The sequence below is a fragment of the Enterococcus sp. DIV1307a genome (genome assembly GCF_050537425.1).
Lineage (GTDB): Bacteria > Bacillota > Bacilli > Lactobacillales > Enterococcaceae > Enterococcus > Enterococcus faecalis.
The window spans coordinates 745,688-835,000 of sequence record NZ_CP172914.1 but is presented as its reverse complement, the minus strand read 5'-3'; the positions used below and the strand labels follow the sequence as shown (position 1 = coordinate 835,000).

80 protein-coding genes, 3 tRNA genes, 2 rRNA genes and 1 other annotated feature (1 of these 86 running past the window's edge) are annotated in these 89,313 nt (G+C 37.9%); of the genes, 13 read left to right on the top strand and 72 right to left on the bottom strand.

All coding sequences use genetic code 11. The features are described from left to right. From IGL90_RS04030 to dnaE, 11 genes are all read right to left on the bottom strand, one after another. Window positions 1-682: ribosomal RNA gene (locus IGL90_RS04030) — 23S ribosomal RNA — on the bottom strand (it extends 2,231 nt beyond the left edge of the window). A 176-nt stretch (window positions 683-858) separates the two neighbouring features. Then, window positions 859-931, bottom strand: a tRNA-Ala gene (locus IGL90_RS04025). A 79-nt stretch (window positions 932-1,010) separates the two neighbouring features. Beyond that, window positions 1,011-2,571 (bottom strand): 16S ribosomal RNA (locus IGL90_RS04020). The 16S and 23S rRNA genes sit together here with 1 tRNA gene alongside, the layout of an rRNA operon. A gap of 644 nt (window positions 2,572-3,215) precedes the next feature. After that, window positions 3,216-4,724, bottom strand: a complete 1,509-nt coding sequence (locus IGL90_RS04015; RefSeq protein WP_002363430.1) for a HAMP domain-containing sensor histidine kinase — start codon at window positions 4,722-4,724, stop codon at window positions 3,216-3,218. Window positions 4,725-4,734: 10 nt separating this feature from the next. After that, window positions 4,735-5,421, bottom strand: a complete 687-nt coding sequence (locus tag IGL90_RS04010; RefSeq protein WP_002355954.1) for a response regulator transcription factor — start codon at window positions 5,419-5,421, stop codon at window positions 4,735-4,737. A 157-nt stretch (window positions 5,422-5,578) separates the two neighbouring features. Further along, window positions 5,579-7,000, bottom strand: a complete 1,422-nt coding sequence (gene gndA / locus IGL90_RS04005; RefSeq protein WP_002355953.1) for an NADP-dependent phosphogluconate dehydrogenase — start codon at window positions 6,998-7,000, stop codon at window positions 5,579-5,581. A 204-nt stretch (window positions 7,001-7,204) separates the two neighbouring features. Further along, entirely contained in the window at window positions 7,205-7,384 is a 180-nt protein-coding gene (gene rpmF / locus IGL90_RS04000; protein WP_002355952.1) for a 50S ribosomal protein L32, read from the bottom strand. A 56-nt stretch (window positions 7,385-7,440) separates the two neighbouring features. After that, a complete protein-coding gene (locus IGL90_RS03995; protein WP_002363429.1) occupies window positions 7,441-8,010 on the bottom strand; it encodes a YceD family protein in 570 nt (189 codons plus the stop codon). Between the two features lie 373 nt (window positions 8,011-8,383). Beyond that, on the bottom strand, window positions 8,384-10,141 hold the full coding sequence (gene pyk / locus IGL90_RS03990) for a pyruvate kinase (RefSeq protein WP_002355949.1): 1,758 nt from the start codon (window positions 10,139-10,141) through the stop codon (window positions 8,384-8,386). A gap of 64 nt (window positions 10,142-10,205) precedes the next feature. Next, a complete protein-coding gene (gene pfkA, locus IGL90_RS03985) occupies window positions 10,206-11,168 on the bottom strand; it encodes a 6-phosphofructokinase (protein WP_002355947.1) in 963 nt (320 codons plus the stop codon). Between the two features lie 172 nt (window positions 11,169-11,340). Continuing rightward, window positions 11,341-14,670 carry a DNA polymerase III subunit alpha gene (gene dnaE, locus IGL90_RS03980; RefSeq protein WP_002379216.1) on the bottom strand — a complete coding sequence of 1,110 codons (3,330 nt, stop codon included), beginning with the start codon at window positions 14,668-14,670 and terminating at the stop codon, window positions 11,341-11,343. Between the two features lie 117 nt (window positions 14,671-14,787). On the opposite strand from dnaE, the gene IGL90_RS03975 reads away from it, so the two are divergent. Beyond that, a complete protein-coding gene (locus IGL90_RS03975) occupies window positions 14,788-14,973 on the top strand; it encodes a YjzD family protein (RefSeq protein ID WP_002355945.1) in 186 nt (61 codons plus the stop codon). 54 nt (window positions 14,974-15,027) lie between these two features. Here the strand turns inward: IGL90_RS03975 and IGL90_RS03970 are convergent, their stop codons facing one another. The 3 genes from IGL90_RS03970 to IGL90_RS03960 all read right to left on the bottom strand — a co-directional run bounded on the left by IGL90_RS03970 (window position 15,028) and on the right by IGL90_RS03960 (window position 18,567). After that, window positions 15,028-16,224, bottom strand: coding sequence for a multidrug efflux MFS transporter (locus IGL90_RS03970; protein WP_002381323.1), 1,197 nt, complete (start codon window positions 16,222-16,224; stop codon window positions 15,028-15,030). A 209-nt stretch (window positions 16,225-16,433) separates the two neighbouring features. Next, window positions 16,434-17,840 (bottom strand): NCS2 family permease, encoded by a 1,407-nt coding sequence (locus tag IGL90_RS03965; RefSeq protein ID WP_048737172.1) that lies wholly within the window; start codon window positions 17,838-17,840, stop codon window positions 16,434-16,436. A 151-nt stretch (window positions 17,841-17,991) separates the two neighbouring features. Then, the gene (locus IGL90_RS03960; RefSeq protein WP_048737182.1) at window positions 17,992-18,567 is read right to left on the bottom strand and encodes a DUF1361 domain-containing protein; all 576 of its coding nucleotides are present in this window, start codon (window positions 18,565-18,567) and stop codon (window positions 17,992-17,994) included. Between the two features lie 205 nt (window positions 18,568-18,772). Between IGL90_RS03960 and IGL90_RS03955 the strand changes: the two genes are divergently transcribed. After that, the gene (locus IGL90_RS03955; protein ID WP_002355941.1) at window positions 18,773-19,576 is read left to right on the top strand and encodes a Cof-type HAD-IIB family hydrolase; all 804 of its coding nucleotides are present in this window, start codon (window positions 18,773-18,775) and stop codon (window positions 19,574-19,576) included. A 115-nt stretch (window positions 19,577-19,691) separates the two neighbouring features. Here IGL90_RS03955 and IGL90_RS03950 read toward each other — a convergent pair whose 3' ends face one another. The 6 genes from IGL90_RS03950 to IGL90_RS03925 form a co-directional block, all read right to left on the bottom strand. Further along, window positions 19,692-20,777 carry a lipoprotein gene (locus IGL90_RS03950; protein WP_048737174.1) on the bottom strand — a complete coding sequence of 362 codons (1,086 nt, stop codon included), beginning with the start codon at window positions 20,775-20,777 and terminating at the stop codon, window positions 19,692-19,694. A 142-nt stretch (window positions 20,778-20,919) separates the two neighbouring features. Then, complete coding sequence (gene aspD, locus IGL90_RS03945) at window positions 20,920-22,530, bottom strand: aspartate 4-decarboxylase (protein WP_002355939.1); 1,611 nt, start codon at window positions 22,528-22,530, stop codon at window positions 20,920-20,922. A gap of 159 nt (window positions 22,531-22,689) precedes the next feature. After that, window positions 22,690-23,100, bottom strand: coding sequence for a nucleoside-diphosphate kinase (ndk, locus tag IGL90_RS03940; protein WP_002381321.1), 411 nt, complete (start codon window positions 23,098-23,100; stop codon window positions 22,690-22,692). A 109-nt stretch (window positions 23,101-23,209) separates the two neighbouring features. Next, complete coding sequence (locus IGL90_RS03935) at window positions 23,210-23,863, bottom strand: DUF4767 domain-containing protein (protein ID WP_002376227.1); 654 nt, start codon at window positions 23,861-23,863, stop codon at window positions 23,210-23,212. Between the two features lie 42 nt (window positions 23,864-23,905). Next, complete coding sequence (locus IGL90_RS03930) at window positions 23,906-24,850, bottom strand: aminoglycoside phosphotransferase family protein (RefSeq protein WP_002387052.1); 945 nt, start codon at window positions 24,848-24,850, stop codon at window positions 23,906-23,908. A 79-nt stretch (window positions 24,851-24,929) separates the two neighbouring features. Beyond that, entirely contained in the window at window positions 24,930-27,197 is a 2,268-nt protein-coding gene (locus tag IGL90_RS03925) for an amidase family protein (RefSeq protein WP_002410422.1), read from the bottom strand. A gap of 161 nt (window positions 27,198-27,358) precedes the next feature. On the opposite strand from IGL90_RS03925, the gene IGL90_RS03920 reads away from it, so the two are divergent. Beyond that, window positions 27,359-29,596 carry an ATP-binding cassette domain-containing protein gene (locus IGL90_RS03920; protein WP_048737178.1) on the top strand — a complete coding sequence of 746 codons (2,238 nt, stop codon included), beginning with the start codon at window positions 27,359-27,361 and terminating at the stop codon, window positions 29,594-29,596. 48 nt (window positions 29,597-29,644) lie between these two features. On the opposite strand, the gene IGL90_RS03915 is transcribed toward IGL90_RS03920, so the two are convergent. Then, on the bottom strand, window positions 29,645-30,700 hold the full coding sequence (locus IGL90_RS03915) for an endonuclease subunit UvrC (RefSeq protein WP_002386202.1): 1,056 nt from the start codon (window positions 30,698-30,700) through the stop codon (window positions 29,645-29,647). 22 nt (window positions 30,701-30,722) lie between these two features. Beyond that, window positions 30,723-31,307 (bottom strand): hypothetical protein, encoded by a 585-nt coding sequence (locus IGL90_RS03910; RefSeq protein WP_002381317.1) that lies wholly within the window; start codon window positions 31,305-31,307, stop codon window positions 30,723-30,725. Between the two features lie 176 nt (window positions 31,308-31,483). On the opposite strand from IGL90_RS03910, the gene IGL90_RS03905 reads away from it, so the two are divergent. Both IGL90_RS03905 and mprF read left to right on the top strand, forming a co-directional pair. Further along, on the top strand, window positions 31,484-32,218 hold the full coding sequence (locus tag IGL90_RS03905) for an alpha/beta fold hydrolase (RefSeq protein WP_002355929.1): 735 nt from the start codon (window positions 31,484-31,486) through the stop codon (window positions 32,216-32,218). Then, window positions 32,215-34,746, top strand: coding sequence for a bifunctional lysylphosphatidylglycerol flippase/synthetase MprF (gene mprF / locus IGL90_RS03900; protein ID WP_002355928.1), 2,532 nt, complete (start codon window positions 32,215-32,217; stop codon window positions 34,744-34,746). The genes IGL90_RS03905 and mprF overlap by 4 nt, the downstream gene beginning before the upstream one ends. Window positions 34,747-34,816: 70 nt before the next feature. Here the strand turns inward: mprF and IGL90_RS03895 are convergent, their stop codons facing one another. Next, a complete protein-coding gene (locus IGL90_RS03895) occupies window positions 34,817-35,629 on the bottom strand; it encodes a pyruvate, water dikinase regulatory protein (RefSeq protein ID WP_002355927.1) in 813 nt (270 codons plus the stop codon). A 12-nt stretch (window positions 35,630-35,641) separates the two neighbouring features. Next, entirely contained in the window at window positions 35,642-36,271 is a 630-nt protein-coding gene (locus IGL90_RS03890) for a helix-turn-helix transcriptional regulator (protein ID WP_002355926.1), read from the bottom strand. A gap of 169 nt (window positions 36,272-36,440) precedes the next feature. On the opposite strand from IGL90_RS03890, the gene ppdK reads away from it, so the two are divergent. Further along, window positions 36,441-39,086 carry a pyruvate, phosphate dikinase gene (ppdK, locus tag IGL90_RS03885; protein ID WP_048737180.1) on the top strand — a complete coding sequence of 882 codons (2,646 nt, stop codon included), beginning with the start codon at window positions 36,441-36,443 and terminating at the stop codon, window positions 39,084-39,086. Between the two features lie 113 nt (window positions 39,087-39,199). Here ppdK and IGL90_RS03880 read toward each other — a convergent pair whose 3' ends face one another. The 16 genes from IGL90_RS03880 to sfsA form a co-directional block, all read right to left on the bottom strand. Beyond that, window positions 39,200-39,532, bottom strand: coding sequence for a putative quinol monooxygenase (locus IGL90_RS03880; RefSeq protein ID WP_010777500.1), 333 nt, complete (start codon window positions 39,530-39,532; stop codon window positions 39,200-39,202). 33 nt (window positions 39,533-39,565) lie between these two features. Further along, window positions 39,566-39,639: transfer RNA gene (locus tag IGL90_RS03875), tRNA-Arg, on the bottom strand. 320 nt (window positions 39,640-39,959) lie between these two features. Further along, window positions 39,960-41,153, bottom strand: coding sequence for a GNAT family N-acetyltransferase (locus tag IGL90_RS03870; protein WP_002355922.1), 1,194 nt, complete (start codon window positions 41,151-41,153; stop codon window positions 39,960-39,962). 57 nt (window positions 41,154-41,210) lie between these two features. Beyond that, window positions 41,211-42,605 carry a glycoside hydrolase family 1 protein gene (locus tag IGL90_RS03865; protein WP_002355921.1) on the bottom strand — a complete coding sequence of 465 codons (1,395 nt, stop codon included), beginning with the start codon at window positions 42,603-42,605 and terminating at the stop codon, window positions 41,211-41,213. 83 nt (window positions 42,606-42,688) lie between these two features. Continuing rightward, on the bottom strand, window positions 42,689-43,966 hold the full coding sequence (locus IGL90_RS03860; protein WP_002355920.1) for a PTS sugar transporter subunit IIC: 1,278 nt from the start codon (window positions 43,964-43,966) through the stop codon (window positions 42,689-42,691). Between the two features lie 65 nt (window positions 43,967-44,031). Beyond that, on the bottom strand, window positions 44,032-44,352 hold the full coding sequence (locus IGL90_RS03855) for a PTS lactose/cellobiose transporter subunit IIA (RefSeq protein WP_002355919.1): 321 nt from the start codon (window positions 44,350-44,352) through the stop codon (window positions 44,032-44,034). Between the two features lie 22 nt (window positions 44,353-44,374). Further along, window positions 44,375-44,701: a PTS sugar transporter subunit IIB gene (locus tag IGL90_RS03850; RefSeq protein ID WP_002355918.1), complete on the bottom strand. Its 327-nt coding sequence runs from the start codon at window positions 44,699-44,701 to the stop codon at window positions 44,375-44,377. A gap of 275 nt (window positions 44,702-44,976) precedes the next feature. Beyond that, window positions 44,977-45,387 (bottom strand): DUF3284 domain-containing protein, encoded by a 411-nt coding sequence (locus IGL90_RS03845; protein ID WP_002355917.1) that lies wholly within the window; start codon window positions 45,385-45,387, stop codon window positions 44,977-44,979. Next, window positions 45,387-45,587 (bottom strand): DUF3188 domain-containing protein, encoded by a 201-nt coding sequence (locus tag IGL90_RS03840; RefSeq protein ID WP_002355916.1) that lies wholly within the window; start codon window positions 45,585-45,587, stop codon window positions 45,387-45,389. Before IGL90_RS03840 ends, IGL90_RS03845 begins: the two co-directional genes overlap by 1 nt. Before the next feature lie 13 nt (window positions 45,588-45,600). Next, window positions 45,601-45,819: a hypothetical protein gene (locus IGL90_RS03835; protein ID WP_002355915.1), complete on the bottom strand. Its 219-nt coding sequence runs from the start codon at window positions 45,817-45,819 to the stop codon at window positions 45,601-45,603. A gap of 43 nt (window positions 45,820-45,862) precedes the next feature. Then, complete coding sequence (locus IGL90_RS03830; RefSeq protein WP_002364646.1) at window positions 45,863-47,326, bottom strand: PTS sugar transporter subunit IIC; 1,464 nt, start codon at window positions 47,324-47,326, stop codon at window positions 45,863-45,865. Between the two features lie 141 nt (window positions 47,327-47,467). Next, a complete protein-coding gene (locus IGL90_RS03825; RefSeq protein WP_002355913.1) occupies window positions 47,468-47,785 on the bottom strand; it encodes a PTS sugar transporter subunit IIB in 318 nt (105 codons plus the stop codon). A gap of 228 nt (window positions 47,786-48,013) precedes the next feature. Next, entirely contained in the window at window positions 48,014-50,719 is a 2,706-nt protein-coding gene (locus tag IGL90_RS03820) for a sigma 54-interacting transcriptional regulator (protein WP_002355912.1), read from the bottom strand. Between the two features lie 44 nt (window positions 50,720-50,763). Then, entirely contained in the window at window positions 50,764-52,065 is a 1,302-nt protein-coding gene (locus IGL90_RS03815; RefSeq protein ID WP_002414731.1) for a DEAD/DEAH box helicase, read from the bottom strand. 26 nt (window positions 52,066-52,091) lie between these two features. Beyond that, window positions 52,092-53,090, bottom strand: a complete 999-nt coding sequence (locus tag IGL90_RS03810; protein WP_002383416.1) for a Gfo/Idh/MocA family protein — start codon at window positions 53,088-53,090, stop codon at window positions 52,092-52,094. A 105-nt stretch (window positions 53,091-53,195) separates the two neighbouring features. Then, window positions 53,196-53,927: a DNA/RNA nuclease SfsA gene (gene sfsA, locus IGL90_RS03805; protein ID WP_010823484.1), complete on the bottom strand. Its 732-nt coding sequence runs from the start codon at window positions 53,925-53,927 to the stop codon at window positions 53,196-53,198. A 198-nt stretch (window positions 53,928-54,125) separates the two neighbouring features. Here sfsA and IGL90_RS03800 point away from each other — a divergent pair, with 198 nt between their 5' ends. The 3 genes from IGL90_RS03800 (at window position 54,126) to zwf (ending at window position 56,857) form a co-directional block, all read left to right on the top strand. Continuing rightward, on the top strand, window positions 54,126-54,494 hold the full coding sequence (locus tag IGL90_RS03800) for a DUF4828 domain-containing protein (protein ID WP_002397919.1): 369 nt from the start codon (window positions 54,126-54,128) through the stop codon (window positions 54,492-54,494). A 171-nt stretch (window positions 54,495-54,665) separates the two neighbouring features. After that, window positions 54,666-55,334 carry a metal-dependent transcriptional regulator gene (locus IGL90_RS03795; RefSeq protein ID WP_002358896.1) on the top strand — a complete coding sequence of 223 codons (669 nt, stop codon included), beginning with the start codon at window positions 54,666-54,668 and terminating at the stop codon, window positions 55,332-55,334. Then, window positions 55,334-56,857 carry a glucose-6-phosphate dehydrogenase gene (zwf, locus tag IGL90_RS03790; RefSeq protein ID WP_002355906.1) on the top strand — a complete coding sequence of 508 codons (1,524 nt, stop codon included), beginning with the start codon at window positions 55,334-55,336 and terminating at the stop codon, window positions 56,855-56,857. The genes IGL90_RS03795 and zwf overlap by 1 nt, the downstream gene beginning before the upstream one ends. Window positions 56,858-56,908: 51 nt before the next feature. Here the strand turns inward: zwf and ileS are convergent, their stop codons facing one another. The 17 genes from ileS to IGL90_RS03705 all read right to left on the bottom strand — a co-directional run bounded on the left by ileS (window position 56,909) and on the right by IGL90_RS03705 (window position 75,404). Further along, a complete protein-coding gene (gene ileS / locus IGL90_RS03785) occupies window positions 56,909-59,689 on the bottom strand; it encodes an isoleucine--tRNA ligase (protein WP_002381313.1) in 2,781 nt (926 codons plus the stop codon). Window positions 59,690-59,999: 310 nt separating this feature from the next. Beyond that, window positions 60,000-60,701 (bottom strand): cell division protein DivIVA, encoded by a 702-nt coding sequence (gene divIVA, locus IGL90_RS03780; RefSeq protein ID WP_002376179.1) that lies wholly within the window; start codon window positions 60,699-60,701, stop codon window positions 60,000-60,002. Between the two features lie 151 nt (window positions 60,702-60,852). Next, complete coding sequence (locus IGL90_RS03775) at window positions 60,853-61,635, bottom strand: RNA-binding protein (RefSeq protein ID WP_002355903.1); 783 nt, start codon at window positions 61,633-61,635, stop codon at window positions 60,853-60,855. Window positions 61,636-61,661: 26 nt separating this feature from the next. After that, window positions 61,662-61,919 carry a YggT family protein gene (locus tag IGL90_RS03770; protein WP_002355902.1) on the bottom strand — a complete coding sequence of 86 codons (258 nt, stop codon included), beginning with the start codon at window positions 61,917-61,919 and terminating at the stop codon, window positions 61,662-61,664. Between the two features lie 28 nt (window positions 61,920-61,947). Beyond that, window positions 61,948-62,592 carry a cell division protein SepF gene (locus tag IGL90_RS03765; protein ID WP_002355901.1) on the bottom strand — a complete coding sequence of 215 codons (645 nt, stop codon included), beginning with the start codon at window positions 62,590-62,592 and terminating at the stop codon, window positions 61,948-61,950. 13 nt (window positions 62,593-62,605) lie between these two features. After that, the gene (locus tag IGL90_RS03760; protein ID WP_002358890.1) at window positions 62,606-63,283 is read right to left on the bottom strand and encodes a YggS family pyridoxal phosphate-dependent enzyme; all 678 of its coding nucleotides are present in this window, start codon (window positions 63,281-63,283) and stop codon (window positions 62,606-62,608) included. Between the two features lie 16 nt (window positions 63,284-63,299). Beyond that, a complete protein-coding gene (ftsZ, locus tag IGL90_RS03755) occupies window positions 63,300-64,532 on the bottom strand; it encodes a cell division protein FtsZ (RefSeq protein WP_002355899.1) in 1,233 nt (410 codons plus the stop codon). 26 nt (window positions 64,533-64,558) lie between these two features. Further along, complete coding sequence (gene ftsA / locus IGL90_RS03750) at window positions 64,559-65,881, bottom strand: cell division protein FtsA (RefSeq protein WP_002355898.1); 1,323 nt, start codon at window positions 65,879-65,881, stop codon at window positions 64,559-64,561. A gap of 173 nt (window positions 65,882-66,054) precedes the next feature. Continuing rightward, window positions 66,055-67,179, bottom strand: a complete 1,125-nt coding sequence (locus IGL90_RS03745) for a cell division protein FtsQ/DivIB (RefSeq protein WP_002355897.1) — start codon at window positions 67,177-67,179, stop codon at window positions 66,055-66,057. Window positions 67,180-67,187: 8 nt separating this feature from the next. Then, window positions 67,188-68,279, bottom strand: a complete 1,092-nt coding sequence (gene murG / locus IGL90_RS03740) for an undecaprenyldiphospho-muramoylpentapeptide beta-N-acetylglucosaminyltransferase (protein WP_048738066.1) — start codon at window positions 68,277-68,279, stop codon at window positions 67,188-67,190. 4 nt (window positions 68,280-68,283) lie between these two features. Next, window positions 68,284-69,654 carry a UDP-N-acetylmuramoyl-L-alanine--D-glutamate ligase gene (murD, locus tag IGL90_RS03735; protein WP_048738064.1) on the bottom strand — a complete coding sequence of 457 codons (1,371 nt, stop codon included), beginning with the start codon at window positions 69,652-69,654 and terminating at the stop codon, window positions 68,284-68,286. 22 nt (window positions 69,655-69,676) lie between these two features. After that, complete coding sequence (mraY, locus tag IGL90_RS03730) at window positions 69,677-70,642, bottom strand: phospho-N-acetylmuramoyl-pentapeptide-transferase (RefSeq protein WP_002355894.1); 966 nt, start codon at window positions 70,640-70,642, stop codon at window positions 69,677-69,679. Window positions 70,643-70,669: 27 nt separating this feature from the next. Then, window positions 70,670-72,898 carry a penicillin-binding protein gene (locus IGL90_RS03725; RefSeq protein ID WP_010777493.1) on the bottom strand — a complete coding sequence of 743 codons (2,229 nt, stop codon included), beginning with the start codon at window positions 72,896-72,898 and terminating at the stop codon, window positions 70,670-70,672. Next, window positions 72,898-73,305 carry a cell division protein FtsL gene (gene ftsL / locus IGL90_RS03720; protein ID WP_002358883.1) on the bottom strand — a complete coding sequence of 136 codons (408 nt, stop codon included), beginning with the start codon at window positions 73,303-73,305 and terminating at the stop codon, window positions 72,898-72,900. Before ftsL ends, IGL90_RS03725 begins: the two co-directional genes overlap by 1 nt. 16 nt (window positions 73,306-73,321) lie before the next feature. Beyond that, the gene (rsmH, locus tag IGL90_RS03715) at window positions 73,322-74,278 is read right to left on the bottom strand and encodes a 16S rRNA (cytosine(1402)-N(4))-methyltransferase RsmH (protein WP_002355891.1); all 957 of its coding nucleotides are present in this window, start codon (window positions 74,276-74,278) and stop codon (window positions 73,322-73,324) included. Between the two features lie 14 nt (window positions 74,279-74,292). Then, the gene (gene mraZ, locus IGL90_RS03710; protein WP_002383402.1) at window positions 74,293-74,778 is read right to left on the bottom strand and encodes a division/cell wall cluster transcriptional repressor MraZ; all 486 of its coding nucleotides are present in this window, start codon (window positions 74,776-74,778) and stop codon (window positions 74,293-74,295) included. A gap of 233 nt (window positions 74,779-75,011) precedes the next feature. Continuing rightward, window positions 75,012-75,404 carry a DUF3397 domain-containing protein gene (locus tag IGL90_RS03705; protein WP_002383401.1) on the bottom strand — a complete coding sequence of 131 codons (393 nt, stop codon included), beginning with the start codon at window positions 75,402-75,404 and terminating at the stop codon, window positions 75,012-75,014. Window positions 75,405-75,648: 244 nt separating this feature from the next. On the opposite strand from IGL90_RS03705, the gene IGL90_RS03700 reads away from it, so the two are divergent. After that, window positions 75,649-76,614 carry a magnesium transporter CorA family protein gene (locus IGL90_RS03700; RefSeq protein ID WP_002390178.1) on the top strand — a complete coding sequence of 322 codons (966 nt, stop codon included), beginning with the start codon at window positions 75,649-75,651 and terminating at the stop codon, window positions 76,612-76,614. A 67-nt stretch (window positions 76,615-76,681) separates the two neighbouring features. Next, window positions 76,682-76,792 carry a DUF4044 domain-containing protein gene (locus IGL90_RS03695; RefSeq protein WP_002383399.1) on the top strand — a complete coding sequence of 37 codons (111 nt, stop codon included), beginning with the start codon at window positions 76,682-76,684 and terminating at the stop codon, window positions 76,790-76,792. A 90-nt stretch (window positions 76,793-76,882) separates the two neighbouring features. Here IGL90_RS03695 and recN read toward each other — a convergent pair whose 3' ends face one another. The 11 genes from recN to IGL90_RS03640 all read right to left on the bottom strand — a co-directional run bounded on the left by recN (window position 76,883) and on the right by IGL90_RS03640 (window position 86,016). Further along, a complete protein-coding gene (gene recN / locus IGL90_RS03690; RefSeq protein ID WP_104859544.1) occupies window positions 76,883-78,556 on the bottom strand; it encodes a DNA repair protein RecN in 1,674 nt (557 codons plus the stop codon). Window positions 78,557-78,573: 17 nt separating this feature from the next. After that, window positions 78,574-79,023 carry an arginine repressor gene (locus IGL90_RS03685; protein ID WP_002358881.1) on the bottom strand — a complete coding sequence of 150 codons (450 nt, stop codon included), beginning with the start codon at window positions 79,021-79,023 and terminating at the stop codon, window positions 78,574-78,576. Window positions 79,024-79,161: 138 nt separating this feature from the next. Further along, window positions 79,162-79,977, bottom strand: coding sequence for a TlyA family RNA methyltransferase (locus tag IGL90_RS03680; RefSeq protein ID WP_002355880.1), 816 nt, complete (start codon window positions 79,975-79,977; stop codon window positions 79,162-79,164). A 13-nt stretch (window positions 79,978-79,990) separates the two neighbouring features. Next, window positions 79,991-80,872 (bottom strand): polyprenyl synthetase family protein, encoded by an 882-nt coding sequence (locus IGL90_RS03675; protein ID WP_002355879.1) that lies wholly within the window; start codon window positions 80,870-80,872, stop codon window positions 79,991-79,993. Further along, window positions 80,872-81,102, bottom strand: a complete 231-nt coding sequence (locus tag IGL90_RS03670) for an exodeoxyribonuclease VII small subunit (protein WP_002355878.1) — start codon at window positions 81,100-81,102, stop codon at window positions 80,872-80,874. The genes IGL90_RS03675 and IGL90_RS03670 overlap by 1 nt, the downstream gene beginning before the upstream one ends. Before the next feature lies 1 nt (window position 81,103). Further along, window positions 81,104-82,450: an exodeoxyribonuclease VII large subunit gene (gene xseA / locus IGL90_RS03665; RefSeq protein ID WP_002355877.1), complete on the bottom strand. Its 1,347-nt coding sequence runs from the start codon at window positions 82,448-82,450 to the stop codon at window positions 81,104-81,106. Window positions 82,451-82,459: 9 nt separating this feature from the next. Next, complete coding sequence (locus IGL90_RS03660) at window positions 82,460-83,305, bottom strand: bifunctional methylenetetrahydrofolate dehydrogenase/methenyltetrahydrofolate cyclohydrolase (RefSeq protein ID WP_002355876.1); 846 nt, start codon at window positions 83,303-83,305, stop codon at window positions 82,460-82,462. Between the two features lie 103 nt (window positions 83,306-83,408). Beyond that, a complete protein-coding gene (gene nusB / locus IGL90_RS03655; RefSeq protein ID WP_048738200.1) occupies window positions 83,409-83,861 on the bottom strand; it encodes a transcription antitermination factor NusB in 453 nt (150 codons plus the stop codon). Next, the gene (locus IGL90_RS03650; RefSeq protein WP_002355874.1) at window positions 83,854-84,285 is read right to left on the bottom strand and encodes an Asp23/Gls24 family envelope stress response protein; all 432 of its coding nucleotides are present in this window, start codon (window positions 84,283-84,285) and stop codon (window positions 83,854-83,856) included. Before IGL90_RS03650 ends, nusB begins: the two co-directional genes overlap by 8 nt. Before the next feature lie 332 nt (window positions 84,286-84,617). Beyond that, window positions 84,618-84,938 carry a MazG nucleotide pyrophosphohydrolase domain-containing protein gene (locus IGL90_RS03645; RefSeq protein WP_002383393.1) on the bottom strand — a complete coding sequence of 107 codons (321 nt, stop codon included), beginning with the start codon at window positions 84,936-84,938 and terminating at the stop codon, window positions 84,618-84,620. Window positions 84,939-84,951: 13 nt separating this feature from the next. After that, window positions 84,952-86,016 carry a M24 family metallopeptidase gene (locus IGL90_RS03640; RefSeq protein WP_002391500.1) on the bottom strand — a complete coding sequence of 355 codons (1,065 nt, stop codon included), beginning with the start codon at window positions 86,014-86,016 and terminating at the stop codon, window positions 84,952-84,954. Between the two features lie 171 nt (window positions 86,017-86,187). Between IGL90_RS03640 and IGL90_RS03635 the strand changes: the two genes are divergently transcribed. Further along, window positions 86,188-87,003, top strand: coding sequence for a metallophosphoesterase (locus tag IGL90_RS03635; protein ID WP_010826901.1), 816 nt, complete (start codon window positions 86,188-86,190; stop codon window positions 87,001-87,003). Between the two features lie 70 nt (window positions 87,004-87,073). Here the strand turns inward: IGL90_RS03635 and psiE are convergent, their stop codons facing one another. The 4 genes from psiE to rplU form a co-directional block, all read right to left on the bottom strand. Then, complete coding sequence (gene psiE, locus IGL90_RS03630) at window positions 87,074-87,526, bottom strand: phosphate-starvation-inducible protein PsiE (RefSeq protein WP_002355869.1); 453 nt, start codon at window positions 87,524-87,526, stop codon at window positions 87,074-87,076. A 199-nt stretch (window positions 87,527-87,725) separates the two neighbouring features. Beyond that, on the bottom strand, window positions 87,726-88,013 hold the full coding sequence (gene rpmA / locus IGL90_RS03625; RefSeq protein ID WP_002355868.1) for a 50S ribosomal protein L27: 288 nt from the start codon (window positions 88,011-88,013) through the stop codon (window positions 87,726-87,728). Between the two features lie 12 nt (window positions 88,014-88,025). Beyond that, window positions 88,026-88,370 carry a ribosomal-processing cysteine protease Prp gene (locus IGL90_RS03620; RefSeq protein WP_002355867.1) on the bottom strand — a complete coding sequence of 115 codons (345 nt, stop codon included), beginning with the start codon at window positions 88,368-88,370 and terminating at the stop codon, window positions 88,026-88,028. 32 nt (window positions 88,371-88,402) lie between these two features. Beyond that, window positions 88,403-88,711 (bottom strand): 50S ribosomal protein L21, encoded by a 309-nt coding sequence (rplU, locus tag IGL90_RS03615; protein WP_002355866.1) that lies wholly within the window; start codon window positions 88,709-88,711, stop codon window positions 88,403-88,405. Window positions 88,712-88,730: 19 nt separating this feature from the next. Continuing rightward, window positions 88,731-88,806 (bottom strand) — a sequence feature (ribosomal protein L21 leader region). A 172-nt stretch (window positions 88,807-88,978) separates the two neighbouring features. Between rplU and IGL90_RS03610 the strand changes: the two genes are divergently transcribed. Then, window positions 88,979-89,052: transfer RNA gene (locus IGL90_RS03610), tRNA-Arg, on the top strand. Window positions 89,053-89,313: the final 261 nt, after the last annotated feature.

Genomic DNA, 89,313 nt, shown 5'->3' with positions numbered 1-89,313 from the left:
TTCAGACTCGCTTTCGCTGCGGCTCCGTCTCTTCGACTTAACCTCGCATGCAATCGTAACTCGCCGGTTCATTCTACAAAAGGCACGCCATCACTCATTAACGAGCTTTGACTTGTTGTAGGCACACGGTTTCAGGATCTATTTCACTCCCCTTCCGGGGTGCTTTTCACCTTTCCCTCACGGTACTGGTTCACTATCGGTCACTAGGGAGTATTTAGCCTTGCGGGATGGTCCCCGCGGATTCCGACGGAATTTCTCGTGTTCCGCCGTACTCAGGATCCTCCTAGGTGTTGTCAGCATTTCGTCTACGGGGCTTTCACCCTCTTTAGCGGAATTTTCCAAATCCTTCAACTATACTAACAGACTACCATATTGGAGTCCTACAACCCCAACAAGCAAGCTTGTTGGTTTGGGCTCTTCCCGTTTCGCTCGCCGCTACTCAGGGAATCGAATTTTCTTTCTCTTCCTGCAGGTACTAAGATGTTTCAGTTCTCTGCGTCTACCTCTAATCAGCTATGTATTCACTGAAAAGTAATATCCTATAAAAGATATTGGGTTCCCCCATTCGGAAATCTCTGGATCATAGCTTACTTACAGCTCCCCAAAGCATATCGGTGTTAGTCCCGTCCTTCATCGGCTCCTAGTGCCAAGGCATCCACCGTGCGCCCTTATTCACTTAACCTTATCAACCTTACGGTTGGGTCTTGATCACTTCTTCTAGCGATAGAAGGTTAATCAATAAATAAGCAATTGAACTTATTAAAAAACTCATTCAACGCGGTGTTCTCGGTTTGTTTTGATTCTTTTTACTTCAATATCCAGTTTTCAATGAACGAATCTGATAGCAAAAGCTATCAATGGAGCCTAGCGGGATCGAACCGCTGACCTCCTGCGTGCAAAGCAGGCGCTCTCCCAGCTGAGCTAAGGCCCCGAACTTATTTGATTGAGAGTAGACCTCTCAAAACTGAACAAAGTAAAGACGAAATGTGTATTTCCGTAATATTCCTTAGAAAGGAGGTGATCCAGCCGCACCTTCCGATACGGCTACCTTGTTACGACTTCACCCCAATCATCTATCCCACCTTAGGCGGCTGGCTCCAAAAAGGTTACCTCACCGACTTCGGGTGTTACAAACTCTCGTGGTGTGACGGGCGGTGTGTACAAGGCCCGGGAACGTATTCACCGCGGCGTGCTGATCCGCGATTACTAGCGATTCCGGCTTCATGCAGGCGAGTTGCAGCCTGCAATCCGAACTGAGAGAAGCTTTAAGAGATTTGCATGACCTCGCGGTCTAGCGACTCGTTGTACTTCCCATTGTAGCACGTGTGTAGCCCAGGTCATAAGGGGCATGATGATTTGACGTCATCCCCACCTTCCTCCGGTTTGTCACCGGCAGTCTCGCTAGAGTGCCCAACTAAATGATGGCAACTAACAATAAGGGTTGCGCTCGTTGCGGGACTTAACCCAACATCTCACGACACGAGCTGACGACAACCATGCACCACCTGTCACTTTGTCCCCGAAGGGAAAGCTCTATCTCTAGAGTGGTCAAAGGATGTCAAGACCTGGTAAGGTTCTTCGCGTTGCTTCGAATTAAACCACATGCTCCACCGCTTGTGCGGGCCCCCGTCAATTCCTTTGAGTTTCAACCTTGCGGTCGTACTCCCCAGGCGGAGTGCTTAATGCGTTTGCTGCAGCACTGAAGGGCGGAAACCCTCCAACACTTAGCACTCATCGTTTACGGCGTGGACTACCAGGGTATCTAATCCTGTTTGCTCCCCACGCTTTCGAGCCTCAGCGTCAGTTACAGACCAGAGAGCCGCCTTCGCCACTGGTGTTCCTCCATATATCTACGCATTTCACCGCTACACATGGAATTCCACTCTCCTCTTCTGCACTCAAGTCTCCCAGTTTCCAATGACCCTCCCCGGTTGAGCCGGGGGCTTTCACATCAGACTTAAGAAACCGCCTGCGCTCGCTTTACGCCCAATAAATCCGGACAACGCTTGCCACCTACGTATTACCGCGGCTGCTGGCACGTAGTTAGCCGTGGCTTTCTGGTTAGATACCGTCAGGGGACGTTCAGTTACTAACGTCCTTGTTCTTCTCTAACAACAGAGTTTTACGATCCGAAAACCTTCTTCACTCACGCGGCGTTGCTCGGTCAGACTTTCGTCCATTGCCGAAGATTCCCTACTGCTGCCTCCCGTAGGAGTCTGGGCCGTGTCTCAGTCCCAGTGTGGCCGATCACCCTCTCAGGTCGGCTATGCATCGTGGCCTTGGTGAGCCGTTACCTCACCAACTAGCTAATGCACCGCGGGTCCATCCATCAGCGACACCCGAAAGCGCCTTTCACTCTTATGCCATGCGGCATAAACTGTTATGCGGTATTAGCACCTGTTTCCAAGTGTTATCCCCCTCTGATGGGTAGGTTACCCACGTGTTACTCACCCGTCCGCCACTCCTCTTTCCAATTGAGTGCAAGCACTCGGGAGGAAAGAAGCGTTCGACTTGCATGTATTAGGCACGCCGCCAGCGTTCGTCCTGAGCCAGGATCAAACTCTCATAATAAAAGTTAGAACAATCTTGCGATTGTTAAGCTCAATTTGTTTGCTAGCATATTGCTTGCTTGTTAAAAATGTTTGTTGTCTTGAATTGAATCAAGACGCCCTACACATTTGGTTCGTCTATTCTTTGTTCAGTTTTCAAAGGTCTACGTTACCTCGCAGCAACTTTTATATCATAACAAACTTTCGTTTGAATGTCAAGAACTTTTTTAAAAAATTTCTTTTAAGTTGTTTTGCTCGGTCGTTGCCGTCTGTTGTGACAACTTCTATATCTTATCATTATCTCAGTTGTTTGTCAACAACTTTTTAAAACTTTTTTGTTATTTTATAACAAGTTTTTTTGATCAAATGATTGATTTAAAAGCAATTTCTTTAACGACTTTGTTATTCTAACATGTTATTTATCTTTTCGTCAAGAAAAATTTTTAACTTTTTAAAACTTTTTTCTTAACGAACTGTTTGTCAGAACAGATATTAATATACCAAGGATTTTTCTAAAACGCAACTATTATTTTGCAGAAAAATAACATTTTTTTCAATTTCGAACGATGAATATTTTCTGCAAAGAAAACATTCGTTTCTTTATCTTATAATCCCTTTTCTCTTACTGAAATGTTCGTTAATCATTCGTAAAAAAAGCAACGTACTTTATTGTACGTTGCTCTCTTCTTTTATTCCAGCGATTGGAATAAAAATTCTAAAGATCGTTCCTTGATGCAATACGCTTTCTGCATCAATACGTCCTTTATAGTTTTCGACTAATTGTTTTGCAATCGATAGACCTAAGCCATTACCACCTTTATTTCTTGCACGGGCTTTATCTACTCGATAGAATCGATCAAATATTTTCTCCAAGTCTTCTTCAGTGATTCCTTCACCAAAATCTTGCACAGCTATTTCAAATTCATTCATCGTTCGAGAAATGGAAATATGCACTTCTTTTCGATCGGTTGAATATTTAATCGCATTATCTAATAGAATAATTAGCAATTGTTCAAAGTGATTACGATAGATTTTCAGCTCAACTTCGGTTGGTAAATCGTCATCTAATGTGATATGAAACTCAGGATAAACCAATTGGAAGTTATTAAATACTTGGTAGACTACTTGTTTAGCATCTGTTCGTTCATTTGCATATTGGGTGTCCACTTGTTCAGCGCGTGAAAGGTCAAGCATTTCTTGGACCAAACTCTTCATACGACTAATTTCTTGTAAACTGGCCTTTAATGATTCATCTAAAATTTCAGGATCGTCTTTCCCCCAACGATTTAAAAGGTTTAAATGGCCTTCCATAATCGCAACGGGCGTTCTTAATTCATGGGAAACATCTTCAACAAACTGCTCTTGTTGTTCGATATAGCGTCTCATACGATCTAACATTTCATTAAATATTTCCGAAATATCTGCTAACTCATCTCTCGTATTAATCTCCGGCATGTGGACATCTGATTGCGGGTCTTTGCGGATTGTATCCATCGTGTCTCTCAATACTTTTAATGGTTTTAAGAAATAAGAAGAGAGGATAAAGCCTAAGACACTACTTACAATCAGAGAAATCACTTCTAAAACTACAAGTGTTAATAATAAATGATTACGAATTTCATAAAAAGAAGAAAGTTCATAAAACGCTTGAATATAGCCAATCTTTTCTCGTGTTTCTTTTGAAAAAATAGGTTCCACGGAATAAAAACCGGTTTTATCAAAAACGGTTCGAACAACAGGTAATTGTCGATCCAATTGTAATAACTTATCATATTCATTTTGTGTTTTAAAAACTAGTTTTTGGTTTGTGTCATACACAGATAAATAAAGTTCTGGTTGTCCTAGTTCAGATATGAAACTGTCCATTTCCATAAACGAACCTTCTACTGCTGTATGCTTATTATAGTAGTTTTCATCTCTTTCACTCGGCGTTTTTAAATAGTCAAAAACGTCTGTTACCGTTAAATTTTCATTGGCATTAGCTAATCGATTTGTTACTTCTGCAATCGTTGCTTCGACATTTTCCTTTTCTTTGGCAACAATAAGACTGACAGAAGACTTATAGGTAATCACCGCAAAAATGGTAAAAACTACAAATATAAAGAAAGAACTTGCGAAAGCCCACTTTATAGTTAAAGATGGGCCTTCCAGTTCTTTTTTAATCGTTCTTTTCATTAATTAGTTCTCACGAACGCATAACGTAGCCAGTTCCACGGACAGTTTGGATGTAGCTTTCTTCTCCAGGTACGTCAATTTTATTTCGCAAGTAGCGGATATACACATCCACAACGTTTGTTTCTACTTCTGTTTCATAGCCCCAAACTTTATTTAGTAACACATCACGTGCCAAGACAACGTTCACGTTTTCCATTAGCGTTAATAGTAATTCGTATTCGCGTTTTGTTAATTCAATCATTTCAGAATTACGACGAACGACACGATTTTCTTTTTCAATTGTTAAGTCACGATATGTAATCGTTGTTTGTTTTGCAACGTTTTTATCGCCCTCAATATCAATACGACGAAGTAACGCACGTAAACGAGCTAACAATTCTTCAATTGCAAATGGTTTAACAATATAATCATCCGCTCCATGGTCTAAGCCAGAAACACGGTCAATTACTGAATCACGCGCAGTCATCATAATAATTGGTGTATTTTTCACTTGGCGAACACGGCGACATACTTCTAATCCATTTAATTCTGGTAACATCAAATCAAGAAGGATAGCATCCCATTCGTTGTTAAGAGCGGCTTCCAATCCTGTACGACCATTGTAGTGTACTTCTGTCGTATACCCCTCATGTTTTAATTCAAGCTCAACGAATCTCGCTAAGTTCTTTTCATCTTCAATAATTAAAATGTTGCTCATTTGATTAATTGTCCTTTCTCTTTAAAAGCTATACTCAAGCTCAACCTTTTTATTCCTTACTACTTATTAGAGAATTACTACTCAATCTATCTGGTTCTTTTTTAAGCCACAGTAAAACCATGAGCATGGTGAGCCACACTCATGGTCTCCAGCGTGTTTATTCTTCGTTGTACCAGCTGTAATGGTAGATTCCTTCTTTGTCTGTGCGTTCGTACGTATGAGCACCGAAGTAATCACGTTGTGCTTGAATTAAATTCGCTGGTAAGCGATCTGAACGATAAGAATCGTAATAAGCAATTGCAGATGAGAATGTTGGTACAGGAACACCTGCTTGAACAGCAATCGCAACAACTTCACGAACGGCTTGTTGATATTTTTTCGTAATTTCTACGAAGTATTCATCTAACAACAAGTTTTCAAGTGCTGGATTTTTTTCATATGCATCGGTAATTTTTTGTAAGAATTGTGCACGGATAATACAACCTGCTCGCCAGATTTTTGCAATTTCACCAAATGGTAAATCCCATCCGTATTCTTCAGAAGCTGCACGGAGTTGTGCAAACCCTTGCGCATAACTCATTAATTTACTAAAGTATAATGCTTCGCGAATTTTTTCAATCAATTCTTTTTTATCGCCTGCAAAGTTAAAGGCTGCAGGTTTTGATAAAATGCCACTTGCTTTTACGCGTTCTTCTTTGTAAGCCGAAATAAAACGTGCAAATACTGATTCTGTAATTAATGGTAATGGTACGCCAAGATCTAACGCACTTTGGCTTGTCCATTTACCTGTTCCTTTGTTGCCTGCTGCATCAAGAATAACATCAACGATTGGTTGGTCGGTTCCTTCATCATCTTTACGTGTCAAAATGTCAGCCGTGATCTCGATAAGGTAACTGTCTAATTCGCCTTCGTTCCATTCTTTGAAAATCTCTGCCATTTCATCAACAGATAAACCTAAGATTTGTTTCATTAAATCGTAGGATTCAGCAATTAATTGCATGTCCCCATATTCAATCCCATTATGAACCATTTTTACATAATGTCCAGCACCATTTGGGCCAATGTAAGTCACACATGGTTCACCGTCTTCTGCTTTAGCTGAAATTTTTTCAAGAATTGGCGCAACTAACTCATACGCTTCTTTTTGTCCGCCAGGCATGATAGATGGTCCTTTCAAGGCTCCTTCTTCTCCGCCAGAAACGCCAGTACCAATAAAGTTAATTCCTGAGTTTGCTAGTTCTTCATTACGTCGCATTGTGTCTTTGAAGAACGTATTACCGCCATCAATTAAGATGTCGCCTTTATCAAGATGTGGTAACAATTCTTGGATTGTCGCATCTGTTGCAGGTCCAGCTTTAACCATCAACATAATTCGACGAGGTTTTTCAATTGCATTCACAAATTCCTCAATTGAGTATGTTGCTTGAAAGTTTTTGTCAGGATGTTCTTCAACCACTTCTGTTGTTTTTGATCCTGTACGGTTATACAGCGCAACTGTATAGCCTCTGCTTTCAATGTTTAAAGCAAGATTTTTTCCCATGACAGCCATGCCGACTACGCCAAATTGTTGTTTTGTCATTTTATGACCTCCTATATTATAATCAACGAAAATTCTATGAGCATTCTCTTATAATCCTCACTATTATAACGCACTATCTTTCATATGAAAACAATATAGTGCCAATAAATTTCCAATTTCTTCATATTTTCTTAAAAAAATACAAATCCCCTAGGCTCCATGGTTAGCCTAGGGGATTCAACATTTCAAAAAATGTTTTTATGCTTATGCTTCTTTAGACATTACGTCTTTTCCATCGTAGTGACCACATGCTGGACATACGTGATGGCTTTTTTTCATTTCACCACAGTTTGAGCATGCATTTAAGCCTTTGATTGTTAATTTGTAGTGTGTGCGACGTTTTGCTTTTTTCGCTTTAGAAGTTCTTCTAGCTGGTACTGCCATTGTTGTTCCACCTCCTTGTAAAGATGCGTGTATTTACATACACAATATATTCCAACCTAGCTGTTATCTTCCTCTTCAGCATTATCGCTGAGTAATTCTGATAGTTTAGCCAGACGAGGATCCACTGTTTGTTCTGCTGCTTTCTGCTTACTTTCCAAATATGCTTCTTCTGAAATCACTTCCCAGTCATTGCCACTTGGCATTTCTTGACTGTTTTGTTCTTCTTCTGTAAGCACTTGAATTGGAATGGACAATAGAATGTTGTCTTCGACAGATTCATCTAAATCAATTGTTGGCTTGTCCAATAAAATAATCTCTTCAGCTGCAAATCGTTCATCTCTTGTATCCATTTGTTCTTTTGTCATAAAGACTTCATCGACCGTGATTTGCATTGGCAAAGCTACAGGTTCTAAAGAACGGGATGAAGGAACGGTTACAGTTACCTGAATAGTGTAATGAAGTAAATATTCTGATTTATTGACTGCTAATAAGCCTTCTACTTTGATTGGACTTACATCCAACAAGGTATCATCTCGTTGAAGAAGCTCTTCTTTAAGATGCAATGTTTCTGAAAACACTAGCGGCTCTTCTTTGTATTTATTTAATTCTAACAAAGACCACTTCATAATTATCACTCCTAAGCAACAAAAGCTATTATACAGGGGTATGAAAGCTTTGTCAATGAAATTTTCTTGACAGCCCTTTCTTATTTCCTGTTTTTCTTTCGTTTTTTTTATAATTGTTTTTCTGTTGAAGATAGCTTAGCGCTTATTTAATTAAATAACAAAATTTTTGTGTGAAATAACATAGATAATTTAAAACTAAGACATAATTTTACTATTTGCGCCCAACTCTTTATTTACTGAATACGTGTTTTCTGAACATTTCGTACTACTGTCTTCCTTGTAAAAAAAGCTGAGACAAACTGACGAATCGGTTTGTCCCAGCTTTGCGTCCGAGTACATATTGCTTAAAATCAAATGATTGAATTAATTAGACTTAGATAGCTGTTGTTGCTCCGCGGTAAACAATACCACGACGAGGATCAACAGTAATCACTTCGTCATTATTAATTAATGATGTTGCATCTGCAGCACCTACGATAACTGGAATATTTTGCGCAATCGCTACAACAGCTGCATGAGAAGTTAAACCACCTTCTTCAACAACTAATGCTGATGCTTTTTCAATTGCTGGCATGTATTCTTTATCTGTTGTTTTTGTAACTAAAATAGCTCCTTCAGTCGCTTTAGCAACTGCTTCTTCAGCAGTTCCTGCCACAACGGCTTTTGCAATAATTGCTTCTTCGCCGACACCTTGACCTTGAACTAATTTAGAACCGATCATTTGAATTTTCATTAAGTTTGTTGTCCCTTTTTCGCCAACTGGAACACCAGCAGTGATAATGATTAAATCACCTTCTGAAGCATAACCTTCTTCTTGTGATACTTTTGAAGCTAAATTAAACATTTCATCTGTGCTTGATGGTTTGTCAGCAACTGTTGCGTAAACACCCCATGATAATGACAAGCTACGTGCTTTTTGTTCTGAGAACGTAATTGCAACGATATGTGCTTTTGGACGGTATTTAGAGATCATACGTGCTGTATGGCCTGATTCTGTTGCCGCAACGATTGTTTGGATACCCAAGTTACGTGCTGTATGGCCAACAGATTGTCCGATTGCTTCAGTCATATCTGTTTTGCTATATAATTTCAATGCGAATGAATCTTGGTTAACTAATGTTTCTTCTGTACGAACTGCAATACGAGCCATTGTTTGAACAGCTTCTAATGGGTAATCCCCTGCTGCAGTTTCGCCTGATAACATTACTGCATCTGTTCCATCGTAGATTGCGTTTGCTACGTCATTTGCTTCCGCACGTGTTGGACGTGGGTTACGTTGCATTGAATCTAACATTTGTGTTGCAGTGATAACTGGTTTACCTAAAGCATTACATTTTTTAATTAAAGCTTTTTGGACAACTGGAACATCTTCTGTTGGAATTTCAACACCCATGTCACCACGAGCAACCATTAAACCATCAGAAACTTTTAAGATTTCATCGATATTATCGATACCTTCTTGGTTTTCGATTTTAGGAATGATTTGGATGTGTGTTGCGTTTTCTTCTTCTAAAATTTTAGTGATTTCTAAAACGTCAGAAGCACGACGAACGAAGCTAGCTGCGATAAAGTCAATTCCTTGACCAATTCCGAAACGGATATCGTTAGCATCTTTTTCAGTGATCCCTGGTAAGTTTACAGAAACGCCTGGTACGTTAACGCCTTTTTTGTTTTTCAAGACGCCTTCGTTTTTAACAACTGTTACGATTTCGTTTGCATCACGGTCGATATCAGTTACTTCTAAATCGATTAAACCATCATCTAAAAGAATGTGTGAACCTACGTTTACATCATTGATTAATTCTGGATAAGTGATTGAGAATTTTTCATTTGTTCCTAAAACTTCTGTCATAGAAATACGTACTGAGTCACCAATTTTCATTGTGATTGCGCCATTTTCCATGTCATTTGTGCGGATTTCAGGACCTTTTGTATCTAGTAAGATCGCTACGCGTTTCCCTGTAATTTTTACAGCTTCACGAATGTTTTTAATACGAGCACCATGCTCTTCGTAGTCACCATGTGAAAAGTTCAAACGGCAAACATTCATACCTGCATTAATTAAGTTTACTAGCATATCAACGGATTCACTAGCTGGTCCAATCGTACATACGATTTTCGTTTTTTTCATTACTAAAACGCTCCTATTCCAAATTTGTTTATACAAAGCTAATAAGATTAGCTAATATACAAGATTAAAAAGAAATTTCATGATTTAACTCATAAAGAGATAAATCTGGTTTATGTTTATTGTTTTCTAACGTGTCAATAATATCAGCTGCAACTACTTGGTTATCTAACATACCGATACATAAACCGCCTTTGCCTTCTTTTAGAAGTTCAACAGCATATGACCCAAATTTACTTGCTAATACACGGTCACGAGCACTTGGCGAGCCCCCACGAACCACGTGTCCTAAAATTGATACACGCGTATGGAAATCACCGTATTCAGAAAGTTTATCAGCAAATTCATTTCCGCCCATTACGCCTTCTGCTAAAATGATTAAGCAATGTTTTTTCCCGCGGTCGCGGCCTTCTTGAATACGTTTGGCAACGTTTTTCATATCAAAATCATGTTCAGGAATAATGATTTCATCTGCTCCGCCTGCCACGCCTGACCACAATGCGATATCACCAGCGTTACGTCCCATTACTTCGATAACGAATGTACGAACATGAGAAGTCGCTGTATCACGAATTCGGTCAATTGATTCCAAAACAGTGTTAATCGCTGTATCAAAACCGATTGTGAAATCTGTTCCAGGAATATCATTATCAATCGTTCCAGGAATTCCAACAGCGGGGAAACCACGTTTTGTCAAAGCCATTGCGCCATGATAAGAACCGTCTCCACCAATAACAACTAAGCCTTCAATACCGAATTTTTTCAATTGTTCGATTCCTTTTAATTGCCCTTCTTCAGTAGCAAATTCAGGATAACGAGCAGAATACAAGAATGTTCCACCACGTTGAATCTTATCGCCAACGTCAGCAACATCTAAACGACGGATGTCGCCTGCGACTAAACCGGCAAATCCATAGTTAATACCGTAAACTTCGATTCCATCAAAAATACTTTTGCGTACGACTGCACGAATTGCAGCGTTCATTCCAGGGGCATCTCCCCCGCTGGTTAAAATACCAATGCGTTTCATTCGCTATTTCACCTCATATAATATACTTTCAACTGCCAAAAGAAACCTTTTCGCAAAAATTGATATACAAAAATATTACGTCATTCATTTTACCATTAAAGAACCAAAATGTCTTGAGTTAAGAAGAAAAAAATGAAAAAAGTTGAAAACAACTAGTATTTTTTACCGTAAATCATTTGAAAATGACGTTTTGCTCGCCTAAAACGTAAGCTAATTGTTGCTGACTAGCGCTTGTATGAGCGACCCAATTTTCTTCATTTAATACTATTTTCTTACCTGTTTTTTCAAAATAGACAATCACTGGAATGTGTCCAGCGTGACGACTGAGTACCTCTTTCATTTTCTGAAAAACGTCCGTTTGTTCGACATCTTTTGTAATTCTGATAAAACACGTTTCGTCACTAATTGATGTTTCTACTTGTTGCGCTTTTTCTATTCGTTGAACCAATATTTGCAATTCTTGATTGTACGTACTGCGTTCCACTTTTCCTTCCACATAATAAACTTGCCCTTTCTCGACACTCTGTCTTAACTGGCGAAAAACGGTTGGGAACAACGTTAGTGAAATACTTCCTGTTGTATCATCCCCATCAACAAAGGCCATTTGTTCTCCCTTTTTGGTCCGAATCGTCCGAATGTTTTTGACATAAATCAATAATTTCGTGGGCTGATTTTCAACAAGTTCATGAACAAGTTGCGTTTGCTTGGCTAAGCGTGTTTTTTTGAACTCTTCTGTCGGATGTCCTGATAAATAGACCCCTAAATATTGTTCTTCTTGTTCTAGTCGCTCTTCTAGCGGATAATCGGCAATTTCTTCTTCCTTGGGCTTCAACGTTTCTAACAAATCCATACTACCACCGCTGAGAAGAATACTTTGGATATTACTCTCTAAACCTACCGCTAATTGACGGCGATTAGGCGCAATTTCGTCAAATGCACCGATGGCAATCAATGGTTCGATATTTTCAACTTTCAACCACTTACGGTCAATTCGCAAAAGAAACTCATCGAACGTTTTGTACGGTCCATTTTCTCGGCGTTCATTTAAAATATTTTGAATGAAGTCTCGGCGGATTCCTTTTAAAGAACTAAAACCAAATAAAATTTGCTGTTGCTGATTTAGGTAAAAGCTGTAGTGACTTTGGTTAATTGACGGCTGCAAAATCGTCTGCTTGTTTTTTCTAGCTTCGCCAATATATTCTTTAATTTTTGTTGGATTATGACGAACAGAATGCAACAATGCGACATAAAAAGCACTCGGATAATGAACCTTCAAGTAAGCCATTTGAAAACCAATAAAGGAATAGGCAAATGCATGCGAGCGGTTAAAGCCATAATTAGCAAAGCGCTCTATATAATCGTACACTTGGTTAGCTGTTTCTTGGGGATAGCCTTGTTGTAACGCACCATTAACAAAATGATTTCGTTCTTCATCTAGCACATCTTTTTTCTTTTTACTAATGGCCCGACGTAAAATGTCAGCTTGCCCTAAAGAGAAGCCTGCCATTTTCGCAGCAACTTGCATAATCTGCTCTTGGTAAACAATAATTCCGTACGTATTTTCCAAAATGGGGGCGAGACTAGGCTCTGGATAACTAATTTGTTCCAAGCCTTTTTTCCGGCGGATGAAAACATCAATATTTTGCATCGGACCAGGACGATACAAGGCATTGACAGCAGCAATATCTTCAATGCTAGTTGGCCCTAATTTTCTTAATACATTCCGAATTCCAGCAGATTCAAACTGGAAAACACCACTTGTTTCCCCTTTTCTAAATAAAGCCAGCGTTGTTTCGTCATCTAATGGAATCTGATTTAAACGAATGGTTCGATTATAGACGCGTTTAACAGCTGTGAGGGTATCATCAATGATGGATAAATTTCTTAAGCCCAAGAAATCCATTTTCAGAAGACCAATTTTTTCAACATCATTCATAGTAAATTGGGTCAATAAAATTTCATTCGATCCTGGTTGTAACGGAACCAAATTCAAAAGATTTTCATCACTAATTACCACACCTGCTGCGTGCGTAGAAACATGGCGAGGCAATCCTTCTAGCTGAACAGCTGTTTTATAGAGCAATTGATTATTTGGTGAAAAATTGACCAATTCTTGCATCCGTTTCGACTCTTGGTACGCTTCTTCTAACGTAATTTTCAGCTTGTTGGGGACAGCTGCCGACCAACGATTCGCTTCACTCTGGGACAACCCGAAAACACGTGCAACGTCCCGTAAAACCATTTTCGCAGCCATCGTACCAAACGTGGCAATTTGCGCCATGTGATAATGACCATATTTTTGACTGACATAAGCTAAAACTTCCTCCCGCCGATTATCAGGAATATCTAAATCAATATCGGGCATCGTGTAGCGTTCTGGATTCAAAAAACGTTCAAAAAGCAAATCATATTTGATTGGATCTACATCTGTAATTGATAACACATAGGACACTAAAGAGCCTGCAGCTGAACCTCGGCCAGCGCCTGTAACAATTTGATTGTTATGACAGAAGTCCATCACATCCCAAACGATTAAAAAGTAATCATCAAAGCCCATATTGTGAATGATGGTTAACTCTTTTTCTAATCGTTTTTGGTAAACTTCATTTAGATGAGGCACTCTTTCTGGTAATTTTTCTAAACACAATGTGCGTAAATAAGAACCTGCCGTTTGATTATCAGGCACAGGAAAATGCGGTAATAATTTTTGATGTAAAGGAATGTCAACTCGGCAATTTTCAGCTAGCTGAATCGTATTCTGGACCACTTCTGCACCAGCTATTTGAAGCATTTGTTCCATCGTCGTCTCTGCTTCACGCAAGTAATTCAGACCTTCTATTTCCGGTGTTTGGCTTGTAATATTCAATTGATTATTTTCTTTGATGCTCTCAAGAACAGTTACGGCAAAGCCTTCTTCCCTTGTTAAATGACGTACCTCTTGCAAAGCCACGCCAGGTAATTGTTCTCTTTGGTAAAAAGAAAAGAGCGCTGGATTGCGTTGTTGATTCATTGAAAAAGAATGTTCAACAAATAACGACTGGGGATCAAAATATGAAGCAAGTTGTTGGAAAGCGTGAACCGCTTGTTGTTCATCTTCAAAAAATGTTTGGGCGACTTCTCCTTTAGCTGACAAAGTCACGGCAAATAAATCACTTAATAAGGATTGATGTTCCGCTAAGTAAAAGGGACCCTCTGTTGTCATTTTGCTGCTAGATAGTTGCATTAATTGCTGATAACCTTTTAAATTTTTAGCGAATAAAAGCAACTCGGAATGCCCTTCTTTTTCTGCTGGGGTATATTCTAATCTTAAACCGATAATTGGTTGAATTCCCGCTTCTTGGCATGCTTCATAAAATTCAACCGCCCCATGCAAGACATTGATATCGGTAATCGCTAATGTTTGATAACCTAACGCTTTCGCTTGTTTTACATAGGAACGAATCCTAACCGTACTAGATAAAAGCGAATAGGAAGTAACGGTATGTAATTGTGGAAATGACATTGGACAGCTCCTTTTTGAATCCTTGCTATTTTTTGCCTCTTCTCTTATTTTCCTATCGCGGATTCTTTACTTTTAAAGAAAATATGCTAAACTAAGAGCTAGAAAAGAGGTGCTCATATGCGTTATCTTGTTGTATTTTTCTGGACCTTCGCATTAGGCCAAGTCGTTGGATATATCGGCGGTGCATTATCTGGCGGTTCATACGACTTTAAAATGACAACGATTCTATCGTTGGCAACAGCCGTTATTATTTTATTAATTGCACACTTTGCAGTACCGAAAGAAACCAAACCTGTTAAATAAGAAAAAACCAGTTACTAAAGTTATTGTAACTGGTTTTTTTATCTTTTCAACTGTTTAGAGCTTTTTATTTAAAACTTTTCGGAAATTAAAGAAGGACAACCCAATGTTTCCTAAAACGAAACAAGCGGTTACCAGAAAAACAGAAGAATAGCCAAAACCATGGGCAACTGTTGACCCTACCATCGGCCCTAAAACTTGACCGAAATTACTACACATCTGATTGTAACTATAAACTCTACTTACGCCCTCCGTTGGCGTTATTTTACTAATTAACGTATTAATTGATGGCATTAAAGCGCCTGTTGAAAAACCTAAAAGGAATCGCAAAACGCCTAACTGAAAAGGTGTTTGCACAAACGCCATGGGAATGTAACAAATAAAAGAAAGAATTAATCCGCCTAATAAAACTTTTTGGTTCCCAATGCGGTCCCCAATTTTTCCCAAAGTTGGAGAAGAAATAATTGCTGAAACGCCGGCAATCGAAACAATCAAACCACTAACAAATAATACATTCTCTGTATCGCCACTTAAAGATCGAATATATAGCGTTAAGATTGGGCTGATACTTGTAATTCCTAATTGTAAAATTAACGTAGTCACAAACAAACCAATCAATACTGAAACATGATCCATCTTACTAAAAATTTCTTTCGTCGTTAATAAATCCTTTTTCTCAACTGGTTGAAAATCTTCTTTAACTAAAAAGATAGTCAACAACGTTGTAATGAATAAAATAACGCCGGTAATAATAAAGACATTTTCCATTCCAAACCACTGTGCCAACGCACCGCCAATCGATGGCGCAATTAACGTCCCAGCAATTGCACCTGTTGATAATGTCCCTAGAGCCCAGCCATTTTTCTCTTTTGGCGCCTGCGATGCAATCATCGCTGTTGCGTTAGGAATATAGCCGGATAAAATCCCGTTCATAAAACGCATAATCAACAGCCAGTATACATTAGGGACAAATGCTAACGCCCCCATTGTGATCGTCATTCCTGCTGCAGCCCGAATCATCATAATTTTCCGACCTTTTCGATCAGCTAAATTTCCCCAAATCGGTGCAACAATCGCAGCAGCAAACGCCGTGACAGAAATTGCCAATCCAGAAAACAACTCTACTTGACTCTTAGGCGTCCCTAATTGTTCAACATATACTGGAATAAACGGCATAACTAAGCTAATACTCGCCCCTGTAAAAAAGCAACCAATCCATGCGACTAATAAATTCTGCTTCCATTTTATTTTCATACTTTTATCCACCTTATCACCTCTTCACCTACCACTATACTCTAAAAGAGTGAATCTCTCAAAAGAAAATTCTTTTAAAAAAAAGTCTGACAGACCGGTCAAAACGACCAATCTGCCAGACTTCTTAACACTTGGGCTTAAGATAAATAGCTGAATAAACGCAACACCTTCAAAGCTAACCGCTGTTATCTCAGCCTCACTTCTATTTACTATAAAATAGCTAAGATTACAAAGTTTAAGATAAACAACGCATCAATGACCCAAATAATTGGTGAAACTTCTTTGGCTTTCCCTTTGACTACTTTCACCACTGCATAAAAGATGAACCCAGCAGCAATCCCATAAGAGATGCTATAACATAATCCCATGAAAATTGAAGCAAAAAATGCTGGAATCGCATCTTCTAAATCCGTCCAATTGATGTCTTTGAAAGAAGCTAACATCATAATTCCCACTAAAATTAACGCTGGAGCCGTAGCTTGTGCTGGCACAATAGCAATAAGTGGTGAAAAAAGACTACTTAGGGCAAATAGAATTGCTACCACTACCGATGTCAAACCTGTTCGACCACCCGCACCGATTCCTGCTGCACTTTCTACATAAGTTGTCGTATTCGATGTACCAAAAATCGCACCGATAGATGTTGCAATAGCATCTGCAAATAGAGCTTTGTCCATTTTAGTGCTGAAACCCTTACTATCTTCTAAAGCTAATTCATCTTCTTTAGAGAAAATCCCTGTTCGACGTCCCGTACCGATAAATGTTCCAATTGTATCAAACGTATCTGATAAACTGAAGGCAATAATGGTCATTAAAACTTGAGGAATTTTTGAAGAATCACTAAACAATGACTGTAACCCCTCAGCACCAAAAGCAGCGCCAAAAGTTGTACCTAATTCTTTAAATGAATTGCCCAACGAATTAGCATGCCAATCAACCGAAGCAGTGTCTACCACCCCCATTGGAATTGCGACTAACGTAGTAACCACAATGCCAATTAAAATAGCTCCACGAACATTCGTGACAACTAAAATCGTTGTTAAAACTAACCCAATTACCGCCAAAATAATGGCTGGATTATCAAAATTTCCTAAAGCGGGCACGATACTCGAACCATTCACAACACCATTTTGAGGTTCTGCTTGTACTGTGAAACTTAGTAAGCCAGCATTTTTCAACCCTACATAAGCGACAAAAATTCCAATCCCACCACCAATAGCATGTTGTAAACTCTCTGGAATTGCTTTAATAATCATTTTGCGAATTTTTGTCACTGTAATCAAAATGTTAATCAAACCACAAATAAAAACCATTGCTAATGCTTGTTGCCAAGTATACCCCATCCCAAAAACGACCGTAAACGTGAAGAAAGCATTGAGTCCCATTCCCGGTGCTTGAGCGTAAGGTACATTAGCAAACAGCCCCATAATTAATGTACCGATGATTGAAGCAATAATGGTCGCTAAAAAAACAGCCTGAAAAGGCATCCCTGTTTCTGAAAGAATGGACGGATTAACAAATAAAATATAACTCATTGCAAAAAAGGTCGTAATCCCCGCCATTATTTCAGTTGATACCGTTGTCTTGTTTTCCTTTAATTTGAAAAACGTATTCATAATTGCACTTCTCTCCCTTAAAATCCATGTTTTCGAATAATTACTCTTTGATTATAAGAGAATCGCTATCTTTTTACAACAAAATATTAACTATTATATATATTTTTCTATATAACGTTCGTGTTTCGCGGATATAAAAAAAGAAAAAGCTTTACATTGTTTCTTCTTTTCCTAATAATTGGATTAGCCCAAACAACAGCATCTGTAGAAACATCATTAATAAAATAAACATTAATTTTTGAAGGGACCAGTCAAAAAAGATAATTTTCACTGTTTCAATTGGACTCATGAAAAGATAGACACTGTGTAATCGATCAAAACGTCCAACATAAATCGCCAAAGCAGACAAGAAATGAAGGCTGGCTTGAAAGACTACAATTGTTCTATAACCGCAATAACTTTGCAATTTCTGGCTAACAGTTGTTACTGTTTTCATCCCTAAAAGCCCATATATAACAATCCCGCTAGTTAAGCAAACAAACGCCCACCAATCACCAATTTGGTTTGCAAAAATCGTATTAAAGCCTCGATAAATAGATAGCGTTTCTAAATGAAAAAAATCCGTAAATAGGTACGGCGCATTAGGATAAAAAATTAACCAAGCAAAACCTATCAACCAATCCCTTTTACGTTTTTCTGCGTTTAAAAGATAACTAAGTTCAATTGGAATATAGGCTAACAACACGTTCAACGCCATAAAATGAAAATGCGTAGCAAATAACCACATATAGATACAATAGATTAAGGTGATCACTCGTAAATAATTTCTAGAATTTTTCAAGATGCTCTGCGCTCCTTTTTCAAACTGTTTATTTTAGTGTAGCATACTTCTTAAGCTTTTTTTTAAACCTTATAAATGAACATGCTTCTCCCCTTGATAATCTTCGGTTTTATGCTAGACTGAGTAAAAGGCATTTAGGAGGAATTTTTACTTGAAAAAATTAATTGCTATTGATTTAGACGGCACAACATTAAATGCACAGTCTTTAATCAGTCCAAAAACCGAACAAACACTAAAAAAAGCGATTGACAACGGTCATTACGTCAGTATTGCCACTGGACGTCCCTATAGAATGAGTCATCAATTTTACCAACAACTTGGCCTAACGACCCCTATGGTTAACTTTAACGGCGCTTTAGTCCACATTCCAGAGAAAAAATGGGACTTGGAAAGCGAAGCCAATATTGAGCGTGACCTAGTCTTTGACATTTTGGCACAGAAAAAAGAATTACAATTAGATTTTGTTGCTGCTGAAAACAAAGAAACATTTTATATCGATACGTTAGATGGGTTCGATCCGAAATTTTTTGCTTCCAAAGCAACCTTAGATAATTTACTTACTGCTAAAAATTTACGAACAAATCCTACCTCAATGATGGTTCGGACCACACCAAACCAAGCTGAAAAAGTTGCTGATACATTGACAAAACAATATGGTGATTATATTGATGTCCGCACTTGGGGCGGTCCAATGCCTATTTTAGAAATGGTCGCAAAAGGAATTCAAAAGGCCCATGGCGTTGATCAAGTGGCGAACTTTTTATCTGTCAAACCAGCTGATATCATTGCTTTTGGCGATGAACATAATGACGAAGAAATGTTAAGTTATGCTGGTTGGGGTGTTGCTATGAACAATGCCACGGATAAAATTAAATCCGTAGCCAACGATGTCACTGAAAAAACAAATGATCAAGATGGTTTAGCAGATTACTTAGAAAATTATTTAGATCTATAAAAGGCTAAAATAAAAGTATTTCTTTAAAAAGAACTCACTTTGATTTAGCTGATAATCTTAAGATTACGAAAGTGGGGCATAAGTCGAAACGACTTATGCCCCACTTCCGTTTTTTTTATTCCTTCAATGAATTTTGAAACGTGCTGATTTTTTCAGCCAATCTTTGATAAGTCGTAAAAGACGGATGCTGTAGCTCTTGTTCTTCGTTAACGGATAAAGTTTGTTGTGTCGTAATGGCCTTTGTTAGTGCATCTACAAAATGAATAAAAGAATTGTTGGTTTGTTTATTGTATCCTGGTGAATAATATTTCGATTGACGATAAAAAGGCCGCAGGGTTGTTTCTGTGATTTTTTCCTGTTCATCTGAAAAGTATTCATCATAGCTGACATGTTTTATTTTCTGCTCTTCTGTTATCACTTGAAGTCGAGCGATTAGGCCATTGCCTAAATCTTCTGCGTAACCGATATACGTTTCTTTCGATGGCTCTTTTAGCCAAGTGTCCATCTCTGCTGCTAAAGGCATTAATCCTTCACGCGCAGAAGTTGATGAACCGCGTACCGTATAAAAATTACCTGTAACACGATTTTCGTCACGCATTTGTTTTTCTACATAAGTAATACCATTAACAACGGTGACTAACGTATCGTCTGTACGCGTGTTGCTTGCTTGAAATTCAGGATAATCCGACAGGCGTTTGTTGACACCCGAATAGCGTGTATCATAATAAGGATCACTAGCAAACTCTGTAAACTCAACATTCAGAATCCTTTGCGTTTCAGGTTCCGTAATAATCTCTACAATGCCGTAATTTCCGCCAGTAAATACACCTTCATTTTTATAATAGTTACCCGTCATTAATCCCAAAGGCGGTTGATTGGACCAAAACATTTTTTTCTTTTTTTCTTCCGGTGTATATTTTGCTGGTGGGGTTGTTCCAAATGTCGTTTGTGTGGCCCCTGTAACCACTTCGTACGTGTATTCATGAGAATCAAAAGTCAATTGATTAGCAATCAGTTCGTCATTTTTAGTCGGCGCTTGTTTTTCCACCGCAGAAGTCGTTTGATTGGTGACGGTAACTTGCTTCACTTGCTTTGTCTCTTGCGGACCACTTGTTGTTTGTTTCGTTGGCTCTTGATCTGGCGCACAACCAACCAAAATAAATAATCCGATAAAAACCAACATTCCTTTAATATGTTTCATTCACTTCTCTCCTTTTTATAAACGCTTAATTTCCTCTTATCTCCAGTGTAGCAAACATTTATAAACCAAAACTGACGGAAAAATGAATAAATAATAAACAAAAACGCTAAGTCTCCTGCAGCTTAAGAGACTTAGCGTTTTTTTATTTAATTGCTTGGCGCTTTTGGCGCAACCACTCTTCTTTAATGTGTTCAGATAGGCGAATCATTCGTTTACCAACTTCACTATATTGGTTAGTAGCTAAATTGGCTAAAGAAATTCGAACTGACCATTTGTCACTCCCGAAAGCATCCGCTTTTAAAAGCATTAATTTTTCTTTTTCTGCTAACGAAGTTAATACTTTTGTGATCGTCCACGATTTCGTTAAATAACTTGAAAATTCTGGGCCATAACGTTTTTCTGTCCAATCTCTAAAGTTAATTTCACAATAGTATGCTGTATTTAAACTTGCTAAAGGCTCTTCAATGCCTAAGGTGCGGAACAAGAGCTTTTCACGCGTATGACAAATATCCATCACTTCGTCTTTATATGCTTGACCGTCTTTTAACAAAGCATACAAACTAAATAAAGCCATCATTGCTTGCTGAATAGAAGAAAGTCCCGCTGCATGGTTCAACGCAATATCGCGGCTGTCTGCGACTAAGCGGCTGATAAAGTTAATTTGGCTTGTGTCTGCATTCAATGTAGCATAACGTGCCTGTAATTCCATTTTTCGAGCCACTGGCAATTCTTTTAATAATTGATCAAAGATGTTCTCTTGACTGACCGCAATAGTCCCCACACGCCAACCGGTAGCGCCAAAGTATTTAGAATAAGAATAGATACAGGCTGTATTGTAAGGTAACTCCGTAAATAGTGAACGGAAAGCTGGCACAAAGGTTCCGTAAACGTCATCTGTTAAAATCATTAACTTAGGGTTATCCACTGCAACGATTTGTTTGATTTGTTCAATGGTAGGTTTTCCCATAGCATTAGCAGTTGGATTGCTGGGATTTACGACAAAAACCGCTTTGATGGACGGGTCTTTTAGTTTATCAATTTCCTTGTTTGAGTATTGATACGTCGTTTTTCCATCAATGATCATTTGCTCTGCTTTGATTTTAACCACGTCAAAGTCATAACGTGGTAGTTCTGGAATTTCTAAATAAGGAGCAAACGTTGGTAATAACAACGCAATACGATCACCTTTTTCTAGTAAATAATTATTTGCCAACGTATCAAACAAGTAACAAATCCCTGCTGTACCACCCTCAACGGCAAAAATATCAAACGGTTGTGCTTCGCTGGAAAATAATTCTTGATTTAAATATGCTTTAATCGGTTGTTCACACGCCTTCAAGCAACGAACAGGATTCGGATAATTATCCCCAATCACATAGTCTAACATGGCATCTAACCACATTTCCTTATCCATCCCAAAATAGTTATGCTCTGCTGTCCAAATTTCTTGTAAGAAGGTTGCCCCTTTGCTTGGATTTTCTGCTAAAAAGTTTAAGAAGCGTTGCGTTCTACCAAAACTTGGCTGAATCATACCAGCCGTTTGTTCGCTCCCCTCTCTTAACGTTTCTTTTGTAGCAAATTGACCTAATAAAAAAAAGGCTTCCCTTGGTGTTGGCGCCGTCCAATTAGGATTGCCTCGCCCTGCATTTAACAATGTTTCTAAATTATGATTTTCTTCATGTAATTTCTTCTCTAAAAATAGACTTAATTCAAACGGACTAAGGTTTTCTGTCAATTCATCACTTGTTATCATTTTATCCTCCTGAAGCACACACAGTCATTTAGTATTTAGTATGTAGTCTATACTACTCTTCTACCTCCAGATGTCAACCATTTAAGCGGAATATTCTGACAATTAATAAAAAAGAAACAATCCTTTATAAAAAATAAAGGATTGTTTCTTTTTTGCTGATTAACCAAAGAACCGTTGCATCTCAATTTTTGCTGATTGAACAGAATCAGAAGCATGGATTAAATTTTTGGTGACAGACAACCCATAATCCGCTCGTAAGGTGCCACTTTCAGCATCTAACGGATTCGTTGCTCCAACTAATTTACGCACTTTTTTAACCACATTGTCCCCTACAACGACCATCACAACCACTGGGCCACTTGTCATATAGGCTAATAATTCAGGGAAAAATAGTTCATCTTTTAAATGCTCATAATGTTCCTTCACTGTTTCTACTGTTAGTCGTTCGAATTTAAGGTGCAATAAGTCAATACCTTTATCTTCAAAACGTTGAATGATTTTGCCAACTAACTTTCGTTCAACGCCATCTGGCTTAATAATTACTAAACTTGTTTCCTTCATTTTTTCCATCCCTTTCAAAACTTCCTTTTGCCCTTTCCCAAGGGGTAGCTACAGAATAAAATGAAAGCGGATACTTTGTCAATGATAAATTTTCTTTTCCTTTTGATTAAATAAAAAATTAAAGATTATTCACAAGATTTGTGAATTGTTCTTTCAGTTCTGTATTGCTTGTTTCTTTTAAAAACAAATAAGGTTGCTCCTCTACTGGCTGTTCTTTACTCACATAAACTTTAGCTTCACCATTCACTAAAGTAAATAAATAGACATGCTTCTGGGCAACTTGTGTCGCACTGTCAGAGTATACTGCCACCAGACAATAACCCCCTTCGCTGCCTGTTTCTGACCAATTTAACCAAATGGGATTGTTCCCAATAGCTGGTTGTATTTTAGGTTCATAACTCAATAAATCATCAGGCACTTGAATCGTGTAAAAAGCTACAGAGTGACCTGGTTGGTACGCTTGATAGTTCTGATTGCGTTCTTGACCCCAGGTTTCCATGTATTGTCCTAACTGTTTTGCTTTTTGCTGATTCCAAATCGTCCCTTCTTCTGTAACTAATTCAGTTAATTCTTGTGTTTGCGTTGTTTGCTCTAATTCCAACGCCGTGGTTTGACTAACTTCGGTTGCTGAAATTGCTCTTGTTTCTTCAGTATTTACATTGTTTGTTTGTACGGTTTGTACTTTCTGTGATTCCTCTTTCGATTTTTGCCAACCACAGCTAGATAAAACGCTTCCAACAACCGCTATCATAATAATCCCGTTTAGTTTCATTCCTTAAACTCCTGTTTTTATTTTTATTCTATCGAAATAAACCTAAAATCTCAATCCCTTTCTTTGAATAGTTGAAAACCATTTGGGAACTAGTAATTCTCCACAATTATAGTCCTCTAGTAATTGTTGGTATTGCTGTTCCATAGTCCTGATTTCTTTTTCACCAAAGCTCAGTGCCCAAACTAAAGAATAGAGTCCTGCGTGAAAAGTATAAAGCTTTTGAAACTGCCAAAATAAGGTAGGAACTTTCCCAGCAAAATAACCTTGTAATTGACCATAAGCAAACAATGGCGAAACATTTCTTGAAAAAAATTGTAACTTGTAAAATTCTTCATAAGGATCCCCAAAATCCCATCGATTAAAATCAATCACACCGACCTGCCTAGTTGGCAAGTAAATAAAATTTCCCACATGGAAATCTCCATGCTGATAAACCACAGGCCGTTGTTGCAATAACGGTAATTGTTTTTCTAAATATGAAATTATTGGCTGCTGGTACGGCATACAAAATTGAGATTCCTTATACTTATTTAGTTGGCTCTGCTTTTTTTCGTATAAATTTTGCGCAATCTCTCTTTGACTAATCCTTTCAGGCAACAAAAGCTTATGGATTTTGTTTAAATAGCGGCCTGCCTCTACGCCTAAGTTCAGTTGTCTTTTGGGAGAAAGAGCGGGTAAAACATCGCTTAAGTCTTCACCTTCTAGATACGTTAATAACATGTATCCTTGTTCACTTTCAGGAATAGGTGCACATAAAAAAGGTTTAGAACTGGGAAATCCTAACGCCGCTACTTTTTTGATAAATTGATATTCTTGTTGTTTGGCTAATAACTCTTCTTGTTGAAAAATTCGCAATAAAAAGGTTTCTTGATTTTTGGTAACTTTAAACTTTAAATCAGTTGACCAACCACGGTGAATAGCTTCAACTTTTTGCCATTGCTGAAACGCTGGAATCTTCTCAAACGCCCTCATTACTTTCGCCTCCATTTCCCTATTGGTTTTAGTATACCAAAGAAAAAAGGCTGGAGACAATTGGGGATAAATTGTCTCTAGCCTTCACTGGTTATCATTTTCTAGTTTTCCTTATATAAATCGTTCCACTCGTTACTAAGAAAGCTCCTCCTAAAACAACCCAGAAAGTACTAGGTACTTCTGCACCTGCTTTTGGTAATACTTTTTTGGGAAGCTGTTCTTTTTTCCCAATCATATTTTTATCAGAAAAAGCATGAGTACTTTCTGTTGATTTGGTTCCCTGATTTGCTGATGAATTCAGCGAATTATCTAAGGATGACTCACTAGTAGTTTTTCCAGATTTGTCTGGGTTTTGGTTTTGGTTTTGGTTTTGGTTTTGATCTTTTCCTTCGATTGGTCCTTCACTTGTTTTTGTTTCTTTGTCTTTATCTGGTTCGCCACTTGTATCTAGTTCTTTATCTTTATCTGGTTCGCCACTTGCATCTGGGTCTTTATCTTTGTCTGGTTCGCCACTTGCATCTGGGTCTTTATCTTTATCCAGTTCGCCACTTGCATTTGGTTCTTTGTCTTTGTCTGGTTCGCCACTTGTATCTGGTTCTTTGTCTTTGTCTGGTTCTTCTACATGTGGTTGATTTATCTTGTGGTTATTTTCAAATAAAGCACCTAATTGTAGCAATGTTCGGTCTTCATTTAATGCACTATTAAATTGAATCCCCAAAGGCAGTCCTTCTTTTGAAACGTAAGTTGGTACACTTAATGCTGGATGTCCAAATAAATTTGCTTGTTGTGTAAACGGTGTATATGTGAACGCCGTCAGCCATTGGTCATAAATCAATTGTTTTTGTTCTGCTGGTGACAATTGATCAATTTTTTCCATCTGTGCTGCATGTTCTGGTTTTAGTAACGGATTATCAATACTAGGTGCCGTGGCAGCCGTCGTTGGTGTTAATAAGATAGGATACTGTTGATAAAATTCGTCCATCGCTTGTGCTTGTAAAGCAATATCTGTCCAAGCCGCAGTTGTCTCTTCACTCGTTATATTTTTTCCTGTTTGAAAAAGCGCCCATGTTAACAGTTCTACATCATTTCGTTCAAGCGGTCTTTTCAATTTCTGCCGCGCCATAAAATCGGCAATTCCTGCTGAGCCAGCAGCTACAGTATAATAATTTTTCATTAGACGTTCCCCATCAACAGGGTGCTTCACTTCAACCAATGTGTACCCTTGGTCTTTTAAAAAAGCAACAGCTTCAGCGACCGCCTCTTTTGCTTCGGCACTTATAGGCGTTCCGGCAGGGGATTCTGTTGTATAAGCAATGGGTTGCGCTTGACTTAAATGTCCCGCAGGAAGATCTTTTTTGGTTAATAAGGTTTCAAATAATGCATTTGTATCCGCCACGGTTCGACTTAAACCAAAGTGAACAGTTTGACCTTTTGCACTATTAGAATTACCAATGATTACTCCTCTAGAAGGTTTCAAGCCTACGGTGCCTGTCCAAGAAGCAGGGATGCGGATAGAGCCACCAGCATCACTTCCAGAAGCAATGGGAACAAATGCCGCGGCGACACTAGCACCCGCTCCGCCTGAAGAACCACCTGAATAATGGTTAGGATTCCATGGATTGACGGAAACGCCATATAACTTTGAATCTGAAATATTCTTCCAACCTAATTCTGGATAATTCGTTTGACCAATGATTATGAATCCGGCATTTTGTAGTGCTTTGACAAAGGTCGATGTCCCACCAGCTACTTGATCTTGGAGAAAACCAAAACCGTTCGTGTTGCTTTCACCTTTCAAGGATTGTCCTAACCCTTTTAGTAAGAGCGGCACACCTAGAAATGGTTGACCTGTATCTTGTAAAGCTTTTGCTTCTGTCAAAGCCGCTTCTTCTCGTAAAGTAATGACCGCATTTAATGTAGGATTTTCACGTTTAGTGATGGCCAACGCAATTTTTACTAATTCTTCGCTCGTCACCTTTTTTTCTCTTACTAAAGTTGCTAACTCCAGTGCAGTTGCTTGTTTATAATCTGCTTCTGAAAAAACACTCTCTGCAGAAACAGCTTTTCCATCTGTATCACTATTTTGTATCTCATTTGTGGTTTCAGTAGTTACTGCAACCGCATTTCCGCTACTGCTTTCGGCGATTGCCGAAGAGGATTCTTTTTCCTGCATCACCGTTTGGCTAGTAGTTTCAGATTCCAAGTTAGCTACAGTCTGACTGGTTTCTGTTGTTACTGATTCCGTCTCTGTTTGAACGGTTGTTTCTAGTATACTTTCTTGTGCCAACATTGGTACCCCTACCAGTGTTTGGCTAATTAATAAAATAATCCCTAACTTTTTGAACAAAATCGACTTCTTCATAAGTCACATCCTTTATCTATTAATACAGTTAAAAAATCTGTATTACTTATAGCATAAATGAAAGCGATTAAAAAGTAAAGTTCTCTTGAAAATTCCCATGTTCAACTTTTAGGCTAGGTTCTTTTTATATGCTAAAATAGAATAGAAACGGAGGTTTTTTAATGGAATGGATTGAAATTAAGCACGCAACACAAAATAATTTGAAGAATATCTCTGTCAATATCCCTAAAAAGCAACTAACTGTTGTTACTGGACTTTCGGGTTCAGGAAAGTCCTCCTTAGTATTTGACACATTAGCCGCTGAATCACGTCGTGAACTAAATGATACATTTAGTTCGTTTGTTCAAAATTACTTACCCAAATATGGTCGTCCAGAAGTTGAAAAAATCGAGAATCTTCCTGTTGCAATTGTCATTGACCAGAAAAAAGTAGCAGGTAATTCTCGTTCGACAGTGGGAACGTACACAGATATTTATACGTTTTTACGTTTGCTGTTTTCACGAGCAGGTTCTCCATTTGTTGGTTATTCAGATACTTTTTCGTTTAATCATCCGGATGGAAAATGTCCAACATGCGATGGCTTAGGAAAGATTACCGAAATCAATCTTCATCAGCTAGTTGATTATGACAAATCATTAAACGAAGGGCCTATCGATTTCCCCACATTTACAGTTGGCAACTGGCGGTGGAAGCGTTATGCCCATAGTGGTCTATTTGATTTGGATAAAAAAATCAAGGACTATTCTCCTGAAGAGTTAGCATTATTTTTATATGCTCCACAACAAAAACTAGCTAATCCACCCAAAGAGTGGCCTCATACAGCTTTGTATGAAGGAATCGTCCCGCGTATGCAACGTAGCATATTGCATACAGACGAAGGCAAACGTCATCAAAAATACCTTAATCACTTTGTTACCGTAAAAAGATGTCCTGATTGTTTAGGAAGTAGAGTCAATGAACGTGTTCGTAGCTGCAAAATTAATCAGAAAAGTATTGCTGATGCTGTTGACATGCCACTCACTGAATTACATTCTTTTATTCGTTCAATGGACCTATCCTTAATAAAAACTATTCAAGAAGAGCTACTTGTACGTCTAGAAGCATTAATTAATATCGGTCTCTCCTACCTCACATTAGGACGAGCAACTGAAACACTTTCTGGTGGTGAAGCACAGCGGATTAAAATTGCTAAGTATGTAAACAGCGCCTTAAATGATATTATGTATATTTTAGATGAACCAAGTGCTGGCTTACATCCAAAGGACATCGAACGGATCAGTCGTGCATTGCTCAATTTAAAAAATAAAGGAAACACCGTGGTTCTCGTGGAACATAATCCACAATTAATTAGAGAAGCTGATTTTATCATCGATATCGGACCTTTCGCAGGCGAAAATGGTGGCCATGTCCAGTTTTCAGGAACGTATGACGCATTTTTAGTCTCCAAAACCTTGACTAGTCAAGCGCTTCAAGAGCCGCTCCCTTTAAACGACCAACCAAGAAAAGCAAGGAAGTCTTTATCAATCGAACATGCGACACTGCATAATTTAAACAATCTATCTGTCGAAGTTCCGTTAGGAGTTTTGACTGTTATTTGTGGGGTCGCTGGTTCAGGTAAATCATCATTAGCGGAAGAAATTTATCAAAAAGCCCAGGCTGATAACCAAGAAATTATTCATCTTTCACAAAAAAGCATTACCGCAAATTTACGATCCACACCTATGACCTATCTTAATATTTTTGATAAGGTCCGCAAACTGTTTGCGGAAGAAAATCATGTTAGTCCAGCTTTATTTAGCTATAATTCCAAAGGCGCCTGTCCTACTTGCAAGGGGAAAGGCATAATTGTCTCCGATATGTCTTTTATGGAGGATGTTACTAGTATTTGCGAAACCTGTCACGGAACGCGTTACAAAGAAGAGGTGCTTCATTATCTGTATAACGGAAAAAATATCGTTGAAGTACTAGCTTTAAGCGTTAAAGATGGCTATGATTTTTTCAAAGACCAGCCTTTTGCTCTTTCATTAAAAAATTTACTGGAAGTTGGCTTAAGCTACCTTAAACTCAATCAATCGCTCTCAACATTATCTGGTGGCGAATTGCAAAGGGTAAAATTAGCAGACACACTTCACCAAAAAAAAGCTATCTATTTAATGGATGAACCTACAGATGGTTTACACTTAATTGATATCCAACAAAGTCTTCAACTTTTCAATCGAATGGTAGAAGAAGGAAACAGCTTAATTTTATTAGAACATCACATTGACGTGATTAAAAGTGCCGACTGGTTGATTGAACTAGGTCCCGAAGGTGGAGAAAATGGCGGACAGCTTCTTTTTACAGGAACCCCAGCAAATATGCTAAATTCCACTCATTCTATTACTAAAGGCTATCTGTAAAATAAAAAGTACAAACGGTGCAAGCAACAAGCACCGTTTGTACTTTTTTTATTTTAACCCAACTTCCATCTTCACAGGTTGGTGATCTGTATATTTAAATTGTTCGTCCTTTGTTTTCACGCTATGAACAGCCACATTATCAGAAACAATAAAACCATCAATTACATACACTTGAGATGTTTCATAAGAGCCAGTGTAAGGCTTATTAAGCACCCGCACAGTCGGTTGTTGATCATCATAAGCAAGTGAAAAATGTTTAGGTAAGTCTGCAGGATCAATTTCTCCTGGTGCCCAACCAGCTTCACCTAGGTTAGGATATCGATGACTGCCTTTGAAAACTTGATTAAAGTCACCTCCAGCAATTACATAGTTTCCTTTAGCGTATTCTTGGGATAATACGTCAGCTAACTTTTTGCTTTGAGCAATCTTCCCATCCCCATTGTCATAGGCTTCCAAATGTAAGTTAAAAACCACTAATTCTTTGTCTGTGCCTTTAATTGAAAAGCGCGTTTCTAGAAGCGCTCGTTTTAAGTTACTAATGCTAACGGGCCAACGAAAGGGATTGGGTAAAGCAATGCGTTTAGCCTCTGTTATTTTTTCATTTGATAATGTTAATAAACCACTTTCTACTCGTCCAATCGGCGGCCAAGGAATGGGCACATAATCTACCTTAAAATTATAAGCAAATGCGCTGTTCAGCTGTAGCTGTTTTTGTAATTCTTCCTCTTGATTGACTTCATAAGAACGTTGCGAGCGACGATCGACTTCTTGGAATAAGTAAATCATCGCTGGTAATTCTTTTAAGGTTCCTTCAATGCCTGTTAAATTCTGTTGGACCATTGCCTTATTAACTGGTTGGACAGTTTTGCCACCGTCCATAAAAAAATCTTCTGTTTGTCCTAGGCCAGCATAGCCTATGTTATACGTGACTAAAGAAATGGATTGATGTTTTTCGATGGTTTGCTCTGAAAATTGTTTATTTATAGCAACTGGTTCAACCGCTCGTGGTCGAAACTCTCGAAAGGTTAAATATCCTATCAAAATTAAAGCTATGCTTAAAAGAAGGACCATCAAGCTACCGAGATATTTAAAAAACTTTTTCATTGATTCCGATGTTCCTTTCACATTAGGTCAAACCAAAAGTAGCAATTATCTTCGTTGCTACTTCTTCTGGTGTCATGTTTGAATTATTTATTTTCGTTATTTTTACATTTGGAAATGTACTTTCTAGTTCACCTTCGTGGCTTACTAATCGATGTTCTTTAAAGGTATTGAGTAATTCTTTTCGAGAAAAGTCGACATCGCGTTTTGAAGGTTTTGCCTCTAGCCGTTCTGGATGAACATTTCGTTCTAGGCGGATTGATGTTGAAGAGACGAGTTCGACGAAATAAACGGACTCATGTTTACTAAGAAAAATTTCTGATATTTCTTCTAAAAATTGAAAATCCTGTTCTTGATCAAAAGCAATCACCACTGTAAAAATAATGTTTTTTGTTGTATTTGTGGCTGGATTTTCGACAAAGGCATGAAAAAGTTCCTTTCTAACGGAATCAGACAATTGAAATGCACGTTCCGTATACCCAAGATAGTTTGCAAATAAGTCAATGGTTTGATGATTAAATAGTAATTTAGCATCTAACTGCTTTTCTAAAGCCTTGCCAACGGTCATTTTCCCGACAGCTTGGGCACCAATTAAAACGATTAAAGACATCAACTTTCCCTCCTCTAGTCTAATTTTTAGGTGGCTATCTTCTACTATATCACACTATATTACAACACCTTACAAAACTGTTCGGAAAATTTTCTGTTTTTTATTACAAAAAAAAGACAAAAGACTCTATAATGAGAGAGGACTCGATTGATTATAGATGAGATAGGTGACGGAGAATGGCAATAGAAAAATATTTTCAAACAATAGATGGCAGTCAAATTTTTTATCAAATTTTTGGCAAAGAAACAAATTACCCCCTTGTGTTACTTCATGGTAATGGCAATGATCATACTTTTTTTAATTATCAAATTTCTTATTTCTCCAAGGAGTATCAAGTTATTGCGGTGGATACCCGCGGACATGGACGTTCCACCAATACACAAAGTCAATTAACTTTTCCGCTTTTGGCAGAAGATTTAGCTGGTATTATTCAACAAGAACACTTAACAAAAATTAATTTATTGGGCTTTAGTGACGGAGCAAATATTGCCATGGTTTTTACCCATTTATATCCTGATTTCGTCAACAAACTCGTCTTAAATTCTGGAAATGTCACCATGTCTGGTCTGAAAAAATATGTAACGATTGCCACTTATTTTCAATATTGGTTTTGTCGTATTGGCGCTTTTTTTTCAAAAAAATTGCGCACACGGCTCCCTATCGTGGCTCTGTTATTTGAAGATACTGGACTGACAAAACAAGATTTAGAACACATCCCCTGTCCTACTCTTGTTATTACTGGCAGTCGAGATTTAATTGCGCTTTCCCATTCACGGGCGATTGCTGATGCCATTCCTGATGGTAAATTGGTCTTGGTAAATAAACAGGGTCATTTATTTGCCAAAAACTCACCAGATATTTTTAATAAAACAATCGAAAAATTCTTAAAGGAAATGAAGGTGTCTAAATGAAACAAATTATTCATTGGATCAAAACGCATACAGGATTACTAAAAACACTGTTTGTTATTGCGGTCTCAATTATTGTTGTTGCCCAACTTTTATCAATTGGTAAAACGATCTCATTTGAACAGTTAAAACAGATTTTTGATGAGATTCCGCTATGGAAATTGTTATTGATGATGGTTATCGGTTTAGTTTCCGTTACTCCGATGCTAAATTATGACTTAACATTAAATCGCATTTTAAACTTGAAAGTCTCAAAACGGGAACTCCTTGAATCTAGCTGGATTGTCAATACTATCAATAATATTGGTGGATTCGGTGGTTTGGTCAGCATGGGACTTCGTTCTGAATTTTATGGAAATAAAACAGAGGAAAAGAAAATTTTACCTGCGTTAACCCATATTTTACTTTTTGTGTTATCCGGTCTATCTATTTATAGTATTCTTTGCTTTTTCCTTGTTCAGTTTGATCCAAAGATGGCTTATTTACAGCAATATTGGATTTGGTTATTAGGTGGCGGTCTTTATTTCCCGTTACTTTATCTTATTTTACATTTCCAAAAAAATAGTTCCTTTGGTAACCTCGATGCAAAAAATCGCTTATCTTTAGTTGTTTCTTCGTTTTTAGAATGGACAGGTGTTTTAATTACCTTTATCAGTATTGGTTACTTATTAGATGTACCGATTCCTTTAATTGATATTGTTCCTTTATATGTAGCAGCTTCGATTATTGGGATTGCTTCGATGATTCCAGGGGCTTTAGGTAGTTTTGATGTCATGATGATTTTAGGACTAAGCAACTTAGGTGTTGATCGTGAAATTATTGTTTTGTGGTTATTGCTCTATCGTTTATTCTATTATATTATTCCTTTCTTAATTGGCTGTTTGTTCTTTACAAAACACTTAAGCCAAAAGTTGGATACTCATTATCGTCAATTGCTAAAACAAATTACTTTGGAAATTGCCCACAAGCTGGAAGTGGTTTTACTTTATTTTTCAGGAATTATGATGGTGCTCCTAGCCACTATTCCAGAAGCCTTCACTCAAGTGCATTGGTTAAGAGATATTAACCCCTTCCGTTCTCATATTATTATTCAAATTCCGAGTATTGTCTTAGGCTTTGCATTATTAATTATGGGACGTGGGATTGCTGATCGTGTTAAAAGAGCCTATTATCCAACGATTATTTTATTAATTGGTGCTATCTTGTATTCATTTGTTGTTGACTTTAGTATGTTTTCCATTTTCTATTTAGCTATTTTATTATTTATCGTTATTTTTTCAAAATCAGAATTGTACCGTGAACAACTGGTTTACTCTTGGGAGTGGATGACGATTGATGGCTTTATCTTTGGCTTGTTGACTTTGTTATACCTGGTAATTGGTGTTTATAATTTACCGAACTTCCCACACCATCGTCATCATTTTGTGGAATTTTTCTTGTTCCCTTCCGAACGGATCTGGTTGTCAGGATTTATCGCTATCCTCTTAGTTATGAGTTTTAACTTTCTATTTGTTCGCTACCTCCAAGGGAAAAAACACCAAGTTGGTGAGTTTCCAGAAGATAGTATCTTGCATAATATCTTAACAACTTATGGCGGGAATATTGACAGTGAACTTGTCTTTCTTCATGATAAACAGGTTTTCTTATATCCCAAAGAAGAACCGACTGTCTTTTTACAATTCAACACCATTAATAATAAATGCGTTGTGATGGGCAACCCTTCTGGGAACAAAGAAGATTTTCCTGCGGCGATTGATGCATTCCTTAAAGAAACAGATCGTTTCGGCTATGTACCCGTCTTTTACGAAACCAATGAGGACAGCGTGATGTTACTACACGAATATGGCTACGAATTTATCAAAATGGGCGAAGAAGCCTTAGTTAATCTAGAAACATTTACGATGTCTGGGAAAAAATTCAAAGGTACCCGCGCAGTGTTTAATAAAATTACCAAAGCCGGCTATTCATTTGACGTACTCCAACCTCCTTTTAGTACCGAACAAATGCACGAATTAAAAGCTATTTCGGATAGTTGGTTAGACAATCGAAAAGAAAAAGGCTTTTCACTAGGATTTTTCGATGAAGCGTATCTTCAAAGAAACCCAATTGCTGTTGTCCGAAATGCTGAAGGAGAAATGGTCTCTTTCGCTAATATTATTCCTAGTTACACAAATGAAGTTGGTACCATCGACTTGATGCGTCACCATAAAGAAAAAGCCCCTTCTGGAAGTATGGATTTCCTATTTATTCATTTATTTGAATATATGAAAACAGAAAATATTCATTATTTCAATTTAGGGATGGCTCCGTTAGCCAACGTTGGTCAATCAAGAAAAAGTTTTATTCAAGAACGGATTGCTGCGTTAATTTATGAATTTGGTTCAGAAATTTACTCCTTCCAAGGATTACGCGAATACAAGGAAAAATTTGCTAGCAAATGGCAACCCCGCTATACACTTTATTCTAAAAGTAGCTGGATTGTCTACGTGATGATTGCTTTACTCATTGTCGATCAAAAAAATATTGACTAACAAAAAGAATCCCAATTAAGTATAAAAAGCTTGGCAACTTCACTGAAATTTAGTGAGGTTGCCAAGCTTTTTAATTTCTTTCATCTAGTTTTTCTTTAATTAAAAAGGCTGTTTCTTCGACAGATTTTGCGGTTACATCAATCACTGGGATGCCATACTTCGCAAAAATTTCTTCAGCATAAGCTAATTCTTGTTCAATCCGTTCAACATTGGTATAACTGGTCTCATTACCTAAACCTAAGGAAGCCAACCGACTGCTACGAATCTGTCCTAATGTTTCTGGCGAACAAACTAAACCAATCATTTTTTGTGGATCCATTTCTTCCAAAATTGGCGGCAATGGAACTTCTGGAATTAATGGTAAGTTAGAAACGCGGTAGCCTTGATTCGCTAAATACATACTGACTGGCGTTTTTGAGGTCCGCGAAACGCCTAACAACAATATATCAGAATCAAGAAACCCTTGAGGATTTTTGCCATCATCATATTTTACAGCAAATTCAATCGCTGAGATTTTATCAAAATAGGCACGATCTAGTTGGTGGCGTCGTCCAGGCTCTTCAATAGGATCTACTCCGGCTTTCGCTTGAATTAATTCAAAAAATGGCGCCATTAAATCTAAATATAACAACCCTGTTCGTTCACTAAATTCTTTCGCCGCTGTGATTAGTTGTTTACTGACTAATGTACTGACAACTAAGGCTTTATCTTTTAAGGCATCTTTTAAAATCTCCAATAATTCTTCTTCTGTTGTGACAAAAGAAAAATTGTATCGATTAAGAAAAGAAATATCTGGATATTGTGCGCTTGCTGCAGCTAACAATTTTTGTGATGTTTCTCCAAGTGAATCGGAAATAGTATAAACAATGATCTCTTTTTTCATAATTAAGCTCCCTTATCTATTTTGTGCGGCTTCTTTCGCTTGTTGCGTAATATAGGTTAAAATTTTCGTTTTCGTAATTTTTCCAATAACTTTTTTAGGATTTTCTTTTTCAACGACTGGCAAAGAATCCACTTCGTATTTTTGCAAAGTGTCAGCAGCTTCAAGAATAGTAAATTCTGGTGTGCAGGTTTTCACATGTGGCACTCTTGTCATACAAACAGCAACAGGTGTGCCATCAATATTTGTATTTAAAGAGGCCCGTAATAAATCTTTTCGTGACAAAACCCCTAATAATTCTTTTGCTTCATCCATGACATAAAGAGAACCGACATCATACATAAACAAGTTGGTAATCGCATCTCGAATTGAGGTGTCTTGGGCAACCATCAATGGTGGACTCATGATCTCCTGAACTTTTGTTTGAAAAACATCAAAAAAGAAAAAAGCCTCCATATTATCACTTTCGTAAGTATACCCAACTTTCGGACTTGCTTTTAAAATTCCTGAAAGTGTTAAAAAAGACAAATCAGAACGCAATGTCGCACGTGAAACGGCTAATATGTCCGAAATGCGTTCACCACTAACTGGCTGATGCTCTTTTACAACAGCGATAATTTGCTCTTGTCGTTTACTTAATTTCATCATTTCCTCCTCAATTCCTCTTAAACAAACTGTGCATTCGCTTACAATTATACACATATTTATTGTTTTTTCAACATATTGACAAGAAACTTTTTCTATTGACAAACTTATTTCCGTCTATTATGATGTTTATTGAACATATAAGACACATATTAAACGGAGGTCACGCATGAAAAAGTTTATTTATTCTTTTAACGAAACACACAATGAAGGTAAAGAGACTCTTGGTGGTAAAGGGGCGAACTTGGCAGAAATGACACGCTTAGGTTTGCCGATTCCGCAAGGATTCACGATTACAACCCGTTGCTGTATGGACTATTTGGCAGATGCTACTTTCTTTGAAGAACACTTACAATCAGAAATTTTGAAAGCGGTTAAAAACCTAGAAGCTGAAACAGGCAAATCTTTTACTGCGAACAATGAGATTCTCTTAGTTTCCGTTCGCAGCGGTGCTGCCTTCTCGATGCCTGGTATGATGGATACTATTTTAAATTTGGGTTTAAATGATCAACGTGTGAAAAAATTTGCGACCTTAACCTCTCCTGGTTTTGCTTTTGACTGTTATCGCCGACTTATTCAAATGTTTGGAGACGTCGTCTATCACATTCCCAAAGAATTATTTGACCAACAAAAAGAGCGCTTGGAACAAGAGCTAAATAAAAAAATTACCGCTTTTCAAGAAGAAGATCATTTTGCCTTGATTGTCCGCTACCAAGAAGTTTTTGAACAACATCATGTGGTCTTCCCGCAAGACCCTGTCGCACAACTTTTTGAAGCAATCAAAGCTGTTTTTGATTCATGGAATAATCAACGTGCGGTGGTTTATCGAAACTTACATCATATTGCACATGATTTAGGTACAGCTGTCAACATTCAAGAAATGGTTTTCGGCAATCGTGGACTAGACAGTGGCACTGGCGTTGTCTTTACTAGAAATCCGGTCACAGGGGAAAATCAACTGTTTGGAGAGTTTCTTTTGAACGCGCAAGGAGAAGATGTAGTGGCTGGTATTCGGACGCCAGAACCCATTCGTCGTTTACGTTTGACTATGCCAAAAGTTTATCAAGATTTTCGCCATTACGCAGAACTTTTAGAATATCATTATCGTGACATGCAAGATATTGAATTTACCATTGAAAATGAAAAATTATATATTTTACAAACAAGAAACGGGAAACGAACCGCCGCAGCTACGGTTAAAATTGCTTTAGACTTAGCCAAAGAAAATCGCATTACTAAACAAGAAGCACTGTTGCGTGTGACACCTGATACGATTGATCAATTAATTCATCCCGTGTTTGATCAAGAGAAACGACAACACATGGAACGTTTAGCTATGGGACTTCCTGCTAGTCCTGGTGCAGCAAGTGGCCAAATTGTTTTTACAGCAGAAAAAGCCAAAGAACTGACCAATCTAGGAAAGAAAGTCATTCTTGTTCGTCAAGAAACTTCACCAGAAGATATTGAAGGCATGGTTGTAAGCGAAGCAATTGTGACCAGTCGTGGCGGAATGACTTCTCATGCCGCTGTGGTCGCACGAGGAATGGGAACTTGCTGTGTGACTGGTTGTGAAAGTTTAACCGTCAATGAAGAAACCAAACAACTACACTGCGGGCCACAAGTCATTTTAGAAGGAACAATCATTTCCGTCGATGGCTCAACGGGGGAAATTTATCTTGGCGAAATTCCTACAATTTCTGCTGATAATAACGATGACCTTCAAGAGCTCTTGTCTTGGGCAGATGCGTATGCTGATTTAACTGTTCGTGCCAATGCAGAAACTACACAAGATTTAGAGACTGCTATCCGTTTTGGCGCAGCGGGGATTGGTTTAGCGCGAACAGAGCATATGTTTTTCGGTGAAGAGCGTGTCTTGGAAATGCGTCGACTAATTTTAGCAGAGTCTGAAAAGGAAGCAACCTATGCGTTGGAGCAACTTCTTCATTTTCAACAGGAAGACTTTTATCAAATGCTGAAAGTCGTTCAAGACAAGCCCATGGTGGTCCGCTTGTTAGATCCGCCGATGCATGAGTTTTTACCTCATGAAAAGAATGATATTCAATTATTGGCGAAGCAACTACAACGGTTCCCGGTGACCATCGCCAAACAAATTGAACGGTTACAAGAAACCAATCCAATGTTGGGCCATCGTGGTTGTCGTTTAGGTGTGACCCAACCACAAATATACAAAATGCAAGTTACAGCCTTATTTACTAGTGCCATTCGATTAGTCAAAGAAGGAATTACTGTTTATCCAGAAGTGATGATTCCTCTAATCGCCGAAAAAGAAGAACTTCTCTATCTCAAACGCATTTTAAAAGAAACGATTGACGGTCTCTTTGAAGAACATAAAATAACTCCTTTCCCTTACGAAATCGGGACAATGATTGAACTACCTAGAGCTTGTCTGATTGCGGATCAGTTAGCAGAAGAAGCAGACTTTTTCAGCTTTGGAACAAATGATTTAACACAAATGACCTATGGTTTTTCTCGTGATGATATCGGTAAATTCATTAATACGTATCGGGAAAAGAAAATCATTACCCAAGATCCGTTTCAATCACTAGATCAAACAGGTGTTGGTCAACTGATTCAATTAGCTGTAGAGAAAGCGCGTCGCACTAAACCAAACATGAGTATTGGCGTATGTGGAGAAGTCGGTGGTGATCCGCAATCCATCACATTTTTCCAAACACTTGGCCTAAACTACATCTCTTGCTCACCTTATCGGGTACCTATTGCGAAACTCGCAGCTGCCCAAGCCAAAATTTTAACCGAACCGGCTGTGACTGAAGAACAAATGGTCCTTCTTTAATTTAACGTGTGTAACAAATGATTCATCCTTACAAGATAAAAAGTGCTAGGAACATCAGTCGAAACGGCTGATGTTCCTAGCACTAAATTTTAAGATCAATGATTGCACTCTGGTTATTTTCTTATAAACGCAGCATCTTTTATCAAGGGGTCTGTTACATCTGATACATATCTTTCTACTTTCATATGCAAATCATATTTTTCTCTAAGTTCCGTAATACGGGTCATCATTGGAGAAGCGTGGTGTTTGTCTAATGCTTCCTGATCTGTCCAACTATCAATCAGCAGAACTGTTTCTTCATCGTCCATTGGAAAAAAGTATTCATAGCGACTATTCCCTTTTTCTGCACGAATTGCCTCTACAATTCCGCTGGCAATCATTTCTTTGGCAAATTCTCTTGCACCTCCATTTGTCCCACTATAATAAATATTTATAGTAATCGCCATCTGTCTTCCCCCCTAAATTTACTTGCCTTTTTACGTTCCCGACTGGAATTGAACCAGCGACCTACCGCTTAGGAGGCGGTTGCTCTATCCTACTGAGCTACGAGAACAATCTGTTTTAATTTTAGAAGTCTTCACTACATCTGTCAATAGACAAAAAGAAAGTATCTCGCATAAACAATTATGCGAGATACTTTCTTTCAGTGAAACACGTCGTTCGTTTATCTATTATTTTTTTTGCCGCCGATCAAGAATCATTTTTCCTAAATAATAAAGTCCTGTCGCAATAGCTATATATTGCCCAATTTTATTATTGCGTGCAACTTTTTCTTGTTTCGTTTTCGCCATTGTCCCCATCACCTTTCTAAAATAATTCTTTTTACATTTTTATTATAGTAGGTTCTGTCATTTTTTGCGAATAAACACACTTTTAAAAATAATCTTCTAAAATTGGCATGCCTTTGACTAAACGTTGTCCTAAACGTTGAGCTGTCGTTGCGTCTCCTTGCAAGCGTTCATAAAAAGATAACGTCTCTGCTGAACGATAGCCCAAGAATAGTTGCGTCCACGTTTGGATATCTGCTTTCAAAGCAGCAGTCCCTTCTTTTTCCGCAGCACCTTTAGTCACTGTTGCTTTTCCTTGTTCGTCAATTGTGATTGTCCAAATGCCTTCATTCCATGGCCCATAGGAATCTTCAATCTCTAAAGAATACGTTTCTTTTTCTCCTGATTGAAATGGATATTTTTCCAGAAATGTTTGTAACTCAACGATTCGTGCCATCATGTAAGGTAAAATTTTTACAGAAGCTGCTGGCGTTGGCATTAAATCATTTAAATCTTTTCCAGCAAAACCATTAATCCAATGGAACGATTGAACGGAACCACTATGTGAGCCAATAAACCCAGCTAAAGCTTTAAAAGCTGTATTAGTTAAATAGTTCCATTCTACGATTTCAAAGGTGCCAGCAGCTATCCGATAAATCACATAGCCTTCTGCTTTCCCTTCTGACGAATAATAAATCGCTTGATTATTTGGTTTACTTGCACGATTCAGCGTATAATCCAGCCACCAAGTTTCACGGATCACACCACCAGAGTGCGCTCTTTGATTTTCAAGGTATACGTCTTTAATGACCTCTTTACCGTCAGCCCAAGAAACTCGTTTAATGGTACCCGGAACTCGTTTAACACGTGGCCAATCTTCCGTTTTAATTGTATACTCTGCTTGTTCAAATGTTTGTTCATAGCCATATTGACGATAAAATGGATATGAAAACGGTGCTAAGTAAGAAAGGGCAACCTTTTGTTTCGCTAAATCAGCCAACATTTCTTTCATAATAGCAGAGATGCCGCCTTCACCACGATATTCTGGATAAGAAGCCACATAGCCAATTCCAGCCATGGGATAGCGGACACCATGGAAATTCACTTGAAAAGGTGTCGCCATCACTTGACTTGTTAACTGCTCATCAATTAGGAAGCCATAGCTTTGCGTATGTGACAACAATTTTTCAAAACGTTCTTGGCGTTCCGCCGTGGGTTCCTGATTAAAAGCATAGATAACAAGATCAAACATCTCTTTCATTTCTTCTTTGCCCATTTTTTTGACTCTTTTAGTTGTCATTTTCTTTCCTCCTCGCACATTGTATCAATTCATTTTATCACAGAAACGGTTCTCTTTCTAAAAGCCGTTATTTGCTGTCATTTCTTTGAACCAACGACCGCTTTTCTTAATGGTCCGTTTCGCATCATCATCTAAATCCACAGCGATGAAGCCATAACGATTTTTATAGGCATTGAGCCAAGACCAGTTATCCATACACGTCCACATATGATATCCTTGAACATTACTACCTTCTTGAATCGCTTGGTGCACCCATTTCAAGTGATCTTGCACGAATTCAATCCGATAATCATCTTCAATGACTCCTTGTTCATTGACAAAGCGTTCTTCTCCTTCTACGCCCATGCCATTTTCTGAAATGTAGCAGCGAATGTTGCCATAATTTTCTTTTAAATTCATTAATGTATCATAAATACCTTTTTCGTAGATTTCCCAGCCACGGTAAGGATTCATTTTTTTGCCAGGCATATCGTAGACATCATAAAAATCTTCTGGAAGTAAGCCTTCTGGTCGTGTTTCAACAGGTGTTTCTTTTGCTTTGGCACGACGTGGTTGATAGTAGTTTACTCCTAATAAGTCCACAGTATTTTCAGCAATTATTGCTAAATCTTCTGGCGTTGTTTCTGGCAATAAGTCATTTGCTTTCGCCCAAGCAACCATATCTTCTGGAAAATGACCTTTAACAGCCGGGTCTAAAAACGAACGATTAAAGAAACCATCGACAAATTTAGCCGCATTTACATCGGCTTCGTTGTGCTCATCACGAGGATAAGTCGGCGTTAAGTTTAAAATAATGCCAATTTCACCTGATAAGTTCATAGAGTGATAGACGGCAATCGCTTTGGCACTAGCTAAAGCTTCATGATAGAGTACTTGAATCCCTTCTTTTAGATTCACTTTATCAGGATAATGCCAGCCATAGAGATAACCACCTTCAACTGGTACAATTGGTTCATTGTGCGTAAACCATTTTTTCACGCGATCGCCAAACAATTCAAAACAGGTTTTGGCAAAGTCAACATACAAATCAACCACTTCACGGCTTTCCCAACCGCCTTTTTCTTGAAGTACCATCGGCATATCAAAATGATACAAGTTCATAAAGGGCTCAATCCCGTGTTCTAATAAATCATCAATGACTTGATTATAAAAATCAACTGCTGTTTGATTGACTTTTCCTGTTGTAGGATCTGGAATTAAACGGCTCCATTGAATGGATGTTCGAAAAGAGTTATGTCCCGTTTCTTTCATTAACTGAATATCTTCTTGGTATTTTTTATAAAATTGTGAGGTCTTATCTGGACCGACTTGTTGAAAAAATTTTTCTGGCGCTTCTTGATACCAAAAATCCCAAATATTTTGACCTTTACCATCACCTTCAAAAACGCCTTCTGTTTGAGGACCGCTGGCTGCAGAACCCCACCAAAAATTTTCTGGAAATTGATATTTCATGTTATTTGCTCCTTTACGATTTAATCATTAAAAAAAGGATTGAACCCTCCGTAAGAGTCCGGACGATTCAATCCTTCGATTTTTTACTCAGCTGCTTCTGCGGCTGCTTCTTGTTTCAAGTATTGATCTGTTGCTACTTTTACGAAAGGCATGTAGATCAAAATAGAAATCAATAAGTTAACAGCTGCTAAAACTCCGCCGGCGATACTCTTCGTTGCTAAAAATCCGCCAATAATTGGTGGTGTTACCCAAGGTGGCATAAAGGTTGCAGCTGGTACTAAACCAGTTGCTGTCGCCACATACGCAACAGTTACAAGAACCATTGGGACTAAAATGAATGGGATAAACATAATTGGGTTTAAAACAATTGGTAAACCGAACATGACTGGTTCATTAATATTAAATAGTCCTGGTGCTAAACTTAAGTTTGTAATGACTTTGTATGGTTTGTTACGACGACCAACGATAAAGATAGCAATTAACAGACCTAATGTTGCCCCTGTTCCACCTAAGTTTACAAATGAATCAAAGAAAGGTTTGTTTACAATATAAGGAATTGCTTTACCTGCTTCTAAAGCTTTAATGTTCGCATCAATCGCTGGTACGTTGATTGTTTGCATTAATGGGTCAACCATGTTGGCACCATGTAAACCAAAGAACCATAAGAATGGTGTAATGAAAGCTAACAATAATGCTGATGGGTAGCTGTTTGCAAGTCCCATAAATGGTTGTTGAACTGCTTCATAGAATGAAATAACGATATTGTCAATTCCTAAAGCAAATAGAATTGATGTGATTAAACTAAATAAACTGATTGTAATCATTGCTGGTAATAATGCCGCAAATGATTTTGCTACTGCTGGTGGTACACCATCAGGCATTTTGATAACTAATTTAGGATTGCCAGATAAACGTTGGAATAGTTCTCCTGAAATAAGTGCAATAATCAAAGCAATAAATAATCCAGTTGCGCCCATACCTTCTAAGCCGCCAACTGCGAAGAATGAAGCTACAGAAACTGTACCGGCTGCAATGCCGTCTTTTCCATAAGATTTAACTAAATTGTGTGCTACTAAAAAGGCTACTAAAACGGCAAAGATTGCGAATGTACCGTTCCAAATGTTACCACCAAAGCTTTTCCAAATTGGTGCATCGTTATACATCATTGGGAAAATTTTGTTTAAAAAGTCCTCATATCCTGGAATTGGAATATTATTAATTAATACCGCCAAAGCCCCTAAAATCATTAATGGCATCGTTACGACAAACGCGTCACGAATTGCTACCAAGTGCCGTTGCGCTGCGATAACTGACGCTTTCGGCATAAAGTGTTTCTCCATCCATTGAACAAATCCGTCCATTGTTATTCCTCCTAATTAACGCTTTCTCAAGCGCGTTTTTCTTATAAGACGCATTGACAACGAGATTACTCGTTATCAATACGGCGATAAAGATCGATAATTTCTTTTGCTAAATCTGTAAATGCAATCGCAGTCATTAAATGATCTTGACTGTGCACTGTTAACAATGTTACTTGCATGTTATTGCCTTTTGCTTCTTCTGTTAACATTCCTGTTTGCGAATGATGTGCATGTACAAGTGATTCTTCTGCATCTGCAATTTTTTTGTCTGCTAATTCAAAATCCCCCGATTTTGCTGCGGCAATCGCTTCCATTGCATCGCTTTTAGCATTTCCGCCATACATGATTAAACCCATGATTGCTTCTAAGTTCTGTTGTCCGTCCATTACCTCTACCCCATTTTCTGCTCTAGTTTGATGATCCCATTAATGAAATTGCTTGATCTAAAACTTTTTCGCCATTCATCATGCCATAGTCCGCCATGTTAATGACATCTAAAGGAATCCCTTTTGGTTGTAATTTTTGTTCAAATTGCCCTTTCATGAAACGAACTTGTGGACCTAAAAGTAAAACATTCACCTCTTTATTTTCCAAGTTTGTATCTGCTTCAGAAGCCGATACTGCAAAGATGTCTGCTTCCATGCCACGATCTTCTGCTGCTTTTTGCATTTTTGTTACTAATAAACTTGTGCTCATTCCTGCGGAACAAACTAACATAATTGTTTTTTTTGCCATTTTCCTTCATCTCCTAAATTCTCTTTGTTTTGCTTTACACCTTTATATAAGCAAGAAGCGTGCCAAGTTTTAACACATTGAAAACCTTGATATGACAACGTTTTTCAACATGGAAAGCGTGTACACACTAAAAATAAAACGATTACACACAGCTTTTTTGTGTGCGTTTCCAAAATAATAGGGCCACAAAAAAAAGTGAGCGATAAGTCGAAACGACTCATCGCTCACTTTCTAAAGCTGAAGAGAATCAACTGGACAAAAGCCGCTTTTTCCCTTTAAGCAGTTTCCATCATTTTAAGCATTTTATAAAACTGTTTCTTTTTAAAATAACTTAAAAAGATACCTAATACTGCATCATTCAGTTTTTGTAACGCCCCATAAGAAACCATTGTTTCTGTATAACGCAGTTCACAGCTTTTTTCATCAATTGGCTGGAGCTCATACCGCACCGAGAAATCATTTTTAGTTGTGGATGTTCGAAATTGATAGGTCTTATTTTCTACAGCTTCTTCAATAACTATTTTCGCGCGACTATTTTTACTATATTCTTTGATGTATTCAAACTTACGCAACTGCTTTCTTGTAAGAGTTTTGCCTGTTTGCTTACGGATATCAAAAATAACAGAATTCATTAATTGCGTGTAAAATTCATCTGCTGAAATAGTTAATGTTTTCGTAATTTCCATTACCGTTTCACCTCATCCTTTGTCGCCTCTTCTTCAGCAACTTTTTTTCCTTTAAAAAACAGGTAACCACCAAGTCCAATGAAAAAAATCCCCGTTGTCAGACTTAATAAATCATAGTTTAAGGAGCTGGGATTCAACGAATACAAAACAATCAAGAAGCCAATACTACATAAAAATAATCCATTTCTAATCATTTTCATCCATCCTATCTTTTTAGACTACCGTTGCTTGGAAGTATAAAACGCCACCCCAAGGTTGTTCCTTAATCAGCTGTTTTGCAACTTGTGCAGCAGTTTCAGGGTCTCCTTCAACTTCAAAAAATAACTTAATACCATTCTTTTCTTTAAAAGTAAATGTTTCATTTTCCCCTTGATATGCCTCTAATAAAGTAATAATTTCCTCTTGCTTCATTGCACTTGCAATCGAAATCATGCTGCTCGCTCCTTTCTATACAAGTAATTGCTGTTTTTATTGCCTATTGCTCACTTTCGCCTAATGCAGGATCCATTTTGTTAGCAGCGATAACAAACGGTGTCCAAATCAAGAAAGTGACTACCATACATACCAACGCTACGATTGGTGCGCGCCAGTCGGCACCTGTCGCTAAGAAAGATAATAGCAACGGCGGTGTCACCCATGCGACTTGTTGAGAAACTGGGGCGACTAGCCCAAGATACGTTGCAACCCAGCCAATTGTAGTAGCAACTAATGGCGCAATTACAAATGGAATAAACATAATTGGATTCAGAACAACTGGTAAACCAAACATAATCGGTTCATTGATATTAAAGATCCCAGGTCCTAATGATAATTTACCAACTGTTAAATAATCTGCTCGTTTGGAGAATAACAAGATTGCAATAATTAGGACAATTGTACCGCCTGAACCACCAAACCAAGCAAAAGCATCAAACGAACCACGGACCCACATGTAGGCTTTACCGTCGTCAATAGCGGCTAAAACCGCAGCTGTTCCTGTTTTTCCTTCATAACCTTTTTGGAAAATATCAATATTGATTAATTGTGCTTGTCCCCAAATTCCTTCAAGAACTGGTGCCAAAACGTTTGGACCGTGAATACCAAAGAACCAGAAAATTTGAACAAAAACCGTTACGATTAACACAGCGCCTAGTCCTTGTGATAACCCAAGGAACGGTTCCGCGATATATTTTTGAATTAAGTCAATTAATAATTGACCGCCTGAAAGTTTTGACACCGTAAAGTTAATAATTGCTACGACATACAATGCGATTGTTGCTGGTAAAATTGCCGCAAACGCTTTTGAAACTGCTGGTGGTACAGAATCAGGCATTTTTATTGTTAAATCCGCTTGCATTAATTTACAAAAAATAATGGTTGATAAAGCGCCCATAATCATCACTGTAAAGAAAGCGTTACCATTTAGATGGTTGAGATTTAACCAACCCCATGGATTGACAGTCAATTGATTATTAGCAATTGACGCACCAATTTCTGCCCCATTAATTGCGTTGGCAATCTTTTCTGGCACTTTTACAGCTAATTCAGCTGTGTTATTTGGTGCAAAAGCAACACCTGAAATTAAGGTAGCTAAACTGACAATCCCACCAGCTAGCTCATTCACATTGTATGCTTTCGCTAAGTTATAGCCCCAAGAAAAAGCGAAAATCAAACCAGCGATAGCCAATGTACCATTCCAAACAAAACCATTAATCCCAATGATGACATTCAATACTGCAAAAATACCTTTGTCTGCTTCCAAACTTGCCGCATAAGTTGAGACAAACTCTTGGGGAAGATCTCGAATAATTGCGTTAATCATTACGGCGACTGATCCAGCCATTGTCGCAGGTAATGTACCAATAAAAGCATCCCTTAGTGCCACCAGATGTTTCTGTGCACCAATTTTTGCGGCAGTTGGTAAGATATATTTTTCCATCCATGCCATTAATCCGTTCATTTTTATTCCTCCTGTATCCATTTATATTTATTAAAAAGGCAGTAGCCTCATTAAACGAATGAATCGAGCGTACAAAACAAAACCTTTGGTAACATGCACTATCCTTGTTTGCTATTCACTTTTCCTAAACGTTTTAATTCCTTATCCCATTAATGAGATTGCTTGATCTAAAACTTTTTCGCCATTCATCATGCCATAATCTGCCATGTTAATTACATCTAAAGGAATCCCTTTTGGTTGTAATTTTTGTTCAAATTGCCCTTTCATGAAACGAACTTGTGGACCTAAAAGTAAAACATTCACCTCTTTATTTTCCAAGTTTGTATCTGCTTCAGAAGCCGATACTGCAAAGATGTCTGCTTCCATGCCACGATCTTCTGCTGCTTTTTGCATTTTTGTTACTAATAAACTTGTGCTCATTCCTGCGGAACAAACTAACATAATTGTTTTTTTTGCCATTTTTTCTTCATCTCCTTAAAAGTTATGATGTTATACACTTTATTTATAGCAATAATTGTGCCAAGTTTTCCCCTCATTAAAATACTGATATAACAGCTTTTGTCATCGAAAAAAGCGTGCACACACTAAAAGAAAACGCTTACACACATGAAATTGTGTGTAACTTACAAAAAGAAAACATCAAGAAAAAAGAGAGCGTTTTCTCATTTCTTGATGTTTTTTTATTTATTATTGTTTACTTTTAATTTCATTTTCTAAAAACATTTGGGTAACATGCGCAACTTCCGCTTCTGGAATCGTCACACGATACGCCCGTTCAATTAACATAAAATTCGTGCGTACGACATCGATTTCTAAACGATGTGTTTTAACATATTCCGCTAAGTTTGGAAAAGTTCTTGCTTCTTCTCCTTTAATTAAAGCATCTACCAGAAAAGCCAAATGAATCATGATTCCGGCATCCACCCCTGGTTCAACAATAATATGCATGTCTGTTTGTATTTGATGAACTGTTTTTTGTAACATGAGAATTAATTTTTGTAAGGAGTCCACAGAAGTAATGACGCCACTTAGTGAATGAACAATTGTATCAATCGCCACTTCATCACTAGCAATCCGTTTCAGTACATTTAATTTTTCATCATCAAAAATATCATAGACGGAAAAGAAAGGAATATTTTGATATTCAACATCCACAGTTCCCGCAATGGCCTTAATTTCATATTCTTCCATCAAGTTGTCGATATGTTTTTTAAATGTTTCTCGTTCAATAAATTGCATTTGAATCAGTTCTACTTTTGTTTCATCAATAACGGGTAAGATTCGTTGGTATAGTTTTGCGGCGACCCCTTCTCCTGTAAAGCACGTCACGATTACTGCTTTTTTTACGTTTTGACGTTTTTGCAGACTAGAGCGAAATTGTTCTCTCACAACGCTTTCAAAAGAAAGTTGAATATTTTGGTAAATGTCCTCTAAACTTCGTCCCACGCTTGCCATTCGAATAGCTTCTAAGACAATCATTGTGCTCGTCATTGTAATCGCCTTCGTTCGGATACCTGTTTCTTCAAACAACATATTTCCAAACGAATTTAATGAACCCATATCCGTCAGTAATAAAATCCCATTATTTAACGATTCTTTTTGCGTAATTACTTGGTTTCGTAATTGTTCATACATTGTTTGAACTTCCATCGTTAACGGCATATTCATCGCTGTTCCGATTGATGTTCCTAAAAGTTCTTGGGCGGTTTTCAACATACTTGAGGCAGTAGAATCCCCATGCATTAAGACGAACACACCAACATTATTTTCTGGAGTTCTTTCTTCTTTACCGACATTTATAGATAAAAACATACTAATAAAGCCAATTTCATCGAAAGGAATCTCTATGTTGTTCTCTTCTTCAATAATAGAAGATAAATCTAAGGCTACTTGAAATTCTTTTTTCATGTTTTTACGGACATTATTTAAATCAGGATGGACAATCACATGACCTTCTTTGACACGTTCAATCGTACTTTGTAAATGAAGCGCAAAGGCAAAGCGTGCTGTTTCGTTGTACGTGTGTTCCAAACGCTCTTCTGCGATATCATAAAGACGATTCGTTAAGTCCCAAATAGCTTCTGGTAATAACTCCTTATGTAAAGAATGTTGGGTTAATTCTTCGACATAATTTTTAAAATACGCATTCATATCTTTGGAAATCAATTCTTCTAAATCAACATTTTCTAAGTCAGCTTCGGACAAGTCAGCGACTTTTTCTTCGATTTCATTGTAAACTTGCATGTCTCTAGCTGGATCTTGTGACCAAACAATTTTGTTGGTGCCTGGCTGGAAAGATAAATAATTACTTTTACTATCGACAAATTGATCCAAGCGCTCAGGTACTTCTTTAATTTTTAATAATCCTTTTTGGACAGGTAACGACAAATCCCGTTTACGGATAACCAAATGTTCTAAATTGTGCGTCCGATAATAAAGAAATGACTTAGCACAAACTAATTTTAAGTCCCGCTTCACCTGACCAATATTTCCTTCTGCATCGTATAACATAAAAGCCAAAACTGCTTCGCGTTCGATATCAATTTGTTGGCCCAAACGTGTTGCCTCTTGCTGAATAAATAACGAAATGATGGCATAACGCTCATCTAGCGTCCGTGCATCTAAAGATGGTAATGTAATCGACATCGGAATCCGCCGATTAAAAGTGGTTAAAAAGTTTTCTGAGGATTCCGTTGTCGCACCAATAATTTGAACAGAGGCTTCATAGGTTTGGCCACTTTCTCCTAATGGACGGTACACGCCTTTATCAATAAACGTAAAGAGCATTTCTTGACCTTCTGGCGGTAAGCGATGAATTTCATCTAAAAAGAGAATCCCGCCATCTGCTTTTGCCATTAAGCCTGGACTATCTTCATTCGCACCAGTATAGGCGCCTTTTTTTACCCCAAAGATATGACCAAATAATAATTGTGGGTTTTGTGCATAATCAGCACAATTAAAAGAGACAAAAGGGGCATCTTCATCTAAGGTTTTTGAATCAATGGCAAAACGGTACATACATTCAGCAAAAAGAGATTTCCCTGTTCCTGTTTTCCCAAAAATAATCGTATGCAAACCTCTTGGTGGATATAAAATAGCCGCCTTGGCCTGCTGAATACTCACTTTTAAAGAATCATTGGCACCTACTAATGTGTCAAAACTAACAGAGGTAGACTCATCTACATGGACTTGTTCTCCTTCATTGATTGTTGGCACTGAATAGATAACAGGACGTCCAGTACTTCTAGTAATTTTCTTTTCTTTGAATAATTCATTTAAATAACGGCTGGCATTACTGCGATCAATCATTAACTGTTCTGCTACCGCTCCTGCCGTTAAGCCAGTTTCATTTTTTTGAAGTAACGCTAAGATTTCTTCCTTCCGAGATTTCATGGAATCCTCCTCGATACAACGTTCTGCTTGAAGCTCGTAAAGCGTTATTTCTTCGCTTTACGAGCTCCTTTGTTTTTCGTGTTTTTCTTTTTGTTTTTCTTCTTTTTGCGTGTTTCTTGCGGTTCTTTGACAACAGAATTTACTGTTTCTGGTTTTCTTTCTTTCGTACTCTTTTTTTCTGAATACGTATCTTTGACTACGTTCTTTTTTTCTAGTTCATCTTTGGCTTTTGGCTGTTCATGAAGTGCACCATCATATAAAAAGATTTCCTGATAGGGAATGGCCAATTGTTTCATCAAACGTTGATAATCCCTTTTGGTGCCATCGTTGATAAACGTAATCACTGCCCCTTGTGCACCCATCCGGCCAACGCGACCAGAACGATGAATATAGCTCTCTTCGGTTAAAGGAACATCTACGTTTACGACGTAAGGGACCCCTGTGAAATCTAAGCCCCGTGCCGCAATATCCGTGGTTAGTAACAACTTCACTCGTTCTGCTTTAAATTGATCGATCGCCAATTTACGCAACTGTTTACTTTGATCTGAAGCCAGACCAATAGCCGGCACATTCTCATAAACTAATTTTTCTTCTGCTGCACCTAAATCAGCAACTTGATTGAAAAAGACCATACTTCTGAATGCTTCTGTATGGGCCAAACGACGTAAGTAATCAGCTTTTTTTCTTGGTGCTAACCGAATAAAGTAGTGGACGACTTGACCTGCTGAAGTATCTTCTTCCGTCACATCAATCACCTGTAATTTTTGGCTTAAAGATTGCGCTTGATTCACGACACGATCAGCAGTCGCTGAATAAAAAACAAGTTGGTATTCGGTTGGTGTGTGTGTCAAAATTTGCTTGGTTAAACTTAGCTCTTCCTCTTGGAAAAGTTGATCAACTTCATCCATTACAATTGTTTTTAACAACTGAGCTTTGACTTTTTTGTTCTTCATTAACTCTAAAATCCGACCTGGCGTTCCGATTAACACTTCGGGACGTTTTTTTAACTTGTCAATCTGGCGTGAAACATTTGCCCCGCCGATTAACGTTTGAACCGTTAATTGAAGTGGCTTAGCCCAAGTCCGAGCAACTTCAGCAATTTGCATAGCTAATTCTTGAGACGGAGCAATAATCAACAATTGATTTCCCTGTCCTTTTTCAACAGTTAAGAGTAAAGGCAGCATATAAGCAAGTGTTTTTCCAGTTCCTGTCGGCGAAATTCCTAAAACATTTTCTCCTTCGCGAAGGGGCGTAAAACTTTTTTCTTGAATTGTTGATGGTTCGTTAAAGCCAGAAGCTTGCCACTGTTCTTGCCAAGCCTCTGGAAGTTGTTCTAAAAATCTCATATTGTTCCTTTCCTATCGCTTAATTCTTATTTATCAGCATCAAAAATAATGCCGGCACTATGACGTAAATCAGTGACTACTTTATTGACATTTCGAGCAAGCTCAACCCATTCTTCATACTTGGTGCCCCAATACTTATCTGTTGGGTTATTTAAAACTGCTGCAAAATCACGAGCTTCTTCAATCATTGGATTATCGGCTACTTGAATATCTAAGACATCACGTTCTTCATGTGCGCGATCATGGTACTCAGCCGAAGAAATAGCATTGACACTGTCTAAAATCAAGGTCCCGTTTTCAAAGTAAATTTCGGATGGCGCAAAAGAATCACTAATTTTCCCAGTATTTAACGTCACGTCAAACTGATCATAACGTAAAATAATTGTTCCTAAGCCATCGACACCTGTCGCAATTTTACTAGCAAAATAATGGCTTTCCTTTGGTACGCCAAACCAACCTAAGGCTGCATAAACTAAATAAACGCCTAAATCCGCTAAGGCTCCCCCAGAAAAATGAGGAGAAAAAATATTTGGCTCTTTGCCTTCTAATACTTGATCATAACGAGAAGAATATTTCATATACGTAAAATTCGCACCTAAAATTTGGTTTTTTAATGGCAATAATTCAGCAATTTTTTGGAAACTTTGCTCATGAATATTACGGGCCGCTTCAAAGAAATACACACGATTTTTATTCGCTAATTCAATAATTTCTGCCATCTCATCAGGCGTTGAAAAAGCTGGTTTTTCAACAATTACATTTTTTTTCGCTAAAATTGCTTGTTTCGCTTGTTCAAAATGTAATGAATTTGGTGAGGCAATATAAACCGTATCCATATGTGCAATACCAAAAAACGTCTCTAAATCAATTGCATATTCCACATCCCCATAGCGAGAACCAAATTCTTGTGCCGTTGCTAGTTTCCGAGAATAAACAGCCGTTAAATCATACGCACCCGTTTCTAAAGCTGCTGCAACAAATTGATGACTAATCCAATTGGTACCAATTACGCCTAAATGTATCATAATCAAAAACCTCCATTTTTTGTTTATTTACTCTCTTTATAATAGTAATCTCTCGTACAAAAGTCACGTAATTACCCTGCCTTAAAGCGCTAGGAGTTCTTCAAGTTATTTATTAGGATCATCAAATGCCTGTAATAAATCAAAGGTTACCTGTGACTTAAGTTCAATCGTTGCTGGTGTTACGTGGCAATTGTAAGCAAGGACTTGCACACCTTGATCAATTGCAGCACCCACATTTTCAGCAAAGGCGGGTTGCATCTCTTGGTGAATCGTTGCTTGCTTAATTTCTTCAAATTGGACCACAAACAAAACGTAACAGCGGTAACCCGCTTTAGTTGCAGCCATTAGTTCAGTGACATGCTTCAAGCCACGAAGTGTTGGCGCGTCAGGAAAAGCACCGATGCCTTTATTTTCTAAAGTCATGCCTTTCACTTCGACAAAAGCTTGTTCGTCTGCATCCGTTTCCACTAGAAAATCAAATTTTGAATGTGCAAATCGTTGCTCACGTTTAACAGTTTGGATCGTACCAACTAAACCAGGAAGCACAATTTGACCATTTTTTAACGCTTCATTGACTAATGTATTCGGTACTTGGCTATCAATATTAATCCAAAAAGAACCTTTTTTTACTGCAATCAAATCGTAATCTGTTTTTCTTTTAGGCGATGGTTGATAACTAAGCGCCACAACAGCACCTGGTAAAAAAACTTCTTTCCCTCTGCCAGTATTTTTGACATGTGTGATTACTTCTTCATTCGTTTCCATTAAACGACAGTGTGCAATAAACCGATTGGGTCGTTCGATAAAATAAGCAAGTTGGACATTCGGGTACTTCATACACAGACTTCCTTTCTTACACACTATACCATAAAAAAACAAGGAAAAGTATAGACCAAAACCAACAATTTTACTATCTTGTGTCAATCATTAAATATTTGTCAATTCTCAGCGATTTAGTCGAATATTTTAGACAAGTTCTATATAATAAAGGTAACGAAGACGAATAAATGAAAATGAAGGTTAGGAGGAATTTCTTTGAAAAAACATTGGACTTTCTTGGTTGGTGCATCTTTACTTACTGGATTAGCAGGCTCTATCCTCTGGAAAAAAAATAAACAGCTCCCTTCCCCACAGGAGCTTCAACACAACTATACTGGACATTGGTGGTTTGTAGACGTGAAGAAAGCCACGCAACACACCTTGGAAATCACCTCATCTTTCAATGTTTTCATTGATGGCAAACAAATGCATGCCTTGCTTGTTGAATTAACCCCTAAACGCTTAGTTATCTTAGACAAGTTAGGTTACCATTTAATCATTCAATGTGAAAATGGTGTCCCTGCGACGCTTTACGATGAAGCCGACGACGAAACCTACACACTAGAACGGGCTATTTACAATTAATAAATCACCCACGACACATAAAATGAAGTATGTGCGGTGGGTGATTTATTTTTTTACATCCCTTGCAAAAGCATTCAGAAAGTTTTCTTACAACTTGAATATTATTAAATAGTCAAATGCGCCTTTTTCTGATAAACTTAGGATGATGTTTTTTTGAAAGGATGAGCCCCTATGACACCAAATCGCGAAGACTATCTAAAATTAATTTTTGAATTAGGTGGCGACGAAGTTAAAGTGAATAATAAACAAATTGTTTCTGGACTCGATGTTTCGGCAGCTTCGGTTAGTGAGATGATTTCAAAGTTAGTAAAAGAAGATTTGGTTGAGCATTCTCCTTATCAAGGGGTACAATTAACTGAAAAAGGCTTAAAAAAAGCGAGTACGTTAATTCGCAAACACCGAATCTGGGAAGTCTTTTTAGTAGAGCACTTAAATTACACTTGGAATGATGTGCACGAAGAAGCAGAAGTTTTAGAACATGTTACTTCACAGACGCTTGTGAACCGTTTAGCGGATTATTTAAATCATCCAGAATTTTGTCCACACGGTGGTGTTATTCCCGAAGATAATCAACCCATTCATGAGGAGAAACGCCAAACGTTAACAGACTACCCTGTTGGCACAAAAATTCGGATTGCACGTGTCTTAGACGAAAAAGAATTACTGGATTATTTAGTTTCCATTGATTTAAATATTCAAGAAGAATATACGATTAAAGAAATTGCTGCATATGAAGGACCGATCACCATTTATAATGAAAACAAAGAATTATCCGTCAGCTTTAAAGCAGCAAACACAATTTTTGTTGAGCCGTTGATTAGAGAAAGTGAGGAAAACTAATGAATGAAAAAGTAGCATTATTTACTATTTTCGGGGGGACAGGTGATCTTGCCAAACGCAAATTGTATCCTTCCCTGTTCCGCTTATATAAAAAAGGATTATTAGCTGAGCGTTTTGCGGTGATTGGTACCGCACGTCGGGAATGGACAGACGAATACTATCGTGAAATCGTTCGTGAAACCATTCAAGACTTAAATCCTACGGCCGAAGAGGCAACTGAATTTTCTAGTCATTTCTATTACCAATCACATAATGTGAATGATACGGAACATTATAATACCTTAAAAGAATTATCTGATCGCCTAAATGAACAATACCACTTAGAAGGCAATCACGTTTACTATTTAGCTATGGCCCCTCAATTCTTTGGAACCATTGTTAATCACTTGAAATCACAACATATTATTTCGGAAGAAGGCTTTGATCGTCTAATTATCGAAAAGCCATTTGGTTCTGATTATGAATCTGCCTACGAATTAAATGAAGAAATTCGTGCTGCATTTCCTGAACAAGATATTTTCCGAATTGACCATTACTTAGGCAAAGAAATGATCCAAAATATTTCAGCCATTCGTTTTGCCAATAATATTTTTGAATCACAATGGAACAATCGTTACATTGATAATGTCCAAATCACCTTCGCTGAAAGCTTAGGTGTCGAGGATCGTGGCGGCTATTATGACCACAGTGGCGCACTAAAAGATATGGTTCAAAATCATATTTTACAAGTCGTTGCTTTGCTTTCTATGGAGCCTCCTGTTGCCTTTTCTGAAAAAGAAATTCGGACTGAAAAAGTAAAAGCTTTACGTGCCATCCGCCTTTATTCTGAAGAAGAAGCCCTTCAAAATTTCGTGCGTGGCCAATACGGCGAAGGTCAGCTAGCTGATCAAACATTTGCAGCCTATCGTGATGAACCAAATGTGGCAGAAACTTCATCCACTGAAACTTTTGTTGCTGGTAAATTTTTAATTGATAATTTCCGTTGGTCTGGCGTCCCTTTCTATGTTCGCACAGGTAAACGATTAACTGAAAAAGGCACACGTATTAACATCGTCTTTAAACAAGTACCTATTAATGTCTTCAAAGATGATACGTGTGAAGAATGCGATAAAACCGATTTACCACCGAATGTTTTAACTATCTATATCCAACCAACTGAAGGATTTTCATTAACCTTAAATGGAAAAGAAATCGGTCAAGGGTTCAATACAACTCCAGTGAAACTTGATTTCCGTCAAAGTGCTGAAATGACTGAAAATAGTCCAGAAGCATACGAAAAACTTCTATTAGACTGCCTAAATGGCGATAGTACAAACTTCTCTCATTGGGACGAAGTTGCCCAATCTTGGCGCATTGTTGACATTATTCGACATGCTTGGGATAAAACAGACGTTTCTTTCCCTAATTATGCCGCTGGCACAATGGGCCCGCAAGCTGCCTTCGACTTATTAGAAAAAGATGGCTTTACTTGGGAATGGCAACCAGATAACTGGTACCGTGACCGCGGTCAACTTGATCAATAAATAAGCCAAAAAAGATCCGCTAGTTAACGACTAGCGGATCTTTTTTCTTGTTTATTCGAATCCTTCAGCAACCGCTTCTGGATAATTTTCTTCAACAATGTGTGCACAACGGCCACAAAGTGTTGGTAATTTTTCATCTGAGCCGACATCTTGACGAACGGAACGACAACGGTCGCACGTTTCGCCTTCTGCTTTTTCAACTAAAATAGCCATGTCTTCAAATTGAACAGCTTCACTAGGTGCTACTTCTTTTGATACTTCAAAGTCGGAAACAATTAGTAATTGAGCAATATCTGCATCAACAGCTGTCATTAATTGACGAATTTGTTCATTTGGATAAACAGTTACTTTAGCTTCTAACGATTTACCGATTAATTTAGAATGACGAGCTTCTTCCAACGCTTTTAAGACATTGTCACGGAAATCCATAAAGGCTGCCCATGTATCCATCAATTCTTCTTCATTAGTAAACGTTTCGTAACCTGGGAATTCAGCTAATTGCACATACTCTTCTTCTTCTTGTAAGAAACTCCAAATTTCTTCCGCTGTATGTGGAATAATTGGTGTCAATAATTTTGTTAATGAAACCAATGTTTGATAGAAAACAGTCTGCATACAACGACGTTGATAATCATTTTCTGCTTCAATATAAACGACATCTTTCGCAAAGTCTAAATAGAAAGAAGATAGATCCACAGTTAAGAAGTTCATAACTGTCCGATAAATATGCATGAAATTATATTTTTCATAACCATTTTCACGGATTTCTTGAATGACTTGATTTAAACGAACCGTCATGTATTTATCTACAGAACGTAAATCAGCATAAGCTACAGTATGCTCAGCTGGATTAAAATCACTCGTATTCGCTAACAAGAAACGCATAGTATTACGGATTTTCCGGTACACTTCAGATACTTGGTTTAAGATATCCATTGAGACACGCACATCGGCTTCCGCGTCAACACTACTTACCCACAAGCGTAAGATATCTGCACCCATTTGATTGATAACTTTTTCAGGTAAGATAGTATTGCCTAACGATTTACTCATCTTACGGCCTTCGCCATCGAGAACCATCCCTTGAGAAATAATTGATTTATAAGGCGCTACTCCATTGATAGCGACACTTGTTGTAATACTTGAGTTAAACCAACCACGATATTGGTCAGAACCTTCTAAATACATATCTGCTGGGAAAGTTAACTCTTCTCTTTCTCGTAAAACTCCTTCATGTGAAGAACCTGAGTCAAACCAAACGTCCATGATATCTGTTTCTTTGGTAAACTCGCCATTTGGTGAACCTGGATGTGTAAAGCCTGCTGGTAGTAACTCTTTTGCTTCACGCATAAACCAGATATTTGATCCATGTTCTGCAAATAAATTCGCTACATGTTCAATTGTTTCTGGCGTAATGATGGCTTCCCCATTTTCAGCATAGAAGATCGGTAATGGTACACCCCACGCTCTTTGGCGAGAAATTACCCAATCACCACGGTCACGAATCATATTATACAAACGTGTTTTTCCCCAAGGAATTAGCCAGTCAACTTTCTCAACTTCATCTAAAATATCTTGACGGAATTTAGAGATTGAAGCAAACCATTGTGGCGTTGCACGGTAGATAACTGGTTTTTTGGTACGCCAGTCATGTGGATAACTATGCGTAAAGAAATCTAATTTTAATAACGCGCCTTTTTCTTCTAATAACTCAGTAATCATTGGATTCGCTTTGTCATAGAAAATTCCTTCAAAACCAGGTGCTTCATCTGTAAAGACCCCACGGCTGTCAACAGGAGAAATAACAGGTAAATCATATTTACGGCTAACGATATAGTCATCTTCACCATGTCCTGGTGCGGTATGAACTAAGCCAGTCCCGGCATCTAGCGTCACGTGGTCGCCTAGCATAACAAGTGATGTTCGATCATAGAATGGATGTTGAGCTGTCATACGATCTAATTTTTCACCAGAAAATTCTCGCAAGACTTCTACTTCTTCCCAACCAATCGCTTCTTTAACTGTTGTTAATAAATCTTTAGCAATTACAAATTTACGACCGTCTGCCTTCACTTCAACATACGTAAAATCAGGATTAACTGAAATACCTAAGTTGGCTGGTAATGTCCAAGGGGTTGTCGTCCAGATGACGAAGGCTGTCTCGTTATCTAAAAGACCTTTACCATCGGCCACATTAAAAGCTACGTAAATAGAAGGTGATTTTACATCTTTGTATTCAATTTCTGCTTCTGCTAAAGAAGATTCACTTGAAGGAGACCAATAAATTGGTTTTAAACCTTTATAAATATAGCCTTTTTCTGCCATCTTACCAAAAACACGAATTTCTGCTGCTTCATACTCTGGATCTAACGTAATGTATGGATGTTCCCAATCGCCTGACACACCTAAACGTTTAAAATCGTTACGTTGTTTATCGACTTGTGATAAGGCATACTCTTTACATTTTTCGCGATACTCAGCGACAGTCATTTCTTTACGTTTAACCCCTTTATTGGTTAACACTTGCTCAATTGGTAAACCATGGGTATCCCAACCAGGCACATAAGGAGAACGGAAACCAGACATTGATTTTGAACGAATAATAATATCTTTACTGATTTTATTCAAAGAATGTCCTAAATGAATATTTCCGTTTGCATACGGAGGGCCATCATGTAAAACAAAGGTTGGTTTTCCTTCGTTTAATTTTTGACGTTGTTCATATAACCCTTTTTCTTCCCAGTCTTTTTGCCATTCTGCTTCACGGTTTGGCAAGTTCCCACGCATTGGAAAAGCTGTTTTTCCTAATTGCAATGTTTCTTTCATTTTCATATGCATTTGCCTCGCTTTCATTTTATCGATTTAATTGTGTTAGTTCATACTAAAGATGAACGATAGCTGATAAAAGTAGATAAAAAAAGAGTACTCCATCCCAAGGGACGAAGTACTCGTGTTACCACCCAAATTCAAAGTAGAGTTGCCCCTACTTTCTCTGAAATTGATAACGGTAATTATCCGGCAGTTCCTACTCAAGTGTTCAGAACTGCATCTAGGATAGAGGATCTGTTTAATGCCAGTGTCTGTCAAACTTTCACTATCATTGACTCGCTGCTAAGAATAAACATTAAACGTTCTGTTCTATCTATTTTGATTCTTCTTCAATTGTTTCTTCAGTGACTTCAATTACAGGCTTTTTTTCTACTACAGCATCTGTGTTCTCTTCAGAGTTTACAACAGTTTCATTTTCGTTGTCAAGGGCTTGTTCATCAAGAATTTCCTTAACTGCTGTATGTTTGTCTCCGACATAACTAGAAAAAGGCTTTAAAATTTCTTCCCACTCTTCACTCTTTACTTGCTCTAATTGAGTTTCAAGCATTAAGCTTAAGCGTTGATGGAAGACACGTGTTTTCTTCTTCAAGTCTTCTGTTTCCCCAGCTAATTGGCGGGCACGTTCAATTGCTTCTGCTAAGATTTGTGTTGATTTCGCTTCAGCATCTGCAATCATTGCATTTGATTTACGTTCAGCTTCTACCAAGGTTTCTTTGGCTTGGTTATCTGCCGAAGTGATAATCATTTCTGATTCTTTATTGGCACTTGATTTCACTTTATCAGCGGTATCTTGTGCAACAATAATTGATTGGTTCAATGCATCTTTCAATTCATTGAAGTATTGTAATTTTTCTTCTGCGTGTTTTAATGATTTCTCAAGTTCACGATTTTTTTGTAATGCATCTTCATAATCACGTGTGACTTGATCTAAAAAGTCATCTACATCGTCTTGGTTATAGCCTCTCATTTTTGTTGAGAAGTCTTTGTTTTGAATATCTAATGGAGTTAATGCCATATTCCTTCACCTCTTTGGATTATTTTTGTAAAACCCCTTATGAACACATTCTCATACTAATCCTGAAATAGCAAATATCTTACTTTTTTTATTATACACAACTTCGTCTGAATGAACAGCCAAAATGGTTTTCTTAAACAAAAGTTCGAGATTATTTTCTCAATACCCCTAAGAGGACACGAAATTTTTCTTTCTTTGTTTTTCCTTCTAATTCTTGAATCTGAAGGCGCCCAAATCCCCGTATCGAAACAATATCTAATAAGTCTAAAGCAAAATCTGGTCGTGTCGTTTCTGTCCAATTGACTTTTACTTTACCAGATTCGATCAATTGTTTTGATCGCTGCCTTGAAATATTAAATACGGCGGAAATCACACTATCCAGCCGCAAAGAGCTCATAGTCGTTCGCTCTTCCTGCCAACCATCCTTCGGTATCAAAATTTGTGTATAATCACGCTCTTCTAAACGAACAGTAATTTTACCAATTTTGTCGACTTGGTTAACAACGAAGCCAGCTACTTCTTGTGCTATAAAAACCTGCCACTTATCACCATCGGAAATAATATCTCCAAAGGCTTCCCTACGAACCCCAACATTCATCAAGGTGCCTAAAATTTTCCCATGAGATAATGTCGCAAATTTAGATGGATAAATAATTTCAAATAATACAACACCAAAATCTGTCTCTTCTGGTATGTAATACGCTGGATAAATCAAGCAGCGTTTTCGTTCTGCTTGCTCATAACCACCATAAAAAGTAAACGATAAATCACTGTTTTGTCGAATCAACGTTTCCAAAATATACGCCTGTCTAGGATCAAGAAAGTCTGTCAAATAAGGCGCGTATTGCATCTCCACTTGCTCTAGCCAATCCCCGACAGTGTCAATAAAAGGATGTTCATCTTTGCGGAAATGTTGATACACATTTGCGTTCATAGATAAATCATCCTTTCTAAAAGTTATTAATAAACAATAGCTCGTAAAATGACTGCTAAGCCACCCGCTGCTAGGTTAAGGACAATAATCCCTACCATTACGTTAAATCCAACCATTCCAATCCTTAAATTCAAACGGTCAAACAAACTTAAGTATGGTTCACAAATTCTAGAGAGCAAACGCCCGAAAGCAGAATCATATGCTCCTGGAAACCATGAAAGTAGCGCGTAAATCACTAGTAATCCTGAATAGATTTGAACGCCTTTGTATAATAGAGTAATCAGTGTTGCGATAATAACACCTCCCTAAGGCTTAGAAATCAAAGAATTGTTTGTTGGCTAAAGATTGTGCTGTCGCACTATCAATTTCCATATTCGCTGGTGTGCATAAGAAGATTTCATTGCCAACGCGCTGAATATCTCCGTCTAAAGCATACACAGTACCAGTTAAGAAATCAACGATGCGTCGTGCTTGGTCTTCTTCTACTAATGTAAAATTAACTAGCACAGCTTCTTCAGCAAATAAATGTTTCGCAATGCTCATTGCTTCTGAATACACACGTGGTTCAATAATAGTAATTTTATGTGTTTTTGCATTGGCGGTGCTTTCTTGTGCTCGTCTTGTATTCGTAGTCGCTGATTGATTAGAACTACGCATAGAAACCACTTTTTTCTCTGTGTAAGCAGCTTGTTGTGTGTCTCTTTCTTGATGCGCTTCAGCAGAACGATAGCGTGCAGAAGGTTTTTCAACTACAGGCTCACTTTGTTGTGTATAAGCTGGCTGACTGTAACTTTCCTGTTGTTGAACAGGGCGTTGTGGTTTAGGCCGAGCTGCACGACGCGGTGGTTCATTAACTGCTTTGCGCTCTTCATATTCTTCGTAGTTATCATAATAATCATCTTCTTCGCCAGATAAGCCAAAAAAGCTCGATAACGCATCCTTGTTAAAAATTGACATAAATTCCTCTCCTTTACGCATCTCTGAATAACGCTGTTCCGATTCGTATAAAAGTTGCACCTTCTTCAACTGCGATTGGGAAATCGTTACTCATTCCCATGCTAAGTTCTGTACAAGGAGCAAAAGATAAATGTTTCTCATTTACGGTCATTTGCAGCTCTTTTAATTCTCTAAATGTTGCATGTAATACTTCTTCACTTGCCCCAAAAGGTGCCATAGTCATTAGACCGACGATTTGAATTTTGTCCAAATCAGCAAGTTCTTGAATGAAAGGTAAGACGTCTTCTTTACGAAAGCCGTGCTTGCTTTCTTCCCCAGTTATATTCACTTCAACAAAACAACGAATAACTTTCGTTGCTCTTTTTTGAATTTCTTTGGCTAGACTCAGACTATCTAATGCATGAAAATAATCTATCTCATTAATAATTAATTTTACCTTCCTACGTTGTAAATTACCAATTAAATGCCACTGAATATCATTAAATTTTTCCAATCCAGCTTTCTTTTCTAGTAACTTATCTACTCGGTTTTCAGCTAAATTCTGGACACCAAGCTGAACAAGCTCTGCTGCTTCCTCAATTCCTACTGATTTAGTGACGCCAATCATTGTCACATCAGCAACAGAGCGCTGTGAGCTTTTGCATGCTAGCTGAAGTTGATTATTAATATTTGTTAAGTTTTCAGCTATCATTTCTAATCGATGCTCCTTATCGTTTTCTGCGGAAAAATGGTGGCGTACTTAATTCGTCATCATTGTGATTTGGTTCTTCACGGTGGAATGTGTCAAATTCTTTTTTGTCTACTTGTTCTAATGAAGATTCATCAACTTTTGGACGTGTATTTTGTTCTCTGCGAATATCCCAATCGCCAAAAGCACTTGCTTCTTCTTGTGATTTTGGTTGATCCATTTCCACAGATTGAGTTGTTTGTTGCATTGGTTGAACCGCTTGTCTTGTTTGACGGTGCGGTTTTCTATCCTTTTTTGATTCATCAATACCTGTAGCGATTACTGTTACACGAATTTCGTCGCCTAAATCTTCGTTGATTGATGTACCTAGGATGATGTTCACATCACCTGAAGCAGCATTTGTAACGATATCTGAAGCATCTTGTGCTTCAAACAAGGTCATATCTAAGCCACCAGTAATGTTTAATAAGACTTGTTCCGCACCATCGATTGATGTTTCTAACAATGGTGAAGAAATAGCTTTTTTCGTTGCTTCAATTACACGTTCTTCGCCGCTCGCTACACCAATTCCCATTAAAGCTGTTCCTTGGTTTTCCATCACTGTTTTCACGTCAGCAAAGTCCAAGTTTACGTAACCTGGTGCAGTGATTAAATCTGAAATCCCTTGAACACCTTGACGTAATACATTATCAGCTTCTCTAAATGCTTCAAGCATTGGCGTTTTCTTGTCAACGACTTCTAATAAGCGGTTGTTTGAGATAATTAATAGTGTATCAACGTTTTCTTTTAATAAGGCAATTCCTTCAGCGGCAAAACGACCACGTTTTGGACCTTCAAAACTAAATGGACGAGTTACTACACCAACTGTTAAAGCGCCTAATTCTTTAGCGATTTTTGCAACTACTGGCGCAGCACCTGTACCAGTTCCGCCACCCATACCAGCAGTAATGAAAATCATATCCGCGCCTTGTAATGATTCTGAAATCACTTGTTCACTTTCTTCTGCAGCTTTTTGGCCAACTTCAGGTTGTGAACCGGCACCTAAACCACGAGTGTATTTAGGGCCTAATTGAATCACTGTTTCTGCTTTTGAATGTTTTAATGCTTGAACGTCTGTATTGGCTGTGATAAATTCCACGCCTTTAACGTTTTCTTCGATCATACGGTTTACAGCGTTTCCGCCGCCGCCACCTACACCGATAACTTTAATGACTGCACCGTTGTTAATGTTATTGTCTAATGAAAATTCCATGATATCGTATCCTCCTGTTTGTGTGATTAGTCGAAAATGTTCGAGAAGAAGTCTTTGATTTTGCCTGTCACTTTTTCACCAGACTCACGTTCGTTGAATTCTTCGTATTCTTCTTGAGGCTGTTCAGCATATGTGTCATAGCGAACTTCTTGTTGGACAGCGACTGATTGTGCTGGTTTCGATTTTTCACCAGGGATTGCATATTTGGCAATGTGATAAATATCGTTTAGTTGCGCTGAATATTCCACAATGCTAATGACATTAGCAAAGACTGGGTTACGTAAGCCCATGTGATTTGGTACGTATAGTTTTACGTTGGCTTCAAAAATCTCTTGCGCCAAATCGACAATACCTGGCATACTAGCGGCGCCACCAGTTAACACAACGCCTCCAGGTAATTCAAACGCATCAATTTCATCCAGAACTTCTTTTGATTTTCTCAAAATTTGTTCCACACGCGCTTCAATAATTTCTGAAAGGTAACGTTCGTCCACTCTTACAGGCTCTGACTTACCGATAACATCAACAGGAAACTCTTCGTTTGCTGAAGTTCTTTCTGGATAAGCATCCCCATAATTAATTTTTAAGGCTTCGGCGTTGTTAAAAGAAGTATTCAATACGATTGAGATATCTTTCGTGATGAACTCGCCGCCTTCTTGGTTAACATGAGTAAATTTCAATTGTTTGTCGTGGATAACAGATGTCGTTGTTTGACCGCCACCCATATCAATGACAATTGTTCCAAAGTCTTTTTCGCCATCTGTTAAAATTGTTTCTGTTAAAGCAAGCGGTGTAATCACTAATTCGTTAATTCCTAAGCCAGCTTTTTCAACACATTTACGGATGTTATGGATGATTGTTTTTGGTCCAGTATAGACAACGCCAAACATCTCCATGCGAACGCCAAGCATTCCACGTGGGTCTTTGATGCCTTCAAAGCCGTCGACGGTAAAGTCTTGCGGTAAGATTGCAACAATTTGACGTTCAGGAGGAGTTGAACGAACCAAAGCTGCAGATGCGACGTTGCGCACATCCTCATCTGTAATTTCTTTTGATTCACTGCTAACAGCTATCATTCCTTGACAGCTTTCTACTTCTAATAAATTCGCTGGTAATCCAACATTTACGCTTTTAATTTGAATGCCGGCTTTTTCTTCGGCTTGTCGAACGGCCCGTTGGATTGCTTGAACTGTTTGATCAATATCGACGACAATCCCTCGATTCAAACCGTCTGATTTTGCATTTCCAACGCCGATGATGTTCATTTGACCTTCAATATATTCAGCGACAACTACTTTGACAGAAGTTGTACCAATATCGAGGCCTACATACATTCCTGTTTTTGCCATGAACGGAATTCCTCCTCCTATTAATTCCAATATCTAAGCGGACAAAGGCGTCCGTTTAACTATCTCTTTTTTAGTATTATTCACTTCTTCCAATTTTACCATAAAAATGGGGGTTTTAGAAAGCAGATTATACGAATTTGTTCGTTAATTTTTGAAACATTTTTGTAAAAAACTTATTCTGCTTGTTGCACTTCTTGATTTTCTCCATTTGTCGGCGTACCGTTATTCGCTTCATCCGTTGCTGCGCCTGCATTTGGGTCCACAACTTCTTGATTTTCAACCGCTGAATCTTCGGAAACTTCACTGCCCGTTTCTTCACTTTCTTTTTCATACGGATAAGAAAAAATGCCGACTTCCATATCAACGATTCCAGGTTTGTCCATTTGCTCGGCTACTTGTGAATAATAAGCCATTTTTTCACTTAAATCAGAAATATTAACAATCACTCGATTTCCATCATTCATATAGACATTAATCAAGTCTTTATTGGTTTTTGATGGTGCATATTTAATTTCTGAAATTCCTTGTTTAATTTCTTGAGGTAATTTGTTGTAAGAGGCCATTAATTCAGGGATTAATTTATCCTCTTTGAAATTCTCAAAAATTGGTTTGCCACTTTCAGCAGCTTTGGTGGTTTCCGCCAAAGTTTTACCATTCTCTAAAATCGGATGATAGCCGCCTTTAGTCGCAGCAAGAGCGACAATTTGATACTCTTGAATATCAATTTTAAATGAATTAATACCATTTAACTTAATGTTCGCCTTTTTTATAATTGGAAACTTTTTCTGAATATTTGCAGAAAAATAATTTCTATTTGAATACTGCTCCCATAAGCCACTGCCCGTTTCAAGTTTTGACTGCTGAATAATCGCTTGGCTCTCCACACTTTTGTTACCTGAAACTGTTACTTCACTCAATCGACTAAGAGGCGAAACAAAATACAATGCCACTAAAATGGCTGTCCCTAAACAAGTTAAAATAAAGGCTAAACGCCTATATAAGCGCTTGTTCCGTGTTTTCTTAACGTTCGGTAAACGATCTGCAAAATGCTCCTCTTCTTCCACTGTTTCTTGTGGAAGATGTTGTTGAGGCTCTTCTTGACTTTGTTCTTGTAAAGTGATGGTGACTTCTGCTTGTTCGTTTTCACCTTTTGAAGCAGCTTCTTCCGCTTGCTTCTTCAAATATTCTTGGTTTTGTTTTTGCCAAGGTGTCAGTTCAGGTTGAGACTCTTCCGATTTTTTTGGAGGTAATGGTTTTCTTTTTTTGAATATATCGTTCTCGTTACTAATCTTCCACACCTCCTATCTCAGACTAACGTTTTCACAACTTGATACAAACGATCACTTGCATCTGGGATGCCTTCCCCTTTGGACGCCGTTGCCATCTGTTGTCTTTTTTCATTGTTTAATAAAATATCATCAATTGCCGCAACTAAACGAGCGCCGGTCAATTCTGCATCTGGAATCATTTCAACAGCACCAACTTTTACTAAGCTTTGCGCGTTTTTCGTTTGATGATCATTCGTGACGTAAGGACTCGGAATTAAAATTGCTGGTAATCCTAATGCGGTGAACTCCGCAATTGAGGTTGCTCCTGCACGTCCCACCATTAAATCGGTATTAGCCATCACTTCAACCATTTTATCAATATACGGTTGCACACTTATGTTTGTCAATTTCTTTTCAGAAAGCTTTAGACTTTCTTGAAGTTCCTGATAATATCTTTCTCCTGAAGCGTATAAAACTTGATACTCTCTCTCTTCAAACAAAGGAAAGGCCTGTTCAAACGCTTGATTGATTTTCAAGGCGCCACGACTTCCGCCAAATAAAACCACCGTTTTCTTTGCTGAATCTAAGCCAAACTCTGATAAAATAGCTGACTTTTCCACCGTTACGACTTCTTGTCCCCGCGGGTTCCCTGTCAAAATTGTTTTTTCTTTCGGGAAAAAACTAGCGACATCCGGAAAACAAATCGCAATTTTATCTACATAACGACTTAAAAATTTATTTGTCATTCCAGGGATACTATTTTGTTCATGAATAATTGTCGGTATTTTTAATTGGTGGGCCGCATAAACCACTGCACCAGAAACATAACCGCCTGTACCAATGACCACATCTGGTTGAAATTCACGAATAATTTTTTTTGCTTTATTAATGCTTGTTAAAAATAAATAAATTGTTTTAAAATTTTGAGGACTTAGCGAACGCCTGAATCCTTGAATTTTAATCGTTTTAAATGGAATTTTCGCCTTTGGCACAATTTGACTTTCTAGACCATTTTCTGTTCCCACATACAAGAATTCTGTTGCAGGTGCTTCTTTTTTGACGTGTTCGACGAAGGATAACGCAGGATAGATATGCCCACCTGTGCCACCACCAGTTACTAGTATCTTCATTTTCTCACATTTCACTTTCTTTTAATTGTTGAACAGCTTGCATAAAGGCTTCCCCGCGTACTTCGAAATTCGGGTATTGATCCCAACTTGCGCAAGCAGGTGATAGTAAAATAGTATCATCTTTTTCCGAATAATCAAAGGCAATGGTAACCGCCGTTTGAACATTTTCAGCAAATAAAATTGTTTCAATGTTCGCTTTTTTAGCAGCTTCCGCCAATTTTTCTTTAGTTTCTCCAAATAAAACAATTGCTTTGAGTCCCAGCAGAGCAGGAACCAATTCATCAAATGAGTTACCGCGGTCCAAGCCACCCGCAAGTAAAAGTAGCTTTTGGTTGTCAAACCCACTTAACGCCATCTCTGTAGCTAAAATATTGGTTGCTTTTGAATCGTTATAAAAACGTCTTTGCTGAACTTCGCCAACAAATTGCGTTCGATGGGGAACGCCCGAAAAGTTTTTCAAAGTTTGTCTAATCTGAACATTCGATACATTTTTTAATTTAGCTACACAAATCGCTGCGAGTGCATTTTCAATATTGTGACTACCAGGAATCCCTAGCTCATCGGCGGGCATAATATATTCTTCATTAAAATATAATTTCCCATCTAAAAGATAAGCCCCTTCTACTGCTTCTTTCGTTGAAAAAGGCAATACGTTGGCAGCTGTGGTTTTGGCTAACGTTTGAAGCTCTACTTGATTCCAATTTAAAATCAAGGTGTCATCTGCGGTCATGTTTTTTTGAATGGCCCATTTTGCAGCAACATATTCTTTCCGCGAACCATGATAATCCAAGTGTGCCTCAAAAATATTTGTAATTACTGCAATTTGTGGGTGAAACGTCTCAATTCCCATTAACTGAAAACTAGAAAGTTCCATCACAAGATCATCCTTGGCTGTTGCTTCTTGAGCCACCGTACTCGCTGGAAAACCAATATTTCCCGCCAAACGTGCCTCACCAGCCGTTCTGTCAGCGTTTAGCAATAAACCAATCATCGTGGTCGTGGTTGTTTTGCCATTGGTGCCCGTAATGCCGACAATTGGACATTCGGCAATTTGACCTGCTAATTCCACCTCAGTTATGATAGGAATTTTCCGAGTTAGTGCTTCTGCCACAAGTAGATTTGTATAAGGAATACCAGGATTTTTAACGATTAGTTCAAATTCTTCATCCAACAATTCAATTGGATGCCCCCCTGTAACAACACGAATACCCAAGGTTAATAAATCTTGGGCGTCAGGGTTTTGATCAAATTGTTTTGCGTCATTAACGGTAACGAGCGCACCTAACTCATGTAAGAGTTTCGCTGCGCTGACACCACTTTTAGCTAGTCCTAAAACCAACACTTTTTTGTTTTGATAGGTTGTTATTTTTTTCATTGTCAATTTCCCCTTTGATAGATTAGAAAAGAATCCATAATGTGATTCCTGAACAGATTAAACCGACAGACCAAAAGACAAAATCAATTTTCCATTCAGACCAACCACACATTTCAAAATGGTGATGAATTGGTGACATTTTAAAAATCCGTCGACCAAATAATTTAAATGAAGCAACTTGTAAAATAACACTTGCTGTTTCACAAACGTAGACAAGTCCAATTAAAAGTAGCGTCCATTCTTGATGCAAAATAATTGAAATTGCTGCTAACAATCCACCTAATGCTAATGAACCAACATCACCCATGAAGATTTTTGCTGGTTTTCTATTATAAGGGAAAAAGCCAATCAGCCCACCAATCACACTTAGGCAGATAATCACAACATCAAATTGTTGTTGTTTCCAGGCAATAATTGCATAAGTACCAAATGAAATTGTTCCTAAACCAGCAACCAAACCATCAATTCCATCTGTCAAGTTCACGGCATTAGAAAAACCGACTAACCAAAAAATAATAAACACGCCATAAAAAATACCTAACGGAACTTCTGCTACTCCAAACAAATCTAAGGTGTCTGAAAATCCTTCACTTCGATAAACAAAGTAGAAAACCAACCCACCAAAAATTTGACCAATTAATTTTTGACGAGAATTCAAGCCCATGTTCCGTTTTTTAAAGACTTTAATGAAATCATCCAAATAACCTAGCAAACCGTATAATACTAAAATAAATAGAATAATTAGTAGAGACGGCGTAAATTGGTGGAAAAACAACCCCATTGCTAATGAAGTAATCAAGCTGGCTACAAGGAAAACGACTCCCCCCATTGTAGGGGTACCTGTTTTCACGCTATGCCAAGTCGGGCCATCTTCACGAGTAACCTGCCCTTGTTTTTTCATTTGAAAATAGCCAATGAATAGTGGCATTACGCTCACTGTAATGGCAAAACTCACCACTATGGGAATAAAAATCTGTGTCCACTCCATGTTATCTCTCCTAATTATTCTACGTTATTATTCTGTGCCTTCTAAAGTCACGGTTAATTTTTTCTCCGTAATTTCAGTTTCAGCAGCGATACTTTGTTTCGTCACATAGCCTTCACCTTTAAACTCGACAGTCAAACCTAATAAATCACCAAACTTGGTAACATCGCTCTTCGACCAGCCGGTTAAATCAGGCATATAGTTCGTTCCATTTGTGATCAAAATCAATTTCTGATTAGGCATTAATGTTTGACCAGACGGCGTTGATTGTTTCTTGATTTTTTCACCATCACCGATAATCACAGGATCCACCCCGTTCACTTTGGCATTGGCCAACGCTTCCGCTGGTGTCATATTTTTATAATCAGCAACTGTGACTTTATCAGAAGCTACTTTCGTTGTTTCCGGATCTGTCTCTTTAATGTCTAACGCTAATTTCATTAATGGGTTTGCAATTGCCGCCATTGCTTCTGAAGGCGAACCTGATTTTGCTTGTCTAAGCGTAATATACAAAACATATTCAGGATTATCTGCTGGGACCATTTCCACTACAGAAGACAAGACTTGACTTGCTCCATCAACGTACCCTTTACCATCTGAAATCTGGGCAGTTCCTGTTTTGGCAGCAACATGATAGCCTGGTACTTTATAAATATCATACGCAATCCCGTAAGTCGGGTCTTCAACAGTATCAATCATGTACGTACGAATCTGTTGAGCTGTTTGCGCTTTGATTGGGGTTCCTACGATTTGTGGTTCCGTAATCGTTTCTTTTCCTGTATTTTTGTCAACAATTTTGCTGATGTAATGAGGTTGCAACATTGAACCGTCATTTGCAATAGCTGAGAAACCTTTCATCATTTGGAAATTAGTAACCGTAATCCCTTGACCAAAAGCTGAATTGGCCCGATCAACAATATTATTATCTGGAAGTTTCCCAGTGTGTTCTGAAGTTAAACCTGAATGTGTGCTTGAACCAAACCCAAATTTTTTCAAATATTCGACCCACTTGTCGCCACCCATTCGTTGTTCCAAGTTCACCATTCCGATATTACTAGACCAAGAAATAGCTTGACGATAAGTTAAAGACGTTTTGTCTTTTAAATTGCCGACATCATGGTCGTTAATCGTGGTGTCACCAACAGTGATACCACCTATACGGTTAAATGATTCATTTGGATTAAACAATCCTTGCTCAATGGCCGCCGCCGACGTAAATAATTTAAGCGTTGAGCCAGGTTCATACGGACTTTCAACCAATAGGTTCTGCCACGTGCCATTATTGTCTAATCCTTGTTTCGTTTCAGGATTAAATGTTGGCCGTTGAGACATAGCAACAATTTCGCCTGTTTTTGCTTCCATTAACATAGCAGTCATGGAAACTGGTTCATATTTTTCATTAACTTGCGTCATTAAATCTTCTAAGGTATTTTGCAAGCGACTATCCAACGTTGTGTAAATATCTTGACCATCCACTGCTTTTTTCTCTTCCGCCACAGTTCCTGGTAAGGCATTACCGTAAATATCTTTTTCAAAATACACACGGCCATCGGTTCCGCTCAAAATATCATTATAGGCCTGTTCTAGTCCCATCGCGCCTACTAAGCCTTCTTTATCATCATCTGGATTGGCTGCTTTTGTATAGCCAATAAAGTGAGAAGCAAACTGACCATTGGGATATAGTCTGGCTGGATGTTCATTGAAATAAACGCCAGAGATTTTTTTCTTTTTCAAATCTGCTTCAATTTTTTGCCGTGTTTCCAAGGTGATGTTTTGACCACCCGTACCAAATTCCACTTGATATTGTGTTGACCCATCTTCATGGATCCCATTATTCAAGTATTTCAATGCTGTTTTTTTGTCTAGTTTGGTATATTTCGCTAAAATTTCAGCAATATCATCGAAGTCTTTTTTCTCCGCATATAGCTTTTCATTATTTTGTCCCGTATATTTTTTTGATAATACGACATATAACGAATAGGAAGTAGCATCTTCTGCGATTGGATTACCATATCGATCTAAAATTGATCCTCGCTTAGCTTTTACCACTTGGCTTCCTTCATATAGAGAAGCTGTTTTTTCCTTTAGTGATACACCGGCTACTTTGCCTGTTGCCACAATGTATGTCGTTCTAAAGGCAAATAAAAAGAACAATCCAATACTCGTAGCGAATAAAATGATGCCTACTTTTTTACGATTGTTCATCGGATTTAAGTTTTTCTTTTTCATGAATTGTTTAAATTTATGTCTTTTACTCATTATTTAACAGTCCTAACATTGTCGCCGTTATTTTCTAGTCCTTGTTTTTTAGCGACATCTTTGATTCGATCTGATTTAGAAAGTTCGCTTCTTTCTTGTTCCAATTTCAAAGCGTTATCTTCCTTTTCTTTAATGACTGCTTGTGTTTCTGTAATATCGTTCATGGTTTGGACAATTGTCGTTCTTACTTGAATTGTCGCAATTGCAATACCAATCGTTGCACAAACTAATACAACACCGATTAATTTTTCTAGTAAAGAGACATTTTTTAGTTTCTTTTTGGGTAATAGAGTGGGGACAGGTAGTGTTTCCTCTTGCATTTTTCTGTCTTGCTCTGTTGCCACAGTTGGCTGATCCATTTCTGGTGCTTCATAATGGAAATCATTTACTTTCTTCAATTCAGCCATGTGTCTACCCCTCTCTCTATCTAGATTTTATTTTTTCGGCAATGCGTAACTTCGCACTTCGTGAACGATTATTCTCAGATAACTCACTGTCACTTGGTAAAATTGGTTTTCTAGTAATTACTTTTAATTCTGGTTGAAATTCTTCTGGTACCACTGGAATGCCTGGTGGCAAATCTTGTACCGTACTGTATTCTTTAAACATTGTTTTAACGATACGATCTTCTAACGAATGGAACGTAATCACACTGATTCTGCCATTTTTCGCTAGCAAATCAATTGCTTGTTCTAGCGACTCTTCAACTGCCCCTAATTCATCATTAACGGCAATGCGAATTGCTTGGAAAATTCGTTTTGCAGGATGTCCACCTTTGCGTCTTGCTGGAGCTGGAATCGCCGTCTTAATAATCTCAACGAGTTCACCTGTTGTTTCAATTGGTTGCTTTTCGCGAACACGTTCAATTTCTCGAGCAATCTGTTTCGAAAATTTCTCTTCCCCATAACGAAAGAAAATTTTTACCAACTCACTATAACTATACGTATTCACCACTTCGCGAGCCGTCAAGGGTGCGTCTTGATCCATGCGCATATCTAAGGGCGCGTCTTGATGATAGCTAAAACCACGTTCTGCTTCATCTAATTGTGGTGAAGAAACACCTAGATCGTATAGAATCCCATCAACGTGGAACACCCCGTGTTCTGCCAATTCTTCTTTAATATTTCTAAAATTTGATTTGATGAAGGTCACTTGACCTTTGTCTACATATTTCTGCAAACGAGTCTTAGCATGTGCCAACGCTTTTTGGTCTTGATCAAAGGCATATAAATGACCGTGCTCATTCAATTGTGTCAGTAAGTATTCACTATGTCCGGCACCACCGAGTGTGCAATCTACGTATACGCCATCCGGCTTCACTTGTAATCCATCCACTGTTTCTTTTAAAAGAACGGTGTAATGGCGAAATTCTTCAGTCATCATTTGCCTCATTCCTAAAATCCAAAATCAATCATTGTTTCTGCTAATTCATCAAAGTTTTCTTCAGCTTCATCAGAGAATGCATGCCAACGTTCGTCACTCCAAATTTCAATTCGGTTAGAGACGCCAATAACAACACAGCCTTTTTCTAAACTGGCATGTGTTCGTAAATTCGCCGGAATATTGATACGACCTTGCTTATCAATCTCACATTCTGTTGCAGCGGAATAAAAGAATCGTACAAAGGTACGTGCATCTTTCTTAGCTAAGGGCATTTCTTGAAGTTTTGCTTCAAGTTGTGACCATTCATTTAAAGGATAACCAAATAAACAGCCATCCATCCCTCTCGTTACCACAAATTTTTCACCAAGTTCCTCACGAAACTTTGATGGAACGATTAGGCGGCCTTTGGCATCGATATTATGTTGGTATTCACCCATAAGCATAGCCAATACACCCGCTTTTCCACTTGATAGAACAAGTCTACCACATCCCACCACTTTCTACCACTATAAATCTAAAAACTTCTATTTTTTAACTGTTATTTAAAATTTCTGTAATATTTACAGGGTTTTATGTAACAAGCATCACCCAACAAAAAATGTTATTATAACAAGGTTTTTACTATGTTTTTTATAAAATAACCCCACAAATAACAAAAAAACCCCACGGAGTGGGGAGTTGTGGGGGACATTTTCCCACAGCGTATTTCCCCTATTGTCTCCACGCTTTATTACAGTAGATAATGACTGATATTTAGCAAGATAAGCAACACATACAACACAAACGTTAGTAAAAACGTCAACCGCCAAAACATCTTGAAATATCGTCTATATAAAATCTCTCCATAATAATAAGCTTGAAACAGGGCAACAGCGACTCCTAATAACAAAATAGAAATCACAAAATACGGCATAATCGATTCATCATAACTATCTTTGGATAACTCATGGATCCCTATGAATAAAAACGGAATGGCCAAATCCGGTGCTTTTATTTTCCAACGTTCCGTTAGGGAAAAAGTGGACACGAGAAAATTGCACGCAAAGAGCACAATTACCGGAAAAATATACCAAAATAACATTATTGCCGAAAACGACACCATTCTCTCAACAAATCCTTTCATTCCACCTGCTATAACTATACTTCATCAACGTTACACAGATGTTTCATTTCGTTTAAATATATGTGCTAAAAGCCCTTTTTGCTTGCTTTTTCATATAAAAAACGGATTACTTATCAAACCATTTTCAAAACGAGGCCTCACCTATCGCGGCCACTTATTTTTGAATGTTTTTTATAAGCTTTTCTTCTCGTAATGTGTCATACTTCTATTATAATGGATTTAGAACAAAAAATGTTGATTCGGGGTGAATCTTTTGATTAATTATTTATTATTGAAAAATGACTATTTTGAACCTTGTTCACCAGACGATGAATCCCTAAGTTGGATTTCGGTAGAATCTCCTACAGAAGAAGAAATCGAGCGTCTCGTCAATCAATACCACTTACCAACAGATTATCTTACCGGCGTTTTAGATGATGAAGAAAATGCTCGAGTGGAAGGTTTCCGCCACGAAAAATTACAAACGCCTACGTTACTTTTATTTCGTTATCCCAAAGCTAGTATCAGTCCTAGCGGCTATCTGCAAGTAGAAACGGTACCGATTGCTTTAATCGCAACCGTCGATAACAAACTAATTACTGTTAGCAATGGGCCTAACGACATCGTTCATGGGATCCAAAAAGAGGCGTTCACGCATCAAGATCTTTCTATTGAGAAGGCCTTAATTTTAGCCCTTTCATGGAAGATGGCCCTTTCCTTCAATAAAAACTTACAAGCACTTATCCAACAAACCAACAAACTTGAAGGAGAGCTCCAAGTAGCCACAGAAAATAGTCAATTGTATCAGATTATGGACATTCAAAAAAGTCTAGTTTATTTCGAAGCAGCTTTAACGGATAATTTAAAAGTATTAAAACGTTTATATAGCGCTGAAATTTTTAATCATCCAGAAAAACATTTGCCATTTTTAAGGGATATTCTGATTGAACTAGAACAAGGACTGAATACGACTAAAATACAACTAAAATTAGTTGATAACATTAGTAATACTTTTTCAGCAATCGTTTCAAATAACTTAAATAATGTCATGAAAATTTTAACATCCTTAACAATTGTCTTGACCATTCCAACCATCATCGGAGGAATTTACGGCATGAATGTGAAACTCCCTTTTGCAGAGCATGAATATTCTTTTTGGATTATTTTTGCTATCACTACCTTAATCTGTGTAATTAGTATTCGAATTTTAAAGAAAAAGAATCTCTTATAACTTTAGGTTGCTGTTTTCAGGAAAAGGTTGTACACTATTAGCAGAAATTAAAAAGGACGTGTCATTTATGAACGACAAAGAACAAAGTCGCTTTTCAAAAATCACGAAAGTCGTGGTTTGGCTAATGCTGATCGCAATTGTAGGTTCAACTGTTTTAACAGCAATTCTTAGTCTTTAAACTGGAGAACTTTTTCACACATTAAAAGTAAAAAAACAGCCCCTTCAATTGATAGAAGGGGCTGTTTTTTTACTTGCTCAAATAGAGCGGCTATTTTTTCGCCATCGCCAACAGCTCTTGTGCATGTTCAATGGTTAATTTCGTAATTTCACTTCCTGCGAGCATACGCGCAATTTCGTTTACTCGCTCTTTTTCAGATAAAATTCGGACGCTTGTTTCTGTCCGACCCGCCACAATTTCTTTTTCAATAAAATAATGTTCATCAGCAACGGCTGCCACTTGTGGCAAGTGCGTGATACACAACACCTGCGAATTTTCTGAAATTTGATAAATTTTATCGGCAATCGCCTGTGCTACACGGCCACTGACTCCTGTATCTACTTCATCAAAAACAATACTAGTGATCCCTTGCGTTTGAGAAAAGATTGTTTTCATAGCCAGCATCACTCGCGAAAGTTCTCCGCCAGAAGCCACCCGAACTAACGGTTTTAATGGTTCCCCTGGGTTAGTAGTAATATAAAATTCTACTCCGTCTAAGCCATTTTCTTGTAAATGCTCAAGTTCTGTAAAGCGGACTTCAAATTCAGTTCGCTCCAAATATAGTTCTTTTAATTCGGTTAAAATTTGTTGTTCGAGCTCTTTGGCTAGGTGCTTTCGTTCTTTTCGTAAAGCTAACGCTTGTTGATGAGCCGCTTGTTGTTTCTCTGCAAGCAATGCTTCTAAGTCACCTGTACCACCTTCCAAAAAATCAGCCTCTGCTAACTCTTTGGTGATTTCTTCATAGTAAGATAAAATCGTTTCGATTGAATCGCCATATTTACGTTTCATTTGACGGATTAATTCCAAACGATTTTCTACTTCATTCAAGCGACCTTCGTCTAGTTCTAAGCCATCAATTAACCTAGAAAGATCTCCACTGGCTTCTTGTAGTAAGTAGTAAGCATTTTGAACAGTATCTGACAATGTTTTATATTCTGGATCAAGGGATTCAATCGAAGCGAGTTCATTCATACTTGTTCCGATTTTATCCAAACTACTATCGTCTTCACCATTTAGCGCGGCATAACTAATCGTCAGTGCATCAGCAATCTTTTGAAAATTGTTCAGTTTATTGCGTTCTTCTAACAATTGTTCTTCTTCGCCAGCGACTAACTGTGCACTAGCAATTTCATCACTTTGAAAATGAAGCATGTCCATTCTTTGGGCAAATTCTTTTTCATTTTTTTGTCGCTTTCTGACTTTGGCTTCGAGTGCGCGATACTCTTGATACGCCTGTGTATATTTTTCTTTGACTGCTAAAAGTTTTTTCCCACCAAATTCATCTAACATATCAATATGGCGTTCACTTTGCATCAATTCTTGATGTTCGTTTTGGCCATGAATATCTACTAAATATTCCCCAATTCTTTTTAAATTAGTAATGTTGACAATCCGTCCGTTGACACGGCAAATATTTTTACCAGAAGCGGAAATATCTCGTTGGATCACTAAAGAATCTTCTTCTGTTTCAATACCTAATTCTTCTAATAATTGCTTTAATTCTTGACTTTTCGGCATTGAAAAAAGTCCTTCTAAGGTGCATTTATTTGCTCCTTGACGAATATAGTCACTGGAGCCACGTCCGCCTGTGAGTAATCCCATTGCATCAATAATGATGGATTTCCCCGCACCTGTTTCTCCCGTTAAAACGGTCATACCCATTTGAAACTCTAATTGTAACGAAGAGATAATCGCAAAATTTTTCACGGAAAGTTCTTGTAACATCTTGTTCACCTCATTCTTTATAGATAGCTTAACAGCTCTTTATGAAGTTTTTCTGCCGCCTCCTCAGTTCGTGCAATCATGAGAACACTATCATCATCGTTGATGACGGCAAAAAGTTTCTCTTGGTAATTCTTTTCGATTAAACTACCACACGCCGCCGCATTGCCAGGAATGGTTCGTAATACGACATATTTTTCCATTTGTTCTGCAGCTACAAAGGCATCTTTTAAAAGCTTTGCAAGTTTAGCACTCGTATTAGCTTGTGTTTCTAATGGAAGGCTATATCGATAACCCCCTTCTGCAGATGGAACTTTGATCAGTTTCATATCTTTAATGTCGCGAGAAATTGTTGCTTGTGTTACAGCTACGCCCTTTTCTTGTAAGTAGTTGACAAAATCTTCTTGCTTTTGAATATTTTTTTCAGTCAATAAACGTGTAATTAAACGGTGTCTATCTTGCTTTCTCATGGCGCCGCTCTCCTTTTCAGTTTACTCTTGCCCTCATCATAGCTTATTTTTATGCATTTTAAAAGATGAATTACTAGATTTATACAAAAAAGAAGCTTTCACCTATAGGCGTCCACTTCTTTCTTCTAACTTTTCTCATCATTCCGCTAATTTTTGATGCGCATGCGCGACAACTTCTTCAATAGATTCTGTTGCTTGATAGGATCCTTCTCCCTCAACAGAAACTAAATGTGCCAAAAATTCAATGTTTCCTTCGCCACCAGTGATTGGTGAAAAATCCAAGTTTTTCACATCATAACCATTATTCATGGCAAAGCGCGTGATTTCCTCCACAACCATTTGATGGGTTTCTGGATCACGCACGATTCCTTTTTTCCCAACAAACTCTTTGCCAGCTTCGAATTGTGGCTTAATTAACGCCACCACACTACCACCTTTTTTCAAAATATCATGAAGAGGTGGCAAAATTAAGCGTAATGAAATAAAGGAAACATCAATCGTTGCAATATCCGGCACCCCTTCGGTGAAATCTTCGGGTTTACTATAGCGAAAATTGGTACGTTCCATTACCACCACGCGTTCATCTTGCCGAATTTTCCATGCTAGTTGGTTATAGCCAACATCTAAAGCGTAACTCAAACGAGCCCCATTTTGTAAAGCAACATCGGTAAAACCACCTGTGGAGGAACCAATATCTAGCATTGTTTTACCTTGAACGTTGATTGCAAAAACATTTAGTGCCTTCTCTAGTTTTAAGCCCCCACGAGAAACATAAGGCATTACTTGGCCCTTAGTATGTAAGGGTGTCTCCACAGAAATTTTTTCCCCTGGTTTATCTAAACGTTCATTTTTATCATTGTAAACCAAACCAGCCATCACACTACGTTTGGCTTTTTCTCGTGTTTCAAATAGTCCTTGATTAAACGCCAAGACATCGACGCGTTCTTTTTTCATAAGTGCCTTCTTTCTATCTCAATTGTAACTGAGTTAACAAGTTTGCTAAATGTTCTTCTGAAAAATTGGGAACATTTGCTTTGATTTTTTCTAAAACAGCGCTGCCTTCTGCTAATTGATGTGTTAGCGCATCTTTCGCGCCAGCAATCCCTAGAAGAGCTGGATACGTACTTTTATTCAACGCTTCATCTCGGCCTACTTTTTTACCTAAATCTGCTTCTGTACTTGTGGCATCTAATAAGTCATCACGAATTTGAAAAGCCAAGCCATAGTGATGCGCAAACTGTGTCAGTAAACCAATGACTTCTTCTGTTTGATTGGCTAATACGCCCCCAGCAATTAAGGCGAATTCAATTAGCGCTCCGGTTTTCTTTTCATGAACAGCCGCTAACTCTTCTAAAGTCAAGCTGACTTTTTCTCCTTCAATATCACCCATTTGGCCGGCAACCATGCCTTGATTCCCCGCTGCCTTTGCCAGTTGTTGCATCAGTAAAACTTTTTCACTTAAGCCTAATTGGCTCAAAGAAAGTAACTGAAATGCACCTGTTAATAAGCCGTCCCCTGCTAAAATGGCAGTCGCTTCACCAAACACTTTATGATTGGTTGGTTTGCCACGACGTAAATCATCATCGTCCATTGCTGGTAAATCATCATGAATTAATGAATACGTATGAATCATCTCTAAAGAGGCAGCCACTTGATAGTCTTGTGTTTCCATCTCTTTTTGAAAAGCGGCCACTGTTGTTAACACTAATAGCGGGCGTAATCGTTTACCACCTGCGTGTATTGAGTAGAGCATTGCTTCTTTCAAACGCTCATTTTCAGTATATTCTGCGATAAAATCGACCATGACTTTTTCAACCAACGGTAAATGCTGTTGACTAAAATTCGTCATTACGCTTCCTCGCTCTCTTCAAAAACAATTTCTTCATTGTTTTCTGTCATCATTTTCGTTAAAGTTTTTTCCGCTTTTTCCAATGTATCTTGACATTGTTTACTTAATGCCATGCCCTCTTGAAAGGCAGCTAAGGCTTCTTCCAAAGGAACATCTCCTCGTTCTAAGCGCTGAACGATTTCTTCTAAGGCATTTAATGATTCTTCAAACGTTTTTTCTTTTGCTGGCATGTTAAAACTCCTCTTTTTTCGCTGTTATTGTTTCGACGTTTGCTTGAACTGTACCGTCAGCATAATGAATCGTTAATTGATCTGCTGGCTGTAACTCGGTAACAGTTTTAACGACACGGTCCTCTTTTGTAGTATAACTATATCCTCGACCCATAATTTTGAGTGGGCTGAGTAAGTCTAATTGTTGAACAGCAGACGTGAATTGCTTTTGTTTGTTTAGGAACAATTGTGTCATTTGTGTTTGCAAGTTTCGTTGTAAAAATGCCAATTGTTGCTGACTTTCTCTTAATTGTCCCTTTGGTGTCTGTTGTTGCAATTGAGCGATAATTCCTTGGGCTTGACGTTGTTTTTGGTGATGAATTGTTGTCATTGCTTGGAAAAGACGTTGCGTCATTCGATCTAATTTAATCGTTTGACCTTCATAAAGTCGCTCAGGTTGCTTAAACACATAAGAATTTTGTAGTCGTTGGAAACGTTCTGTTCGTTGTTGTAAGAGATATAAAAAGCTTTGTTCTAAACGACTACGCCGTTCACTAATTCTTAATAGTTCTTCATTTAAAACTGGTACCGCTAGTTCCGCTGCTGCCGTTGGCGTTGCTGCACGAACATCTGCTACCATATCGGCAATTGTCACATCTGTTTCGTGACCAACCGATGAAATAATCGGTGTGGTGGCAGCATGAATGGCTCGAGCCACTTTTTCTTCATTAAATGGCCATAAATCCTCGATTGAACCACCGCCACGGCCGATGATCATCGTATCAAAATCGCCTTGCGCATCGGCTCGCTGAATGTTCCGCACAATGTCATCCGCCGCCTGCTCGCCTTGGACCAAGGTTGGAAAAAGGACCAGTTGTGCAATTGGGTAGCGTCTTTTGACTGTCGTAATGATATCCCGAATGACAGCACCACTAGGACTTGTAACCACAGCGATTCGTTTGGGATAACGAGGCAACTGTTGTTTAGGCCCTTCAAAAAGTCCTTCTTTTCCTAGTTTTTCTCTTAATTCTGCCAATGCTTGATAAAGTGCACCTACACCATCTGGTTCCATATGTTCAATATAAATTTGATAGGAGCCGCTGTTTTCATAAAGCGAAATCCGCCCCACCACCATGACTTTCATGCCTTCTTTTGGTTGAAACTTCAATTTTTGAAAGGCTGATTTAAACATAATTGCAGAAATCTTCGCATGGTCATCTTTTAAACTGAAGTACTGATGCGCGTTCGCTCGGAAGCGAAAGTTCGAAATTTCACCTGTTAAATAGACACGTCCTAAGTAAGGGTCTGCATCAAATTTACGTTTTAAATACTTCGTTAAGGCTGTTACTGTTAAATACTGTTGCGTCATTTTTTCACCTTACTTTTGTTTTTTTGCTGCCTCGACTGTTTGATACATTAACATGGTAATCGTCATTGGGCCAACACCTTTGGGAACTGGTGTGATATAGCTTGCAATTTCAGAAACTTCATCGAATGCTACATCACCAATCAGTTTTCCTTCTTGATTGCGATTCATACCCACATCAATCACTACCGCACCTGGTTTCACGAACTCTTTGGTGACAAAATGCCCGCGTCCAATTGCTACAACTAAAATATCCGCTTCTTTTGCAACTTCTGCTAAATGTTCAGTTTTAGAATGGGCAATCGTCACGGTCGCATTTTTCATTAACAATAATTGTGCCATTGGCTTGCCAACAATATTACTTCGACCAATAACCACCGCACGTTTACCTGTTAAATCAATATCATAGGCTTCAAACATCTTCATAATTCCATACGGCGTGCAAGGAATCATTTCAGGTTTGCCTACAAACAAACGGCCTAAATTCATTGGATGGAACCCATCTACATCTTTTTTGGGATCAATCGCTAATAAAATCTTTTCTTCATCAATATGTTTTGGCAAAGGTAATTGTACAAGAATGCCATGAAAGCGTGAATCTTGATTATATTTGTCAATCTCAGCCAATAATTCTTCTTCTGAAATAGTTTCTGGTAGTTTTTCGACCTTTGACAGAATGCCAATTTTGGCTGCTGCACGTTCTTTATTTCTCACATACGTTTGGCTGGCAGGATTTTCCCCAACTAATAAAACAACTAATCCTGGTTGGATGCCTTGTTGTGTCATCTTCTCTACATCTTTTTGAATCTCTGCTTGCATTTGATCTGCTAATTCACGACCGTTAATTACTGTACTCATTCCTTCGCTCCCTCTATTGTTTCTTTACTTCTTTAATAGTATTTATTTTAGCATATAACCCAGTATCTTAACACCAGTTAGATAGTAAAAAAAGATTCAGAGCTTACGCCTCTGAATCAATTTCTTTCATTACATTTGATAACACACCATTAACAAATTTACGCGAACGGTCGTCGCTGTATTTTTTACTTAACTCAACGGCTTCATTTAATGCCACAATGTTTGGCACATCTGAAACGTATAGCATTTCAAAAATAGCTAAGCGTAAAATAACAATATCTATTTTTGCTAAGCGTTGCATAGACCAGTTATTACCTAAATGGTTCGTAATCACTTCGTCTAGTTCTGCTTTGCGGCTACACACACCGCCGACAAGTAAATCTAAATACGTAGGGACTAGGTCTTCGCCATCTTCACTGACGATTGCCCGATTATCATAAGCCAATGCATAATCAATGGCATCTTGTTTGGTTAAATCAGCATTAAAATCTAAAGGAAAAAGGGCTTGGAGCGCTTTTTCACGAATCTCGTGACGGGTTAATTCTGTTTTACTCATTCTCTTCTCCATCTTCATCTTCTGGGAATAATTCATTTAAGTCTGGTTGAGGGATTTTTTCAGGTACTACCGCTACAACATGAATATTCACTTCAACTAAATCAATATCTGTCATAAATAAGACTTGTTGTTTCACACGGTCTTGCATTTCTAACGCAACTTTTGGTACAGAAACACCGTAGTTCAAGTAACAATAGATATCGACTTTTAAGCCTTCTTCTTCTGTTCGTAAATATACACCTTTGCCGTGTGCTGCACGGCCTAATAATTCATTCACATTATTGGCAAACGTGCCACGCATCCCATAAACGCCCTCTACTTTTGAAGCAGCGATTCCGATAATTACTTCAATGACTTCAGGAGCGATCACGATTTCTCCTAAAGAATCGTTTGCATTGATTACAAGATTTTTTTCTTCTGACATTTGGTTGTCCTCCTTATCTATTACGCACAAAATCGTTAAATAAACGATTTATTTGATGAATCACTAAGTCTCTTAAGGATTCTCTTTTAAGCAACGGATGATTCTTAAAAATTAAAACAACACTGGTTTCTTCAGTTAATTGTGAAAGAACGTCCAAATTTTGCTTATCAATACTCGTTCTTAGTTTATCATTAATTAGCCTATTTCGCTACCAGAAAAGCTAAGTTCTGACTAAAAGAACAGATAATTTCTTGTCATAAATTTCTAATTCAAGCCTTTAGACGTAAAAATAAGAAAGACCAAGTAATTTTGGCTTTCTTATTTTTACGTCTTTATTCTTCAGGATAACGTTCCATTAGTTTCGTCCGATGCTTTTGCATAATCATTTCTAAAGAGATGTCATATTTATCCGCTAAAATAAATAAATTATCCAACACATCGCCTAACTCTTCCGTTAAGTTTTCCAGATTCTCTTCATCCGCCAAAACTGTTTCATCCGGTCGATCACGGCCAATTTCAATTGTCCGAATGGCTCGACAAACTTCGCCGACTTCTTCTGTTAAAAAGTTGGAACGAATAAACGGATCATATTGATACCAGTTACGTTTTTTATAAAACTCGCTAATAAACCGCTGATACTCTTGGATATCCATGTTCTCCCAACCTTTATAAAATGATTAATTCTTTTGGCGCATGTGTTAATACACGATTACCTTCAGCAGTAATTAATAAATCGTCCTCAATACGCACGCCACCAATTCCTGGCAAATAAATTCCAGGTTCGTCCGTAATCACATTCCCTGGTACAAATTGTTTATCTGCTCGGAATGAAACATTTGGTCCTTCATGAATTTCTAATCCAATGCCATGACCAGTACTGTGGCCAAACGCATCGCCATAGCCATAGGAAGCAATATGATCCCGTGCAATCGCATCTAATTGAATGCCCGTCAACCCAGGTTTAGCTTCTGCTAACACTTTTAATTGTGCTTCTAAAACAATGTCATAAATTTCTTTTAGTTTTGGCTGAATACTACCAATAGCGAATGTCCGTGTCATATCAGAAACATAGCCTTCATAATAACAACCGAAATCTAAAGTGATTAACTCACCTTTTTCGATGACTTTATGGCTAGCAACGCCATGTGGCATCGCTGAACGTAGACCGCTGGCCACAATTGTCTCAAAAGAAACACCACTGGCTCCTTTTGAACGCATGAAGAAATCTAATTGATTAGCCACTTCAATCTCTGTCATTCCAGGTTTAATCATCTCTAAGACAAAGGCAAATCCTTGATCCGCGATGGCACACGCTTTTTCAATAATCGCTACTTCTTCTTCATCTTTCACTTCTCTTAATTCTTCAATCAAACCCATTACAGGAACTAATTCACATGGTAAAATTTCTTCCAATAAGCTATAATCAGCGAAACTAACTTGCGTTTCTTCAAAAGCTAAATTATCTAATTGCAAACGTTCAGCTAAATCTGCTACTTCGTCAAAAATATGTCCTGTGTTTTTAACGATAGTAAAACCAGTTGCTTGTTCCGCAGCTTGTTCCGTATAACGAAAATCCGTTACAAAAAAAGCTTTATCTAATGTAATCATTGCCAAGCCTGTTGTCCCAGTAAAATTGGTTAAATAACGTAAATTATACGGACTTGTCACTAAAAATCCTTGTAAATTATTTTCTTTCATTAACTCCCGTAGCTTTTCGACTCTTGCCATCATTGGTTCGACCTTCTTTCTTTTTTCTCATTTTTCATTATAGCAAATTTACTTCAGAAAAGCATGAATCACCAAAAAACTTCATCGAGAAAGTTTACTGAAAATTTTACCTTTCCTTATTTTTTGCTTAACACTTTTGTAGTAAACTAATTTAGCGACTTCAAGGAGGAAATTATGAACGTTTATTTATTTCTGGCACTATTTTTCATTATTATCGGCATTTTAAGCTATAGTTTTTTTATTGAACCTAACTGCTTAGTCATACACAAAAATCAAATTAAAGTAACAGAATCAGGGAAAACCTTACGGATTGTTCAACTCTCTGATATTCATTTAAAAAAGAATTATTCTGTGAAAGCCTTAAAACAGATTGTTGAAAAAACAAATACATTACAACCAGACATAGTCGTTTTTACAGGAGACTTATTTGATGATTATGCCCGTTTCGGTATCGAAATTCAGGATGAAGTGAGTCAACTTTTCCGTAAAATTAACGCCCCATATGGCAAATTCGCTATTTATGGCAACCACGAGTATAGCGGGTTAGATACCAATTTTTACGAAACAATCTTAGAAGCTGCCGACTTTACCGTACTAAAAAACACGGGCAAATTACTGCCTGTCTCACACCACATCTCCTTGTACGTCGCTGGTTTAGAAGATTCGTTATATGGACAAACCGACTTAGCTGCAGCTTTAGTCAACCGCCCTACTGGAACGCCCACTCTGCTACTAACCCATGAGCCAGATGTCGCAGACTCAGCAGTCAACAAAAACATTGACCTCATTTTAGCAGGACATAGTCACGGCGGACAGATTCGCTTGCCTTTTTTCACTTACAAAAATCAGCTTGCTAAAAAATATACACATGGGCTTTATCATTTAGAAGATGAAACGCCGCTAATTGTTCACCCAGGAATCGGAACCACTAAAATCAGCGCACGCTTTGGTGTCTTACCAACAATTGAACTGATTGAGTTAACTATTTAACTATGCATTAAAAAGACCGCCCCACGTTAGAGAAAAATTCTCACGTTGGACGGTCTTTGATTATGTTCGATTAATGATGAAAATCTTGCTCGTGATCTTCTTCTACTTTCGCTTTTCCTAGCGTATAAAATTTGCTGCCATTTAACCCGAGAATAAATAGCACAACCACTAGTAAAAGAATTGATAAAGATAACAATAAAGTCTGCAAGCCATCGCCATGTGCAACCATTAATTGACGTAAAATTGCGGTTAAACAAATTAAAATCAAATAACGAATCGGAATATGGTGTCCTTCTTGAATATAGCGAAGAATCATCATAATAAACTCAAATAACATAAAGAATGAAATAATTTCTTGCATGATAACTGAAAAATTATCCGGCGTCATTGGCTTCATGAGATATGTAGCGAGGTCAACTAAATAACTAGCCATAAATACTAATAAGAAAACTCCTAAAATCCCTAATACAATATCCAAAATCAAATTCACGTACTTCTTTACTACACTAAAATTCTTCTGCATAATACCCTTCTTTCTTTTGACTCAATTATTTTATAACATGCTTGTTATTACATTAAATATATCATCAATTAACCTTGTCAGACAAGCAGTTAAACCCAATGTGAGATTTTTTTTATTTTGAGATGTTTCTTTATTTTCCGGCTAACCCTTTATGCAAGACAAAAAAAGCTGAATCCGCAGATTCAGCTGTTTAATCGTATTAGTTAGCTACTGGATAAACTGATACTTGTTTTTTGTCGCGGCCTTTACGTTCGAAACGTACCACACCGTCAACTTTTGCAAATAACGTATCGTCGCCACCGATTCCAACGTTCACACCTGGATAAATTTTAGTTCCGCGTTGACGGTATAAAATTGAACCACCTGTAACTGTTTGGCCATCAGCACTTTTAGCGCCTAATCGTTTAGATTCAGAGTCACGGCCGTTTGATGTAGAACCGCCACCTTTTTTATGGGCAAATAATTGTAAATTCATAGTCAATAACATAGTCTGCACCTCCTATTTCTCAGTGATTGTTTTTATTTGAATAAATTCAGTATTTTCGTTCTCTATTGATTGTAAACCTAATAAAAGATTTTCTAATAGAATTTGGGCAATATTTTTTTGTTCCTGATTGACAGTTGTTAACATCTCGACATAAAGGTAGCCACCTTCTACATCGTCAACTTCCACAATCGGTTCAAAACCTGCTAAGGCATCAATCCCATTGACTGTGCTAATTGCTAAGGCAGAAACTGCCGCGCAAACCACATCGCTGCCATAAGGACCTGCTTCAGCATGCCCGGTTAATTCGAATGAAACGATTCGGCCGGAGCCTGTTCGTTTAAAAGAACCTTTAATCATTGATAGGCCTTCTTTCCTGTCAACAAGAGAGATTAAGCGTTGATTGCTTCGATCATAACTTTTGTATACGGTTGACGGTGACCTTGTTTACGGTGAGAGTGTTTTTTAGGTTTGTATTGGAAAGTCACGACTTTCTTTTGTTTGCCGTGTTTTTCAACAGTTCCTTCAACAGTTGCGCCTGCAACAGTTGGCGCACCAACTTTTGTAGATTCGCCACCTACTAAGATAACTTCGTCAAAAACAACTTTCTCGCCAGCCTCAACGTTTAATTTTTCAACGTAGATTGCTTGACCTACTTCAACTTTCACTTGTTTACCACCAGTTTTGATAATTGCGTACATGCTATACAGCACCTCCTTCTTCTAGACTTAGACTCGCCATCCCAAGTGATGATTACTCATGCTTAAAAACTTGTTCTGTGCGGTTGTAGCTGTGGAGACCACAATTACAACACTAACTATAATAACAGAACCAGAAAACCTCGTCAATATAAACTCTCTATTTTCTTCACTTTCTCTCTCCAAAAAAACTTCTTCTGTTATTTAAATTTCCGATTGACTTTCTAACACTACTTCCATTATAATTAGCTTTGTTGTGTTACAACTATTGTCATAGTAGCTCAGCAGGATAGAGCATCCGCCTTCTAAGCGGACGGTCGGGGGTTCGAATCCCTCCTGTGACGTAAAGGGTTCAGTATTGAAACCTACCAAAAAAGCTTTTTTCAGCTATTTTGGTAGGTTTTTTTGTATGTTTTTTGTTATAGTGAAGACGAACTAGGATTCGAACTGAGAACGAGTATCCCTCACGTTTTGGACCATATTAACATTATTTAATTTTTCTGTATAGTGATTATTTTGTACTTTTAAATGCTTTTAGTAGCTTGACGTTGAGCAATTTTATCTTTAATAATGATTGTTTAGCTCAATTGGTCATTCCTAACGAA

Excerpts from the sequence above, each read along its gene's own strand:
- mraY (WP_002355894.1), bottom strand. The coding sequence starts at position 70,642 with ATGGAGTGGACACAGATTTTTATTCCCATAGTGGTGAGTTTTGCCATT.
- IGL90_RS03765 (WP_002355901.1), bottom strand. The coding sequence starts at position 62,592 with ATGTCAATTTTTAACAAGGATGCGTTATCGAGCTTTTTTGGCTTATCT.
- IGL90_RS03845 (WP_002355917.1), bottom strand. The coding sequence starts at position 45,387 with ATGGAAATTACGAAAACATTAACTATTTCAGCAGATGAATTTTACACG.
- rpmF (WP_002355952.1), bottom strand. The coding sequence starts at position 7,384 with ATGGCAGTACCAGCTAGAAGAACTTCTAAAGCGAAAAAAGCAAAACGT.
- IGL90_RS03760 (WP_002358890.1), bottom strand. The coding sequence starts at position 63,283 with ATGATAGCTGAAAACTTAACAAATATTAATAATCAACTTCAGCTAGCA.
- IGL90_RS03925 (WP_002410422.1), bottom strand. The coding sequence starts at position 27,197 with ATGAAGAAGTCGATTTTGTTCAAAAAGTTAGGGATTATTTTATTAATT.
- IGL90_RS03795 (WP_002358896.1), top strand. The coding sequence starts at position 54,666 with ATGACACCAAATCGCGAAGACTATCTAAAATTAATTTTTGAATTAGGT.
- IGL90_RS03950 (WP_048737174.1), bottom strand. The coding sequence starts at position 20,777 with ATGAAACATATTAAAGGAATGTTGGTTTTTATCGGATTATTTATTTTG.
- IGL90_RS04010 (WP_002355954.1), bottom strand. The coding sequence starts at position 5,421 with ATGAGCAACATTTTAATTATTGAAGATGAAAAGAACTTAGCGAGATTC.
- IGL90_RS03890 (WP_002355926.1), bottom strand. The coding sequence starts at position 36,271 with ATGAAATTAAGTAAACGACAAGAGCAAATTATCGCTGTTGTAAAAGAG.
- IGL90_RS03820 (WP_002355912.1), bottom strand. The coding sequence starts at position 50,719 with ATGAAATCTCGGAAGGAAGAAATCTTAGCGTTACTTCAAAAAAATGAA.
- zwf (WP_002355906.1), top strand. The coding sequence starts at position 55,334 with ATGAATGAAAAAGTAGCATTATTTACTATTTTCGGGGGGACAGGTGAT.
- dnaE (WP_002379216.1), bottom strand. The coding sequence starts at position 14,670 with ATGTCATTTCCACAATTACATACCGTTACTTCCTATTCGCTTTTATCT.
- IGL90_RS03970 (WP_002381323.1), bottom strand. The coding sequence starts at position 16,224 with ATGAAAATAAAATGGAAGCAGAATTTATTAGTCGCATGGATTGGTTGC.
- IGL90_RS03995 (WP_002363429.1), bottom strand. The coding sequence starts at position 8,010 with ATGAAGTGGTCTTTGTTAGAATTAAATAAATACAAAGAAGAGCCGCTA.
- gndA (WP_002355953.1), bottom strand. The coding sequence starts at position 7,000 with ATGACAAAACAACAATTTGGCGTAGTCGGCATGGCTGTCATGGGAAAA.
- ftsL (WP_002358883.1), bottom strand. The coding sequence starts at position 73,305 with ATGGCTGAATTGAAGAAAGTAAATGATTTCCATTATGAAGCACCAGAA.
- IGL90_RS03640 (WP_002391500.1), bottom strand. The coding sequence starts at position 86,016 with ATGATGGCAAGAGTCGAAAAGCTACGGGAGTTAATGAAAGAAAATAAT.
- IGL90_RS03910 (WP_002381317.1), bottom strand. The coding sequence starts at position 31,307 with ATGTCTTTAATCGTTTTAATTGGTGCCCAAGCTGTCGGGAAAATGACC.
- IGL90_RS03905 (WP_002355929.1), top strand. The coding sequence starts at position 31,484 with ATGGCAATAGAAAAATATTTTCAAACAATAGATGGCAGTCAAATTTTT.
- IGL90_RS03860 (WP_002355920.1), bottom strand. The coding sequence starts at position 43,966 with ATGGACGGATTTGTTCAATGGATGGAGAAACACTTTATGCCGAAAGCG.
- IGL90_RS03915 (WP_002386202.1), bottom strand. The coding sequence starts at position 30,700 with ATGAAAAAGTTTTTTAAATATCTCGGTAGCTTGATGGTCCTTCTTTTA.
- IGL90_RS03725 (WP_010777493.1), bottom strand. The coding sequence starts at position 72,898 with ATGAGTAAAAGACATAAATTTAAACAATTCATGAAAAAGAAAAACTTA.
- IGL90_RS03675 (WP_002355879.1), bottom strand. The coding sequence starts at position 80,872 with ATGACGAATTTTAGTCAACAGCATTTACCGTTGGTTGAAAAAGTCATG.
- IGL90_RS03620 (WP_002355867.1), bottom strand. The coding sequence starts at position 88,370 with ATGATTAAAGGTTCTTTTAAACGAACAGGCTCCGGCCGAATCGTTTCA.
- IGL90_RS03695 (WP_002383399.1), top strand. The coding sequence starts at position 76,682 with ATGAACGACAAAGAACAAAGTCGCTTTTCAAAAATCACGAAAGTCGTG.
- IGL90_RS03975 (WP_002355945.1), top strand. The coding sequence starts at position 14,788 with ATGCGTTATCTTGTTGTATTTTTCTGGACCTTCGCATTAGGCCAAGTC.
- IGL90_RS03960 (WP_048737182.1), bottom strand. The coding sequence starts at position 18,567 with ATGTGGTTATTTGCTACGCATTTTCATTTTATGGCGTTGAACGTGTTG.
- recN (WP_104859544.1), bottom strand. The coding sequence starts at position 78,556 with ATGTTACAAGAACTTTCCGTGAAAAATTTTGCGATTATCTCTTCGTTA.
- IGL90_RS03880 (WP_010777500.1), bottom strand. The coding sequence starts at position 39,532 with ATGGCGATTACTATAAATATTTATTATAGTGGGACAAATGGAGGTGCA.
- IGL90_RS03865 (WP_002355921.1), bottom strand. The coding sequence starts at position 42,605 with ATGAAATATCAATTTCCAGAAAATTTTTGGTGGGGTTCTGCAGCCAGC.
- divIVA (WP_002376179.1), bottom strand. The coding sequence starts at position 60,701 with ATGGCATTAACTCCATTAGATATTCAAAACAAAGACTTCTCAACAAAA.
- nusB (WP_048738200.1), bottom strand. The coding sequence starts at position 83,861 with ATGAGTAAAACAGAATTAACCCGTCACGAGATTCGTGAAAAAGCGCTC.
- pfkA (WP_002355947.1), bottom strand. The coding sequence starts at position 11,168 with ATGAAACGCATTGGTATTTTAACCAGCGGGGGAGATGCCCCTGGAATG.
- IGL90_RS04015 (WP_002363430.1), bottom strand. The coding sequence starts at position 4,724 with ATGAAAAGAACGATTAAAAAAGAACTGGAAGGCCCATCTTTAACTATA.
- IGL90_RS03645 (WP_002383393.1), bottom strand. The coding sequence starts at position 84,938 with ATGGATATCCAAGAGTATCAGCGGTTTATTAGCGAGTTTTATAAAAAA.
- murD (WP_048738064.1), bottom strand. The coding sequence starts at position 69,654 with ATGAAAAAAATAACAACCTATCAAAACAAAAAAGTGTTGGTTTTAGGA.
- psiE (WP_002355869.1), bottom strand. The coding sequence starts at position 87,526 with ATGCAGAAGAATTTTAGTGTAGTAAAGAAGTACGTGAATTTGATTTTG.
- rpmA (WP_002355868.1), bottom strand. The coding sequence starts at position 88,013 with ATGTTATTGACTATGAATTTACAATTATTTGCCCATAAAAAAGGTGGC.
- IGL90_RS03830 (WP_002364646.1), bottom strand. The coding sequence starts at position 47,326 with ATGAACGGATTAATGGCATGGATGGAAAAATATATCTTACCAACTGCC.
- xseA (WP_002355877.1), bottom strand. The coding sequence starts at position 82,450 with ATGACGCAACAGTATTTAACAGTAACAGCCTTAACGAAGTATTTAAAA.
- rplU (WP_002355866.1), bottom strand. The coding sequence starts at position 88,711 with ATGTACGCAATTATCAAAACTGGTGGTAAACAAGTGAAAGTTGAAGTA.
- pyk (WP_002355949.1), bottom strand. The coding sequence starts at position 10,141 with ATGAAAAAAACGAAAATCGTATGTACGATTGGACCAGCTAGTGAATCC.
- IGL90_RS03870 (WP_002355922.1), bottom strand. The coding sequence starts at position 41,153 with ATGACAACTAAAAGAGTCAAAAAAATGGGCAAAGAAGAAATGAAAGAG.
- IGL90_RS03895 (WP_002355927.1), bottom strand. The coding sequence starts at position 35,629 with ATGAAAAAAGAGATCATTGTTTATACTATTTCCGATTCACTTGGAGAA.
- IGL90_RS03810 (WP_002383416.1), bottom strand. The coding sequence starts at position 53,090 with ATGATACATTTAGGCGTAATTGGTACCAATTGGATTAGTCATCAATTT.
- aspD (WP_002355939.1), bottom strand. The coding sequence starts at position 22,530 with ATGATAACAAGTGATGAATTGACAGAAAACCTTAGTCCGTTTGAATTA.
- IGL90_RS03650 (WP_002355874.1), bottom strand. The coding sequence starts at position 84,285 with ATGTCAGAAGAAAAAAATCTTGTAATCAATGCAAACGATTCTTTAGGA.
- IGL90_RS03965 (WP_048737172.1), bottom strand. The coding sequence starts at position 17,840 with ATGAATACGTTTTTCAAATTAAAGGAAAACAAGACAACGGTATCAACT.
- IGL90_RS03920 (WP_048737178.1), top strand. The coding sequence starts at position 27,359 with ATGGAATGGATTGAAATTAAGCACGCAACACAAAATAATTTGAAGAAT.
- mprF (WP_002355928.1), top strand. The coding sequence starts at position 32,215 with ATGAAACAAATTATTCATTGGATCAAAACGCATACAGGATTACTAAAA.
- ileS (WP_002381313.1), bottom strand. The coding sequence starts at position 59,689 with ATGAAAATGAAAGAAACATTGCAATTAGGAAAAACAGCTTTTCCAATG.
- IGL90_RS03930 (WP_002387052.1), bottom strand. The coding sequence starts at position 24,850 with ATGGAGGCGAAAGTAATGAGGGCGTTTGAGAAGATTCCAGCGTTTCAG.
- ftsZ (WP_002355899.1), bottom strand. The coding sequence starts at position 64,532 with ATGGAATTTTCATTAGACAATAACATTAACAACGGTGCAGTCATTAAA.
- IGL90_RS03815 (WP_002414731.1), bottom strand. The coding sequence starts at position 52,065 with ATGAGATTTTTAGAACAACTTCCAGAGGCTTGGCAAGAACAGTGGCAA.
- IGL90_RS03670 (WP_002355878.1), bottom strand. The coding sequence starts at position 81,102 with ATGCCAGCAAAAGAAAAAACGTTTGAAGAATCATTAAATGCCTTAGAA.
- IGL90_RS03855 (WP_002355919.1), bottom strand. The coding sequence starts at position 44,352 with ATGGACGGACAACAGAACTTAGAAGCAATCATGGGTTTAATCATGTAT.
- IGL90_RS03705 (WP_002383401.1), bottom strand. The coding sequence starts at position 75,404 with ATGAAAGGATTTGTTGAGAGAATGGTGTCGTTTTCGGCAATAATGTTA.
- IGL90_RS03685 (WP_002358881.1), bottom strand. The coding sequence starts at position 79,023 with ATGAGAAAGCAAGATAGACACCGTTTAATTACACGTTTATTGACTGAA.
- IGL90_RS03840 (WP_002355916.1), bottom strand. The coding sequence starts at position 45,587 with ATGAAAATGATTAGAAATGGATTATTTTTATGTAGTATTGGCTTCTTG.
- ppdK (WP_048737180.1), top strand. The coding sequence starts at position 36,441 with ATGAAAAAGTTTATTTATTCTTTTAACGAAACACACAATGAAGGTAAA.
- ndk (WP_002381321.1), bottom strand. The coding sequence starts at position 23,100 with ATGGAAAAAATGAAGGAAACAAGTTTAGTAATTATTAAGCCAGATGGC.
- ftsA (WP_002355898.1), bottom strand. The coding sequence starts at position 65,881 with ATGGCAAAAACAGGAATGTATGTAGGCCTCGATATTGGTACAACTTCT.
- IGL90_RS03680 (WP_002355880.1), bottom strand. The coding sequence starts at position 79,977 with ATGAAAAAAGAACGCGTCGATGTCTTGGCGTTTAATCAAGGACTATTT.
- sfsA (WP_010823484.1), bottom strand. The coding sequence starts at position 53,927 with ATGAAGTACCCGAATGTCCAACTTGCTTATTTTATCGAACGACCCAAT.
- IGL90_RS03635 (WP_010826901.1), top strand. The coding sequence starts at position 86,188 with ATGAACGTTTATTTATTTCTGGCACTATTTTTCATTATTATCGGCATT.
- IGL90_RS03835 (WP_002355915.1), bottom strand. The coding sequence starts at position 45,819 with ATGATTTCGATTGCAAGTGCAATGAAGCAAGAGGAAATTATTACTTTA.
- IGL90_RS03775 (WP_002355903.1), bottom strand. The coding sequence starts at position 61,635 with ATGAACGCAAATGTGTATCAACATTTCCGCAAAGATGAACATCCTTTT.
- IGL90_RS03850 (WP_002355918.1), bottom strand. The coding sequence starts at position 44,701 with ATGGCAAAAAAAACAATTATGTTAGTTTGTTCCGCAGGAATGAGCACA.
- IGL90_RS03660 (WP_002355876.1), bottom strand. The coding sequence starts at position 83,305 with ATGAGTACAGTAATTAACGGTCGTGAATTAGCAGATCAAATGCAAGCA.
- murG (WP_048738066.1), bottom strand. The coding sequence starts at position 68,279 with ATGAAGATACTAGTAACTGGTGGTGGCACAGGTGGGCATATCTATCCT.
- IGL90_RS03935 (WP_002376227.1), bottom strand. The coding sequence starts at position 23,863 with ATGAAACTAAACGGGATTATTATGATAGCGGTTGTTGGAAGCGTTTTA.
- IGL90_RS03825 (WP_002355913.1), bottom strand. The coding sequence starts at position 47,785 with ATGGCAAAAAAAACAATTATGTTAGTTTGTTCCGCAGGAATGAGCACA.
- rsmH (WP_002355891.1), bottom strand. The coding sequence starts at position 74,278 with ATGACTGAAGAATTTCGCCATTACACCGTTCTTTTAAAAGAAACAGTG.